This is a genomic window from Kaistia defluvii, assembly GCF_026343955.1.
Taxonomy (GTDB): domain Bacteria; phylum Pseudomonadota; class Alphaproteobacteria; order Rhizobiales; family Kaistiaceae; genus Kaistia; species Kaistia defluvii.
In genome coordinates, this window is the sequence record NZ_JAPKNI010000005.1 from 285,589 (window position 1) to 398,956 (window position 113,368).

Below are 113,368 nucleotides of genomic sequence, written 5' to 3' on the forward strand. Positions count from 1 at the left end.
CATCACCAAGAACTATCCGAACCTGAAGCTGCTCGAAATCCCGACCAAGGCCTGGTCGGGTGAAGACGCCGCCGCCGGTCTCGACGCGCTGCTCAACGCGCAGCCCGACCTGAAGGCGATCTACATGCATGCCGGCGGCGTGTTCCTGGCGCCGACCCTGCAGACCCTCAAGCGCAAGAACCTGCTGAAGCCGGCCGGGGAAGAGGGCCACATCGTCATCGTCTCGAATGACGGCATCCCGCAGGAATTCGACGCCATCCGCAAGGGTGAGATCGACGCCACGGTTTCGCAGCCTGCCGATCTCTATGCCAAATACGGCATCCAGTATCTGAAGGAAGCGATGGCCGGAAAGACGTTTGCCGCCGGTCCGACCGACCACGACAGCACCATCCTCGAAGTGCGCCCCGGCGTGCTGGAGGACCAGCTCTCGGCGCCGCTCGTCACCAAGGAGAATGTCGACGACAAGAGCTTCTGGGGCAACCAGCTCTAAGCGCGTGATTTCGAACGAAATCATGCACTTGGCGTGAGGTTTTCATAAGCCTGATCCATGCCGGCGGCATGGGTCAGGCCTCCCGAACTCCGGAGACCCCGATGCAGTTTCCCTCTCTTCTCGACGCCGGACGGGGGCACCATGCAGCCGCCTGACACCATCATTCCGATCGTCGAGGCCCGCGGCGTCTCCAAGCGCTACGGCCCGACGACGGCGCTGCACGAGGCGCATATCAAGGTCTTCGCCGGCGAGTCGCACGCGCTGGTCGGCCGCAACGGCGCCGGCAAGTCGACGCTGGTCGGCATCCTCACCGGACTGCGCGCGCCGGATTCCGGCCAGGTGCTGTTCTCCGGCGTGCCGGCCCCGGCCATCTCCGACCGCGAAGGCTGGCGCAAACACGTCGCCTGCGTCTACCAGCACTCGACGATCATCCCCGACCTGACGGTCGCGGAGAACCTGTTCATCAACCGCCATCCAACCGAGCGCGGCTTCATCAGCTGGTCGACGCTGCGCCGTCGCGCCCGCGAAGTGCTGGACCAGTGGGGCGTCAATGTCTCGGAAGACGCCCGCGCCGGTGACCTTCGCATCGAGGCGCGGCAGCTGGTCGAGATCGCCCGCGCCCTCTCCTATGGCGCCCGCTTCATCATCCTCGACGAGCCGACGGCGCAGCTGGACGGCGACGAGATCAAGCGCCTGTTCACCCGCATCCGCGAGCTTCAGGCCGCCGGCGTCACTTTCCTGTTCATCTCGCATCATCTGCAGGAAGTGTATGAAATCTGCCAGGCGGTGACGGTGCTGCGCGACGCGCGCCACATCATCACCGCGCCGGTCGCCGACCTGCCGAAGGACCGGCTGATCGAGGCAATGACCGGCGAACACGTCCATCTCGGCGTCTCCGACGCCGCCGGCCGCACCGTGCCGGAGAGCGCCGCCGTGGCGCTCGAGATCGACCGCGTCTCCGGCGACGACTTCCAGGATGTCAGCTTCAACATCCGCCGCGGCGAGGTCGTCGGCCTTTCCGGCCCGACCGGCGGCGGCCGCATCGGCCTCGCCGAGGCGGTGGCGGGACTCTCGCCCTATACCGGCGGGACGATCCGCATCGACCGGAAGACCCTGCCCTCCGGCGACGTCGCCGCCGCGTTGGAGCTCGGCGTCGGCTGCGTTCCGAAGAGCCGGCACGACCAGGGCCTGGTGCTGTCGCAATCCGTCGCCGACAACGCGATCATGACGATGAACCGCCATCTCGGCCCCTTCGGCTTCATCGCGCCCAGACGGCGATCGGAACTGACCAACCGGACGATAGCCTCGCTCGGAATCGTCACCCAGGGGCCCGACCAGCTCGTCTCCGGCCTCTCCGGCGGCAACCAGCAGAAGGTCGTGATGGGCCGCGCGCTCGCCAACGACCCGTCCGTCCTCGTGCTGATGGACCCGACCGCCGGCGTCGACGTCAAGTCGAAGGAAGCGCTGCTGACCGTCATCGAGCGGATGCGGCAGGAGGGCAAGGCCATCCTCGTCGTCAGCAGCGAGATCGAGGATCTGAGAACCTGTGACCGGGTGCTGGTGATGCAGCATGGATCGGTCGTCGCGGAACACAAGGCAGGCTGGAGCGACAATGCGCTCGTCGCCTCCATCGAAGGGATCGAGCTCGCATGAACACGCAACCATCCGCCACGGCGACGCTGAATGCCGGCGCCAAGCCCGCGCCGCGCCGCTCGATGATCCGCCTCCATGACCTTGCGCTGCTGCCGGCGCTGGTGATCCTGATCATCATCGGCGCCTTCATCAGCCCGGCCTTCCTGACCCAGGGCAACATCAACACCATCCTCACCTCCTCCGCCGCGCTGGCGCTGGTGGTGCTGGCGGAATCGCTCATCATCATCACCGGCAAGTTCGACCTGTCGCTGGAATCGACGGCCGGCTTTGCGCCTGCGATCGGCGCCCTGCTCGTCCTTCCCGTCGCCAATAACGGCTTCGGCGTCGAGCTGCCGACCTTCGTCGGCATCCTGATCGTCATCGGCGTCGGCGCGCTGATCGGCCTGATCAACGGCATCCTCGTCGTCCGCTTCACGCTCAACGCCTTCATCGTGACGCTCGCCATGCTGATCATCCTGCGCGGCATGCTGGTCGGCGCCACCAGCGGGCGAACCCTGTTCGACCTGCCCGACGCCTTCTACGCGCTGATGATCATCACCATCCTCGGCCTGCCGCTGGCGGTCTGGCTGGCGGCGCTGGCCTTCCTCGTGGCGGGCATCGTGCTGCGCTATCACCGGCTCGGCCGCGCGCTCTATGCCATCGGCGGCAATCCCGAGGCGGCCCGCGCGGCGGGCATCCGGGTCGAGCGCATCACCACCGGCGTCTATGTTCTGGCCGGCATGCTGGCGGCGGTCGGCGGGCTGGTGATCACCGGCTATGTCGGCGCCATCAGCGCCAACCAGGGCAATGGCATGATCTTCACGGTCTTCGCCGCGGCGGTGATCGGCGGCATCTCGCTCGATGGTGGACGCGGCACGATGTTCGGTGCGTTGACCGGCGTGCTGCTGCTCGGCGTGGTGCAGAACCTGCTGACCCTGGCCCAGGTGCCCTCCTTCTGGATCCAGGCGATCTATGGCGCCATCATCCTCGGCGCGCTGATGATCGCCCGCATGGCGTCCGGCAAGGCTCAGACCTGAACGGCGTTCGGGCCAAACAAAAGCCGCCGCATCGATGGATGCGGCGGCTTTCTTGTTGTCATCGACTGCGGGTCAGATCCGGCTTGCCATCTTGCAGAGCTTGACCAGGTCCGCATCGAACGAGAACGGATTGCGCAGGATGGTCGGGCACTTGTTGCGCAGAGCCTGCTTGTCCGCGCCGCTCAGGCCGCTGTCCGAGACAGAGGTCGGGCCGTCGGGATTGCCGGCACCGGGACCGCCGGGGCCTCCCGGTCCGCCAGGGCCGCCGGGGCCTCCGGGACCGCCAGGGCCTCCCGGACCGCGGGTGCCGGAACCGCAGGAGCCGCCGACGCTCAGGCACAGATTGAGCAGCTTGCCTGGTTGAAGCACGGCCAGTCGCGTATCCAGCAGGCCCAGAATCTGGCTGCGATTGCCATTGCCGCAGGCGGAGCCGCCGCCGGCATTCAGGCAGACCTTCACCAGATCCTTCTTGGAAAGCACGGCCGCCTTGGCGTTGATGCCGCCGATCAGGCGGGAACGGACCCGGGCATTGGCGACGCCGTTCTTGCCCAGCACATTGGCCGTGATCTTGGTACCGCCCTTGGCGCCGCAGCTCGCCCCGACATTGACGCAGACATTGGCGAGCTGATCCTTGGAGAGAAGCTTCAGCCGGGCATCGACAAGCCGGACCACCTGCTCGCGGTTGCCGCCGCAAGAGGCCTGACCACCGACACTGAGACAAAGCCGGATCAGCTCGCGCTTGGACAGGCGATCCATGCGCGCGTCGATACCGCTGAGAAGCGTCGACCGGGGTGTGTTGCGATAGGCGGAAGTGGTGCCGGTGGAAGAACTGCCGGTCATGCTGCCAACCGTGCTGCCGACGGCGCCTGTCACGCTCCCGACCGTGCTGCCAACGGCTCCGGTCACACCGTTGACCGTGCCGCCAACGGTATTGCCGACACTGGAAACCGTGCCGCCAACGGCGCTGCCCGTGTTGCTGACCGTGCTGCCGACGCCGCCGCCAACGGCGCCTCCAACACTGCCGGTGACGCCGGAGACCGTGCCGCCGACCGCTCCGGTGACGCCGCTGACGACTCCTCCCAGTCCGCCGCCAGCGTAGGCCGGCACCAGCATAGTTCCCACCAGCAAGACTGCCGATGTGGCCGCGATTCGAAGTCTGAACATGAAGCCCTCCATTGCCGATCGCTACTTAAAGCCCATCCTATTGGCTAGGTAACGAGGTTACCGCGCAGATGGTTTCAGAGAAACCTCAATAATCTTGCAAAAAATGATCAACATCGGAATCGAAACCCTACGGTAGGGTGAATCAAACTTGGATCCTGGAAAAATCTGATCGATATCCGGCGCTGATCTGACTCCGAAAGTCGGGATAAAGCGGTTTACCAACTGCACCGAACGCAAAATATGCCGACCTACCTTTTCGTAATGCACTCAATAATAGCCCTGACGAGAACACATATATCCAACGTGGCAACGCTGGGACTGACGTTGATTCACTCGCCAGAACGCGATCTTTCCGACCGGAAAGCGCCAGGTCAGGTGCAGGCGACAAAAATCTCCCCTCAAAACGCCGTCGCCGAAGTATAAATTCGACTCGTAATTATGATATGCCGGCAAATTAATCACTGGTTCGGGATAATTAAGCCACTAGTGAAATTCATAAAACCGTTATACTTGCGGCACGGACCATTTTGCATTGCACCATCGAGCGTGGTCGCTAGGTTGCCGGTGCCTGACGCGAGGGGTCGCAGCGGGCACCGTACGCAGTGTCCGCAAACGGATGCGCGGCGGCCAACATGATGGGGGTCTGGGCGCTTGATGTCGCGACGGCCTGATCTGCGGATCAGCTCGGAGCCGGAGCGGCTGCGCATTCGTACCCTCCCAATATTTGGAAGGTCAGAAATGACGTTTAAGTCTGTTATCCTCGGCTCCGCGGCCGCGATCATCGTCGCTGGCGCAGCCAATGCCGCCGATCTCACCATTGCCGAGCCGGTTGACTACGTGAAGGTCTGCGACGCCTTCGGCAAGGGCTTCTTCTACTCGCCCGGCACGGACACCTGCATCAAGGTCGGCGGCTATGTGAAGTTCATCACCACCTTTGGCGACTCTGACTACGGCGCATTCAACAAGGCCTATCCGGACAGCAACTGGGGCAACTTCGTCACCGAAGCCTCGATCCAGGTGACCGCCTCGTCGATCACGGAATACGGCAACCTGACCGGCTGGATCGACTACCGCGCCAAGACCGGCAACACGGCTGGCGGCGAGACTCTTGCTGACTACGTCAACGCCTCGACCAACTCGGCCTATGTCGACACCGCCTGGCTGCAGTTCGGCCCGGTCAAGGCCGGCTACTTCGACTCGCTGTTCGATTTCGGCCAGGGCTTCACCGACAAGGGCAGCTACTCGTCGGACACCAAGACCGACCACATCGAGCTGTCCTACACGGTCAACGGCTTCGGTCTGGCGATCTCGCTGGAAGACCCGCGTGACCGCGGCGCCGTCGGAACCTTCATTGACGACCTCGGCATTGACCGGGGTGGCAACAACAATATCCCGGACATCATTGCTGCCGTGACCTACAGCAGCGGCATCTTCAAGACCAAGATCGCCGGTGCCTACTTCCAGCACGCCGCCGATATCGATCTTGATAACAACCTGCGTCACGACAAGACCGGCTTCGCCGTCGGTGGCATTGTCGAGCTGGCGCTCGACAACATCTCGAAGGGCGACAAGTTCCAGCTCTACGCGGCCTATGCCCAGAACGGCAACTCGTTCACCGGCATCACCGGCGGCTCTTCGGTCGCTGGCTACACCACCGGCTCGGTTGCCGGCGGCGCGGGTCTCGACGCAGTCCCGGGCGACAGCTGGAGCACCTTCGCTTCGTACAAGCACGTCTGGACCGACCGCGTTTGGTCGGCTCTTACGGTTGGCTACGCCAAGTTCGAAGGCACGACCGACTACACGTTCTTCAAGGATCGCGAGTTCGACGCCTTCCGCGTTGGTGGTGCCGTCAACTTCACGCCGGTCAAGGGTCTCGACCTGATGGTCGACGCTGCCTACAACAAGATCGATTCCGACACCGCCGCGATCGACGGTGACGCCTGGGCCACCACGATCTGGCTGAAGCGCTCCTGGTAAGCGATACGGCTCCACGCCGCGAGGCATGGATCCTGAGCCCGGCGGAGCGATCCGCCGGGTTTCTTTTTTGCGGTCAATCCCGCAGCAGGGCCGCCAGGATGGTCGAGCGCTCGGCGGCGAGGTCGCCCTCGGCGGCCTTCTGTCCGGCCTGGCCATACCAGTAGCGCGCGTTCCAGAGATCGCCCTCGATGCGGTGGACATGGGCGTGCACCCAGGCGCCGGCGCGGCTGGCGTCGTCCTGGACCAGGGTATGCGCCGCCTCCCACTCGCCCTTTTCCAGATGCCAGAGCGCCTGCAGCGGCGCCGAGAGCCCCGCGGGCGGCTCGGCATCGGCAAGCGTCGCGCGAAAACCATCCGCCGACAGGGTAGGTATCCGGTCCATCCTCTTCCTCCCAAACGAACGTTGCCGCGCAGCAACGGAGGCAAACGCGCCACGCACACCATGCCAAACGAGCTTGCCCGCGCCAATGGATAGCACTATAAGCGCTGCCGTCTCAGGAGTTTGGATGTCGACTACTTCGCAGTCCCGGTGATCCCCTGCCCGTAAGCGGCAGGGATTGAAGTCCTCGCGCCCTCGGCGCGCGGCCCGCGGAATCGCGGCTGCGATCACCTGATTCCTGAACGAAATCCCATCATGAATGTCTCGAAACTCGAGCAGCGCGTCTTGCACGCGCTCGCTCAGGGCGGCGTTATCCGCCATCGCAAGAATGAATCCGGCCGCATCATCGCGGCGGACTGCACGACCAGGGACGGTTGGATCCTGACGGATTGTTCGCTTGACCTGTTCCAGCGCCTGAAGCGGCGGCGGCTGATCGCGTCGCAGAACGGCGCGCCCTACCGCATCACGCGGGCAGGCCTGGACGCGGTACGCGCCCAGTTGGACAACCGCTAAACAATTAGGCCGGCGGGCTCCCGGGCTCGCCGGCCTGCCCATGGGCAGTACGAGGGCTATGGACTGGAGGAGGATCCATCAAGGGACCGTTGCCCTGCCCTTCACCTCTCCCTGAAGGAGAGGTCGGCGTTCGTGCTACACTCTCCGTGGATGCTTACCACGGGGGCCGCCGGCCCTGCCTTACTGCGCGAGGCGGGCGGCGATGGTGCGCCGCTCGAACTCGATGTTCCACTCGATCAGCCGGCGCCAGAGATCGCGCGCCAGCTGTTCGTCGAGGCCAGCCTCGCCCGCGGCCAAGGCGACGCGGTCGAGCACCTCGTCGACCCGTTCCGGTACCAGCGCCTCGTCCGGCGAAGACTTGATCTCGGCCATCCGCTGCACATAGCCGAAGCGCTCAGCCAGCAAAGCGACGAGATCGGCGTCCAGGCGGTCGATCTCGGTGCGGATATGCGCCTTGGTCGTGCAGTCAGCCGGCTTGCGGATCATGTCACCACCACTTGGACGGCGTGAAGGTGCCAGCAGCGTCCTCGATCACCTGTCCGAGACGGAACAGCGTCTCTTCCTCGAACGGACGGCCGATCAGCTGCAGGCCGAGCGGCAGCTTCGACTTGTCGAGGCCGGCCGGAACGGCGAGGCCCGGCAGGCCGGCCATGTTGACCGTCACCGTGAAGATGTCGTTCAGATACATCTCGACCGGCGAGGCCGTGGTCATTTCCGCGAGGCCGAAGGCGGCCGAAGGAGTCGCCGGCGTCAGCACGGCATCGACGCCCGCTTCGAAAGCGAGATCGAAATCGCGCTTGATCAGCGTGCGGATCTTCTGCGCGCGGACGTAATAGGCGTCGTAATAGCCGGCCGAGAGCACATAGGTGCCGATCAGGATGCGGCGCTTCACTTCATGGCCGAAGCCGGCCGAACGGGTGTTTTCATACATCGAGGCGATGTCTTCGCCCGGAACCCGCAGGCCATAGCGTACGCCGTCATAGCGGGCGAGGTTGGACGAGGCCTCGGCGGGCGCCACGATGTAATAGGCCGGCAGGGCATATTTCGTGTGCGGCAGCGAGATGTCGACGATCTCGGCGCCGGCTTCCTTGAGCCAGGCAATGCCCTGCTGCCAGAGCGCCTCGATCTCGGCCGACATGCCGTCGAGCCGGTATTCGCGCGGGATGCCGATCCGCAGGCCCTTGACCGACTGGCCGATCGCGCCCTCGTAATCGCCCACCGGCACGTCGACGGAGGTGGTGTCCTTGGCGTCGACCGAGGCCATCGACTTCAGCAGGATGGCGGCGTCGCGCACCGTGCGGGCGATCGGGCCGGCCTGGTCCAGCGACGAGGCGAAGGCGACCGTGCCCCAGCGCGAGCAGCGGCCATAGGTCGGCTTGATGCCGACCGTGCCGGTGAAGGCGGCCGGCTGGCGGATCGAGCCGCCGGTATCGGTCGCGGTCGCGCCGGCGCAAAGGCGCGCGGCCACGGCGGCGGCGGAACCGCCCGACGAGCCGCCCGGCACCAGCGGCGCGTTGGAGCCTTCCTTGCGCCAGGGATTGACGACCGGGCCGTAGAACGACGTCTCGTTCGACGAGCCCATGGCGAACTCGTCCATGTTCAGCTTGCCGAGCATGACCGCGCCGTCGTTCCAGAGATTGGCCGTGACGGTCGATTCATAGTTGGGCTTGAACTTGTCGAGGATGTGCGACGCGGCCTGGGTATGCACGCCCTCGGTCGCGAACAGGTCCTTGACGCCGATCGGCACGCCTTCCAGCGCACGCGCCTCGCCCTTGGCCAGCTTTGCGTCGGAAGCCGCCGCCATGCTGAGCGCCTGCTCCGGCGTCTCGACGATATAGGCATTGAGCGCGCGCGCCGCCTCCATCGAGGCGAGATAGGCCTGGGTCAGTTCGGTGGCGGAGAAGGCCTTGGCGGTCAGGCCGTCGCGGATTTCGGCAATGGTCAGGCTGGTCAGATCGGTCGAAGACATCGGCATCTCGAATGTCAGGAGGCGGTGCGCGGCGTCACCGGGCTTGAGGACGCGCGGCGCCCTCTTCGGAAAAGTCGGCGTCTAGCGCCCGGCGGTCACTCGACGACCTTGGGCACGACGAAGAAATCATCGTCCGAGACGGGCGCATTGGCGACGACGCGATCGGCATAGAAGCCGTCGGTGACGACATCGGCGCGCTTCTTCATCGTCTGCGCGACGACCGAGGTCAGCGGCTCGACGCCCTCGACATCGACCTCGTTCAATTGCTCGGCAAAGCCGAGAATCGCGTTGATCTCGCCCTGGAAGGATTGGGCTTCCTCCTCGGTGACAGCGATCCGGGCGAGATGAGCGACCCGCTTGACGGTGGCGATGTCGACGGACATGGCGAGAACCCTTTGGCAAGAGCCGTTGACGAGGCGGTTGAGCGCGCCGGCCACGGCGGAAATGATCCGCTCGCTATATCACCCGCCTCTGCCGCATCGCAACTGAACAGGCCACACGCAGGAAGGATTGCCGCCCGCGGCGACCCTGCGCCGCCGCTGCGCCGGATCGATTGCGGCCCCGCTCCCGGACGGATAGTTTCCCCTCACGCGGCATCGCGCCGCCACCGGGCCGTCATGTCGATCCCTGCCAATGCCCTCGCCGGCTTCTGCCGCGACTGCCTGACGCCCGCTTCCGGGCCGCGTTGCCGCGCCTGCGGCAGCCCGCGCATCGCTTCGCATCCAGAACTCGGCACGCTCTCCATCACCCATGTCGATTGCGACGCCTTCTACGCCTCGATCGAGAAGCGCGACGACCCGAGCCTTGCCGACCAGGCCGTCATCATCGGCGGGGGAAAACGCGGCGTCGTCTCGACCTGCTGCTACATCGCCCGCATCCACGGCGTCCGCTCGGCCATGCCGATGTACAAGGCGCTCGACCTTTGCCCGGACGCGGTTGTGATTCGGCCGAACATGGAGAAATACGTCGCCGTCGGCCAGCAGATCCGCGCGCTGATGCAGGAACTGACGCCGCTGGTCGAGCCGATCTCGATCGACGAGGCCTTCCTCGATCTCTCCGGCACGGAGCGGCTGCATGGCGCGCCACCGGCGCTGACCATCGCCCGCTTCGCCCGCCGCGTCGAACAGGAGATCGGCATCACCATCTCGGTCGGGCTCTCCTTCAACAAGTTCCTGGCCAAGCTCGCCTCCGACCTCGACAAGCCGCGCGGCTTCTCCGTCATCGGCCGCGCCGAAGCGCTGACCTTCCTGGCCGAAAAGCCGGTCGGCATGATCTGGGGCGTCGGCAAGGCGCTGGAAGCGAAGCTCGCCGAACAGGGCATCAAGACGATCGGCCAGCTGCAGCGCATGGAGGAAAGCGACCTCGCCAGGCGCTATGGCGTCATGGGCCTGCGGCTCGCCCGCCTCGCCCGCGCCGACGACCGCCGCACCGTCGAGCCGCGCCACGAGGCCAAATCGATCGGCGCCGAGACCACCTTCGACCACGACCACGCCGACCTCGCCACACTCAGGCCGATCCTGCGCCGCCTGTCGGAGAAGGTATCCGCCCGGCTGAAGCGCGCCGAGCTCGCCGCCTGCAACGTGACGCTGAAGCTCAAATCCTCCGATTTCAAGCTGCGCACCCGCTCGCGCCAGCTCGCCGACCCGACCCGCCTCGCCGACCGCATTTTTCGCACGGCCGAGCAGCTTCTGGCGCACGAGACCGACGGCACCACCTATCGCCTGATCGGTGTGTCGGTATCGGATTTCTCCGATCCGCAGCGGGCCGATCCGGACGATCTCGTCGACCCCGCCGCCGCCAAGCGCGCCAAGGCAGAGGCCGCGATCGACAAGGTGCGCGGCAAGTTCGGCAAGGCCGCCGTCGAGCACGGCCTGACCTTTCGCAAGCCGGAATAGGGCTCGAACCGCCCGGGAGGACACGCCATGACCAAGCCCACGCACGACGCGGAGCCGGCGGCAGGCGTCGCCGCCTCCGACATCATCGACGCGAAGATCCGCGACCTCGCCGACTGGCGCGGCGAGACGCTGGCGCAGGTCCGCCGGCTGATCCGCGACGCCGACCCGGATGTCGTGGAGGAGGTGAAATGGCGCGGCGTGCCCGTCTGGTCGCAGGACGGCATCCTCTGCACCGGCGAGACCTACAAATCCGCCGTCAAGCTGACCTTCGCCCACGGCGCCGCGCTCGACGACCCTTCCGGCCTGTTCAATGCGAGCCTCGAGGGAAACACCCGCCGCGCCATCGACCTCCACGAGGGCGAGGCGATCGACGGGCCGGCGTTCCAGGCGCTGATCGGCGCGGCGATCGCGCGCAACCGGGCGAAGGGCAAAAAGCCCCGGAAACCCGGGGCTGGCTGACCCGGCCTTTGCCCGCTATCCCCGCCTCGCGAACGAACCCGAAAACGGTGGTTGCCCGCGCCCGCGCCGCCGATCATGATCCTCTCCCGATCGTGTGGAATCGCAGAGAAAACAATATGTCGGAAGCAACGCTCCATCCTCTCGCCGGCAAGCCGGTTCCCCGCTCGGCCCTCACCAACATTCCGCGGCTGATGACCGCCTATTTCGCGCTGACGCCGGACCCGGCGATCGCGACCCAGAAGGTGGCGTTCGGCACGTCGGGCCATCGCGGCTCGGCCTTCGCCTCCGCCTTCAACGAATGGCACATCCTGGCGATCACCCAGGCCGTCTGCCTCTATCGGAGCCAAGCCGGCATCACCGGCCCGCTCTTCATCGGCATGGACAGCCACGCCCTCTCCGAGGCCGCCCTCACCTCGGCGATCGAGGTGCTGGCCGCCAATGGCGTCGAGACCCTGGTCGACGAGCATCTTGGCTATACGCCGACGCCGGTCATCTCGCATGCCATCCTCACCTACAACAAAGGCCGCACCGAAGGCCTCGCCGACGGCATCGTGATCAGCCCGTCGCACAATCCGCCCGATGATGGCGGCTTCAAGTACAACCCGACCAATGGCGGCCCGGCCGATGTCGACGTCACCTCATGGATCGGCAAGGCGGCCAACGAGTTCCTGGCGACAAAACTCGCCGGCGTGAAGCGCATGCCCTTCGCCCGCGCCCGCAAGGAAGCCTGCATCCGCCCGTATGACTACATCACCCCCTATGTCGCCGATCTCGCCTCCGTCATCGACATGGAAGCCATTCGCGCGGCGGGTGTAAAAATCGGCATCGACCCACTCGGCGGCGCCGCCGTGCGCTACTGGGAGCCGATGATCGAGCGCTTCAAGCTCGACGCCACGGTCGTCAACGACATCGTCGACCCGACCTTCGCCTTCATGACGGCGGACTGGGACGGCAAGATCCGCATGGACTGCTCCTCGCCCTACGCCATGGCGCCGCTGATCGCGCTCGCCGAAAAATTCGACATCGCCTTCGCCAACGACACCGACGCCGACCGCCACGGCATCGTCACGCCCTCGGGCGGGCTGATGAACCCCAACCAGTACCTCTCCGCCTCGATCGCCTATCTCTGCCGCCACCGGCCGGAATGGAGCGAAGCGAGCGCCTTCGGCAAGACGGCCGTCTCCAGCGGCATGATCGATCGCGTCGTCGCCAAGATGGGCCGAAAATTGGTCGAGGTCCCGGTCGGCTTCAAATGGTTCAGCGCCGGGCTGATCGATGGTTCGCTCGCCTTTGGCGGCGAGGAAAGCGCCGGCGCCTCGTTCCTGCGCCGCGACGGCTCTGTCTGGACCACCGACAAGGACGGCCTGATCATGGGCCTGCTGGCGGCCGAGATCACCGCCACCACCGGGCAGGACCCCAACCAGCTCTACCAGTCGGTCACGTCGGATCTTGGCAAATCCTATTACGCGCGCATCGACGCCCCGGCGACGGTGGAGCAGAAGGCGATCCTTGGAAAACTCGATCCGTCCAAGATCGACGCGGCGGAGCTTGCCGGCGAGCCGGTGACGGCCCGCCTCACCCGCGCGCCGGGCAACGACGCCTCGATCGGCGGCATCAAGGTGGTGACCGAAAACGGCTGGTTCGCCGCCCGCCCCTCCGGCACGGAAGAAGTCTACAAGATCTACGCGGAGAGCTTCTTGAGCGCCGAGCACCTGGCGCAGATCCAGTCGGACGCAAGGGCTGTGGTGGCAAAGGTGTTTGCGGGGGGATGAGAGTTGCGGCTTGAGCCGCAACTTAATGCACTGACCACTATCCAACCGGGCTAGACAACTAGCTTGTCAAACCCAAGCGTTGCCTCGCCCGTCGGCGCAGATTGATAACACTGTGCCGAGCACCACTATGCTTGAGATTGAGCCCCATTCGAAACAATTCTGGCACCTCGTAAGGTGGCGAGTCCCCAAAAAGGATAGCGTGGCGCTGCAGGAGCCTGATATCCGCCTCACTAAGCCCTAGTTTTACTATGGCCTCACTATCAAGCGGAGCAACAACACTATCCGGATATTTTCTGAACTTGTCAAAAACAGGCTTAAGCTCTGCTATTTCCTCTTGCGTCTCACTAACCTTTGCAACGCTAGTTGGCTTCACCGCATCTTTCAACGCCCTCGGAGCCAGCAATCGCGACGCGGAGAATTCCACGTCGTTTGCCGAAACCGACGCTGCAGCCGCATTTTCAAGTAACCTGACCAAATCGCGCGCAACCAACCGGCTCTGAAGATCGGAGAGAACCGCGATAACCCAGTTTGCCGTATAAGCCTCAGCAGTTCTCTTGCTTGGCTTATCATCTGGGCCGAGCTTTCGTCCCCAAAGAGGATAGAGGCGTTCCTCTTTCTCTGCTTGCGGCATTGACCGAAAAGCTGGCGTCCAAACGTCAAGAGCCCCAGACTTCGTAGCCAACCAAGCCGCCAACTCGATAACGTCGCTGTCGCTCCACGAAAGCGCGAAAGATTGATATGCTCGCCTAAACTGGTCACTATTCTGCGGTACAGCTGCATCGACGCTATCGCGCCGAGCGAAGATAATTAGACCTATAGGACGCCCCGGCTCCGCCCTTACACGTTGTGGCAAATCGACAAGAAGGCTCCGCAACCACAGGGGAGTATTGCCAGAAAAAGGATCCTTATAGAGCTCTTCTATTCCCTCAATCACGACCAGAAGATTCTGCCCACGATCACGAAGTTCCTTGGGGAAACGCTCGCCCGCAGTAGTATTACCCACATCGAAACCAGCTGCCCAAGCTATACTATTTAACCAAACTGTGGCGCGTTCCTGCTCGTTCGCCGCCACCGTCAATGCCGAATTGAGATAGCTTTTCGTTTCATAGACGGTCTGCGCCTGTCCGAAACCGAGCTTTGCGGCAACCGCTTGGCGACAACTATCAATCTCAACTTGATACGCCTCGCTGGACTGGATCGACCCAAGTACCGGCAGGATTGGGGCGTCCACCGCGTCGCTCGCACCGGAAAGCGCCTCCACAACAGAGACCCAATCACCGCGAGCGGCGACAAAACGCGCCGTCAGCGTCTTGCCGGTTCCCTTTGCACCTTCAGCTACTATGACTGGGAGTTGGGATTTAAATTGCTCGGCTAACGCGCGTAAGGGGCCCGTAATCAGAGGTGTTTCAATAGGCGCCTCGGCAAGTTCCGCTGCCACTAGTTTTCCTGCGAAAGTTCGAAGCAGCTTGCAGCGTTCCTGGTGGCTGACATCTAAATTGAGAGTCGGTAAATTTGGCGCGGTAGAGGCTGCGCCCATGTCGTCAAGCGTCCGGGTCAGCCAATCGCCAAAATCACCCGTAATCCTCTTTTGAAAACCTGACGACCGCAATTGCTCGACAAAACCGTCCCATCCAGCGGAGGATACTTGCAAATCAGATATTTCAGGCATTCTGACAACCGAGATTGCGCTGATGTCTTGCTCGACCGAGAAAATTGCTTCATCAGCACCAGTTGCAGCATCTCTGCCTCGAAGCAGTTCCACCGTAACTCTATCCAGTACCGGCCTAAGGATGCTCTCATCGGCCCCAGTCTCACGGATGATCGACGGAATTCGGTTAACTAGGAGCAGCGGCTCCGGTAAAATCGTATTCCGCCTACGGGCCTCTCTCGAGAGATACGCGATCAGAGCGGCTGTGCCGTCTAGCGATTGGCCCGCCAAAGTACAAACGAACATCCGCCCAACACTGGGATCGAGTATTAGCTGGGCTGCTAGGGGCACCAAGCCAGCACGTATGTCTACCACTATGCCTGCGCAGTCAGTTCGGTCGGCAATTGCTCGCAGCAGTTCAGCCAAAGCAAATGGACGTTCAGGCGTCGAAAGATGTTCAGCTCGAATAGATGAGCTTGCTAATTCTTCGAGATTCCTCCTGAGGGGTAATACGAAGATGTCGTCAATTCTCTGGTCTCGCAACCGCCCGGCAGCGAAGTCAATCGTGTCTTCCCAAGCTGGGCTAGCATCACGATGAGCGAGTGCTACTATATCCTCGAACGCAATTTTTGCGTGCCCACGGGATCGCTGAAAAAGATAACTTAGTCCCGGGGCCTCCAAATCGGCATCGACGATCAGAACCGGCTTGCGAGCACGCCGCGCCCACTCAATCGCGCACGCAATTGCCGCGGTAGTACGGCCACTGCCACCCTTGACGCTGTGACAGGCGATAATCGGGAGGCCGCCGTTAGAAACTAACGGCTCGGGTCTAAAATTGACCGAGCTCTCTATGGCACCGATCGGCATCAACTGTGCGATAGGCGCTTGTCGTAACTCTAGTTCTATCGGTAGCCTTTCGGCTTTAGGACCCTCCAGTATTAGGGAGGCTTCGGCATCCGAACGCTCAATTCGTTGAGGAAAGACCTTCTCAAGCCAATCGTGGAACGCCGCCTCAGGAATTGCGTCGCCATCAAACTCGAACGTAGCTGCCGACCAATCGATGTCAGCTCTGATTAACTCTTTGGGACGGCCTAACCAGAGATCGGACGTAGGCTCGATCTGCCCCAATGCGCGAGCAACATCCATCCAGGTGACGGGCGGATCAATCTCGATAGTCATTATCAGATCATCCAATCTCAAAGATGCTTCTCAGTATAAGCCAGAATTTTACGGAGCCAAGACACAACATCATCCTGACCGTCTAGCTTTTCTCCATATCTCCAAGCCTCGTGAAGCTCAGATACATGAATATGATCACCGCTTCGAAGCTTAATCGCAGCGGGTCGCAAAGGGCAGTCTTCTGCACTAACGCGAAGGGCTGATAGAATGCTATCCAGCCTATGCAGGTGGGCCCGTGCCGAACTACCCGCTGCTGTATTAGATTCGGAAGTCGTATTTAGCGAAAACTTGGCTAAATACAACGCCTTCAAACTGCACTCTGCGGCATAAAAAAGAAGCAATGCGGCAGCGTCAGCATCAGACGTTTCCGATGACGCCAGCTTCAACTCATTCGCTCGCCGCTTGAGAGTTCTGCGGTTCGGATCAATTGGCATCAAACGGTTCCGTACCAAAATGTAACTATACAGATAGACCTGTCGAACCGCATTTGATTCGAATCATCGCCATGCCAAGGGCACCCACTCCTACTCCATAAACACCGGCGTGCCGTCCGGCTCCGCCTTCAGCTTGGCGGCGGCGGCGCAGAAGTCTTGCTTGTCGCCATGGGCCTCGGCGATGAAAAGGCCGTAGCGGGCGCCGAAGGCGACGAGGATGGCGGTCTTGCGTTCCTCGGCCTGCTCGTCGGTCAGTTCCTTGTCGCCGCTGGCAATCACATCGCCGATCGCCTTGCCAAACGTTTCCCTGGCGAGGCCGTGGCCGTCGCAGACGCGGACCGCCGCCGCCTGGAAGGCGAGGTTGTTCAGCGCCGCGAACTGGGCGTCGGCGAGGATGGCGCCTTCCGTCTCCAGGAAATCGGCCCAGGACGCGTCGGCGCGGTCATTGTCGGCACCGGGCGCCGGCGCGGTGGCGCCGGCCGGCGGCGCCGGCGCGATGTTTCCCGTCTGCGCGAAGGCAGGGGCGGCGGCGAAAAGGACGGCGAGCGCGGTGGCGGCGAGGGCTGCGCGGATCGCGCGGGCTGGCCGGAAGCTATGTGCGAGCATGGTGTTCCCCTCAGCGGCCATAAACGCGCCAGGTCCAGTTGCCACTATAGGCGCCGCCATTGTTGTAGCAGGCGCGCTGTTCGGGATAGCAGATGATGCCGCCGGCGGGCGAGAACGGCGCCGGCGGGCGATAGGAAGGCGGCGGCGGCGCGCCATAGATGTCGTTGTTGCGGTTGGCGCTGTCGGCGATGGCAGCCCCCACGGCGAGGCCGGCAAGGCCGCCGATGATGGCGGCGGCGTTCTTGCCATCCTTCGCCTGGCCGGGCTGGCCGGCCGCGACCAGCAAGGCCGGCGCCAGCACCGCGACGACGGCCAGTCTTCGAATCATTGTCTGCATGGCAGTTCCCTCTGCGCTCCCGCCTGCATTGAACAGGCCCGCCCGGCGCCGGTCAATTGAGCGCCGCGCTTTCGCAACCGGAGATGGGAGGCGGCCGGGTGCAGCCGCGTCGCGCCACCTGTTTCCGTAGCGTCATCGGGTGTATGCTCGGCGCCGTGGTGGATGGACTGCATCGCATGGCAAGGGAAGCCGGGTTTCGGGCGAAAGCCGGCGCAGGTGGTCAACATGCACTCCGGCCGGTGGACCTTTCCGCTGCGCCTGCCCGCGGGGCTTGCCGGCTACCAGCCGGCCTGGCTGACGCGCGACATCTCGGCCGGGCTCGCGGTCGCCGCCATCGGCCTGCCCAGCGCCATCGCCTATCCCGCCATTGCCGGCCTGCCGCCGCAGACCGGGCTCTATGCCAGCATCACGCCGCTCGCCGCCTATGCGCTGTTCGGCCCGTCCAGGATCCTGATCGTCGGGCCGGATGCCGCGACCATGACCATACTGGCGGCGACGCTCGCGGCCGTCACGGCCAGCGTGCCGGATGTCGGCTCGGGCGAGCGGGTGGCGATCGCGGCGATGCTGGCGCTCGGCGTCGGGCTGCTCTGCCTGCTCGCCTGGCTGTTCCGGCTCGGCGTGCTGGCGAGCTTCCTGTCACGGCCGATCCTGACCGGCTTCTTCATCGGCATCTCGTTCTCGATCCTGATCGGCCAGATCAGCCGCGTCACCGGGGTCAAGGTCGATTCCGATGGCCTGCTGCGGCCGCTGATCGACCTGCTGCGCAAGGCGGGATCGATCCATTGGCCGTCGCTGATCCTGGCGCTTTCGATGGTCGCGCTGCTGCAGCTGGTGCGGATCACGAAATTCCCGGTTCCGGGGCCGGTGCTGGTGGTGGTTCTGTCGGTGCTGCTTTCGGCGGTGTTCGGCTTCGAGGCGCGGGGCATCGCGGTGGTCGGCGACATTCCGTCCGGCCTGCCGCATCTCGCCCTGCCCCGCTTCGCCGGCCTGCCGCTGCAGACGCTGGCGCTGGGCTCGGCGGCGATCTTCCTGGTCAGCTACGGCTCCGGCATCATCGCCGCGCGCAGCTTCGGCGCCCGCTCCGGAGAGGCGGTCGATCCCAACCGCGAGTTGATCGGCTTCGGCGCCGCGAACCTCGCCGCCGGCCTGTTCGGCGCCTTCCCGGTCTCGGCGTCGGATTCGCGCACCGCGGTCAATCTGACGGTCGGCGGCCGCTCGCAGCTGACCAGCCTGGTCGCCGCGCTGACGCTGGTGGCGACGCTGCTGTTCCTCGGCCCGGCGCTGCGCATCATCCCGCTTCCGGCGCTCGGCGCCATTCTCGCCGCCACCGCGCTCGGCATGATCGACATCGGCGCCATGCGGCAGATCTGGCGCATCAGCCGGACGGAGTTCGTGTTCGCGCTGATCGCGATGTGGGGCCCGATCGGCCTCGGCGTGCTCAACGGCGTGGTCATCGCCATCGGCGCGACGCTCGCCTATGTGCTGCGCAAGCTGATGTTCCCGCGCGACGCCATGCTCGGCCGGATCGCCGGTCACGAAGGCTTCTACAAGCTGCACCGGACCCCGCAGGCGCGCGCCGTGCCCGGCTTCGCCGTCTGCCTGATCCAGGGCAGCCTGCTGTTCTTCAACACCGATTATATCGCGACGCGGCTGGACGCCATCGCCGACGGCCTGCCGGAAGGAACGCGCTGGCTGGTGCTCGACGCGAGCGCGATCGCGCAGATCGACAGCTCCGCGGCCGAAATGCTCGGCAAGGTCTGCGAGGCACTGCGCCAGCGCGGCCTCCGGCTCGGCCTCGCGGACCTGCATGCCGAGGCGCGCGACCTTCTCGAGCGCGCCGGCATCATCGACGTCATCGGGGCCGACATGATCTTCGACATTCTCGACGATGCGTATCAGGCGTTCGAGGCCAGGACCTGAACTCTCCATCACGGCGCGCCGCAGGAGGCAAGCATGAGCAAGGACAAGAAGGCCAAGCGGAAATCAGCCCCGCGCCCCGCCGGATCCACGATCGCCGAGGCGGCCCCGGGGCCCGGCAAGAGCTACGCCAGCGAGCTGGCGCGGCTGCAGGTGGAGCTTGCCCATCTCCAGGCCTGGGTGAAGACCTCCGGCGCCCGCATCGTCATCATCTTCGAGGGGCGCGACGCCGCCGGCAAGGGCGGCGTGATCAAGCGCCTCGTCGAGCGGGTGAGCCCGCGCGTCTTCCGCGTCGTCGCCCTGCCGGCGCCGACCGACCGCGAGAAGACCCAGATCTACATGCAGCGCTATGTCCAGCATCTGCCGGCCGGCGGCGAGGTCGTGATCTTCGACCGCTCCTGGTACAACCGCCCCGGCGTCGAGCGGGTGATGGGCTTCTGCAGCGAGGAGAAGGCCCGCCGCTTCCTGGAGCTGACGCCGCGTTTCGAGGCCGCCCTGATCGAAGGCGGCATCACCCTGCTCAAATATTTCCTCGATGTCTCCGAGGCGGAGCAGGAGCGCCGCTTCCGCCAGCGCCTGCTGGACCCGCTGCGGCAATGGAAGCTGAGCCCGATGGACATCGAATCCTACAATCGATGGTGGGAATACACCCGCGCCTATGACGAGATGATCAGCGCCACCGATACGCACCACGCTCCCTGGTGGATCGTGCCGTCCGACGACAAGAAGCGCGCGCGGGTCAATTGCATCGCCCACATCCTGAGCCAGATTCCCTACGAGCACGTCCCGTTCGACACCCCGAAACTCGGCAGGCGGCAGAAGCGGCCATCCGATTTCGCGGAGGACGCGGCACCGCGCAACATCGTCCCCGACATTCTCGGCTGAAGCTTCCTTCTGGCTGGAGCGGGATACCGTTTCGCGACACCGTCCTATTGCCGCATGAACTCGATCTCCGACGTGTTCCCCCCACCGGCGGACGGACGCAGGTCAATGTCATCTGGGAACTGATCGCCGAACCCATCGAGGGCAACCGCACCCGCTACACCAACAAGGTCACCTGCCACCCGACGGACGTCTTCATGACCTTCTTCGCGGAACACGGCCAGACCTTCGAGCAGGCCGCGGGCGGCGATCACAACAGCCGCGAGACGCCGCTTTTCGCGAAAAGCATCGCCCGCACATCCCTTGCCAAGGCCGCGTCCCGGTAGGCCGGTCACCCCTTGATCCATTCGGGGAGGCGGGCGGCACGCCGCCGCCCCTCCGGTTGCCATTGCCGGGACGCCTGGGAGTGGTGACGCCTGGGAATGGTGACGCGTCGGTCTTCGTTTCCCGCTATGTCTCCCGGAGCCTTGCAAGGTAATCCCGCAAGAGCCTCACCCGGCGGGGACGAAAGCTCGCTCCGTTGCTGGAAAGGCTTGCGATCCGGTCGACCCTGAACATCCGGAAGTCATCCCGCAGGCAACACCAGGCCAGAACCGTCAGGACGTGATCGCTGTACATGATCGCGAGGGGGCGAATGATGCGCTGGCTGGCGGTGCCCGCCTGGTCGCGATAGCCGATCTCGATCTCCTGCTCTTCCCAGCACGCCTGCCGTATGGCCTGCAGATGCGGCTGCGCGCCGTAGCGACCGCTTGGCCGATAGACATGGGATATGGAATGCAGCAATTGCTGCTCGCGATCGTCCGGCAGCGTCGCGGCAACCTTGGCAAGCACAGATTCGGCGGCGCGCGCCAGATCCGGGTCGCCCATCTGGCGCACTTCGCCGAGCCCCACGGTGATCGCCTCGATTTCCAGACGATCGAATGTCTGCGGCGGCAGTGCATAGTCCTCGATCAATCGATAGCCATAGCCGCGTTCTCCCTCGATCCGGGCGCCAGACAGCCGCAGCAGCTCGATATCGCGATAGATCGAGCGTACGGACACGCCGCGTTCGACCGCCAGGCGTCCGGCCGTGATCGGGGGCGCCATGACGCGCATGAGCTGAAGAAGGCGCAGCAATCGATCGGGTCCGCTCATCGTCCAACTGCCGTGAAGTGTCAGTTGGGCGCAACTATACCCGGTTCGTCCACTTCCCATAGCCAGAGGGCGAAGACGTTGAGCATCCAGACCGTCGCACACATCAATTTCCGGGGCGAGGCGCGCCCGGCACTGTCCTTTTACCAATCCGTCTTCGGTGGCGACCTGGTGCTGCTGACCCATGCGCAGATATACGGCACGACCGATCCGGCGGAAGCCGATCGGGTCGGCTGGGGTCGCGTCGTTTCGAAAGACGGCTTTGTCATCATGGCCTATGACGTGCCGACGAGCCGGGCCTACGATCCGGGTCAGAGCCCGTTCTTCATTTCCATCAGCGGCAATGCCAGCGACGAGATCATCACCTATTGGGACAGGCTCAAGCTTGACGGCGAGATCCTGCAAGACCTTGCGCCGGCCGGCTGGTCCCCGCTCTACGGAATGCTCAAGGACAGGTTCGGCATCACCTGGGTTCTCGACGTGCAGAACGGCGACGCCCGGTGAACGTCCCGCGACGCGTGGCCAGGCATCCTTGAATCCGTGCCGGCGATCCCCGCTGGCGGCAGAGATCGCGGGCGATTTCGCGCCCGCGCCGGGATCCCTCGGGCCTACCGGACCTCGCTCTTCCAGCTCAGGAAGAAGCCGACATCACCGGGCATGCCGTTTGGAAAATTGATGATCATGGCGCTGAGCCGGAAACCCTGCGGCTTGGCGTATTGGAGATAGCGGTCATAGAACTGCCGGGCCTTGCCCTGCAGCGTCTCGGGCCAGTCCGGATCGGCGCTGTTGATCGCCCGGCCGCTATCGGTGCAGAGCACGGAGGGGAAGGTGTAGACCATCGCCTCGTACTTGCCGTTCTTGACCGCGTTCATCGCCACCCGGCGCACGCTGGCGATCTCCTCGTCGCTGACCTGGTCGCGCAGGAAGCTTTCGGTGAACTGGTTGAGCGCCTCGTTCTGCGACGACCGATGCGCCTGTTCCTTGGCGACCTCCTTCATCCGCTCTTCGAGAATGGCCTTCCGCAACGACTCGGCACTCGGCGGCGGCGCATTGACATCGACGTCCTTGATTTCGGCCATGTCTTCCTCCTGAAAAATTTGCCGGCGAAAGAAGTGCGCGGGTGCGTTTGGCTAGCCCTTGTCCGCGCCCTCTGGCAGGCCGTCGCAGGGATCGAAACGGCAACGGAAATGCCGCTGGAAAGCGCGCTGCGGCATCGTTCCTGTCCTACGCTCCCATTATACGACGCCACCTTCCGCATGGGAAGGATTCAGCGGGAGAGAGCGGCGCTCGACGGATGCCCGATTTCACGACGCATTGGGACCGAAGACCAGCTTTGGAGGCGATTTTAGTAAGGTGCGTCTCCGACGAGGAAAGCGAGGCAGCCACATTGCTTTGCAGTCGAGCGGCAGATACCGACCCCATTTCGGTAATTCAGAGCTAATGCGTGAATTCCTGAAAGCTGCCTTGCGCCGCCTCGTTGAGATGCCAGCTATACGCGCGTTAGTGCAGATCAGCCGGGTTGCTGCTCGATTTTGTGTGTAATGTCTTTCACTTGAAACAGCCGACACCACCCGACTTCGAAATCATCGATATTGAAAATCGCGACATTGTAGCCGTCCTCGCCGAACGCGCTTTTGTACGCTACCCCGTCGTAACCAAGGGAGCGGAACAATTCCGCAAGGATCTGTGTGGGAGCGTACTCCGCTGCGTCGTCGGACCTATCTGCCGGCGCTGAAAATGCTCGGTCGATATCCGACCAAACGGCTTTCTCCATCTTCTCGCGTTCTGGCTCTTTGAAGTATAAAAAGTGCTTTTTGGCGAGAACGCTGCAGTCGATCAGTTTCAGTTCGCGCAAGCATTTCATACCGGCGACGGTCACGTAGGCGCCGATGGCAGGCCTGACTTCCGATACCGCCGTAACGTCGTTTGTCGCCATATAGAGACACGGTATTCCGCGGGGATTCACGCGTCCGTCGCCGGCCCGGTCACGCAACGGGATCATGCGGGCCCTGTTGGCCGCGCACTCGATATCGTCGATGTAGATTTCTTCACCGTCGTCGCCGGTTTGATAAATCGGTCTCAGGTTGTGTGCTACTTGGGCTCGCCTCAATCCCGCGCCCACATTAATGATACTCTCCCGAGCATGACACGTGGCACCGACGGCTTGCAGAAATGCTTCCGTCTCCGGAGACCGGATGAAACGACGTGACTTCACGACCTCGCGTCGGAAATTATAGTAATCATGGCGCGATTTGAAAGTCGGAGGCAAACTCTCTTCCGTCACGAATTTAGTCCCCAAAATCGACAATCATTCGGTCACTGCGACACGCACTTGTCAAAGCCGGATTTCGCCATCGTCTGTGAAGACACAATGGACCGCCCCATACACCAATTCAAATGGTCCGCTATCGCCAAAGGCCTTCGCTGCGACGGCGACGGCCATCATTGCACGATGCACATACAGGACGTACTGCCTCATCATGTCAGATAGCCGCCGATCTGTGGTTTGAAGTGGCAGTACGAACTTGTGACCATCGTATACATCCATGATGTGCACCGCCGCACCGTGCACATAACCGGAGAACGTGGCGTCAATGGTCTCAGTTACCGCTACGACTTGGCTTACCGGCAATCCCGCATTGTAAGTGCGGGCCACATAGGCTCTGATGTCGCGGCGGGAGACACGATTTCGCCTCTGCGTCGCCTGAAGAGGATCCGGGTGATCAAATTCCTCCTGAAAGAATTCGGCAAGATACTGGTCGTGACGCGGTTCGCGCGGGTGCTGAAATACGAGCGGCCCCGCAATGAACATGATGTCAGAGTCGAGCTCGTCCATGGCTCTCATAGTTGCGCCAGCATCTAGAACTAAGCCGTTTTGCAGCAACACCCAGCCAGCTCTCAACGCGCTCGACAATCGAACCGACTTTAGAACTAGAGCCTGACGCGCCTGATGCTCGACATACCGATGGGCACGATCATCTCCATGGAGATGCGTCCATGCTGGCTGGGGCACCAGATTCTCCATGCGCGCAACAGCTTGATCAATAGTTTGCACGGCTGTTGTGAATGCCGCTTCTTCTTTAGTCGAGAAAGGCATGGAACCTCAATGGGGGTCGAATTTCAGGACGCTAACAGGTGCTTCCGCAATCTAGATGTCTGATGTCCACACTGTCTTGCCCAAAAGCAGACCGTCAGCAAACCACCCCTACTCGCCATTCTGGCTCAGAGCGCCACCGGCAACCGTTGAGGAAAAGTGCAATTGGCGAAGACTGCCGGAAATGGAGCGCCAAGCCAGGGGACAGGGCCCAAGCTCCTCGCTTCCCCCAAAAATTCAAAAGCAAGGGCCGGAGTGCGCGCGGTATCTCCGGGGCCTACCTAGTGGGCATGATCCATGCGAAGGATGATGCCCATGGCCCACGCCCTGCACCCAGACGCCCCTGCCCCCGCCAGCACCCTCGCGCCCGCTGATGCGCTTGCGCCGGTCGAGCGCGATCCCCGCTGGCAGGCGGTGGTGGCGCGCGATCGCGCCTTCGATGGCGCGTTCGTTTTCGCGGTCCGCACCACCGGAATCTATTGCCGGCCCTCCTGCCCTTCCCGCCACGCCAGGCCGGAGAATGTCCGCTTCTTCGACGCCTGCGAAGACGCGGAGGCGGCAGGCTTCCGCGCCTGCCGGCGCTGCACGCCCAACGCTGCGTCGCTGGCCGAGCAGCATGCCGAGATCGTGGCCAACGCCTGCCGCATGCTCGAGGCGGCCGAGACGGAACCGTCGCTCGCGAAGCTCGCCGCGACGGTCGGCCTCAGCCCGTTCCATTTCCACCGGATCTTCAAGGCGCAGACCGGGGTGACGCCCAAGGCCTATGCGGCGGCGCACCGCGCCTCGCGGGCGCGAAACCAGCTGGCGGGCGGCGCCGGCAGCGTCACCGAGGCGATCTATGATGCCGGCTTCCAGTCGAGCGGCCGCTTCTATGCGACGTCTAACGCCGTGCTCGGCATGACGCCGACCGCGTTCCGGGCCGGCGGCGCCGACACGCGGATCCACTTTGCGATCGGGCAATGTTCGCTCGGCGCCATCCTGGTCGCGCGCAGCAGCCGGGGAATCTGCGCCATCACGCTTGGCGACGACCCCGAGGCGCTGGCGCGCGAGCTGCAGGACTGTTTTCCCAAGGCCGAGCTGATCGGCGGCGACGCCGAATTCGAGAGGCTGGTGGCGCAGGTGGTCGGCTTCATCGAGGCTCCGAAACTTGGACTCGACCTGCCGCTCGACGTGCGCGGCACGGCCTTCCAGCAGCGGGTCTGGCAAGCGCTGCGCGAGATTCCGGCCGGCGAGACCGCGAGCTATGCCGATATTGCCCGCCGCATCGGCGCGCCCAAGGCCGTGCGGGCGGTGGCCGGCGCCTGCGCCGCCAACGCCATCGCGGTGGCGATCCCCTGCCACCGTGTGGTGCGGAACGACGGCGCGCTGTCGGGCTATCGCTGGGGCGTCGAGCGCAAGCGGGCGCTGCTGGACAAGGAAGCGCGCGGATGAACGCCGACCCGCGCCCGGCCGGCTTCGGGCCGGAGGCTGCAAGCCGCGGCGCGATCCGCCTGTCGCTCGAGGCCATCCCGACGCCGATCGGCGACATGCTGCTGGTCGCCGACGAAGAGGATTTTCTGCGCGCGGCGGATTTCGCCGATTGCGAGGATCGGCTGGCTCGGCTGCTCGATCGCCGGCTGGGTCGGGGCGGCTATGCGCTGACGCGGGAAGCGGTCCCGGCTGGCATCGCCGCGCGCCTGCGGGATTATTTCGCCGGCGACCTCGCCGCCCTCGATGCAATTGCGGTCCGATCCGACGGCACCCCATTCCAGCAGACGGTCTGGCAGGCGCTGCGCACCATCCCGCCCAGCACCCCGCTCAACTATGGAGGGCTCGCCGAGCGGCTGGGGCGGCCGCAATCGGCGCGGGCGGTCGGCCATGCCAATGGCGCCAATCCGTTCTGCGTCGTCATCCCCTGCCACCGGCTCGTCGGGGCCGATGGCGCCCTGACCGGCTACAGCGGCGGGACGGCGCGCAAGCGCTGGCTGCTTGACCACGAGGCCCGGCACATGACGTCAGCCTGACGCGCGCGCCGCGATGCCGGCGAGGAAGCTTCGCAGCAAGGGGTCGAGCGCCGCCTGCTCGTCGGGCGACAGCAGCGCGATCAGCCGCTTCTGCGTCGCGACATGCGCCGTCACCGCCGCTTCGATCGTCGCGAGGCCTCTAGGGGTTAACAGGACGCTAACACTGCGGCGGTCGTCGGGGTTGTGCGAGCGCGTCACAAGCCTGGCCTTTTCGAGCTGGTCGATGCGGTTGGTCAGCGTGCCCGAAGTGATCATCATGGTCGAAAGCAGGTCGCCCGGCGACAGGCTGTAGGGCGCGCCGGAGCGGCGCAGCGTCGCCAGCACGTCGAAACTCGCGCCGGTCAGGCCATATTCGGCGAAGGTCTTGTCCATCTCGCGCGTCAGGAAGTGCACGATCCGGCCCAGACGACCGATCAGCCCCATCGGCCCGACATCGAGATCGGGTCGTTCACGATTCCATTGCGCCAGGATTTCGTCGACAGCGTCCATGCCGACATCCTCACCTCGTCGATATCTTGACGTCAAGACACATCCGGGTATCTTGATATCAAGATAAATCGCCGAGGCGCGCCATGCACCGCAATCTCGACCTCCTGCTGACGGCGATCGCCCCGGCGATCTGGGGCAGCACCTATCTGGTGACGACGGAGCTTCTCCCTGCCGGCTACCCGCTGACGGTGTCCGTGCTGCGCGCCCTGCCCGCGGGAATCCTGCTTTTGCTGGCGGTGCGCACGCTGCCGCATGGCGTCTGGTGGGGGCGGGTGCTGGTGCTGGGGGCGCTCAATTTCTCGATCTTCTGGGCGATGCTGTTCGTCTCGGCCTACCGGCTGCCGGGCGGCGTCGCGGCGACGGTCGGCGCGATCCAGCCGCTGGTGGTGATCCTGCTGGCGCGCGCCCTGCTCGGTACGGCGGTCCGCGTCGCGGCGATCCTGGCGGCGATCGTCGGCATTGGCGGCGTCGCGCTGCTGATCCTGACGCCGCAGGCGAGCCTCGATCCCGTGGGGATCGCGGCCGGCCTCGCCGGGGCCCTCTCCATGGCCTGCGGCACCGTGCTGACGCGGCGCTGGCAACCGCCGGTCTCGCCGCTCGCCTTCACCGCCTGGCAACTGACCGCCGGCGGCATCCTGTTGCTGCCCTTCGCCTATTGGCTGGAGCCAGCGCTCCCCCCGCTCACAGGCGCCAACATCGCCGGCTTCGTCTATCTCGGCCTCATCGGCGCGGCGCTGACCTATACGCTTTGGTTCCGCGGCATTGAGAGGCTCGGACCCGCCACGGTCTCGCCGCTCGGCTTTCTGAGCCCGCTGACGGCCGTGGTCCTCGGCTGGTGGTGGCTCGACCAGACGCTGAGCGCCGCCCAGTGGCTCGGCATGGTCGCCGTGCTCGGCAGTATCTGGTTCGGCCAGCGGGCGCAGCAGACGCCGCCAAAGGCCCTCGCCCCGGCCAGGGGCTGATTTCGGAAGGGAGGATCGGATCTGGACGAAGGACCAGCGCCGACGGATGATCCCCGCATGATCCAGTTGAAGCGAATCTACGAGCCGGCCAGTCCGGAAGATGGCTTCCGGGTGCTCGTCGACCGGCTCTGGCCGCGCGGCGTCCCCAAGGCGCGCGCCGCGGTCGATCTCTGGGCGCGCGATGTCGCGCCCTCGACCGAACTGCGCCAGTGGTTTCATCACGAGCCGTCCAACTGGGACGAATTCGTGCTCCGCTACCGCCAGGAACTGGCCGCCTATCCCGAGGCCGTGTCCGCGCTGCGGGAAAAATGCGCCGGCCGGGTCACCACGCTGCTCTATGGGGCCAGGGATGAGGCGCGCAATCAGGCGGTCCTGCTGAGGGAACTTCTGGAATCCGGGGATCCGGCGTCTGGCGCAGGCTAGTTCGACCATCCCCTATCGACAGCCATGACAAAATGGGTTGGTGTCGCACGCGGCGCCGCATTATCGGAACTGCGTCTCTTGCCTCGGCCCTGGCCGCCCATCCACCCCCTCTAGGGACTTCGAGACCCATGCCGCAGAAGCGGAGGCCGATCTGGTCCAGCAATGTCGCGCTCCTGGCGGCCGCGCTTGGCGGGCTTACAGCCGGACTGCTGCTCTATGTCATCGGCGGCCGCGGATCGGCATCCTTTGTCTGGGGCTTCGCCACCCTGCCCGTCCTTCTCAGCCTGCTCGTCCAGATCGTCAGTTCGCTGCGCCGGGGCGATGCCGGACTGGACATCATCGCAGCGCTCTCGATGTCGGCGGCGCTGGTCTTCCGCGAGCCGCTCGCCGCCAATGTCGTGGCGCTGATGTATGCGGGTGGCCAGTTCCTGGAAAACTATGCCGAACGGCGCGCGCGTTTCGAGATGACGGCCCTGCTCGGCCGGGTCGCGCGGACCGCGATGCTCTACAACACGAACGGATTGCGCGAAGTCGACATCGACTCGATCAAGCCCGGCGACCGGCTGCTGATCCGCAAGGGCGAGGTCCTGCCCGTCGATGGCCGCATCGCCTCCGCAAGCGCCCAGATCGACACCTCGGCCCTGACCGGCGAATCCATGCCGGTCCGGCTTTTGGCCGAGGACGAAGCGCTGAGCGGCATGATGGCGATCGGCTCTTCGTTCGATCTGATCGCCACCCGGCCGGCGTCGGAGAGCGCCTATGCCGGCATCGTCCGCCTCGTCGAGGCAGCGCAGCAATCCAAGGCGCCGGCCGTGCGGATGGCCGATCGCTATGCGCTCTGGTTTCTCGCCCTGACGCTGCTGCTGGCGGGGGGCGCATGGATCTGGACCGGTGATCCGATCCGGGCCCTCGCCGTGCTGGTGGTGGCGACACCCTGCCCCCTGATCCTGGCCGTTCCGGTCGCGATCATTGCCGGCATCTCGCGCGCCGCCAAGCTGGGCGTGCTGGTCAAGGGCGGCGATGCGCTGGAAGCGCTGGGCCGCGCCCGCGTCGCCGTGCTCGACAAGACGGGAACGCTGACGCATGGCCACGCCGAACTGACCGATACCTGGGTCGCGCCGAGCTTCGATGCCGATGAGGTGCTGCGGCTGGCGGCTTCGCTGGACCAGGCATCCACCCATGTCATGGCGCAGGCCCTGATCGAAGCGGCGCAGGCCCGCTCGCTTCACCTGTCGACGCCCACCGAGGTCGACGAGACGGCGGGCGCCGGCCTGATCGGAATGGTGGATGGCCATCGCGTGGCCGTCGGTGGCACCGCCTTCGCAAAGTCCCACATCACGGCCCCGCCGGGCCGGATGGCGCAGCGCTTCCCGAGCAGCACGGCGACGATCGACGTCGTCATCGACGGCGCGCTGGCGGGCATTCTCGTGCTTGCCGATCCGCTGCGCGCCGACGCGGCATCCGTCATCGATCGACTGCGCAAGGCCGGCATCGACCGCATCGTGCTCGCCACCGGAGACCGCGCCGCGGTTGCCCGTCCGATCGTGGACCAGTTGCGTATCGACGAATTGCGCGCTGACCTTACGCCTCAGTCGAAGGTCGACGTCGTGCTGGCCGCGCGCGCGGCCGGCCCCGTCATGATGGTGGGCGACGGCGTCAACGATGCGCCCGCGCTCGCCGTCGCCGATGTCGGTGTCGCCATGGGCGCGCGCGGCGCGGCGGCGTCTTCGGAATCCGCCGATGTCGTGCTGCTGGTCGATCGGCTCGACCGCCTCGCCGATGCGATCGGCATCTCGCATCGCTCGGCGAAGATTGCGCTGCAGAGCGTGGTTGTCGGCCTGGGCCTGTCGATCCTCGCCATGATCGCCGCCGCGCTCGGCTTCCTGGCGCCCCTGCACGGCGCGCTGCTGCAGGAGGCGATCGACGTCGCCGTGATCCTGAACGCCTTGCGCGCCCTGCGAGGATAATCCCGCAAGCAACGGATCGAGATCATTTTCTCGGGGCCTGGGTTCGCCATGCCGGAGATCTCTCCACGGCATGGCTGATTGGGCGAAGAGACATTATTCGGCAGCTTTGGCCCAGCGCGCGCAACTTTCGCAAGGCGGCGACCATGTTGATCAGCGCCGGACGGACCTCCTCCCAGCTGCGGGCTTTCAGGCAGCAATCCGGGTTGGCCCAGATCGGCTCCGGCTGGAGCCGTTCGACCGCCCTGTCGAGCAGGTCGGGCATTCCGGCCAAGGCCGGCACGCGCGGCGAATGGATGTCATAGACGCCCGGGCCCTCATTTCCGCAGGAGCTTCGTCTACGGGAAGGCCGCCTCATAGGCTTCCGGCTTGAAGCCGGCCAGCAGGCGACCATCGCCGAGATCGAGGATCGGACGCTTGATCATCGAGGGCTGCGCCTGCATCAGGCCGATCGCCTTTTCCGCGTCGAGATCCTGCTTCTCCGCATCATCAAGCTTGCGGAAAGTGGTGCCGGCCCGGTTCAGGACGGTTTCCCAGCCGAGCTCGCCGACCCAACGGGCGAGGTGGGCCCGGTCGATCCCTGTCGCCTTGTAGTCATGAAACTCGTAGGAAACACCTTTCGCATCAAGCCACTGCCGGGCTTTCTTCATAGTGTCGCAGTTCTTGATACCGTAGATGGTGACCGTCACGCCGTCTCTCCCGCCGATTTCCACGCCGGCGGAGCAGGCCGCCGATTCCTTTGCCGATCATAGCCGGCGGCGCGGTGTGGGCACATTCCGCCCGCGAACACGCGACAGGAAGCCGCTTCGCCAAGGGCATGCGGCCATGCGCCCTCTCCAGCAACATTGACCTGCCGCCGACACGCCGAATATAGCTTCGGTTGCATTACCATTAACGTGGATTCACCCTTGATTGTTCAAAGGCTTCCGGCCGCCGGCCTGACCGCCGCTCCGCGCTCGAGGCCCGCTGGGCAGGGCCGGGGGCCCCGCCTTCGCCCGTCCCTGCCCCGATTGGCGCTGTTGCTCGCGCTGACGACGGCGCTGGGAGGCTGTGTCGTCGTCGGACCGGACTACCAGAAGCCCAGCCTTTCGCTGCCGACGAAATGGGGAAGTGGCGCCGCCTCCAAGCCGTCCAAGCCGCCGGAACTGTCGCAATGGTGGCGGCGTCTGGGCGATCCCATGCTCGACGAACTGGTCGACGAGGCTGTCGCCGGCAATCTCGACGTCGCCAGCGCCAAGGCGAACATCCGCGAAGCGCGCGCCAGCTACCGACAGACGGTCGGCGCCCTGTTTCCTTCCGCCAATGGCTCGGCCGGCGCCGATCGCGGCAAGAGCGGCGGCTATATCTCGAGCCAGGTCCAGGCAGGTCTCGACGCGAGCTGGGAGCTGGACCTGTTCGGCGGCAACAAGCGCGCGGTCGAGGCGGCGCGCTACGGCATGGAAGCGGCGGAGGAAGAGCTGCGTGCCACGCTGCTGACGCTGATCGGCGATGTCGCCACCAATTATGTCTCGGCGCGCGGCTACCAGGCGCGGATCGCGCTCGCCAAGCGCACGGCGGCCTCGCAGCGGGAGACGGCGGCGATCACCCGCAACAAGTTCGAGGCCGGCGGCGCCACGGCCGCCGATGTCGCGACCGCCGAGGGGCAGGCCAGCAGCACCGAGGCCGGCATTCCGTCGCTCGAAGCCGCCTATGCCGAAACCGTGCATCGGCTCTCCGTCCTCACCGGTCGCGCGCCGAGCGCGCTCGTCGACCGCATGAAGACGCCGAAGCCGGTTCCCGCCCCTCGCCTGCCGATCCCGACCGGCATCCCGGCCGATGTGCTGACGGCCCGACCGGACGTCCGCCTCGCCGAGGCGCAATATGCCAGCGCCACCGCGAAGATCGGTCAGGCGGAAGCGGCGCGCTATCCCAGCGCCAGCTTGACCGGCAACATCGCCACCCGCGGCGCCAAGCTTGGCGATCTCGGCAAGGGCTCGTCGATCAGTTGGTCCTTCGGCCCCAGCCTGACCGTGCCGATCTTCAACGCCGGACAGTTGAAGGCCGCCGTCGAGGGGACCCAGGCGCAGCGCGACCAGAGCTTCATCGCCTATCAGGCGGCCGTGCTTTCGGCGCTGGAGGACGTGGAGAACGCGATTGTCGCCCTGGCGCAGGAGCGCATCCGTTCCGGCAAGCTCGCCTCTGCGGCGCGCTCCTATGGCGAGGCCAACAGCCTCGCCCGCTCGCTGTTCCAGGCCGGTTCCTCGAGCTTCCTCGACGTGCTGACTGCCGAGCGCTCGCTCTATTCGGCGTCGGACGCGCGGATCGAGAGCCAGGTCGCCATCGCCACGGACTATATCGCTCTCAACAAGGCACTTGGCGGCGGCTGGGACGGCGCAATCGACAGTTCGCGGCCGGTGATCGTCGACAAGCGGACGGGGCCCCACCTTGCCCGGCCCTGATCGACGCCAGCCCGCCTCCCTTCCCGTCCAAGCCACCCGACCGACGTCGTGCGCCGATCGATCGCGCACCCGGCTCCGGGGGCTCCCTCAGCCCGTTCGAAAGCCGCCCGCATGAGCCCGAAATCCCCGCGCCGCAAGTCCCGCATTCCCCTCCTGGTCATGGCGCTGATCGGGATCGCGGGGGTCGGCTATCTGTTCCGTTCGAGCTTCACGGGTCCCGAGGCGCCGTCGATGATGACCGCGCTCGTCACCACCGGCGCCGTCGAGGAGACTGTTCTGGCGACCGGCACGCTGAAACCGTCGAAGCTGGTCGCCGTGGGCGCGCAGGTTTCCGGCCGGGTCACGTCGCTCAAGGTCGCCTTGGGCCAACAGGTCAGGAAGGGCGACCTGATCGCCGAGATCGACTCGGTGACGCAGGAAAACGCGCTCCGCACCGCCAAAGCCGCGCTTGCCAACATCCGCGCCCAGCGCGTCGAGAAGGAAGCCTCGCTGCTGCTGGCCGAACAGACGCTGGCGCGGCAGAAAACCATGCTGGCGCAGAAAGCCGTTTCGCAGGCCGATTTCGAGACCGCCGAGGCCAACGTTAAGACGACGCGGGCCCAGATCGAGGCGCTCGACGCCAGCATCATCGAGGCGGAAGTCGCGGTTTCGACCGCCGAGGCCAATCTCGGCTACACGCAGATCACCGCGCCGATCGACGGCACCGTGCTTTCCGTCGTCACGCAGGAAGGCCAGACCGTCAACGCCGCGCAGTCGGCGCCGACCATCGTCATCATGGGCCAGCTCGACGTGATGACGGTGCGAGCCGAGATCTCCGAGGCGGACATCGTCCGCGTGAAGGCGGGCCAGCCGATCTATTTCACCATCCTGAGCGATCCCGAGCGTCGCTACGAGGCGACCCTGGCCTCGATCGAGCCGGCGCCGGAATCGATCCGCAACGACAGCAGCTTCAGCACGTCGGCCACCACGAGTTCCTCCTCGGCGACGTCGTCGGCAATCTATTACAACGGCATCTTCAACGTCCCGAACGAGGATGGCCGGCTCCGCACCTACATGACGGCGGAGGTGCACATCGTGCTCGGCCGCGCCGACGACGCCCTGATCGTGCCGGCCGTCGCGCTTGGGCCCCGCAACGCCGATGGCAGCTACACGGTGCGGGTGGTCGAGGGCGACAAGATCTCCCCTCGCAAGGTCGAAATCGGCCTGAACGACAAGGTGATCGCCGAGGTCCGCTCCGGCCTGCAGAAGGGCGACAAGGTCGTGACGGGCGAAGGCTCGGCCACGGCGCGCGCCGCCGGCGGACGCCGGCTGGGCGGCTCGCCCATGGGGTTCTGAGCCGATGCACGCGCCTTCGCTCACGGAGCCGCTGATCACGCTGACCGGTCTCCGGCGGGAGTTCCCCTCCGGCGAGGAGACGATCGCCGTGCTGCGCGATGTCGATCTCTCCATCACCGCCGGCGAGATGGTGGCCATCGTCGGCGCCTCGGGCTCCGGCAAGTCGACGCTGATGAACATTCTCGGCTGCCTCGACCGGCCGACAACCGGCAGCTATCGCATCTCCGGCCGGGAGACCGCCTTGCTGGAGCCGGACGAGCTGGCGGCGCTTCGGCGCGAACATTTCGGCTTCATCTTCCAGCGCTATCACCTGCTGGCCGAACTGACCGCGCTCGGCAATGTCGAGATCCCCGCCGTCTATGCCGGCCAATCCCCGCACGACCGGCAGGTTCGCGCCGCCGCCCTGCTGGGCCGCCTCGGCATGGCCGACCGCACCGACCATCGCCCTGGCCAGCTTTCCGGCGGCCAGCAGCAGCGCGTCTCGATCGCCCGCGCGCTCATGAACGGCGCCAACGTCATCCTCGCCGACGAGCCGACCGGCGCGCTCGACCGGCATAGCGGCGAGGAAGTTCTGAAGATCCTCGATGAGCTGCATGCCGAGGGCAAGACGGTCATCATCGTTACGCACGACATGGCGGTCGCCGCCCGCGCAGAGCGTGTCATCGAGATCAGCGACGGCGTCATCATCTCGGATACGCGCAAGGGCGAGACACCGCTCGCCGTCGTCGGCGAACCTGGCGCAACGCAGGCGCAGAAGACGGGCCGCCGCTGGACTTCGATCCTCGACCGCGCCCGCGAGGCGCTGCGCATGGCGCTCTTGTCGATGCGCGCCCACAAGCTGCGCACCTTCCTGACCATGCTCGGCATCATCATCGGTATCGCCTCGGTGGTGAGCGTGGTGGCGCTCGGCGAAGGCTCGCGCCAGAAGGTGCTCGCCAATATCTCCGGCCTCGGCACCAACACCCTGGAGATCTTCGCGGGCAAGGATTTCGGCGACATGCGCTCCGGCAAGATCACGACGCTGGTCGTGGCCGATGCCAACGAACTGGCCAAGCAGCCCTATGTCGCTGCGGTGACTCCCACGGTCTCCACCGCCAGCTCGGTACGCTTCGGCTCCAAGGAGGCAAGCGCGCTCGTCAACGGCGTCAGCGAGCAGTATTTCGCCGCCAAGGGCACGACACTTGCGGCCGGCCAGTTCTTCGACGCGGGAAGCGTACGGACGATGGCGCAGGACGTCGTCATCGACGAGAACACCCGCAAGGCGCTGTTTTCCGACTTCGACGGCAGCCCGGTCGGCCAGGTCATCCTGATCGGCCAGGTGCCGGCGCGCATCGTCGGCGTCGCCAAGCCGCAGCAGGGCGGCTTCGGCTCGAGCCAGAACCTGTCGCTGTTCCTGCCCTACACCACCGTGCAGGCCCGCTTCCTCGGCAGCCCCTCGCTGCGCAGCATCACGGTCCGCGTCAGCGACGACGTCCCAACCGACCTTGCCGAAGCCGCCGTCACGACGTTCCTGACCCAGCGCCACGGCACCAAGGATTTCTTCATCCTCAACACCGATGACATCCGCCAGACCATCACCGCGACGACGGCGACTCTGACGCTGCTGGTCGCCTCGATCGCGGTCATTTCGCTGATCGTCGGCGGGATCGGCGTCATGAACATCATGCTGGTCTCGGTATCGGAACGCGTCTCGGAGATCGGCGTGCGCATGGCCGTCGGCGCGCGGCAGGGAGACATCCTGCAGCAGTTCCTGATCGAGGCGATCCTCGTCTGCCTGATCGGCGGCCTGATCGGCATCGGCACGGCGCTCGGCTTCGGCGCCATTTTCAGCGCCTTCAGCTCCAATTTCAGCCTGATCTATTCGACCACCTCGATCGTCGTCGCCTTCTTCTGCTCCAGCCTGATCGGCGTGGTCTTCGGCTATCTGCCGGCGCGCAACGCTTCCCGGCTCGATCCGGTCGTGGCGCTCGCCAAGGGATAGCGCGCGCAACGGCGCCTTCCTGCGCTGGTACGACACTTGCTTCGATCGAACGTGACCGCGCCGCCGGCATCACCCGGCGGCCGGCGCGTGCGATCACGGAGCAGCAGGCATGACACAGGACACAAGGGAACTCGACGAACTGGCGCGGCGCGCACGCTTCGAGCTCGATTGCGTGAACTATCCGGCGCGCGAATGGGTAACCCCGCGCTTCGCCGACGGTCAGCCCGTGCAGGACGTGGTCATCGTCGGCGGCGGACAGAACGGCCTCGCCCTGGCATTTCGCCTCCTGAAGGAGCGGGTCACCAATATCCGCGTGCTCGATCGCAACCCGGCCGGCCGCTCGGGACCGTGGAAGACCTACGCCCGCATGCACACCCTGCGCACGCCCAAGACGGTCTCCGGCCCTGAACTCGGCACGGCCGCCCTCTCCGTCCGTGCCTGGTATGAGGCGAAATACGGTAAGGAAGCCTGGGCCAGTCTCGGCAAGATCCCGCGCGGCGACTGGCACGATTATCTCGAATGGATGCGGCACACGGTCGGCATCCCGACGACCCACGACGCGGAAGTCGTCGACATCGCGCCCCGCGAGGACGGCTACCTCGCGGTCGCCACCCGCGTTGGCGGCGTGGTCGAGACGATCCTGGCCCGCAACGTCGTCCTGGCGACGGGCATAGAAGGCGCGGGGCGCTGGGCCGTCCCCGCCCTCATCGAAAAGGCTCTGCCGCGCGAGCGCTATGCCCATACCGCCGAGGCGATCGACTTCGCGGCTCTCCGGGGCAAACGCGTCGCCGTGCTGGGTGCCGGCGCCTCGGCTTTCGACAATGCCGCGACCGCGCTGGAGCATGGCGCGGCCTCGGTCGACCTGTTCGCGCGTCGCCGCGTCCTACCCCGGATCAATCCGAACCGCTGGATCGAATTTGCCGGTTTCATGCGCCATTTCGGCGATCTGGACGATGCGCATAAATGGTCGTTCATGCGGCACTTCCTCGGCATGAACCAGCCGCCGCCGCAGGACACCTTCGAGCGCTGCGCCCGCTTCGATCAATTCGACCTGCACCTCGGCAGCCCGTTCGAGAGCGTCGATTTCGACGGCCACGCGATCCGGCTGAAGACGCCGCGCGGCGCGTTTGAGTGCGACTTCCTGATCGTGGGGACAGGCTTCGTCATCGACCTGGCCAATCGGCCGGAAACCGCCGGCTTCGCCGACAAGATCGCGCTCTGGTCCGATCGATTCCAGCCCGCGCCCGGCCAGGAAGACAAGACGCTGGCCGGCTACCCCTATCTCTCCGGCAGCTTCCAGTTCACCGAGAAGGTGCCCGGCAGCGCACCATGGCTGAAGCACATCTACAGCCACACCTTCGGCGCCATGGCGAGCCTGGGCGGCGCGGCCGGCATCTCGCAGCTGAAGTTTAGCACCGACCGGATCGCGCTCGGCATCACGCGCCAGCTCTTTCTCGACGACGCCGAAACCTACCTGCCCAGCCTGCAGGCCTATGACGCGGTCGAGCTCGACATTTCGGCCTTCGAGGCCGCCCGCGCCGCGCGCCAGGCAAAGGTCGCCTGAGCGCTGCCGACCCGGAAGGGCTAGCCGCCGGGATGCAGTCCCGGCGCCTCGCTGCCGGTGCTGGCGACATATTCGCTATAGCCGCCGCCATACTGGTGGACGCCATCCGGCGTCAGTTCGAGCACGCGATTGGACAACGCGGCCAGAAAATGGCGATCATGCGAGACGAAGATCATCGTGCCCTCGAATTCCGAGAGCGCCGCGATCAGCATTTCCTTGGTCGCCATGTCGAGATGGTTGGTCGGCTCGTCGAGCACGAGGAAGTTCGGCGGATCGAAGAGCATCTTGGCCATCACCAGACGCGCCTTCTCGCCGCCCGAAAGCACGCGGCAACGCTTGTCGATATCGTCGCCGGAGAAGCCGAAGCAGCCCGCAAGCGCCCTGAGCGAGCCCTGCCCCGCCTGCGGGAACGAGCCTTCGAGCGACTCGAACACCGTCTCGTCGCCATCCAGCAGTTCCATCGAGTGCTGGGCGAAATAGCCCATCTTGACGCTGCCGCCGATCGTCACCGTTCCCTGGTCCGGATCGGACGTGCCGGTGACGAGCTTCAGCAGCGTCGACTTGCCCGCGCCATTGACGCCCAGGATGCACCAACGCTCCTTGCGCTGGACCTGGAAATCGAGGCCGGCATAGATCGACTGGCTGCCATAGCCCTTGTGCACGTTCTTCAGGCTGACGACGTCGTCGCCCGAGCGCGGCGCGGGGCGGAACTCGAACTGCACCGACTGGCGGCGGCGCGGCGGCTCGATCCGGTCGATCTTTTCGAGCTTCTTCACCCGGCTCTGCACCTGCGCGGCGTGCGACGCGCGCGCCTTGAAGCGCTCGATGAACTTGATCTCCTTCTGGAGCATCGCCTGCTGGCGCTCGAACTGCGCCTGACGCTGCTTTTCGCCCAGGGCGCGCTGCTGCTCGTAGAAATCATAGTTGCCGGAATAGGTGGTGAGCGAACCGCCGTCGATCTCGACCACCTTGTTGACGATGCGATTCATGAACTCGCGGTCATGCGAGGTCATCAGCAGCACGCCGTCATAGTCCCTCAGGAATTCCTCCAGCCAGATCAGGCTTTCGAGATCCAGATGGTTGCTCGGCTCGTCGAGGAACATGCCGTCCGGGCGCATCAGCAGGATGCGGGCAAGCGCCACGCGCATCTTCCAGCCGCCGGAAAGGGCCCCGACATCGCCATCCATCCGCTCCTCGCTGAAGCGCAGGCCCGCCAGCACCTCGCGCGCCCGTCCCTCCAGCGCATAGCCGTCCAATTCCTCGAAACGGCCCTGCACGTCGCCATAGCGGGCAACGATGGCATCCATCTCGTCCATCCGATCGGGGTCGGCCATGGCGGCTTCGAGCTCGGCCATCTCGGCCGCCAGTTCGCTGACCGGTCCGGCGCCGTCCATCACTGCCGATACCGCGCTGCGGCCTGACATCTCGCCGACATCCTGGCTGAAATAGCCGATGGTCACGCCGGGATCGATCGAGACCTGCCCGTCATCGGGCTTTTCCTCGCCGGTCATCATCCGGAACAAGGTGGTTTTGCCCGCGCCGTTGGGGCCGACCAGACCGACCTTCTCGCCCTTCAAAAGGCTCATCGAGGCGTCGATGAACAGGATCTGGTGGCCGTTCTGCTTGCTGATGTTATCGAGACGAATCATGGGCCCGTGGCGATCTGGGAGAGTTGGAAGCGGCCTTATATCCATTTGCGGGGAGCGGCCAAACCCTTGCGGCGCCAGCGCAGCCGAGCAGGACAAGGGCCGGCGTCCCTTTTGCGACGCCGGCACTCCTGATTCAGACGATCGGGTCAGCTCTCCTGGGCATCCGGCGCAGCGCACGAACCGCCACGACGATGCAGAGCACGGGCGCGAGCGCGAAGATCACACCGAGCCAGAGCGCCGCATTCGACGCGCCAGCCATGGCGCCGGGCTCCGCGATACCGGCGAAGTTGGCGACCATGCCGGCGCAGGCCGTACCGAATGCGATGGAGAACAGCTGTACCGTCGTCACGCCGCCGGCCGCGAGGCCCTGCTCGCTGTCGGGAACAGAGCCATAAACCCGTGTCACAAGACTGGGCCAGGCAAGCCCGATGCCGAAGCCGATCAGCAACAGGCTGAGGCAGATCGGCATGAGATGGGCAGGGTCGCCGCCGCTTCGGACGGGCATGAACCAGGCGAACAGCGCCAGGCCCGTCGCGACCAGAACCGGCCCGGTGACGACCAGCCGGTCGCCATGGCTCTCCTGCCAGCGCGAACTCAGCAGAGATGCCGCCGTCCAGCCGAGCGCCATCAGGGCGGCGAGATAGCCGGCCCAGATCGGTGACTGGCCATGCAGCTCGCGCAGCAGATAGGGCACGAAGACTTCCGGTTGCATACCCAGCATCAGCAGAGCGATGGTGAGGTAGAGGGCGCCGGGCGCGGTTGCGATATCGAACGCGCCACGAGGCAGCAGCCGGACGCCGCCCCGCCCCTCCGCGACCGCGATCAGTGCGATCATGGCGAGCCCGGCGCCGAGGCCGGCCAGGTTCCAAACCAGCGCCGGCGAGAGACTGCCGGCCGACACCGCCAGCACGGCGCCCGTCAGCAGAACAAGCTGCGGCAGCGGCACCGGCGAGCGGTCGCCGCGATCCCGGCTTGTCGCCGGAAGCGTTACATAGGCGACGGCAGCAAAGGCCGCCGTAACCGGAATCAGCGACCAGAACGCAGCCCGCCAGGCGCCATATTCGGCAAAGATGCCCCCTACGGCCGGACCAATCAGCGTGGCGATGCCGAACATCGCCGAGATCAGGCCAATGGCGCGGCCCCAGAGCCGCTCCGGCAGGACAAGACGCGTCAATCCATAGGCCAGCGCATAAAGAAAGCCGCCGCCCAGCCCCTGCACGCTCCGCCCGATCAGCATGACCGGCATGGCGGGAGACAGCGAGCAGATCAGCGTACCGCCGGCGAAGAGCATCGATGCGACGAGATAGGCGGCGCGCGGACCGGCGCTTCCCAGCAACCTGGCGGTCAACGCCGCACCCAGGATCGAAGCGACGACAAACAGCGTCGTCGCCCAGGCATAGAAATCGAGGCCGCCAATATCGAGGATCACCGAGGGCATCACGGTCGTCGCGATGTACATGTTCACCGCATGCAGCGTGACGCCGCCCGAAAGCGCGATCGCATAGACGGCGTTCTTGCCGGTCAGCAATTCGCCCCAGCCCGCGGGGGAAGTCGGCGGCGCACTCGCCACCAGCCCGCCAGCGGTCCGCGCTGGCACATCGAGATCAAAATTCATGTCGGCACTCCATTGGGCGACGAGTCGTCGCCAGCCGACACGGCTTATAGAACCTCAACCATTCTTGAGGTCAAGGGCCGGTTCCGCATCGCTTGTCGGCTCGGTAGGCAACAGGCGGCGCGGGCCGGAACCACGCTGACCCAGTTCATCATCGGGATTGCGCAGCGGGCAATCTTCCAGCGACAGGCAACCGCAACCGATGCAGCTGGTGAGCTGGTCGCGAAGCTGGATCAGGCCGGTGATCCGCGCCTCCAGCATGTCCTTCCAAGTCTCGGTGAAATGACGCCAGTCGCGCGCATTGGGCGTGTGGTCGTGCGGCAGGTCTCGCAATGCCTCGCGAATGGTTGCCAGCGGGATGCCGGTGCGCTGGGCGATACGGATGATGGCGATCCGGCGCAGCACGGAGCGATGATAGCGGCGCTGGTTGCCCTGAGTCCGCTCCCCGGCGATCAGCCCCTTGGCCTCGTAGAAATGCACCGTCGAAACAGCGACGCCGCTGCGCTTGGCGACGTCGCCAACGGCCAGCATGACCTTGATATCCTTGCCACTCATCATGAACCTCATTTTTAGTTGAGGTCTATCCCAGTCCCTCCAGTGCGCATAGCCGCCTTCATTGCCCGCCTCCGTGCCAGATCTGAAATATATTTCATTTCATGAAGGATATTGACGACATTCGGCTTGCTGCTATGATCCCGGCGTCGGCTTCGGGAGGAAGTTCCGGCAGTCCAATCAAGAAATCGAGCGCCTTGGCGTTCGCCATAATCTTTGTGGATGGCTTCGGCCAAGGGAGGGAACTTGCGCAAATTTCTGAAAACGCTCGCCTTTGCGGCGACTGCTTCGACTTGTCTGGCCTCCAGCCAGTCGTTTGCCGAAACAACTAACCCGTTCAAGTGCGAGCCGGGTGAAGAATACGTCATGAACGTCATGGTCTCGGGCGTCGAATACTGGTTCCCGGTCTATGAAATGTTCAAGCAGGCCGGCCAGCAGTTCGGCTGCAAGACGCGCTACACCGGCACGCCAGACTATGACGTCAACAAGCAGATCGCGACCTTCGACCAGGCGCTGGCGCAGAAGCCGGCCGGAATCCTGGTCCACCCGATGAACTCCGACCCGTTCATCGAGCCGATCAACCGTGCGATCGAGCAGGGCACCGCCGTCGTCACCTTCGCGGCGGATTCGCCGAATTCGAAGCGCGTCTCGTTCATCACCTCGGACAACCTGGCCGAAGGCACCTATGCAGCCGACGCCGTCGCCAAGGCGATGGACGGCAAGGGCGAATACGCCGTGCTGGAGAATCCCGGCCAGGACAATCACGACAAGCGCATCAGCGCCTTCATCGCCCGCATGGAAGCCAAGTGGCCGGACATGAAGCTGGTCGGCCGCGCCGCCTCGAACCAGGATCCGACCAAGGCCTATCAGGCGGTCCTGAGCCTGGCGCAGGCGCATCCAGACCTCGGCGCGGTGTTCATGCCGGAGGCCAATTCGGCCATCGGCGCCGCCCAGGCGGCCAAGGAAGGCGGCGGCAAGATCAAGGTGATGCTGGCCGACGTCAACGCCAAGATCCTCGACATGATCAAGGCCGGCGAGATCTACGGATCGGTCAATCCCAACCAGGGCATGCAGGGCTATATGGGCTTCCTGCTGCTCTGGATGGCCAAGCATCCCGAACTGATCGACCCGATGAACGACACCAAGCGTTCGGGCGCCAACGGCATGGCCGTGCCCTTCGTCGACAATGGTTTCTCGATCGTCACGGCCGAGAACGCCGACGACTTCTACTGGGACAAGTACCTGCAGCGCCGCGGCACCAAGGGCATCGAGGAATAGCTCGACGCCCCGATCGCGCGGCGATCCGCCGAGGCGAAGCTGCCGGAAGGGGGCACAGCCCCCTTCCCCTTTCCGATCATCGCAGGAGCATGGCGTGACCCAGGCGCCCATTCTTGAAATTCGCGGCGTGTCCAAGGCCTTTGGCCCGGTCAAGGCGCTGAGCGACGTCCGCTTCGAGCTTCGCCGTGGCGAGATCCATGCGCTCTGCGGCGAGAACGGCGCCGGCAAGTCGACGCTGATGAACATCCTCGCCGGCGTCTTGCAGCCGAGCGACGGCGAGATCTGGCTGGACGGCCAGCGCGTCGCCATCCCCTCGCCCGCCGCGGCCCAGCGTCTCGGCATCGGCCTGGTGCATCAGGAGATCGCCCTTTGCCCCGACGCGACGGTGGCGGAGAACATCTACATGGCGGCGATCAACGCCCGCCGTTCGCCCCTGATGAATTTCCAGAAGCTCTATGTCGAGGCACAGAAGGTCATGGACCGGCTGGCCCCGATCCCGGTCCGCACCAAGGTGGCCGACCTCTCCATTTCCAACCAGCAGCTCGTCGAGATCGCCAAGGCCCTGACGCTCGACTGCAAGGTGCTGATGCTCGACGAGCCGACCGCCGCCCTCACAGAAAGCGAGGCGCAGCGCCTGTTTTCGATCGTGCGCGGACTGCAGCAGCGCGGCATTTCGGTGATCTATATCAGCCACCGCATGGCGGAGATCTTCTCGCTTTGCGACCGGGTCACGGTGTTTCGCGACGGCCAGTATGTCGCGACAGACCCCATTGCCGACGTTTCCCCGGATGACGTCGTGCGCAAGATGGTCGGCCGCGAGATCACCCAGCTCTATCCCGACAAGCTGGCCGAGGCGCCGGGACGGGTGCTGCTCTCGGTCAAGGGCCTCTCCGACAGTGACTGTTTCAAGCAGGTCGATCTCGAGCTTCGCGCCGGTGAAATCCTCGGCATGGGCGGCCTGATCGGCGCCGGCCGCAGCGAGATCGCGCAGACCATCTGCGGATTGCGACCGGCGACCGCCGGCACGGTCGAGATCGACGGCAAACCGCAGCGCATCCGCAACTACAGCGACACGGTCCGGTCCGGGCTGGTCTACCTGTCCGAGGACAGAAAGGGCTCCGGCGTGTTCCTCGACATGCCGATCGCGGCCAATATCTCGGCGCTGGATTTGAACAAGGTGACATCGCTCGGCCTGCTCAACCGCAAGGCAGAGGACCGCCAGGCGGGCGAACTGACGAAGCGCCTCGGTGTGCGCATGTCCGGCATCGGCGCCGCCGTCTCGACGCTAAGCGGCGGCAACCAGCAGAAGGTCGCGATCGCCAAGCAGCTCTCGGTCAACCCGCGCGTGATCCTGATGGACGAGCCGACCCGCGGCATCGATGTCGGCGCCAAGGTCGAGATCCACCGCCTGCTGCGCCAACTCGCCGCCCGGGGCGTCGGCATCGTCGTCATCTCCTCGGAACTGCCGGAACTGATCGGCCTCTGCGACCGGGTGATCGTCGTGCACGAGGGCCGCATCGCCGGCGAACTCGGCGCCGACGCGCTCGGCGAGGAAGCGATCATGCGGCTCGCCTCCGGCGTCAAGAATTCCTCAACACAGCAGGCCGCCCATGTCGCCTAGGGAACACACCCCCATGCAAGCCGAACTCAACGCCGCCGGCGCCCGGCGCATCGACTTCGCCCGCCTCGCCTCGATGCGCGAGGCCGGGTTGATCGTCATCATCCTTCTGCTCTGCGTCGCCATGAGCTTCGCCTCGCCCCACTTCCTCACCTGGGGCAACCTTCGCGCCATGATGATGAGCTTCTCGATCGAGGGCATCGTCGTCGTCGGCATGACGATCCTCCTGATCGTTGGCGGCATCGACCTCTCGGTCGGCTCGGTGGTCTGCTTCTCCATGGTGATTTCCGGTGCGCTGTTCCTGGCCGGGCTCGATCCCTGGACGGCGAGCCTGGCCGGTATCGCCGCCAGCGCGCTGATCGGCGCCATCATGGGCTTCTTCGTCACGGTGGTCGGGCTCAACCATTTCATCACGTCACTCGCGGCGATGGTGATCGTGCGCGGCCTCTGCCTGATCATCACCAAGGGAACGCCGCTGTCGCTGTTCTCGCTGCCGCCCTCGTTCAAGGCGATCGGCCAGGGCAGCTTTCACAACATCCCCTATGTGATCCTGATCTTCCTCGTCGTCGTCGCCGTCTTCGACTTCCTGCTGCGTCGCGCCACCGCCTTCCGCAAGGTCTTCTATACCGGCTCCAACCAGAAGGCGGCGCAGTTCTCCGGCATCAATACCAACCAGGTGAAGTTCTGGGTGACGGTGCTGTGCTCCGCCCTGGCCGGCTTCGCGGGCGTCATCTACATGGCCCGTTTCGGGGCCGCCACGCCGACCTTCGGCGCGGGCATGGAACTGAACATCATCGCCGCGGCGGTGATCGGCGGCGCCTCGCTCAATGGCGGCTCCGGCACCATCTTCGGGGCGATCCTCGGCATGGCGCTGCTTTCGGTCGTCACCAGCTCGCTCATCCTGCTCGACGTCTCCGTCTATTGGCAGGAGATGATCAAGGGTTGCATTCTGCTCGCTGCCGTCTCCATCGACCACTTCCTGCATCGCAGGAAGTCCTGAGCCTCCAGCGCACCGAAGCAAGATCATGGCCCCCATCACTCCACGCGACGACCTCCAGGCTGCCCGGCAGATGCACCAGGCCCTCGTCCTGCACTACATCGAGGGCAAGACCCAGGCGGAGATCGCCCGGGAACTCGGCCTTTCGCACGCGACGGTCAACCGGCTGATCAAGCGCGGCCACCAGCTTGGCCTCGTCGAGATCAAGATCAAGTCGCCGATCGACCATCTCGTCGAGATCGAGGCGCGACTGGTCGAACTTGGCGGCATCGAGCGCGCGGTGGTGGTGCCCTCCGTCTCCGACAATCCGCGCACGGCCCTGCAGCGGGTCGGCGAGGCGGCGGCGCGGCTGCTGCTCGACACGATCAAGGATGGCGACACCATTTCGATTTCGGGCGGCAAGGGCGTCAGCGCCCTGGTGGCGGGGCTGCAGCCAAGCCGCCGCTACGATGTCGAGGTCATCCCGGCGACCGGGCTCGTCCAGGGCAAGCACTATACCGACGTCAACCATGTCGCCTCGCTGATGGCCGACAAGCTCGGCGGCCGCGCCTACCAGATCCACGCGCCGCTCTTCGCGGACTCGCCGGAACAGCGTGAGATGCTGATGAGCGTGCGCTCCGTCGGCGACGTGTTCCGCCGGGCGCGCGAGGCGGATGTGGCGGTGATCGGCATTGGCTCGATCCTCAGCGATGACTCCAGCTATTACGACCTGCATCCCTTCTCCGTCGCCGATCGCCGCGCCATCGAGGAATCGGGCGCGACGGGCGAACTGCTCGCCCATCTCATCGGTCGCGACGGCCAGCTGTGCGACTACACGCCGAACCGCTCGCTGGTGTCGCTGACCCTCGACGAATTCGCCACCATTCCCCGCTCGATCGGCATCGCCAGCGGCGCCAGCAAGATCGCGCCGGTGCTGAGCGCCATGCGCGGCAATCACCTCGACACCATCGTCACGGACGAAACGACCGGGCTCCAGATCCTGGACCTCGCCCAGAAGGAAGCAGCATGAGCCCGCAGCCAATCCAGCGCCCCATCGGCAAGTCCGGCATCTCCGCCTCGGCTGTCGGCCTCGGCACCTGGGCCATTGGCGGCTGGATGTGGGGCGGCACGGATGACGCCGCCTCGATCCGCGCCATCGAAGCCTCGATCGAGGCCGGCATCAGCCTGATCGACACGGCGCCGGCCTACGGCCTCGGCCGCAGCGAGGAGATCGTCGGCAAGGCGATCCGCGGCAAGCGAGACAAGGTGGTGATATCAACCAAATGCGGGCTCAACTGGCACTCCGGCAAGGGCAACCCTTTCTTCGACCAGGACGGCATCCCGGTCCACCGCTATCTCGGCGCTGATGGCATCGCCTATGAGGTGGAGCAGAGCCTGAAGCGGCTCGGGACCGACCATATCGACCTCTACATCACGCACTGGCAGGACCCGACCACGCCGATCGCCGAGACGATGGCCGCGCTGCAGAAGCTGAAGGCGCAGGGCAAGATCCGCGCGATCGGCGCTTCCAATCTGAGCCTCGACGATTTGAACCAATACGTCGCCGCCGGAGGGCTCGACGCGATCCAGGAGCGCTATTCGGCTTTGGACCGCGAGATCGAGAGTACCCTCCTCCCGATCGCCATGCGCAACGATATCGCAACGCTCAGCTATTCGTCGCTGGCGCTCGGCCTGCTGACCGGATCGATCGATCCCTCGCGCGAATTCACCGGCGACGACCAGCGCCTCGGCAATCCGCGCTTCTCTCCGGCCAACCGAGAGAAGATCGCGCGGCTGAAGACGGCCATCGCCCCGATCATCGCGAAGCACGGCGCGTCCATGGCGCAGATCATGATCGCCTGGACGCTGGCCCAGCCCGGCATCACCTTCGCGCTTTGCGGCGCGCGCAATCCCGAGCAGGCGATCGAGAATGCGCGGGCCGGCGAAATCCGCCTCGATGCCGAGGATCTCGCCACCCTCGATGCGGCGCTTGCGACGCATCTCGTGGCCATGGATGCGTGAGCGAGAAAGCAGAAACCCGATGAACCGCACCGAAACCCTTGCCGCCCTGCGCGGTCGGCCGGATGTTGCCGTGCTCGTCATCGGCGGCGGCATTAACGGCATCAGCGTTTTCCGCGAACTCGCGCTGCAGGGCGTCGATGTCGTGCTGGCGGAAAAGGGCGACTATTGCAGCGGCGCCAGCGCCGCCCTCTCGCGCATGGTGCATGGCGGCCTGCGCTATCTGGAAAATGGCGAGTTCAAGCTGGTGCGCGAGTCGCTCGTCGAGCGCGACCGGCTGCTGCAGAACGCGCCGCACTACGTGGCGCCACTGCCGACGACCGTGCCGATCTTCGACATCTTCTCCGGCATCGCAAATGGAGCGGTCCGCTTTCTCGGCCTGACCCGCCGGCCGAGCCGCCGCGGCGCCTTCGTCATCAAGGCCGGTCTGACGCTCTATGACCGCTTCACCGCGTCGCGACGGCTGATGCCGGCACACCGGTTTCGCGGCCGGGCCGAGACCTTGAAAACCTGGCCAGCGATCAATCCGACGATCCGCAGTTCCGCCACCTATTACGACGCATGGGTCAGCCGGCCGGAACGGCTCGGGCTGGAGATGTTGCTCGACACGTTTGCGGCCGCTCCCTCGGCCCGTGCCCTAAACTATGCGACGATAGCGTCCAACGCCTCCGGCCTCGTGCTCACCGATACGCGCACCGGAGAAAGCCTGCCGATCCGGCCGAAGCTCGTGATCAACGCGACCGGCGGCTGGATCGACCTGACCAACCAGGCGATCGGCGCCCCGGCGCCGCGCATGATGGGCGGCACCAAAGGTTCGCACCTGATCGTCGACAACCCGGCGCTCTATCAGGCGTTGGATGGCCACATGGTCTATTACGAGAACGAGGACGGACGCATCTGCATCCTGTTCCCCTATCTCGGCAAGGTGCTGATCGGCTCGACTGACATCCGCGTCGACGATCCCGACACCGTTCGCTGCGAGGATGACGAGCGCCGCTACATCCTGCAGTCGCTTTCCTTCGTCTTCCCGTCGATCCCGGTTGCCGACGACGAGATCGTCTTCCAGTTCTCCGGTGTCCGCCCCCTGCCCGCCAGCAAGGACAGCTTCACCGGCCGCATCCCGCGCGACCATTTCTGCGAGTTCGTCGAGGCGACCGACGCACTGCCAGCGACACTCTGCATGATCGGCGGCAAGTGGACCACCTTCCGCTCTTTCGGCGCCTTGGCGGCCGACATGGCGCTCGAGCGGCTCGGTCTTTCCCGCAAGATCGGAACCGAGACCCTCGCCATCGGCGGCGGCCGTGCCTTTCCGGCGAACCCGGCCGCATGGATCGCCGGGCTTGCGCGCGAGCACGGGCTCAGCCCCGATTACGCGCAACACCTCTTCGAGCGTTATGGCACGTCTGCCGAAGCGCTAGCTGCTGACATCGCCAAGGATCCCGTCGAGATGCTGCCGGGCTCGGACTATTCGGCCAGAGAGATCGCCGCAATCGTCGAGCGCGAGCAGGTCGAAACCCTCGCCGATCTGTTTCTCCGCCGCACCACCATCGCCATATCGGGCGGCCTCACGCCCGCTCTCATCGACGCCGGGCTCGCCATCCTCGCCGGTCAAAAGGGCTGGGATGCGGAACGGTCCGCCGGCGAGCGCGCCGCCTTCCTCGGGCTGCTCGCCAGCCAGCACGGCGTCCATTTTCCCGATTGCGCCCACACGAACGACAAAAGGAGCGCCCTATGCGCCTGAACCAGAAAGCCCGCATGAACCGCCTCTTCGGCGGCGGGCGTTGTCTCGACGTCGCCATCGATCACGGCGTCTGCAACGAGCCGAGTTTCCTCGCCGGTCTCGAAGACATGGAGGGTGTCGTCGCCCAGCTTGTCGCGGCCGGGCCCGACGCGATCCAGATGAACTACGGCCAGGCCGACCTGCTGCAGTCCGTTCCCGGCAAGGACAAGCCGGCGCTGGTGATGCGCATCGACATGGGCAATCCCTACAATCGTATCCGCCACCGCGCGATGTGGGCGGTGCTGCAGAACGAAACCGACCCGCTGATCGGCGCGATCGAGATGGACGCCGCCTGCGCCGTGGTCAACCTGTTCATGCTGCCCGACGAGCCCGACCTGTTCCGGCAATGCGTCCAGAACATCGCCCGTGTCCGCGCCGATTGCGACAGATACGGCATGCCACTGATGATCGAACCGCTCGCCATGCTGCCGGTCGACCAGAATGGCGGCTACATGGTCGATGGCGATGCCGAGAAGATCGTGACGCTGACGCGCCTCGCCCGCGAGATGGGCGCCGACATCGTCAAAGCGGATCCCACCACCAACCCCGAGGACTTCCACCGCGTCGTCGAGGCGGCGCGTTGCCCGGTGCTGGTGCGCGGTGGTGGCAGGGAGGACCTGCGCGCCGTGTTCGACAAGTCGGCAGCCCTGATGGCGCAGGGCGCGCTCGGCATGGTCTATGGCCGCAACATCTATCAGCATGCCAATCCGCGGGCGGTGGTGCGTGGCCTGATGGCGATCATCCACGACGACGCGGACGGCGCGACGGCCTGGGAACTCTATCAGAACGCATAGAGGCTTCGGTTTCGGGAGGGGAACCCATGGGCGAATACATTCTCGGACTTGATGCCGGCAATACCGTCATCAAGGCGATCATCTTCGACAAGACCGGCCGCGAACTGGCGCTCGCGGCGCGGGATGGCCACTCCTCCATGCCGAAGCCCGGCCATGTCGAGCGCGACCTGAACGAGCTTTGGCGCAATGCCGTCGCGGTCATCCGCCAGTGCACCGAGCAGGCGGGCATCGACGCCGGCGAGATCATCGCCATCGGCTGCGCCGGGCATGGCAACGGCCTCTATGCGCTCGACCACGACGGTGTTCCCCTGATCGGCATCCAGTCGCTCGACACCCGCGCCGTCGGCGTCGTGGCGGACTGGGCGAAGCAGGATGTCGGCGTCCGCGCCTATGCGCACTGCCTGCAAATGCCCTGGGCGGCGCAGACCCCGACCCTGCTCACCTGGCTGAAGCGCCATGCGCCGGACCTGTTCGCCAGGGTCGGGACGGTCTTCCTGTGCAAGGATTTCGTCGTCAACCGCCTGACCGGAGCGCGCTCGACCGATACGTCCGACATGTCGGGCTGCGGCCTGCTGCGGATGCCGGACAGGCGCTACGAGGCGGAACTGATGGCCGCCTATGGGCTGGAAGACTGCATGAGACTGCTGCCGCCTGTGCTGGAATCAGCCGAGATCGCCGGCCGGATCACGGATGACGTTGCCGCCCTCACCGGCCTCCGCGCCGGCACGCCCGTCGTCGCCGGGCTGTTCGACGTGGTGGCGAGCGCCGTCGGTTCGGGCGTGACCCATACCGGCGCCGCCTCGGTCATTGCCGGGACCTGGAGCATCAACCAGGTGATCACGGACGAGCCGATCCGCGACCCGTCGATCTTCATGGTCTCGACCTTCGATCCGGTCCGCTATCTGGCGATCGAGGCGAGCGCGACCTCGGCCGCCAATCTCGAATGGATCGTGCGCGAATTCCTCGATCACGGAGGGGCGGCGGGCGACACGTCGCCCTTCGAGCTTTGCAGCGAGATGGTCGCCTCCATCGATCCGGATGGCGATGTGCCGATCTACCACCCGTTCCTCTATGGCTCCCAGCAGAGCGGCAGCGCCCGCGCCGGTTTCTATGGCATTGCCGGCTGGCACACCCGCGCCCACCTGCTGCGCGCGCTGTTCGAAGGCGTCGCCTTCGAACACAGGCGGCATGTCGAAAGGCTGCGCGGCGCGGGCGCGCGGATCGATGAAGTCGTTCTCTCCGGCGGCGGCTCCCGCAGCCCGGTCTGGCCGCAGATCTTCGCCGATGTGCTGGGCGTTCCCGTCACGGTAGCGCGCAGCCGCGAGACCGGCGCCCTGGGCGCGGCGATCGCCGCAGGTGTGGGAACCGGCGCCTTTGCCGACTTTGGCGAGGGCGCGGCCGCCATGACAGCCGCCGCCCGCAACTACCTGCCCGACAACGCTATTTCTCCGGCTTACGAACGACGCTATAGCGTCTATGGTGAGATCAATCAGGCGATGACACCGATTTGGCAGCGCGTCGCCGCTGGGCAGGCGCAGAATTGACAGAACCGTCTTCTTCCCTTGGTGAATACGACTATGTGATCGTCGGCGCGGGTTCGGCGGGCTGCGTGCTCGCCAACCGGCTCTCCGCCGATCCGCGCAACCGGGTGCTCCTGCTCGAAGCCGGCGGCAGCGACCGCTACCACTGGGTCAACATCCCGATCGGCTATCTCTTCTGCATGGGCAATCCGCGCACCGACTGGATGATGAAGACGGAGCCGGAACCGGGCCTCAATGGCCGCAGCCTGAACTATCCCCGCGGAAAAGTTCTCGGCGGCTGCTCCTCGATCAACGGCATGATCTACATGCGCGGCCAGGCGGCCGACTATGACGGCTGGCGGCAGGCGGGAAATGCCGGCTGGGGCTGGGACGACGTGCTGCCCTACTTCCTGAAATCGGAAGCCCATCATGGCGGCGAAAATGCGCTGCATGGCGGAAGCGGCGAGTGGCGGGTGGAGAAGCAACGCCTGTCCTGGCCGATCCTCGACGCGTTTCGCGACGCGGCCGAGGAACTCGGCATCCCGCGCACCGACGATTTCAACACCGGCACCAATGAAGGCTCGGGCTATTTCGAGGTGAACCAGAAGAACGGCGTGCGCTGGAACACGTCGAAGGCCTTCCTGCGCGGTATCGAGAACCGGCAGAACCTGCGCGTCATAACCGGAGCCGAGACCGAACGGCTGACCTTTGACGGCGGTCGCGTCACCGGGCTCGTCTTCCGCAAGGACGGGCGTCTACATCAGGTGAAGGCAGGCCAGACGATCCTCGCCGCCGGCGCGATCAACTCGCCCAAGATCCTGGAACTCTCCGGCGTCGGCCGGCCGGATCTGCTCTCCGACCTCGGCATCCCGGTCCGGCACGCGCTCAACGGCGTCGGCGAGAACCTGCAGGACCATCTCCAGATCCGCACCGTGTTCAAGGTGAGCGGCGCGGCAACGCTCAACCAGCGCTACCACAACCTCGCCACACGCGCCGCGATGGGCCTCGAATATGCGCTGAGGCGCAGCGGACCGCTGTCGATGGCACCGAGCCAGCTTGGCATCTTCGCCAAAAGCGACCCTCGCCTGGAGACACCGGATCTCGAATATCACGTCCAGCCGCTGAGCACGGATCGGCTCGGCGAGCCGCTGCACAAGTTCCCGGCCGTAACGGTCTCCGTCTGCAATCTGCGCCCCGAAAGCTGCGGCACGGTGCATATGGCATCGTCCGACCCGCGCGAGGCTGCGAAGATCCGGCCGAACTATCTCTCGACGGAAAGGGATCGACAGGTCGCCGTGGCCTCGATCGAGCATGCGCGACGCCTGATGCGAACCCGCGCCATCGCCGGCTTCGCGCCGCAGGAAATGCTGCCGGGGCCCGAATTCGTCGAGGAAAGCGATCTGGTGCGCAAGGTCGGCGACATCGCGACGACGATCTTCCATCCGGTCGGCACCTGCAGGATGGGCCGGGATGACATGGCCGTGGTCGACGACCGGCTTCGGGTGCATGGTCTCGACGGCCTGCGCGTCGTCGACGCCTCGATCATGCCGAACATCGTCTCCGGCAACACCAATTCGCCGGTGATCATGATCGCCGAAAAGGCCGCCGAAATGATCCGGCAGGATTCCCAGCGTTAAGGCGACAGCGCGGCCCGACCTCCTCGGTCGGGTCGCGCTGGCTGACTATACCCGCTCAAGCGCGACGGCGATGCCCTGGCCAACGCCGATGCACATGGTCGAGAGCGAACGGCGGCCACCGTTGAGGCTCAGTTCCAGCGCGGCCGTGCCGGTGATCCGCGCTCCGGACATGCCGAGCGGATGGCCGAGCGCGATCGCGCCGCCATGCATGTTCACCCGCCCGTCGTCATCGGCGATGCCGAGATCGCGCAAGGTGGCGAGGCCCTGCGAGGCGAACGCCTCGTTCAACTCGATCACGTCGAAATCGGAGGCTTTCAGCCCGAGCCGCGCCATCAGCTTCTTGGATGCCGGCGCCGGGCCGATGCCCATGATCCGGGGCGGCACGCCAGCCGCCGCGCCGCCAAGCACGCGAGCGATCGGCGTCAGGCCGTATTTCTTCGCCGCCGCCGCCGAAGCGAGGATCAGCGCGGCAGCGCCGTCATTGACGCCGGAGGCGTTGCCGGCCGTCACCGTACCGCCCTTGCGGAACGGCGTCGGCAGCTTGGCCAGTGCCTCCAAGGTCGTGGCGCGCGGATGCTCGTCCCGGTCGACGATTACAGGGTCGCCCTTGCGCTGCGGGATGGTGACGGGCGTGATCTCGCGCGCCAACCGGCCATTCGCCTGCGCCGCCGCCGCCTTGGCCTGGCTGGCCAGCGCGAACCGGTCCTGCTCCTCGCGCGAGACGGAGAAGTCCTCGGCGACATTCTCGCCCGTCTCCGGCATGGAATCGACGCCGTATTGCGCCTTCATCAGCGGGTTGACGAAGCGCCAGCCGATGGTCGTGTCATGGATCTCGGCATTGCGCGAAAAGGCGGTCTCGGCCTTGGGCATGACGAAGGGCGCGCGCGACATGCTTTCGACGCCGCCCGCGATCATCAGTTCCGCCTCGCCTGCCTTGATGGCGCGGGCAGCCGTGATGACCGCATCCATGCCGGAGCCGCACAGGCGGTTGATCGTCGTCCCGGAAACGCCGACCGGCATCCCCGCCAGAAGCGACGACATGCGCGCGACGTTACGATTGTCCTCGCCGGCCTGGTTGGCGCAGCCGAAGATGACGTCGTCGACGGCCTCCCAGTCCACGCCTGCGTTTCGCGCCATCAGCGCCCGGAGCGGAATGGCGCCGAGATCGTCGGCCCGGACCGGGGACAGCGCGCCGCCGAAGCGGCCGATCGGGGTGCGGATATAATCGCAGATGAAGACGTCGGTCATCTCAAAGCTCCGGAACAATCAGATCGGCGACAGGGCTGGCTACGTGCAATTCAGCGCCGGTCACGGCCTGCAATTCGTCAAGGGACAAGACCGCTAGCTTCTCGCGCAGGACGAAGCGCCCTCCCTCGATGTCGATCACAGCCAGAGAGGTGTAGACCCGGGTGACGCAGCCGACGCCGGTCAGCGGCAGCGAGCAGCGCTGGAGCAGCTTCGGCTTGCCGTCCTTGGTGACGTGGTCGGTGATCACGGCCACGCGCTTGGCGCCATGCACCAGATCCATCGCCCCGCCCACCGCTGGCACGCCCTTCGGCCCCGTCGACCAGTTGGCGAGATCGCCGTTTTCCGCAACTTCATAGGCGCCGAGGATCGCCACATCGAGATGGCCGCCGCGCACCATGGCGAAGCTGTCGGCATGGTGAAAGAACGCCGAGCCCGGCTTGAGAGTGACGGCCCGCTTACCGGCATTGATCAGGTCCCAGTCTTCCTCGCCGCTGGGCGGCGCCTCGCCGAAGTTGAGGATGCCGTTCTCGGTGTGGAAGATCGCCTCGCGGCCAGGCGGCTGGTACTGCGCCACCTTCTCCGGAAAGCCGATGCCGAGATTGACATAGGCGCCGTCGTGAATGTCCTGCGCGGCGCGCCAGGCAATCTGGTTGTTGGTGAGCTTCGCGGCCATGTCAGGCAACTCCCGGATAGACGGCGTTCGCGCGATTCAGGTCTTCTTCCTGCTGCGGATCCGCGACCTCGACGACCTTCTGGACGAAGATGCCGGGCGTGATGACAACCTCCGGCTCGATGCCGCCGGCCGGAACGACGCGCCTTGCCTGCACGACGGTTTCGGCGGCGGCCATGCACATCAGCGGATTGAAGTTCCGCGCGGCGGCGCGGTAGGTGAGATTGCCCTGGGTGTCGGCGGTCTCGGCCTTCACCAGCGCCACATCGGCCTTCAGCCAGCGCTCCTGCACATAGGGCCGCCCGTCGAACTCCGCGACCGGCTTGCCCCTGGCGAGATCGGTGCCATAGGAGGTGGGCGTATAGAAGGCCGGAATGCCGGCGCCGCCGGCGCGGATGCGCTCGGCCAGCGTGCCCTGCGGCACCAGCTCCAGTTCGATTTTGCCCGCCAGATAGAGGTCGGTGAACACCACCGGATCGGCCGATCGCGGGAAGGAGCAGACGAGCTTCTTCACCATCCCCGCCTCGATCAGGGCGGCGAGGCCGACATGGCCGTTGCCGGCATTGTTGTTGATGATCGTCAGGCCCGTCGGGTGCCCCGTCGCAAGGAAGCGATCGATCAGCGCATGGATCAGCTCGATCGGCGAGCCGGCCCCGCCGAAGCCGCCGATCATCACGGTCATACCATCCTCGATTCCCGCCACGGCGGTGGCGAGGTCTGCGACTGTCTTATCCATCAGAAGTCCTCATGCGCCGGAACGGCAACCGCCGGCGCAAACAAAGGGATCATGAGTTCGGCCGCCTACAGGAAGCGGGAGGAATCCACGAGGTCGAACATGCCGCCGCCGAGTTCCTTGTGCAGGCGGTGCCAGCGGCGGTCGAGATAGACCAGCGAATGGTCCTCCGGTGCGGTGTCCTCGGGATGCGCCTCGCCCTCCAGCAGCTCGGCGGCCACCAGCGTGGCGCCCTCGATCGGCAGGACGCCGAGCCGGCGGGCGCGGAACCAGGTGGTAACGCCGGTATAGCGCGGCTCTCCGGTCGGAAGTCGCTCCCAAGGTCCGCCGGCTGGAAACCGATCGGCCCCGCTCGAGGCGCAGAGCTGCGCCAGATCGATATCGGTGTAGCGCAGCAGGTGGATCACCATCGTCTCCGCCCGCAGCAGCGGTTCCGAAGAACCGGATTTCATCGAAAGCGAGAAGGCGACGACAGGCGGCGCGGCGCTGACCGAGATCAGCGACGACACGGTCATGGCGACGGGGCGGTCGCCGGGATCGGCCGTGATCACGGCGACGCCGGCCGGATGTCGGCGAAACGCCTCGCGGAACGCTTGGGTCATCGGGTGCAGGCTCATCGACGGCTCTTTCTCGCAGCATGGGATAGGGAGCCGGGCGGTCGAACCGCCCGGCCCTGCGAACTACTTCTTTTCGATCAGGTCGTAGAACTGCCAGACCCGATCGGTCCAGCTTCCGCCGATATTGCGGCCGGCCGAGGTCACGACCGACGGGGCGATCGTGAAATGGTTGGCCGCCACCATCATCTCGCGGAAGGTTCGCTGGATGACGCCGGCGCGCAGCGATGCGCCGCCGCCCGCCCGATAGGCGAAATTGCAGACATCGACGCCGACTTCGTGGATTTCCGACTTGGCCAGATGGACCAGGCTGATCTGCCGGGTCGAGACGCTCTCGCCGGCCTCGACCGTCGCCTCGATGTCGCGCCAGACCTCGAAGACGAAGGCGCGGGCGGCGCGATAGCGGGCCTCGGCACGGCCGTAATCGTACCAGAACTTCTCGCTCTCGCCGATCAGCCCTGCCCGGCCCGACTTGGCGCGGGCGAACTTGGCGATCTCGTCCAGCATCCGCCTTCCGGTGCCGAGCGCCCAGCCGGTATGGCCGATGGCCGCGAGGCCGACGACGCCCAGGCTGAAGAACTCCTTCTGGCGCAGCGGCGGCGCGGTCAGGATCGGGAACAGCAGGTCGTCGGCGATGAACACGTCCTCGGCCGCGTAGTCGATGCTGCCGGTGCCACCCAGACCCAGGACGTCCCAGTTGCCGAGTTGCTTGTGCTCGGAGATCGGGGCATGGGCGCACATGACGATGACATTGCCGTTCTCGTCCTTGGCGGGCTTTCCGGTGCCGTCATCGACGAAGCAGGCGCTGTGCGAATAGGTGGCATGGCTGAAGCCGCTGCCATAGCTCCACTTGCCGGTCAGCCGATACCCGCCCTCGACCTTCTTCAACATGCCCAGCGGCGCGCCCTGCCCCGAGAAGCGGTTGTCGGTGCCGGGCGCGAACAGGCGCTCGACCGCGCTGTCCGGCAGGAAGGCCGCCGACATCGCGCCGATGCAGCAATGCACCATCGAGACCCAGCCGGCGGAACCCGAATGCCAGGTGATGGCCTCCAGCAGTTCGAGGCCCTGCGTCGGCGGCAACTGCGCGCCTCCCAGGCTTTCGGCGGCAAAGATATGGGACATGCGAAGCGGCTTCAGCGCCTCGAAGGTCTCCTGGGTCAGTTCGCCGTTCTTCTCGTCGGCGTCGGCATTGGCCTCCAGGATCGGACCAATTTCCGCGATCTTCTTCAAGAGGTCGCGATAATCGACGGTCGTGCCCCAGGAACTGTGCTTGATGGGCTTGTTCATGAATCTTTCCTCCACTTTGAATTCGATTTAGCCGGCGAGGAAATCGCCGATCTGCGTCACGGTCCCGGGCTTCTCCTGCAGGACGAAGTGACCGGCGTCCTCCACCAGGATCAGGCGCGCGTCGGGCAGAGCCTCGACGAAGAGCGGAGCCTGGCTTGCTGGCAGCAGGCGATCCTGCTCGCCCCAGACGACCAGCGCCGGATTGTTGATCCGCCCCAGGAAGCGGCGAAGGTTCGGGTGCCCCATGCCGAAGGGCGCGAGCAGCCGGCCAAGCGTCTCGCCCTCGCGAGCCCGGTCGGCGCCGAAAGCTTCCGCGAAGGCGGCGTCCGAGCCGTCCGGGAAGTAACGCAGCGCCACCGACACGTCGTGCGCCAGATAGCCAGGCAGGTCCTGCGGCGCGAGCGCGCCGAGATTCGTGGCGGGATGCTCGGGATCGTTGAGACCGGCGGGCGCGACCAGCACGACTCTGTCGAAGCGCTCGCGCGCCACGCCAGCGAGTTCGGTCGCCATCCAGCCGCCCATGGAGAAGCCGACGAGATGCGGCTTTTCCGCAAGATCCATTGCGTCGAGCAGGTCGAGATAGTGGACGACCATGTCGGACATGCCGCTCACATGCGGCGCAGCGTCCGAATAGCCGAAGCCCGGATGGCTGGCGCAAAGCACGCGGAAGCGGTCGGCAAGCCCTTCCGCGAAATCAAAGCCTTCCAGCGTCGAGGCGCCGTGCAGGAACAGCACCGGCTTACCCTGGCCGATGGCCTTCACCACCGTCCTCGTGCCGCCGACATCATATTCGAGCGTTTCAAATTCTACGGCCATGGATACTCCTCCCCTAAACAAGTTCCGGCTGAATCAGCACCTTGCATTGCGTGGTGCGGCGCCGAAGGCTCTCGAAGATCTGCGGAACCGGCGACAGATCGATGCGGTCGGTGATCAGCGCCTGCGGTGCGAACGGTCCGCCGCGCAGCGCGTCGAGCGCGACCCTGAATTCGTTGCTCTGGTGAAAGAACACCGAGAAAAGCAGGTTCACTTCCTTGCTGAGCGCCACGAACGGATCCCATTCGTCGCCGCCGATGCAGAGGCCGACGCCCACCACCGTGCCCTGCAGCCGCACCGCCGCGACGGCAGCACCGAGCAGGCCCCGTTTGCCAACGCATTCGAAGACGATGTCCGGCGCGCCGCCGCATGCATCTGCAAGATTTTCGGATAGTTTGTCGCCCGAGAGGACAAAGTCCGTCGCGCCCAACGTCAGCGCCCGTTCGCGCTGGTGGTCGTGGATGTCAGCCACGACGACGCGCGACGCGCCCATCCGCCGTGCCCAGAAGGCAACGAGCAGCCCGATCGGGCCGGCGCCCAGAATGGCGACCCGGTCGCCGGGCTTCATGCCCGAACGCACGATGCAATGCAGCGCCACCGACAGCGGCTCGGCCAGCGCGCCATCCTCGAGCGGCACGTCATCCGGCAGGATGTGGCACTGGCGCGCCGCGACGGTCGCATATTCGGCATAGCCGCCGCCGATCAGCACCATCTCCGCGCAACGGGCGGGATCACCGCGCCGGCAGGCCTCGCAATGACCGCAGCCGCGCATCGGCACGACCGCGACCCGGTCGCCGATACGGAGATGGCTGACCTCCGATCCCAGGGCGACGATATCGCCGGCGAATTCATGGCCCAGCACGAAGCCCGCGCCGATGCCGAAGGGCACCGGATCCTCGGTGATGTGCAGGTCGCTGCCGCAGATGCCGCAGGCGGCGACGCGCAGAACGACCTCGTCCGGGCCCGGGGTCGGATCGGGCACCGCGCCGATGCGCAGCGGCGCGCCGACCGTATCGAAGATGGCTGCTTTCATAGGATCCCCCTATGGCCGGTTTGGATCGACGAGCTTTCGCCGGATCGGGAACCACGGCGCATCCCATCGTTTCGAGATCAGGCCCCAGATGCCGGTGCGGGCATAAAGCGCGACCAACAGGGTCATCAGGCCGAGGACGACGAAGTAGGTGGCGCCATAGGCCCCAAACCAGCGGTCGGCGATGAAGAAGATCAGCGCGCCGATCAGCACGCCCTCGATCGAGCCGATGCCGCCGACCATGACGATGAAGATCGCGACATTCGCCCACATCGGGTCGAAGGCCGAGCCGGGCGTGATGCGCAGTTGCGCCATGAAGTAGATCGCGCCGGCGAGACCGCAGCCGACCGCCGAGGCGACGTAGATGAGGAAGCGAAGCTTGGCGACATTGACGCCCTGGCTGGCGGCGGCGACCGGGTTGTCGCGCATGGCGATCAGTGCGAGGCCGTAGCGCGAGCGCAGCAGCCAATAGCTTCCTCCGACGGTAAGCAGGAGCATGCCGGCGCAGAGCCACGACATGGCGACATTCCGCTCGAAGGCCGAATAGTCCTTCATCACGCGCAGCGACATGCCGGCGCCGGCATTGACGATCGGCAGGTTGGAGCAGACCAGCCGGAATACCTCGGCCACGACCCACGTGCCGATCGAGAAATACGGCCCGTCGAGGCGGTGCAGCAGCAGGTAGAGCGGCACGGCGAGCACCGCCGGCACCAGCAGCGACAGGAACACCGCCAGGAAAGGATTGATGCCAAAGGTCTGCGCCAGCACGAACAGCGCGTAGCCCGCCGCTCCCATGAAGGCTTGCTGGCCGACAGAGACCAGCCCGGCATAGCCGGCGAGCAGGTTCCACATCTGCGCGACGGCGATGTAGCAGCAGAGCACCAGGATCGAGCGGATCGTGCCGGTGGAGGCCCACCAGGGCATCACGGCCACGGCGACGATGCCAGCCAGCGCCAGCGTCATGGCGATCCGGCCGGACGGGGTCTGGCGCTGGACCTGCACCTCGGGCACGGCAGTTGCGGCGTAGGAAACTGCGCTCATGTCGTTGCCTTTCCGAACAGGCCCTGCGGGCGCGTCGCCAGCACGAACAGGAAGACCAGATGCCCGGCGAGCACGCCGAAGCCAGGATCGATGCGAAAGCCGATCGCCTGGGCGATTCCGAGGACCATCGAGCCGAGGAAGGCGCCCCATACGGCGCCCATGCCGCCGATGATCACCGCCTCGAAGGCATAGATCAGCTGCGCGGGGCCATCGGCCGGCGCCACGGTCGAGCGCAGCGACTGGAACACGGCGGCAAAGCCCAGAATGCCGACCGCAACCGCGGTAGCCAGAGCATAGACGGCGCGCGGGTTGATGCCGGTCATCGACGCCGCCTCGACATCGGCGGAAGCCGCCCGAAGCGCCCGGCCGAAGCGCGTATGCTTCAGGACGATATCGAGGCCCCAGGTCAGGGCGGTGGCGACCGCCAGCACGATCAGCGGCAGAACGCCGACATAGACGCCCGCGATCTCGATCGACTGGCTCTCGATGCCATGGCCGGGCAGCGACCGGCTGTTGGCCGACCAGATCTGCAGCATCAGGTTCTGCAGCGCGATCGACAGGCCGAAGGTCGCGATCAGCGAGGGCAGCGGGTCGCTGCCGACGACGCGGTTCAGCACCGCCTTCTGCAGCACCCAGCCCATCAGCACGGCGAGCGGCACCAGGATGATCAGCACCGAAACGGGCGCCAAGCCCCAGGCGGTCGCCATCGAGATGCCGATCAACGACAGCAGGATGACAAGGTCGCCATGGCTGATGTTAACGATCCGCATCACGCCGAACATCAGCGCCATGCCGAGCGCATATTGGGCGTACATGCCGCCCAGCAGGATCCCCTGCACCAATGCGTCAAACCACTCCATGGCTCGCTCCAAAATAGGCTTTACCGATCTGTTCGCGCGTGACGTCGCCGGATTTGCCGGTCAGGGTCACGCGCCCCTCCAGCATGCAGTAGAGGCGGTCGGAGGCGGACTGGGCCAAGCCCACATCCTGCTCGACCACGATCATCGCCGTGCCGGCGGCGCGGATCTCGGGCAGCGCCGCGTAGATCTCGCGGATCACCTTCGGCGCGAGGCCGAGGCTAATCTCGTCGCAGAGCAGCACGCGCGGCTGGCAGAGCAGCGCGCGACCGATGGCAACCATCTGCTGCTGGCCGCCCGACAGGCTCTGGACCTGCGACCGCGCCTTCTCGGCGAGGATCGGAAACAGCTTGTGCAGGCGCGACAGCGTCCAGCCGCCCTTGGCGCCGATGCGTGCGGCCTGGTCGATGGCGACGCGCAGATTGTCTTCCACCGACATGCCGGTGAAGAGCCGCCGGCCTTCCGGCACGATGGCGATGCCCTTCTGCACCATGCGGTCGGTCGCCGTACCGCCGACAGGCTCGCCGTCCAGCCGCACCATCTCCTTCGCGACCGGCAGCAGACCCATGATCGAGCGCAGGAAGGTGGACTTGCCGGCGCCATTGGCGCCGATCAGCGCCACCGCCTCTCCTGGATGCAATTCGGTATCGACGCCGTATAGCGCCTGGAAATCCCCATAGCGGGCGATCAGCCCATGGGTGGAAAGAACGGCGGTCATGCCTCGATCCCCATATAGACACGCTGGACCTCGGGCAGTGCGATCACTTCGGCGGGCAGTCCTTCCGCGATCTTCTCGCCGAAGTTCAGCACCAGCAGCCGGTCGGCCACCGCCATCAGCGCGTGCAGCACATGCTCGATCCACACGATGGTGATGCCGCGATCCCGGATGCGGCGGACCAGCGCCACCAGCGCCTTCGATTCATCGTCGGTGAGCCCACCGGCGATCTCGTCCAGCAGCAGCAGCTTGGGATCGGAGGCGAGCGCGCGAGCCAGCTCCAGCCGCTTGCGATCGAGCAGCGTCAGCGCCCCGGCCGAGACGTTGGCTTTGTCGTAAAGCTCGCATTCGCGCAGAACGTCGGCGCAGAAGGCATAGCTCTGCTTCTCCGACCGGCCGCCGCCGAAAGCGGCGGCGACCAGCAGGTTCTCGAAGGTGGTCATGCCGGAGTAAGGTCGCGGGATCTGGTAGGTCCGCCCGATCCCCATCTGGCAGCGCTTGAAGGGCGGCTCGCCGCGAAGCGCGGTCTCGCCGAGGTGGATCTCGCCGCCCGACACCTTCAGATCGCCGCTGATCATGTTGAACAGCGTCGTCTTGCCGGCGCCGTTCGGGCCGAGGATGCCGAGCACCTCGCCCCGACGCACATCGAAACTCACCTCATGCAGGACGCGGGCGGCGCCGAAGGACTTCGACACACCGCGCGCTTTCAGCAGGATTTCCCTGTCCATCATTGTCCCCGCGTCCTGTCTCATGTCACCAGACGATCGACTGGATCTTCTGCTGCGGCGCGAAGAGCTGATTGACAGTATTGTCGACGATCTTCAGGTCGTAGGGCCACTTTTCGCCCTTCACCCACTGGCCGCCGAAGATCGGCGTCTTGCAGATGTTCTTGTGCGGCGAACCGTCGAACTTGATGTGGCCGACCAGCGTCTGCAGGTCGGTCGCTGCCATCGCGTCACGGTTGGCCTCGCGGTCGAGCGGGTTGGACGAGCGCTTGAGGATATCGATCGCGACTTCGAGCAGGGCGTGCGAATAGCCGAGCGGCTGCGTCCACTGGCGCTTGGTATCCGCCTCCCACTGGGTGGCGATGTCCTGGCTTACCTGACCCGTCAGCGACGACTTGAACGGGAAGGCCGGCGTCCACCAGACCTCAGAGGACATGCCGTTGCCGAGCGGTCCCATCGCCTCCACGCCGCCCGGGAACAGCAGCGCCGCCGCCACCGTGACCGCCTTCGGCTTGAAACCCTGCTGGTTGCACTGGGTGACGAAGGTCTTCAGATCGTCGGGGTAGGTGATGCCGCCGATGATCTCGCAGTTGTTCTTCTTGAACTCGGCGATCTGGGCCGAGAAATCATTGGTCCGCGGCTGGAAATAACCCGGGACCACGACCTCGTAGCCGGCCTTGCGGGTCGGCGCCGGCAGACCGTACTCCTCGTTGCCCCAGGTCTCGCCATCGATGTTCTGCGGGAACAGCATGCCGACCTTCTTGTTGGTCTCGAGCTGGTTCCAGAGACCGACGAAGGTGTTCAGAGCCTCGTCGAGGCCCCAGAAGAAGTGGTTGGTCCACTCGAAGGTCTGCTTGCCGCCGCCGCGCGGGAAGACGACCGCCTGCCAGGGCGCGCCGGACGAGATGCAGGGCGTCTCGTAGAGTTCGGCCTGCTCGGCCGCCGGCAGGATGGTGTCGGTGGTCGAAGCCGGGACGAGCAGGTGGATCTCGTCATTGAGGATCAGGTTGCCGGCGATCTCGGCCGCCTTGTTCGGATTGGACTGGCTGTCGCGGTCGAGAATCTCGATCGCGTAGGTGTCGCCATTGGCGGCCTGCAGCTGCCCACCGAGCAGCGCGCGGATCTTCTGCAGCGTATAGCCATCCGTCTCGCCGAACAGAGCGAGAGGGCCGGTCGTCGGGCTCAGATAGCCGAGTTTGATCGTGCCGGCTGTGGCGGCGCGCGCATAGCCCGGCAGGGCCAGCGTGCTGGCCGCGACGCTGGCGCCGAGGCCCTTCAGAATGGTCCGGCGGCTCGGCCGGATCCCGGATTTCACCAGCTTGTTGTAGTAGGTCATTGTCGTTCCCTCCCGTTGATAAGGTGTCTCCGGCCCCGCCCTCCTCGACGAAGCCGGCCTCAGGTCGAAGCGTCAGGTCATGCGCGTCAGAGACCCGCCGTCGATGACGATCAGCGAGCCGGTGAAGAACGAACCGGCAGGCGACGCCAGCAACAGCGCCAGGCCCTTGATGTCCTCGATGTCGCCGATGCGCCCGATCAGCGACTGGCTCTCGAAGGCGGCGCGGTCGGCCTTGTTGCGCAGCCTTCCGCCGGCGATGTTGGTGATGAACGGGCCCGGCAGGATCGCGTTGACCCGAATGCCATAGGCGCCGAGTTCCATGGCCATGTGGCGCACGAAGTGGTTCACCGCCGCCTTGGCCGGCATGTAGGACGTGCCGACGATGCTCTCGTTGATCATGGAGGCGATCGACGACGTGACGATGATCTCGCCGCCGCCATTCGGCTTCATGTGGCGGACGGCGTTTTTCACCGTCGTGTAGACGGAGTTCAAATTGAGCTCGATGCCGCGATCCCACTGCTCGTCGGGAATGTTCTCGATCGCCCCGCCCGGAAAGCGCTCTCCCGTCACCGTATTGAAGCCCGGACCCGGATCGATGCCCGCATTGGCGAAGACCGTATCGATGCGGCCCTGCTTGGCCACCACCGCGTCGAAGGCCGCGGCCATCGCCGGACGATCGCTCACATCCACCATCTGGGACCAGACGTCCCAACCCCTGGCCGTCATGTCCGAGACGAGCCGCTCCGTGCCCTCCGCGTCGATATCGAAGATGCAGACCTTGGCGCCATGCTCGGCCATGATCTCGGCATAGGCCCGGCCGATGCCGCTGGCGCCGCCGGTGACGATCACCGACTTTCCCCTGACATCGAACATTTTCTCCAGCGCGGCCATCAGTTTACTCCCGTTTGTTCCATAGAGACCTGAGCGCAGACGCCGCCCGGCGTCTGCCGCGATCAGTCCTTCTTGCGCGACAGCACGAAGTCGAATTCCACGTCGTAGAACGGCGCCTCGATGCCAACCTCGGCGACGGCCTCCGCATCCTCGACCTTGCGGAACTCGGCCAGCAGGCTTTCCTTCACGCCGAAGACGGCGTCGGAATTGATGTAGGGATCGTCGGGATCGAAGATGTGCGTAGTCAGCGCATCGAACCCGTCGGCCTCGACGATGTAGTGGAGATGCGCTGGCCGGTAGGGATGGCGCCCCAGCGCGCCCAGCAGTTTGCCGACAGGGCCGTCATCCGGGATCGGGTAGTATTTCGGCTTCACGCCGCGGAACCAGTAGCGCCCGCCGGCATCGGTGCGGAACACGCCGCGCAGGTTGAACTCGGGCTGGATGCCCTGTTGCTGCACATCGTAGAAGCCCTCGTCATTCGCCTGCCAGACGTCGATCTTGGCGCCGGCGATCGGCTTGCCCTCAGTATCGAGGATGCGGCCATGCACGAACATCGGCTCGCCCTTCTGGTCGAGGCAGATGTTGGAGCCCATCGGCAGTTCCGGCGCGTCGGCGACATGGAACGGGCCCAGAACCGTGGATTCCGAGGCGCCGGAAGGCTTCCGGTTGTTGATCGCATCAACCAGCATCGACACGCCAAGCACGTCCGACAGCAGGATGTATTCCTGGCGCCAGTCGTTGCAGATCTGGCCTGTCTGGGTCAGGAACATAATGGCGGCGAACCATTCCTCCTGGGTTGGTTCGATCTCCTTGACCGCCTCATGCAGCTTGCGGGTGATGACCTCCATCACCTGCTTCAGGCGTTCGTCCTTGGCGTTGCGGTTGCGCGCCACGACGACCTCGGCGGAGTCGGCTTCGGTGAAGTAGCCGTATTCGTGTTCGTCAATCATGGGATTCCTCAGCGCGCGAGAACGGATGTGAGTACGCGGCGCAGCTCGGCCGCAGGGTCAGCGGCAGGTGCTTCCGAGCGCCAGGCGACGTGGTGGTCGGGGCGGACAAGCAGACAGCCGGCATCGCGGATTTCGCTCGCACGGGCCCAGTCGCCGGTGTGGTCCTCGACCGCCCGGCGCGGGCCGATCACATGGGTGCGGATCGGTAGGCCGAATTCCGCGCCGACCTCTTCGGCAGCCTTCACCCAGGCCTCGCCGCCAATGCCGGTCAGGATCGTGAACTCGCCATGGCCGCAGAGATCGAGCGTCGAGACCTTGCGGCCGGAGCGCTCGAACACCCAGACATGCGGTAGCCGCGCGCCGGGCCAGGTCGTCGGCGCATAGTGAAGTTCGCGGTCTTTCTCGAAGGCCGGCTGAGGCTGGCCGTCCGTCACCACGGCATCCGAGGCATAGCGCTGGTTCATCTCCACGCCATGCGCATCGAACTCGTATTTCTTGAAGGCGATCGCCTGACGAAGCGCTTCGCGCTGTGCTTCCGCTGCGGCGGTCGCGTCGCAGCGCGCCTCCATGTTCTTCTGGATCTTGACGTGGTCGACGCCGCCATCCATGCCGAGCGCCGCGAAGATCGGCCCGAATTCGCCGATCGACTGGTTGGCGCGGGTCACGATCTGGCGCGCGATCGGCGCCCGTTCGACCGTATAGCTGTCGAGAAGGCCGAGACCCGCCTGCCCCTTGACGACCTTGGCGAGCTTCCAGGCGAGGTTGAAGCCGTCCTGGATCGAGGTATTGGAGCCGAGCCCGTTCGAGGGCGGATGCCGGTGCGCGGCATCGCCCATGATGAAGACGCGGCCCTTCTGCATCTCGGTCGCGAAGCAGTTGTTCACGGTCCAGGTGTTGGCGCCGAGCAGCTCGATCTCGAGCTCGGGATCGCCGACCAACTGCCGCGCGACGTCGGTCGCGAGTTCCGGCGTCACGACCGGCGGCGGCTGGTTGATGTCGTAGCCCCAGACGATGAGCCACTCGTTCCACGGCCGCACCATGCGGACCAGCCCCATGCCGATGCCGCCGACATCCGCGCCAGGCTGCATGACCCAGTAGAGGACGCTCGGCCGGTGCGCGACATACTTGGAAAGATCGGCGCGGAACAGGATGTTCATCGAGCCGCCGACGCCCATCTTGCCCTCGAACGGCAGGCCCAGATGGTCGGCGACCAGCGAATTGCCGCCATCCGCGCCGACAAGGAACTTCGAGCGGACGGTGAAGTCCTTGCCCGTCAGCCGGTCGCGGCAGGTTGTGGTCACGCCGTCCGCGTCCTGGACGTGGCTCACATATTCCGTGCTCATACGCGCCTGCGTGCCGCGCGAGCAGGCCGTCTTGAACAGGATCGGCTCCATGAAGGTCTGTGGCAGGTCGTTCATCAGCGACGGCGACGACATGAGATGCTCGGCCTTGGAGATCGGGTGCATGCCCCAGCTCTTCATGCGGCCGATCTCCTCCCCGGCCAGACTTTCGCAGAAGACGTTCTCGCCCATCAGTTCCTGCGGCGACGCGTGCATCACCGCCTCTGCCTCGACCTCGGCGCCGAGGTCGCGCAGCACCTCCATCGTGCGCTGGTTGGTGATGTGGGCGCGCGGCGTGTTGGACAACCAGCGGTAGCGGTTCACCACCATGTTGGCGATGCCATAGCTGGACAGCAGCGCCGCCGTGGCCGAGCCCGCCGGACCCGTCCCCACGATCAGCACGTCGGTTTCGATATCGACCATCAAATTCCTCCCTCGATCTTCGGCCCGACCAGCTTGCGGCGGACGGGAAACAGATGCAGGCCGCTGCGGGCCGAGATCAGCCCCCACAGGCCCTTCGGCGCAAACAGCATCACGGCGATGGCGATCAGGCCGAGCGTCATCAGGTACCAGCTGCCGTAGTCGGCGAGTGCCGAACGCAGCAGGAAGAAGACGATCACGCCGAGGATCGGCCCCTCGATCGTGCCGATGCCGCCGATGACGACGATGAAAATGACGTAGGCGGTCCAGTCGGTGACCGCGAAGGCGGCGTCCGGCGAGATCCGCGCCGTCTGCAGGAAGATGAGCGCCCCGGTAAGACCGGTCGCGGCGGCGGCAATCAGGAAGACCGCCCATTTGATCCGGCCCGCATCGACGCCGACCGACCGCGCCGCCTCGACATTGTCGCGCACGGCGGAAAGCGCCAGGCCAAGCCGGCTGCGCAAAAGCCAGTAGATCCCGCCGGTCACGGCGACGACGAGCACCAACGCCAGCCAGTAGGCGAGGATGTCGCGTGCGGCCGCCTCGCGCACGCTGAACAGCGCGCGGATCAGGTCCGTGCCGAGGATGTTGCTGGTCGCCTCGCGCGGCAGAGAGGTGCCGGTGCCGCCGCCGAGCGTCTTCCACTGCGCCACCAGAAGGCGCGTCACTTCGGCGATCACCCAGGTGCCTATGGCGAAATAGGCACCCTGCAGGCGGAAGGCGAAGTACGCGGTCGGAATGGCCAGCATCAGCGCGGCAAGTCCGCCGAGCGGTATTGCCCAGACCGGATTCCAGCCGAGAAGGATGACGCCGGCGAACATCGCATAGGCGCCGATGCCCACAAAGGCCTGCTGGCCGACCGAGACCAGGCCGCCATAGCCGGCGAGCAGGTTCCAGAGCTGCGCCAGTGTCAGCATGGTCAGGATGAAGAACAGATCCTGGATGACGCTGCGCGAGGCGAACGCCGGCAGCGCCAATCCCACGATGACGAGGACGAGCATGGCGATCGCTGTGACGATCCCGGCCCGGGTGCGGGTGGTCAGGCTGTACATGCCGCCCCTCAATCCACGGCGCGCGGGAACAGGCCGCGCGGCTTCAGCAGCATCACGATCAGGAAGGCGACGTGGCCGGCCAGGATCTGCCATTCCGGGTTCACGGCCGCGCCAAAGGTCTGCGCGACGCCGATGATCACGCCGCCGGCCAGCGTGCCCCACAGGCTGCCGAGCCCACCGATGATCACCGCCTCGAAGGCATAGATCAGCCGCGCCGGTCCGATCGCGGGGTCGAAATTCGACCGCATGCCGAGATAGAGGGCGGCAATCGTCACCACGACCATGGCCAGGCCGGTGGCAATGGCGAAGATCCGCTTCGGCTCGATCCCCATCAACCCCGCCGTCACGGCATCGTCCGAAGTGGCGCGAAACGCGCGGCCGAGGGCGGTGTGATAGAAAAGGCCGTTCAGCGCGACGATCACCACGATGGCCGATGCGAAGGTGAGAAGCGGCATCACACCGACGGTGACCAGGCCGAGATCGAGCGAAGCGCCCTCCAGCGCGCCTGCCGGAATGCGGCGACTGTCGGCGGAGAAGGCTTCGAGCAGGCCGTTCTGCAACGCGACCGAGAGACCGAAGGTGACGAGCAGCGGCGGCAGGATATCCTTGCCGAGCACGCGGTTGAGCACGACGGTCTGCAGCAGCCAGCCGAGGCCGAACATCAGCGGCATGGCGACCAGCGCCGCGATCCAGGGCGAAAGGCCGAGCAGGGTGACGCCGAGCAGCACCAGGTAGGCGGCGAAGACGATCAGGTCGCCGTGCGCCAGATTGACCAGCCGCATGATGCCGAAGACCAGGCTCAACCCGGCCGCGAACAGCGCATAGAGGCCGCCCAGAAGAATGCCCTGCACGAGGGTGTCGAGCCAGATCATGCCGCCTCCCCGAAATAGGCGGCATGGATCTGCTGACGCGTGACGTCGCCGGCATTGGCCACGAGCGTGACGCGGCCTTCCATCATGCAATAGACGCGGTCGGCGACGGCGAGCGCCTTGCCGATATCCTGCTCGACCACGACGATCGCGGCGCCGCCGGCGCGGATCCTCGGCAACGCCGCGTAGATGTCGCGGATCACGACCGGCGCGAGGCCGAGGCTGATCTCGTCGCAGAGCAGCAGTTCCGGGTTCGACATCAGCGCCCGGCCGATCGCCACCATCTGCTGCTGCCCGCCGGAAAGCGCGGTTCCCGGATTGCGGCGCCGCTCGCGCAGGATCGGGAAGAGATCGTAGATCGCATCCAGATTCCACGGACCCGGCGCCCTGCGCACCTGCCCGCCGATCAGGAGGTTTTCCTCCACGGTGAGCGAGGGGAACAGGCGGCGGCCCTCGGGCACCATGGCGATGCCGCGCTGCATGATTTCTGCAGAGGACAGTGCGCCGATCGACTCGCCCCGATGCAATACCATTTGGGCATCGTTGCGCAGGATGCCGGTGATCGAGCGCATCAGCGTCGACTTGCCCGCGCCATTGGCGCCGATAATCGCCACGCATTCGCCCGGAGCTATGGCGATGTCGACGCCAAAAAGCGCCCGGAACTGGCCGTAGTTGGCGGTAAGGCCGCGGGTTTCGAGCAGCATCAGACCTCGAGCCCCAGATAGATCTCGCGCACTTCCTTCGAAGCCATGATTTCGTCGGGCGCGCCGATGCCGATCACCCGGCCGAAATCCAGCACCAGCAGCCGCTGCACCACGGAGGTCAGCGCATGCAGGACATGCTCGATCCAGATGATCGTGGTGCCGCGTGCGTGAATCTCGCGGATCGTCTCGACCAGCGCCTTGCATTCGCCCTCGGTCAGGCCGCCGGCGATCTCGTCGAGAAGCAGAAGCTCCGGCCCGGTCGCGAGCGCGCGGGCAAGCTCCAGGCGCTTGCGGTCGAGCAGGCTCAGCGAACCGGCGACGACGTTTGCCTTCTTCAGAAGCTCGGTGTCCTCGAGGATGCGCGCGCAGGCATCGACCATGTCGGCCTCGCGCCCGCCCCGACCGAAGGCGGCGGCGGTCAGCAGGTTCTCGAACACGGTCAGCCCCTCGAAGGGCTGCGGAATCTGGAAGCTGCGCCCGACGCCCATGCGAACGCGCTCCATCGGGGGAGCACGCGTGATGTCACGACCGAGGAATTCGATACGGCCCTCATTCGCCAGCACATTGCCGGTGATCAGGTTGAACAGCGTCGACTTGCCGGCCCCGTTCGGCCCGATAATGCCCAAAGCTTCGCCGCGCGGCGCCGAGACGGTCACGGCATCCGTGACCTTCAGCGCCCCGAACGACTTCGAGACATTTTCAAGCCTGAGTATCATTGCTGCCATCCTTGGGGGCACCTTGGGAGCCGGATGGATCGGGGGCGGCGGCAGGCGCCGCCCCGTTTCCGGATCAGGCCAGGGCTTCCATCTTGCCGGCGGTCGGGATCTCGGGCGCGTTGGCATTCTCGACGATCACCAGATCGAAGCCGCCACCGTCCTTCTTCCGCCACTGCCCGCCGACCAGCGGCGTCTTGCAGACGTTCTTCGCCGCGAAGGGCGGCACGCCGACGCCGTTCCACGCCACCTTGCCGACGACGGTCGACATGTCGGTGGCCGCGATCGCGGCGGCGACTGCGTCGGCATCGGCTGGATCCGACACACGGCCCATGACATTCGCGGCCACTTCGAACAGCGAATGGGAGAAGCCGATCGGCTGCGTCCACGGACGGTTGGTCTTGGCGGTGAAATCCGCCGCCAGTTCCGCCGAACTCTGGCCGGTGAGCGACGACTTGAACGGATGCGAGGCCGACCACCAGACTTCCGAGGAAAGGTTGTGGCCCGCGTCTCCCAGCGTCTCGACGGATTGCGGGAACAGGATCGCCTTGGCGACCGTCACGGCCTTCGGCTTGAAGCCCTGCTGCCGGGCCTGGTTCCAGAAGGTGGTGAAATCGGGCGGGATCACGACGCCGGTGACGATCTCGGCATTGGCAGCCTTGAACGCGTTGACCTGCGCGGTGAAGTCGTCCGAGAGGTTCTGGTACCGGCCGGGATCGGTCAGGCTGAAGCCGGCCGCTTCCAGGCCGGGCTTCAGGCCGTTCTTCGGGTCGCCCCAGGCATTGCCGTCGGCATCGTTCGGGAACAGGCCGCCCACCTTGCCATTGGTGTCGAGCTGCTTCCACATGCCGGTGTAGACGGCGATGATGTCTTCCAGCCCCCAGAAATAGTGGAAGGCGAAATCGAACGGCTTCCACGAGGACGGGTCGCCCGGATTGCCCTGCTGGCCGATGAACCAGGGCTGCCACGGCGCTGTGGTCGAGATGACGGGCATCCCTTCCGCTTCGCAGGTGGTGGCGACCGGATTGGTGTTTTCCGGCGTCGAGCCGACGAGCATCAGGTTGATTTCGTCGTCGACGATCAGGCTTTTCGCCACCTCCGCCGCCCGGTTCGGGTTCGACTGGCTGTCCTTGACGATGACCTCGAAATTCTTGCCAGCGTCGGAATCCAAAAATGCCTTTATGTTATACGCATCGCTCTCGGCGAAACCGGCCAGCGGGCCGGTTTGCGGCGAGACATAGCCCAGTCGGATCTTGGCACCCTGCGCGATGGCAGGCGCGGCAAGGCCCGAAGTGGCAAGGGTGAAACCCGTCGCCGCCGAGGCTTTCAGTAAGCTCCGTCTCGAAATCATGTGTTTCTCCTCCCTCTTGCTTCTTCTCAGCCCCCCGGACGGCGTCCCTCAAACGCCGCCTGGAGGAGTTCCCGTATCGATCCCGGGTCTATTGGCCTCGGGTTCGCGTAGGCATTCTTGACGGCGATCGCCGTGGCGCGGTCGAGATCGGATTCCTGGATGCCGATCGCCTGGAGGCTGAGCGGCGAGCCGACCGACTGCGCGAAATCCCAGAGCCCGCCGCCGGCCGAGCCGCCGCCGAAAGCGTCGGCGATCGGATGCAACAGCTCGGGCACCGCCTGTTCGTTGAAGGCGGTGGTGTAAGGCAGCAGGATGGCGTGGGTCTCGGCATGCGGCGTGTCGAACGAGCCGCCGAAGACATGGGCCAGCTTGTGGTGCAGCGCCATGGAGACGCTGCCGAGCGCGGTCGAACAGCACCAGGCCGCATAGAGCGCCTGCGCCCGCGCCGCCTTGTCCCGCGGCTCGCCGCTCAGGCGCGGAATACCATCGCGAAACGCAATCATGGCGTCCCGGCACATCAGTTCGATCACCGGATTGCGGTCCGGCGCATAAAACGCCTCCATCGCGTGGGCGATAGCGTTCATGGCCGAAGTGACGGTGAGGCCGACCGGCAGGCTCAGCGTCAGGTCGACATCGTAGATTACCGTTTCGGGACGGATGTCCGGCGAGCGGCGCGTAGTCTTTTCGCCCGAAGCCGTTTCGCCCAGGATGTCGGTCATCTCCGAGCCGGCATAGGTGGTCGGGATCACGACCTGGTCGGCGCCGGTACGCACCGCGATCGCCTTGCCGAGGCCGGTGGTCGATCCGCCGCCCAGGCTGACGACGGCCGTGGCGTCGCTGGCGCGGAATGCCTCCAGCGCCGTCTCGGTCACCTCGACCGGCGTGTGCATGACAGCCCCCGCAAAGATCCCGCCGGCGAGTCCGCCCAGGCTTTCCGCCAGCTTTTCGGCATCCGCCTTCTGGTGCGGCGTCGACAGCACCATCACCTTGTCATGGCCGAGCCGGCGGACTTCCTCGGCCACGCGCGACAGCGTACCGGCGCCGAACACAACCCGCGTCGTCAGTCCGGGAAAGACAAACTGGTCCATCATCGCGCCGCCTCCATGCGTGGGTTCCGGCCGGCGACCAGATCCGCAAGGATCGATCCCAGCATGGCGATCTCGGCATCCGAGACTTCATGGCCGCGACGCGGGAACAGGTCCGCGCGAAGGCTCGCGCCCTTGCTGCCGAGGGTCTGTGCCGCGTCGGCAAAGGCCGATACGGGGATCCAGGGATCGGCATCGCCGCCCGTCAGATAGACCGGAACGCCAGCGGGAACGGCCTCGGCGCGTGCATCCGACGGCACGCCGACGCGCGATCCGGTGAGGGCGGCCAGCGCCTGGGGCGGCGGCAATCCGGCACAGAGATATTCAATGGCGAGACAGGCCCCTTGCGAAAAGCCCGCCAGAAGCAACGGCAATCCGGGCAGTTCGCCGCGCGCGGCAGCCACAGCCGCCGCGAGGTGATCCAGGGCGGTCGCAAGCTGTGCGCGGGCGACCGGCGTCAGCGGGTCGACGGCCCGCGCATCCCACCACGCGCCCATCGGGGCGCGCGGCAGGACGAAGGCCACGGCCGGCGCGGAAAGCCGCGCCAGCACATGGGACTGCATCTCTTCCGGCGACTGGCCACGGCCGTGGACGAAGACGCAGATCGCCTTCGCCTCCGGGGCCCGGGAGCCAAGCCTGAGCGGACCGCCGTCGTGGATCATACGAACTCCGCCTGCTCCAGGCCTTCGCGCAGTTCGGCTTCGCGGTCCTTGAACCAGGGCGGGAAGACGAGCGTCTTGCCGATCGCGCCCGGGGGCTCGTCCTTGGCCCAGCCTTCCGGCGTGGTCCAGGCAAGTTCGAACAGGGCGCCGCCGGGCGAGCGGACATAGCAGGACTTGAAGTAGTTGCGGTCCTTCTGCTCGGAGATATCGGTGAAGCCGAGACCTTCGATATGGGCGCGCAGCTTCAGCTGGTTCTCTTCATTGCCGGTGTTGAGCGCGAGATGGTGGATGGTGCCGCCGGCCAGCGTCCAGGTTCCCTGCGCACTGTCCCGGTCGACGATGACCTCGACGCGCTGGATGACACCGGACTCATCGGGCACGCGGTAGACGAGGCCCTCATGGTTGTCGGCCTCCTTTTCCAGCGGCAGGGCGATGGTCAGGAAATCGTCCATGGCGGTGCGGTCCATCACGGCGACGACGCTGCCATAGATGCCCTTGATGCCGTGATCCTTGCCGATGCCTTGCGCGGCATTGGTGATCGGCGCGCGTGGGTCGCTATCGCTTTCCACCAGTTCATGCGGGATGCCGCACGGATGGGCGAAGGCGACGCGCGTTGCGCCGAAGCGGGTGATCTTGGCTGCCTCGATGCCACGGGTGTTCAGCCGATCGACCCAGAAATCGGCTGCGCCGACAGGGATCGACTGCAGGATGGCGCGCGACTGGTTGGTGCCGCGACGGCCATAGACGGCAGGCTTGCGGAACGGGAAGGTGGTGATGATCGTCGAGGCGTCCCCATTCGGCGAGCCGTAATAGAGGTGGTAGACCGGGATCACGCCGTCGAACAAAACGGTGCGCTTCACCGAATGCAGGCCGAGCGCCTTGGTGTAGAAATCAAAGTCCTCCTGCGCGCTGTCGGTCGACATGGTCAGGTGGTGGTAGCCGCTTACACGGGCCATCGGTTCATCTCCTCCCAGAGGTTCCGGTTTTGCCCTGCCGTTGCGGGCAGAGCACAAGATTGAGGTCGAGAGCGCACTTCCGCTTTCCTCCCGCAGGGGGCAGCGCGCGGAACTCGGCCATAAGTTCGGGCTTGACCCCGAAAATCGCATCCCGGCCGATCGCGGGATCGGATTGGTCGAAGATGTGAGTGGTCAGCGTCTCGAAGCCGTCAGCCGAAACGCGGAAATGAATGTGCGCCGGTCTTTCCAGGCCGAGGCCGAGCGCCGACATCAGCTGACCGACCGGACCATCGGCCGGCAGCGTGTAGCCCTTCGGCTTGACAGTGCGGAAATGGAAGCGCCCCTGGGCATCGGTGCGGAATCGGCCGCGAAGGTTGAATTCCGGCTGCCGGTCCGGCTCCTGGTTCTCGTAGCGCCCTTCGGAATTGGCCTGCCAGACCTCGACCGTAGCGCCGCCCAAGCCATTGCCGTCGAGGTCGAGCACCTTGCCGGCAACGTCCAGCGGCTCGCCCTTGCCGTCGCGCGAGATATTGGCGCCGAGCGCTGTCTCGGGCACGTCGGATCTGTAGAACGGCCCGGCGACGGTGTTGGGCGTCGCGCCGGCGGGACGCGGATTGTTCTGGTCCTCGATCAGGGACGAAACGCCGAGGACATCGGCAAACAAGACCCATTCCTGCCGCCGCGCATCGGCGTAGTGGCCGACCTCGGTCAGGAAGTCGATGGCAAGCCGGAATTCATCGCCGGACGGGCGGAGCTCGGCGATCAGGGCATGCAACCCGCCCACCGTGGCCTGCGCCGCCGCCGCCAGACGGGACTGACCGATGGCCGTCAGGCGCCGCGAAAATTCCTTCGCCTGCGCCGACACTTCGTCGGCAGAATCATCCTCGTGCGGACCGTCGTGCTGGCCGTGCATTCCGCCGGGGCCTCCCTTCCCCTTGCTGAATGGGATAGCACGGCCCGACACGACGCTTGATGAGTTCTAGCGTCCTTTGTATAGCACTTTGCTATGAGACTGAACGAGCGCCACCTGATGCAGCTCGCCGCCGTGCTCGATGCCGGCGGCGTATCGGAAGGAGCCGCCATGCTGGGCCTGACCCAGCCTGCGGTGAGCCGTTCGCTTGCCATGCTGGAGGCGCGGGTCGGCGAGCCGCTCTTTCTCAAGGGGCGGCGCCCCCTGCAGGCGACACCGCTCGGCTCGCAGCTGGCCGCCCAGGGACGCACGATCATTACCGCCTCGCGCAAGGCGTCGGATGCGGTGCAGGGATTCGTGAAGGGCACCAAGGGCGTGGTGCGCGTCGGCGGCGTGCCGTTCTTCATGGATGCGATGATCAGCCGGATGATCGGCGAGTTCCAGAACCTGGAGCCGGAGGTCACGGTCCAGCAGAGCTATCTCAACCTGCCGGAGATGGTCGCGGCCCTCGAAGCCCATCAGATCGACCTCGGCATCGTGCCGATCGGCGTACTCGATCTCGGCCCCGGTTTCGAATTCACCGAAATCCTGCCGGGACGCAACATCGTCGCCTGCCGTCCCGACCATCCGCTGCTGCGCAATCGCCGCCTGCAGGCGCATGACCTGACCAGCTTTCCCTGGGTGGCCCCCCTGCCCGGCTCGCCGCTGATGTCGGATCTGCAGATGATCCTGATGAGCATCGGCATGTCGGATCTCAACATCCGCTATTCCGGCGGTTCGCTGATGAGCGTCATCAACTTCCTGGCCGAGACCGACGCGCTCGCCGTGCTGCCCTTCTCCGTGGTGTTCGCCCAGCGCAAGGAAAACCGCGTCACGGTGCTGCCCTATGAGATCCCGCAGCCCAACCGCTCGCTCGGCATCCTGCGGCGGGTCGGCGGACCGCGCTCGCCGGCGGCGGAGCGCTTCGCCGGCCATGTCACGACCGCGTTTGAAAACCTGAAGCACATCATCAAGCGCCACGAAAACGCGGTCGTCTGGGGCCGTTAGCCGGCTGCCGGCGCTCGACCGGATAACCAGGCTTTGCGGCGACCTTCGAACGCTGCGATGATCTCCCGGCTTCGCTCACCCGCTACGGTAGCCGCCAGGGTACGTCCGATCCGGGGCGAAGGCAGCAACGGAGGTCTCATGACCATCGAAACCAGGGCGGCGCTTGTCCGTCACGCTCTCAAGACGCGGGTGTTCTGATGCGCTTTCGATCGTTTGGCCCCACGCCGTCCCAGGTGGCGATCATCGGCCAGGGAAGCTGGTATCTCGACGCCGGCGACCGGGCTTCGGCCGTCACGGCCCTACAGCGCGGCATCGACGCCGGCATGACGCATATCGACACCGCCGAAATGTATGGCGACGCGGAACTCGTCATCGGCGACGCCATCCGGGGCCGGCGCGACGGGCTGTTCCTGGTGTCGAAGGTCCTGCCGCAGAACGCCTCGCGCGCTGGCGTCATCGCCGCCTGCGAACGGTCCTTGAAGCGGCTCGGCGTCGAGCAACTCGACGGCTACCTCCTGCACTGGCGCGGGCGCTATCCGCTGGAAGCGACGTTCGAAGCCTTCGAGGAACTGGTCAGCGCGGGCAAGATCGCAACCTGGGGCGTCAGCAATTTCGACGTGTCGGATCTCGAAGACGCCATGGCGGCGTCCGGCCCCGGACGGATCGCCTGCAACCAGGTTCTGTACCATCTGGGGGAACGCGCGATCGAACACGCCGTGCTACCCTGGTGCGAGGAGAATGGCGTTGCCGTCGTCGCCTACAGCCCGTTCGGCCATGGCGACTTTCCCAGCGAAGGCTCGGCCGGCGGCCGTGTCCTGGCCGACGTCGCCGAGGCCCACAATGCCACCGCCCGCCAGATCGCCCTCGCCTGGCTGGCGCAGCGCAGCTTCGTCATACCCAAGGCTTCGACGGCCCGGCACGCGGAAGACAATGCGCGCGCCGGCGACATCGAACTCACCCTGGATCAGGCGCGCCAGATCGACCAGGCCTTTCCAAGGGGGCGGAAGCCCTCCAGCCTGCCGATGCTCTGATCCCGCCCGGATGGCGAGGGCAGCAATCGTTCGAGGGACGCTCGGCCGAGGGCCTAATGCCGGCCTTCGCCCGGGCCCCTGACGTAGCGGTTCATGGCGATGTCTCTCGACGTCGCCCGGCGGTGGATCTCGGCCATGGTCGAATGAAACGCCGCGTTGCGCTGCTCGAGCCTGGCGTGCTCGGCCAGGTGCGCCGGCACAAGCTCGCGGATCTCGGCCAGGATGGCGGCCTCGTCAATCGAGCGCATGCGGCCCTGATGCACGACGATCTCGCCGGCGACCATGACCGTCTCGATGGACGAGCCGTTCTCCGCATAAACCAGCTGCCGCGCCACGTCGTTGAGCGGGGTAAAGCTGAGCGTCGTCAGGTCGAGGATCAGCAAGTCGGCCGCCTTGCCGACTTCGAGCGACCCCGTGACATCTTCGAGCATCGCGCTGCGCGCTCCGCCGAGCGTCGCCATTTTGAGAATCGCGTCGGCCTCGATCCATTGCGAGTAATCGGGGCCGGAGACGCTGTGGATCAGCCCCGCCACGCGCATGACGTCGAAGATGCGGGCGGTGTCGTTGGAGGAAACGCCGTCGGTCCCAAGACCGATGGTCACGCCCGCATCCATCAGCTGGCGAATGGGCGCAATCCCCGCGCCAAGCTTCTGATTGGAGATGGCATTATGGGCCACCGAACAGCGGGCGGCGCCCATCCGCTCGATATCCCGGTCGCTGACCCAGACGGAGTGCGCAATCGTCGTGTTGCGCGACAGGACACCCAGCTCGTCCATATAGGCGATCAGGCTTTTGCCATAAAGCTCATGCCCGGTGACGGCCTGGGTCTTCGTCTCCAGCACATGCGTATGCAGTGGCACGCCCATTTCCACCGCCAGCGCATGGCAGGCCTGAAGCAGGTCCGCCGTGCAGCGCTGCGGCGCAGAGGGCGCCAGCATGAACTGGATGCGCCCGGCCCTGCCATGCAGCGTGGAGAAGGCGGAGCGGCAATAGTCCATATAGGCGTCGGCCGACATGGGCGGCCCAAAATCGAGCTGCACCTGCAATTCGGGCGGCATGACCTCCCGTGCGTAAGGCAGCGCGTCGAGCGTATGGATATTCATCGCCGCGCTCGACACATTGGCCCGGATGCCGGCGTCTTCATAGGCTTTGAAGACGGCCGATAGCCGGGACAGATCATGCGCCGGGGGGTCGAAGAAATCGTCGCAAAGGGTTGTCACGCCATTGCGCAGCGACTCCATCGCGAGAAGCAGGCTGCGCAGGTAGAGCAGCCGCTCGTCGATGACCGGCCCCATCAGGAGCGGATAGGCGTAGAGCAGCCATATTTCCAGCGGCATCCCTTCATAGCGCCCGCGAAAGAAGGTCTCGCTGGAATGGGTATGCGCGTTGACGAGGCCGGGCATGACCAGCCGGTTCGTGCCGTCGATGACGGTCGCGTCGGGAGCGGCCGCGAGGTCCTGGCCGATGGCTGCGATCCGCCCATCCTCGATCCGGAGGTCGCCCTGGATCGGGCGGCTACCGTGCTGCGGGCACAGGGTCAGGACAGTCGCGTTTCTGATTATCGTCTGCTTCAAGATGATCGATCCGTCCTGACGGCTATGCGGTGTGGCTTTTACGGGTCACGCAGCTCGCCGAAGCCGCTGGCGGCCTTCGTGCCACCCCGCAGCTGCGTGCTGAGCCAGATGCCGATGACCGTGGCGATGTAGGGAAGTGCGAGCAGGAGATCATGCGGGACACGATCGCCGAAGGCGAGCTGGGCCCGGATGCCGAGCGCGCCGACGACGGCAAAGAACAGGGCCGCCAGACTGGAGCCGATGGGATGACCGGCGCCGAAGATGACGGCGGCGAACCCCATGAAGCCACGACCGGCCGTCATGTTCTGGGCAAAGATCTGGAGACTGCCGGCTGCCAGTTCCGCCCCGGCGAGCGCGCACAGGACGCCGCCGATCATCAGGGCCACCAGCCGCATGGCGGCCGGATTGACACCGACGCTGCGCGCCGCGAAGGGATGCTCGCCAGCCGCCGCCAGACGGAGTCCGAAGCGGGTCCGCCGCAGGACGACCCACATGGCGAGCACGACAAAGGGCATGAGCAAGACCAGGATCGAAAGCGAGCCGTAAGCGCCGAACGCCGGACCCAAGCGCGGCAGACCGAACGGCGCACTGACGGCGGCCTGCGTCCCGAAGATCGACTGCACGGCGAGAGCCGTTCCGCCAAGGCCCAATCCCGTGAGCCCCAGGCCCGCGATGATCTGGTTGGCCTTGAGCTTCTCGACCACGAACCAGAAGAGCACGGATCCGACGATACAGACGACCATCGCAATCAGCAGCGCGAGCCAGATCGATTGCGTCAGCACGATGCCAAGGATGGTGGCGCAGGCGCCCGTGATCATCAGTCCCTCAAGCCCGAGGTGCCAGATGCCGGTTCGCTGCGCGATGACGCCGGCAAGGGTGACATAGATCAGCGGCGTGCCGGAACGCAGGATCGCGATTACGAAGTCTTCCATACCCGTCCTCCGAGTTTCGCTATCCGGTCGACGACCTTGGATTTTGCGGTGATGAAAAGGGCGATAGCCGCGTTGATGATGTCGATGGCCGAGGAAGGCAGGCCCGCCATGATGGGAAGATAGAGAGCCGCCGAGGCGAGGCCGCCAAAGAACAGGGCGACGAAAGCCGTTCCGACGACGGAGAAATTGGCCACGAGCGCGATCAAGATTGCGGTGAACCCATGCCCCGGCAGGAAGCCGCCGGTTATGCGACCATTGGGGCCCATGAACTCGATCGTGCCGGCAAGACCGGCCAGCGCGCCGCTCAGGAGGAAACTCGCCAGTCCGATGCGCCAGGTCCGGGCGCCTTGCCACTGCACCATGGTCGGGTTGCGACCGGCGAGGCCAGAGAGCACACCGAACGCGGTTCGATTGACCAGAAACCACATTGCAATGCCGACGATGACTGCGATCGCGATGATGGTCGGCGACAGTCCCAGCGAATTGCTGATCCGGTAGGCGCTTGCCAGGGGGCGACTCGAGGCCTGCTGTCCGGTTCCCGAGGGGTCCTTGAGCGGGCCGGCGGTGACGTAGAGCAGGAACAGGCCGGCAATGAAATTGCCCATCAGTGTGGTGATGACTTCGTCGGCGCCGGACTTCAGCCGGAGCAGGCCGGGCCAGAGAGCCCAGAGCGCGCCGCCCGTCATTCCGGCAAGGAAGCAGGCCGGGATGAGGATCGCAGCCGGGGCGCCATTCAGCCATTCGGCCATGAAGGCGGCGGCAATGGCGCCCATGTAGAATTGACCTTGCGCGCCGATGTTGAAGAAGCCCGCGCGAAACGACACGGCAACGCCAACGGCCGTGATGAAGAGCGGCAAGCCCCACCGCAAAGCCTGCTGCAGCGCGCCGGGCCTCAGGAAAGCCCCTTCGGCGATCGAATGGAACATGAGCCCCGTCGAATAGCCGGCCGCCTGGAAGATGACGCCGCAAAGCGCGAGCCCGATCAGAATGAAGATCAGCGCGCGGAAGACGGAAACGAGCCGGTCAATCATCAATGGACTCCTGTCATGGCAGCCCCGACCGCCGCGAGATCGTAGGGTGGCCGGAATTCGGCGACGATGCGTCCCGAGAGCATGACGATCACGCGGTCGGCGATGTCGAAGATCTCATCGAGATCCGACGAGATGAACATCAGGCCGCAACCGCGCGCCCGTGCCTTGCGCATGGCATCCCAGACGAAGGAGGTCGCCCCGATGTCGAGGCCGCGGGTCGGCTGTGCGGCGAGAATGAGCCGCGCATCCGGGTCCATTTCGCGAGACAGGATAACCTTCTGCGCGTTGCCGCCGGACAGCGAGCCCGCCCGCTGGCCCACTTCCGAATAGCGGACGTCCCATTCCTTGAGGGCCACGTCGCATTGCTTCCGGATGGCGGCCGGGCTGATCGTGGACAGCAACGACATCTGCAGGAGGCCGCGTGCGGCCCAGTTTTCCCAGAGCGAACTGGTCAGGCTCAGACCTTCCACGTTGCGCTCGAACGGGATGATGCGCAGGCCGGCCGCTCGCCTCGTCGCCAGCGGTGCGCGGGTGAGATCCGTCTCGTCGATGGCGATGGTGCCGTCGACGACATCGGCCATGGCAGCGATGGCGCGAACCAGCGTCCGCTGCCCGTTGCCCTCCACACCCGCCACACCGATGATTTCACCCGAGCGGATGTCGAGATCGATGCGATCGAGCGCCGGACCTTCCGGGTCAGGCCGGGTGGAAACCTGGCGCATGCGCAGGATCGGGGCACGTTCCTGAACCGCCACATCCTCTTGCGCATGCGTGACGATGGCCGTGCCGGTCAACGCGGCCTTGTCGTCCGCATTGAGGCTCTTGGCGGCCGCAGCGCCGATGATCAACTCGGCCAGTCGGCCGGCATCGATCCCGTCGCACGGCAGCGGCCCATCCACGAGCTTGCCGCCACGCAGAACCGTGACCGTATCGGCGATCGCCAGAACTTCCCGGATCTTGTGCAGGATGAGAATGACGGTGACGCCACGCGCCTTGAGGCGTCGCACGCGCTCGAAAAGCTTGTCCGCGCCTTCCGGCGACAGCACGGCGGTGGGTTCATCCAGGATCAGGAGCTTGGCGTCGGATACGAGGGCGCGGGCGATCTCCACGCCCTGCTGGGTTTCCACCGGCAGGTCGCGGATCCTCTGCCTGGCTTTGACTTTCACATCCAGCGCGTCGAGATGCGGTTGCCAGCGCTTTTCCAGGCTGCCCTTGGAGAAGAGCCCTCCCCCTTCCGCGCCGAATTGCATGGCCTCGGCGACGGTGAAGGAAGGCGGAAGCGCGAAGCTCTGATGCACGAGTTCGACGCCCGCACGGCGGGCGTCCTTGACGTTGCCGCCCGGCAAGGGGCGACCGTCGATCTTCAGCTCGCCGGATGCCGGTCGAACGAGGCCAGCCAGAACCCTGGCAAAGGTAGTCTTGCCAGCGCCATTCTGGCCGACGACGGCGTGGATCTTGCCACGCTCGAAGACGGCTCCGACTTCGGAGAGCGCCACGATGGAACCGTAGCGAACGGTCACATCGCGGCATTCAAATATGGAGGGGCTGGCCTCGTTCATAACAGCGGCATCCAGTCGGAGTCAGAGCGTTGTGTTGAACGGAACCTTCAGGGATCCATCCAGGATCGCTGCGCGCGCCGCGGCGATTTCCGGCAGGACTTCCTTTGCCTTGGCGACCAGATCGGCCGGCCCCTGTTCCGCGAACAGCGGCGAGGGGATGAAGTCGATCACACCGGTGCCGAGGCCCGTATGCTCATGCGTGCCGCCGGCGAAATTGTTGCCGACCGCCTTGGTGACTTCGTTATAGAGCGAATTGCCGAAGTCGAGGCCGACGATCGAAATCACGTTCTTCGGGCCCTGCGGGAACTGGGCGGGATCGAGCACGCTGACCATACGGCCCTCGCCTTCCTTCGCCGCGGCGATGATGCCGAAATCGGTTGCCGCCGCGTCGGTCTGGATGAAATCGATGCCGCTTGAATACATCTGCGTCGCGATTTCCTGGCCCTTGGCCGGATCCTGGAAGGAGCCCGCGAAGGCGACGGCCACGGATGCATCCGGGCGCACCGACAGGGCGCCTGCCTTGAAGGCATTGAAGTCGGCGTTGATCGGGGGAATGGACACGCCGCCGATGAAGCCCAGCTTGCCGGACTTGCTCAGGCGCGCCGCGAAGATGCCGGACAGATAGCAGCCGAGATAATAGTCGTAGGAAACGGTCACGACATTCGGGATCGCCGGCTCGAAGGGGTCGGCGAAGAGCTGGATCCACTTGGTATTGGGATACTCGGGCGCCAGCGCCTTGAAGGGCTCCGCGACCTCGTTGAACGTCGAGACGATCACGGAAGCGCCCGCATCGCCCAGGGTGCGGAAGATGGTCTCGTAGGTCGCCGGGTCCTGCGCATAGACGGCGCGGGACTGAAAGCCCTGCTCGTCGGCAAGCTGCTTGAGCTTGGCGATCATCGAATCCACGGCGCTGGCGTCGCCCGCCGCCTGCGTATGCACGAGCGCGACCAGGCCGCCAGCGGCATAGGACGCGGCCGTGAGCAGGCCGTTGGTCATGCCGAAGGCTGCCAAGCCTGCCGTCGTCTTCAGAAAGGTCCTGCGGCCGATGGCATGGCGCAGCAGATTGATTTCATTGGAATCTTTGTTGGTCATGTTCCCATTTCCTGGCTCTGGAAGTTCGGTATGCGATTTTTTGTTGGAGCGGTTCGTGCGCCGCCCTTCTGCTTTGCGGGTGCCTGTGGGCACCCGCATGCCTTATGCGCCGGGCGAAAACGGTGCCGGGTTCATGATCATCACATCCTGCGTCTGGATGGCGTCGAGCGCCCAGACGCCGGCGATGAATGCCTGCCATTCGGGGTCGGCATACATGGCGGCGCGCCGCGCTTCGCGGTCGGCGAGACTGTCGTAGCGCCACATCAGGACCGTGGTGTGCAGATGCCCGATCTCGCTGACGAAGAGGCCGAGAAACGTGTTGAGGTGCCGCTTCTGGATCGGCAGACCCTCCGCTTCATACTTCTTGAGCCAGCCATCGACGGTGCCGGGCTTGAAGGTATAGGTGCGGTGCTCGACGATCACTGGTGGGCCTCCTTGAGAATGAATTCAGCGGCGCGCTCCCCGATCATGATCGCCGGAGCATTGGTGTTACCGCTGGAGATGATGGGCATGATGGAAGCGTCTGCCACGCGCAGGCCTTCCACGCCGTGAACTTTCAGCTGCGCATCGACGACGGCCATCGGATCGGTGCCCATCTTGCAGGTGCCGACGGGATGGAACGTTGTCATGGCATTGGCGCGCAGCCATTGGGTCAGTTCGGCATCGGTCTCGACAGCCGGGCCGGGAGCAAGCTCCTTGCCGCGATACTTGTCGAACGCCTTCTGCTGGATCACCTCCCGCGTCATGCGGATGGCGTTGATCATCGTGCGGATGTCGAACTCGGTTTGCAGGTAGTTGGCGTTGATGCGCGGGCGATCCATCGGATCGGCCGAGCGCAAACGGATCTCGCCGCGGCTTTCCGGATTGACCGGCCCCACCCGCAAGGAGAAGCCGTGATTGGCCTCGACGCGCTCCTTCTTGAACGGGTTCGGAAAGTGGAGGTTGGCGGTCTTTTCCAGCGCCGGCATGAAGTGAAGCTGGATGTCGGGCGCCGCAAGATCGTCGCGCGACTTGACGAAGGCGCCGGCCTCGTACGGGAAGGTCGTGGTGATGCCCTCGCCGAACAGCATGCCCTGGATGACCGACCAGGTCAGCTTGTCGGCGCGCAGATCGGAATAGAGCGTCACCGGCTCGCGGCATTCATACGCCATGACGCAATCGACATGGTCCTGAAGGTTCTTGCCGACACCCGGCAGGTCCTTCACGACCTTGATGTTGTGCTCGGCCAGTTCGTCGGCGGGGCCGATGCCCGAGAGCATGAGAATCTGCGGCGAGTTGACGACACCGGCGGAGAGAATGACCTCCCGATCCGCATGCACCCTGGTGATATTGCCCTTCCGGCTGAACTCGACGCCGATGGCGCGGCCATTTTCGATCAGGATGCGCCGGGTGTGGGCGCGGGTGATGATCGTCAGGTTCGGCCGCTTCTTGGCCGGGCGCAGAAAGGCATAGGCGGCCGAGCAGCGCTTGCCCTTGGTGATGGTGAAGTCGTAGCGGCCGAAACCTTCCTGGTCTTCGCCGTTGAAATCGTCGCTCAGCGGATAGCCAGCCTGCCCACCGGCCTCGTTGAAGACGTCGAGCAGCCCGTTCCAGCCGCGGGCGCGGCAGACGGTCAGTTCGCCTTCGGTGTTGTGATACGCATCCTTGCGCTGCACATGGGTTTCGGAGCGCAGGAAGGCCGGAAGCACCTCGTCATACGACCATCCCTTCGCGCCCATTTGCGCCCAGCGATCATAGTCGTGCCGGTTGCCGCGCACATAGATCATGCCGTTGATGGTCGAGGTGCCCCCCAGCACCTTTCCCCGCGGCCAGTACAGCGAGCGATCGTTGAGATGCGGTTCGGGCTCGGTGTGATAGTGCCAGTTGTAGATGCCGGAATGAAACAGCTTGCCCATCAGCATGGGCAGCCGAAACAGCGGATTGAGATCTCGTCCGCCAGCTTCCAGCAACAGCACCTTGTTGGCCGGATCCGCCGAAAGCCGGTTGGCAAGAACACAGCCCGCCGAACCGGCACCGATGATGATGTAATCGAATGTCTTCGTTGCGGCCATGTTACCAAGCGATGGGTCGAGCACCCATCTCCTCCAGAAAATCGTTGCAGAGAACCAGCGGATTGGGGCGGCGAAGCACGTCGTCGGCGTGCGCCGGATGGTCGCGCAGAATGCAGCGCACATGTCCGCCAGCGGCTTCGTCGATGCCCGCTAGCGCCAGCGCCTGCGCGGCCGCGTCGCCGAACCCCAGAAACACAAGCGGCTTTTCGCGCGCGGCGAGGACCCGCAGGGTTTCGACGATCAAGGGCCGCCAGAGAACCAGGTGACCCTGCGATTGATGCACGTCGATATCGACCTTGAAGCGCGTCAGCGTCAGCGAAGCATTGAGCAGCAAGGCGCCTTCACAAACCCAGCGATCGGCAATATCGGACGGCGCTTCGAGCGGGACCGCCCCGCTCTCTATGGCCGCCAGCGTCTTCGGCCAGTCGCCGAAATCGCGCGCATAGGACGGATCCCCCGTGCGCGCGGCGACGATCAACTGCGTATAGGCGCGAATGCTCTTGGAGAACATCTTGTCGAGTTCACTCCAGCCCGCGAGGTTTCCCGCCTCGAAGGCCCGCCCGGTCGCAAAGCCCGGCTCCGGATAGGGATCCTGGCCGAGCACGACGCACGTCACGTCGTCCGGAGAAATCCCGTCGAACGCGCGCAGGCAATGTGTGCCGACCGGCATTCCCGGGAAGTGCTTTCCACGGCGGACAGGAAAGATCGGCTCCCAGACTTCGAGCTCCAGCTCGGGCGTCATCCCCTCGAAATCGAGCGCGACATGTCCGAGCAGAGCACGCCATGGCGAATCCAGATCGGCGCGCCAATCCGCCAGAAACTCCTGCATCGCAGCCCGTAGCGGCATTGCCATTCGCACCCTCCCCAAGGCGGCGGTCGACAGGTCGCTTTCAGGAACCTGACCGTTTTGTCAGCTTTTTATGAAAAGAAGTTGACCATATTGTCAACTTCTTTTTTATTGGTGCTTCGATTCCCAAGGTCCCCTACGGTTGAAGGGTTGGACCGGGGATGGTTATGCGCGAAGTTCCGGGCGATCGATCCGGGAAAAGATGTTTAGAGACAACGGGATACCCAATGGCTGAGCCCAGCAGATCGGTTGAAATGGAGCCTGCGATCCCGGAGGTTTCCGACGAGCCGATCCGAGCGCGGAACGTGCTGAAGATCCTCACGGCCGCGGTGGAGATTTTCTCCCGCAAGGGCCTCGATGGCGCGCGGATCGTGGAAATCGCCAAGGCTTCAGGCCTGCCAAAGGGCAATGTCTATTATTATTTCTCGTCCAAGGAAGAGATCTACAATGCCGCGATCGACCAGCTGATCCATAGCTGGGACGATGCATTCCGGCACATCTCGGCGGATCGTGATCCTGCCGAGGCGATCGAAGCCTATGTTCGCGCAAAGCTCGATCACGCCTGGGCCAACGCGGCCGAGACCCGGCTCTTTGCCAATGAGATCCTGCAAGGCGCGGAGCATCTGTCCCTGGACGCACGCGAACACATGCGGCGGGTCACGGCGGAAAAGGCGGGCGTGATCGATGCCTGGGCCGCCGCGGGCAAGATCGTGCCGGTCGATGCGCGGCATCTGTTCATCCTGCTCTGGTCGGCGACCCAGTTCTATGTCGAGTTCGAGGCTCTGGCCTGCGATGCGCTGGATGTCAGTGAGCTCTCGGAAGCCGACCGCGCGAAAGCCGCCAAGACGATCACCGAGACCATCCTGCGCGGCCTCCTGGCGAACCACCCCACCGCCTAGGGGCCAACGCCGCCCCGATGGCTTCGCGTGGGACTCGATTGCGACGTCGTGGAAATGGTTCTGGCGGATCGAGCCGGCTACGAGACCGCCGATTGGTCACCATGCGCCGATGGCTCGAGACGAATCCCGACGATGATCCGGCACCAGACGTTCCTGCCAGGCTGTCCTCGGAACCGGACGAGATGGCCAGGGACGAGTCTCGACAGCTCAAGCCGCCTTCCTACCGATAAACAGACCGCTTTCCTTGCCCACCTCAAGAACCCCATTTCCGGCCTGAAATGCCTCAGTGATCGCATCCCGGAATGCGTCAAGCTGCGCGTCATCAGCAGCATCGCCGGGAGGATAGGACGTCAGGGCCAGGAATACGTCTTCCGGATCGGTTACGCGCAGACAGGCCGGATGCTGGTTCATGGTCACGTTGCCGAACTGAGCCTGCATGATCCCTTCGGCCGCGTCATATCCGAACGCAGCGCCCGCCGGATCGACCGGCGGACTGCCGAACACGGTTGTCAGCGCATACATCTCGCGCATGTTGCCGGCGCCGTTCGTCGTCACCGCCAGGAAACCGCCGGGCTTCAGAATCCGGTGCATTTCCGCGACCGCCTTCGACGGGACCGGCAGGTGATAAAGCATGTGCAGGGCGATCACGGCATCGAAGCTGCCGTCTTCGAAGGGCAACGCGGCCGCGTCGGCCTGCTGGCCTGTGACCGATGCAAATGGCAGGGGCCGGCAACGCTCAACGGCTTCGCGAACCATGCCCGACGAAAGGTCGGAAAGCGTGAGGCGCAGGTTTGGCGGCAGGTCGTTTGCGGCTGCCTCCCAGAACCAGCCGGGACCACACCCGACATCCAGGATGCTGACGCCGGGCTTGAGAGGAAGCTGCCTCGCTGTCCAAGGAAACCAGCCGGTTTCGGCGATCGTATACTCGCGGTTCAGCCGGGCGCGAGCCGCAAGCTTGCGGCTATCGCCATACTGCTCGGCATTGCCGGATGTTATAGAGCTCACGCGTTTCCTCCCTCTCGGTCTTGAAGGTCGAGAGCGAGTATGATCGAGATTGAAGCAATCGGTAGGAATACTCAAACGTCGCCCGTGCCATTCGGCATCGAGCCGTCACGCCTTGCCAGGGATCCTCACATGGACAAAGCGAGGACCATCATTGGAATAGACTGCAGCCCACGCGCGTCCAGTAACTCAGGGCGGATGCTCGGCGAGGTTCTTCGCTCGCTCGGGAGAGATTGGCGGATGAAGGTCGTGGACCGGGTGCGTCTGGCCGACGAGCGTATCGACTGTCTCGGGTGCGAGCAGTGCTATCAAACGTTTGGATACCACGGCGACGGGATCGATCGTGTTCTGTCACTCATGAAAGAGTCGGACGTGATTCTGATGGCTACTCCCACCTGCTTCGGAATGCCGCCGGCCCTGGGCGTCGCCCTGCTCGACAGATCGGATCCGCTGTGGCGGGACGGACAACAGCTCAAAGGAAAACTCGGAGCGGTCATCGTCAACGGCGCCACCGATCCCGCGGGCGATCCGAGTGTGCGCCAATGCGCGGACAACATGATCCGGTTTTTCGCACAGCACGAGATGCCCTGCGTCCAGCCGGCGCATCTGGGGGGCACGCTCGCATATCCCGAGCAACGGTTTCCGGACCCGCTCTCCGCCGGGACGACAGGCGTTCTCGAGCAATTGGCTGACGAGATCCGGCAGTGGGCCGGGGACGGGTGATGCCGTCACATCTCTCGCCCAAGGCCGTGGCCTTGGAACAGCGCCTACTGCGGGCTTGTACAATTTGCCCTTTGATTTCGGGACCTTGATGGCCGCATCGGTTGGCATCGGGCCCTTCGAAAACGTTCAGCAACGCAAGCGAGCCCCAAAGATACCGTGAGGCCAAGTTTGACCGCGCGGACAGAGAATTCCCTTCAGTCTCAATGGAATAAGGTCAAAAAAAATACCGTCATAAGCTCTCCAGGCCAAGACGGCATACAATTCCGCTACGTCACAAGACGCCCCATACCGTCAGCTCCGCCGCCGATCGCGAAGTTTGCCCGGCGATTGGCGGCGAAAGAGAAGTCTCTTTATTTTCAGTATGTTATAAGGGTATGCGGCGGCAATCGCTGGCATTTGGGTAGGCGCGAATCATTCCCACTCGATCGTCCCGGGCGGCTTGCTCGTCACGTCGTAGACGACGCGGTTGATGCCCTTGACCTCGTTGATGATGCGGGTCGCGGCGCGGCCGAGGAAGTTCATGTCGTAGGGAAAGAAATCCGCCGTCATGCCGTCGACCGACGTCACGGCGCGCAGCGCCAGAACCGAGTCATAGGTGCGGCCGTCGCCCATCACGCCGACCGTCTGCACCGGCAACAGCACGGCGAAGGCCTGCCAGATGGTGTCGTAGAGGCCGGCCTTGCGGATCTCGTCGAGATAGATCGCGTCGGCCTTGCGGAGGATGTCGAGCTTCTCGCGCGTCACGCCGCCCGGCAGGCGGATGGCGAGGCCGGGGCCCGGGAACGGATGGCGGCCGACGAAGCTGTCGGGAAGGCCGAGTTCGCGGCCGAGCGCCCGCACCTCGTCCTTGAACAGCTCGCGCAGCGGCTCGACCAGCTTCATGTTCATGCGGGCCGGCAGGCCGCCGACATTGTGGTGCGACTTGATCGTCACCGACGGGCCGCCCGAGAACGAGACGCTCTCGATCACGTCCGGATAGAGCGTGCCCTGGGCCAGGAATTCCGGGGCGCCCTTGCCGTCGCTGGCGATCTTCTTCGCTTCGGCGTCGAACACGTCGATGAACAGGCCGCCGATGATCTTGCGCTTGGTCTCGGGATCCGAGACGCCCTCGAGCTTGCCGATGAACAGATCCGCGGCGTCGACGCTGACCAGCGGAATGTTGAAGTGCTCGCGGAACAGCGAGACGACCTGGTCGCCCTCATGCTGGCGCATCAGGCCGTGGTCGACGAAGACGCAGGTCAGCTGGTCGCCAATCGCCTCGTGGATCAGCACCGCCGCGACCGCGGAATCGACGCCGCCCGAAAGCGCGCAAAGCACCCTGCCCTTGCCGACCTGCTTGCGGATCTTCTCGATCATCTGCTCGCGATAGGCCGACATGGTCCAGTCGGACTTCAGGCCGACGATGTTATGGGCGAAGTTCGAGAGCAGCTTCGCGCCGTCCGGCGTGTGGACGACTTCCGGATGGAACTGCACGCCATAGAAGCGGCGGGTCTCGTCGGCGATGGCGGCGAAGGGTGCGCCATGGGAGACGGCGATGACCTGGAAGCCCTCGGGGAGCGCCATGACCTTGTCGCCGTGGCTCATCCAGACCTGATGGCGGCTGCCCTTCTCCCAGACGCCCTCGAACAGCGGCGACGCTTCCTGGATCTCGACGAAGGCGCGGCCGAATTCGCGATGATCGCTGGTTTCCACGCGGCCGCCGAGCTGGGCCATCATCGTCTGCTCGCCATAGCAGATGCCCAGGACCGGGACGCCCGCCGCGAATACGGCGTCCGGCGCGCGCGGCGAGCCGATGTCGCCGGTGCTGGCCGGGCTTCCGGAGAGGATCACGCCCTTCGGCTGCATCCTGCCGAAAGCGGCGTCCGCATTCTGGAACGGGTGGATCTCGCAATAGACGCCGGCTTCGCGAAGGCGACGCGCGATGAGCTGCGTTACCTGCGATCCAAAATCGATGATGAGAATGCTGTCGGTCATGGAGCGGCCCGGCGTCTGAGGGGAATGGCCCCTCGGTTAAGCGATCGCGCCGCAAACTGCAATCGCGGAGCTGCCGATCTCCGCATGCATAGGTCGGAAAACAGGCCGATCGCGCTTCCAGACAAGAAAACGGCCCGCTCTTTCGAGCGGGCCGGGTATCGCGATCAGGGCGCTGCGGTCGCAGGCGTATCGGATGCGGGAGCGGCCGGATCCGGCATTTCGGGAGCCGGCGTCTCGGCGGCCGGGGCCGGCGCCTCGGCGGCAGGCGCCGGGGCTGCTTCGGGAGCGGCGGGAGCCGGGGTCGCTGCCGGGGCCTCGACGGCAGGCGCCGGGGTTGCTTCGGGAGCGGCCGGGGCCGGGGCCGGCGTCTCGACGACCGGGGCCGCCGGAACTTCGACGACGGGCTCGGGAGCCGGCGCCCAGAAGGCGAACTCGGCGCAGCCTTCCGGCGCCTTGGCGTCGGCGAAGCGTTCCTTCAGCTTCTTGCAGGAGAATTCGCGCACTGCTGTCGGCAGCACCTTGTTGATCTGTACGCCGAACTGGTCGTTCGGGTTTGACGCCGCGAACACGTAGTAGGCCCAGTATCCCGCGAACAGGACAAGGATGATGGCGATAAGCCTGAGCAGGCGCATAAGTCTACCTCCGTAATCGGGAGAACCCCGGGGAGGTCCTTCTATCGGCGCAACCGCATGCTGTCGAGACGAACACCCGGCAACATCCGGAAGGCGCACAGATGATTGCGATCAGGCGCTGCGTGTCAGTACCGAAACAAAGAAACCATCCGTGCCACTGGTGAGCGGAGTCATCAGAAGACCGTTCGACAGCAGGCGCACGGCGGGTCCCAGGATGTTCATCGATTCCTGCTCATAGGCCTCGACCACGGCCTGCGGCGGCACGACCGCGAAGCCGGGATGGGCGGCGAGGAAGGCGTCGATCTGGTCGGTGTTCTCTTCCTCCAGCACCGAACAGGTGATGTAGGCGAGACGCCCACCCGGCTTGACGTAGCGGGCGGCGGTCTCCAGCACCAGCGCCTGATCCTTGTTGCGCTCGGCGAGGCTCCCCGGACGGATGCGCCACTTGGCGTCGGGATTGCGACGCCAGGTGCCGGTGCCCGTGCAGGGCGCATCGACGAGGACGAGGTCCATGCGGTGCTCGAGATCGTCCAGCACGTCGCTGTTCGGCCGCGGCGTGCGGACCTGGACGTTGCGCACGCCCGCCCGCGTCAGCCGATCATGGATCGGCGCAAGTCGACGGCGGTCGGAATCATGCGCGAAAATCTGGCCGTGGTTCTGCATGGCCGCCGCCAGGGCGAGCGTCTTGCCACCACCGCCGGCGCACAGATCCAGCACCTGCATGCCCGGACGCGCGCCGGCGAACTCGGCGGCGAGCTGGCTGCCCAGATCCTGGATCTCGACCTGCCCCTTCAGGAACGGCTCGGTCGAGGCGATATGCGGCTCGGCCGACCCGGGCTCCAGCGGCAGCCGCAGGCAGAGCGCGGAGAGCGCGGGGCGCTCGGGAGTCCGGCCGATCGCGGCGGCGAGCTCGGAAGCGGCGTGATCGGCCTCGGCCTTCAGCGTGTTGACGCGAAGATCGAGGGGGGCCGGCGTCGCCAGCGCCTGCAGCTCGGCCACGACATTGTCGCCGAAGATGCGCGCGAAATTCGGCGCGATCCATTCCGGGTAGTCGCCACGGATATAGTCCGGCGCACCGGCGAGCGCGTCGCGGGAGAGCACCGCGCGCTCGTCATCGGTCAGCGGCGCCGGCGCGAAACGGTCGCCCGAGAACAGCGTTTCGATCGCCGCGATGTCGAGCCCGCGATGCCTGCGGAACAGGCCGAGCATCACGGAGCGCCCATCGTCGCCGCCGCCCACGGCCGCCGACGAACTCCGGTGGCGGAGCGCGTCGAAGACGAGATCGCCGATGGCGCGGCGATCCTTCGAGCCCGCGAAGCGGTGCGCGAGACCCCAATCCTTCAGGGCGTCGGGCGCCGGGCGGCGACGGGTTGCGATATCATCGAGAACCTCGATGGCGGCGGAGATGCGTGCGGCTGGGATCATGGTCCCGCGCTTCTAGAGTATCCGGACGGCAAGGTCGAGCCAGAGGAAGCAGACCAGAAGGAATCCGACCAGAAAGCTGAGATGCCGCAGCACCAGCGGCCCCTTGAGCGAGGCGATCGTGTGGATCACGCGGCTGGCGACGAACAGCCAGGCCACCACCACTTCGAGGATCGAGGTGCCGTTGATGCCGAACAGGAATCCGACGACCACGACGAACAGGATCGGCAGCTCGAACTGGTTGGCGAGATGGCGGCGGGCGGTCGCCGACGCGTCCGGCTCCTTGGCGCCGGGCGCGAATTCGGTCGAGGTCACGGCGCCGCTGGCGACGGCATTGCGGCGCGTGATGCCGAGCCAGAGATAGCAGAAGGCGATCAGCGCAAATTGCGCGATCGCCGGCCAGAGGATGACGGTCTTCAGCATGGAGCCCCCGATCGGTGGATCGCCGGCGATTGCCGGCCATCAGGCCGCAAACAAACCAAGGGGGCAGAAGGTTCCCCCCTGCCCCCTCATATTCCGGCGAGCCACTCGGCCGGAGCCGGATCAGCCGATGCCGGGATAGTTCGGGCTCTCGCGGGTGATCGTCACGTCATGCGTGTGGCTCTCGCGCAGTCCGGCCGTCGAGATGCGCACGAAACGCGCCTTCTCGCGGAAGGCCTCGAGGTTCTCGGCGCCGACATAGCCCATGGCGGCGCGCAGGCCGCCGGCCAGCTGGTGCAGCACGCCGCTGACCGGACCCTTGAACGGAACCTGGCCCTCGACGCCCTCCGGCACCAGCTTCAGCGTGTCGCGCACTTCCGCCTGGAAATAGCGATCGGCCGAGCCGCGCGCCATCGCGCCGACCGAGCCCATGCCGCGATAAGCTTTGAACGAGCGGCCCTGGTGCAGATACACCTCGCCGGGGCTCTCTTCCGTGCCGGCCAGCAGCGAGCCGATCATGGCGCAGCGGGCGCCGGCGGCGAGCGCCTTGGCGAGATCGCCGGAATATTTGATGCCGCCATCGGCAATCACCGGCACGCCCGCCCTGTCGGCGGCCGAGACCGCATCCATGATCGCGGTGAGCTGCGGCACGCCGACGCCGGCGACGACGCGCGTGGTGCAGATCGAGCCGGGGCCGATGCCGATCTTGACCGCATCGGCGCCCGCGTCGATCAGCGCCTGGGCGCCCTCGGCGGTGGCGACATTGCCGGCCATGACCTGAACGCGGTTCGAAAGCTTCTTCACCAGCGTGACGGCGTCGAGCACGCGCTGCGAATGGCCATGCGCGGTGTCGACGACGACAAGGTCGACCCCGGCGTCGATCAGGCGCTCGGTCCGCTCGATGCCATTATCGCCCACCGTGGTGGCGGCGGCGACGCGCAGCCGGCCCTGCTCGTCCTTGGCGGCGTTCGGGTTGAGCTGCGTCTTCTCCATATCCTTGACGGTGATCAGCCCGATGCAGCGATAGGCCTTGTCGACGACGACGAGCTTCTCGATCCGGTGCTGGTGCAGCAGCCGGCGCGCCTCGTCCTGGCTGACGCCTTCCTTGACGGTGATCAGACCCTCGCGGGTCATCAGCTCATAGACCTTCTGGGCCGGATTGGAGGCGAAGCGGACGTCGCGATTGGTGAGGATGCCGACCAGCCGGCCCGGATTGTCGCCGCCCTCGACGACGGGGATGCCGGAAATGCGGTGCGCCTTCATCAGCGCCAGCGCGTCGGCCAGCGTGGCATCCGGCTCGATCGTGACGGGATTCACGACCATGCCCGATTCGAACTTCTTGACCTGGCGGACTTCCTCGGCCTGCTGCTCGGGCGAGAGGTTGCGGTGAATGACGCCGAGGCCGCCGGCCTGTGCCATGGCGATCGCCAGCCGCGCCTCGGTCACCGTATCCATGGCCGAGGAGATGATCGGAATGTTGAGCTCGATCTCGCGCGTCAGACGCGTGCGGATATCGACCTCGCCGGGCATGACCAGCGAGTGACCGGGCTGAAGCAGCACGTCGTCGAAGGTCAGCGCTTCGCGTCCGGTCGACAATTCTACGATCTGGGCCATGGCCAACGCTCCGAATGCAAAAGACCGGCCGAGGGACCAAGGGTCACCGGCGGGTCGAGGTTTCAGCGAATAGAGTTGGCGGTGGTCTCTATCATGGAGTCGGCTGATCTGGAAAGTCTTGCACCGCACAAATCGCCGCAGGCGAGCGATTGTCTGCGAGAATCACGCTACGCGTTGAGGTGTGCCGGCGATCACTCGACACACCATGCGGCGTTCCCTTCAATATCGCGACGTCATGGAAGGCGCGCGGGCTGTCCGTGGGCATCCGTCGCGTCCCGCTCTCAACCTCTCGAACAGGATGGTCGCCAAGCGCCGATGCTGCTCCAACACCTTCACCAGACGACCCGGAAGGTCCTTCGCGTGGCCGGTGAAGCCATCAGGCGGCCGCGTCCCTTCGCAATACGACTGCTGCGGCGTTCTCCGTATCTGGGACCCATATTGGTTCGATCCTGGCATCGGCGACGCTTCGAGCAGCGGATGCAACGTCCGCTTCGCCTGCGTCCTCCCATCGATCTCAACGAGTACCTCGTCCATCGCATTCTCTACGACCGCGATCCGCGCCTGAAGATCGTGTGCGACAAGATCGCGGTTCGAGACATCATCCGGGAGCGGCTTGGCGATGCGTTCGTCGTGCCGCTTCTCGGAGTGTGGAGCGATCCGCGCCACATCCCTTGGCACACGCTGCCGGATCGATTCGTACTGAAGCCCAATCACAGCTCCGGCCCCGTTGCCCTGATCCGCGAGGCGAGCCAGCTCGACACGCAGGCCCTCACCGCCAAGGCGACAGAGTGGCTGCGCCATGACTTTTTCGATTCAAGCCTCGAATGGGGGTATCGCGGCCTGCCGCGCCGCATTACGGCTGAACCGCTTCTGCTCGGTCCCAACGGGGCCGAGGTGATCGAAGCCGTGGCGCTGACGTTCGGAGGAAAGGTCGCGGCGATTCGTGTCTTCCTCGGCGGCAAGGACAATCCCGATCGTTGCGACAACTGGTTTGATCGAAACAGCGTCCGCTTGCCGTTCTATTCGCTCAAATACAGGCTGGGCGACTATGTGCTGGATCCGGCGATGACCGAGCGCATCATCGCCGCCGCTGAAGCGGTTTCGGCGGGCTTCAGCCATCTTCGGGTGGATTTCTACCTCACGGACGAGGGTCTCAGGATCGGAGAACTGACGCCCTATTGCGGGGCAGGTCTCATCCCCTGGAACCGTCGCGGCTGCGACAGAGTGTTCGGGCAGCTTTGGGCCGACCCGTCCCGTATCGACGAGATCGACGATCTCGGCGCCCTCATCGAGGCGTCGGACTGAAGCCGCCGGCCGGCGAGAAGACAACGCCTCCCGGGACCTGCGACGCCCCGGACGCTCTTCAGGCATTTGGCATCCATTGACCGGATCGGGGATCCGGCCGCCGCCAGCGACGCCGTCCGTTGCGGGCAGCCCGGACCAAGCCACGCAACAAGCGGGCGGTTTTCGTAGATCCATAGATGTGCCTTACCGCTTCCCAGCCCGATCTCGAGATGCTAGGCGACCATCTTTGATCAGGCGGGATGGGGTTTCATGGGACCACGGGCGACGCTAGCGTTCCCCGCCAGGGTGAGCCTGCGGATCCGGGCCGCCAGTCGGATCTACAAGCAGTTGCGGCGCAGGCTCGTGCAGCAACCGTTGCGGCGATGCCCCGTCCTCGGCCCCCGGCTGATACGGTCCTGGCACCTTCGGCGTTTCCAGATGGTGATGGGCCAGCCCGCGCGGCTCGCGCCCCCCGCCGGCTTCAACGACCATATCATGGTCCGCATCCTCGAAGACCGCGATCCCCTGCTCAAGGTCGTCTGCGACAAGATCGCCGTCCGCGACATCATCCGCGAGCGCGCGGGCGATGCGTTCCTCGTCCCCCTGCTCGGCATCTGGTCCGATCCCGACGCGATTGCGTGGGAGCAATTGCCGGAACGCTTCGTCCTGAAGCCGAGCCACGCCTCCGGCTACGTGGCGATCGTGAAGGAGGAGAGCGACCGCGATATCCCGGCGCTGACCGCGCTGGCTCGGGCGTGGCTCAAGCAAGACTATTTTGATCAGTCGCTCGAATGGGGCTATCGCGACATTCCCCGCCGCATCCTCGCGGAGCCGCTCCTGCTCGGGCCCGACCGTCAGGCGCCCGCCGAGGCGCAGGTCTTCACCTTTGGCGGGCGCTCCGCGCTGATCCGCGTCCTCACCGACACCAAGGAAACGGAGGATCGCCGGGACAACTGGTTCGATGCGTCCGGCGCGCGGCTGCCGATCCACTCCCTGAAAATCACACCGGGTGACTTCGAGCTGCCTCCGGAGGTCGCCCGGGAGATCGTCCCCGTGGCCGAGCGGGCCGCGGCCGGCTTCGCCCATCTGCGGGTCGATTTTTATCTGAGCGATCAAGGCCCGTTGATCGGGGAACTCACCCCCTATCACGGGGCAGGACTCAATCCATGGAATTCGCCGACCATCGACGGCTACCTCGGCGAAATCTGGCGCGACCCCGACCGGGTCGCTTGCCGCGAGGCCCTGCATCACGCCGCCAGGGCCGCGTGATTCCGGCTCGGAATTGCCGGGGGATCATACTAAGGTAGCCCTCAGCATTCCTCCCCCAGAGGCCTCATGCCCTCGCATCGTCCCCCCGCCCGGATCCTTCTTCCTCTGATCGTCGCCTGCGCGCTGTTCATGGAGAACCTCGATTCCACCGTCCTCTCGACGTCGCTTCCCGCCATCGCCCGCGATTTCGGCGTCAGCCCGATCGATCTGAAGCTGGCGCTGACCTCCTACCTGCTTACCATCGCCATCTTCATCCCGGCCTCCGGCTGGGTGGCGGACCGCTTCGGCGCCCGCTCCGTCTTCCGCCTGGCGATCGTCCTGTTCACGCTGGGCTCGATCTGCTGCGGCCTGTCCAGTTCGATCCTGGAAATCGTGGGCTCGCGCGTGCTGCAGGGCATTGGCGGCGCCATGATGGTGCCGGTCGGACGGCTGGTCATCCTGAAGTCGGTGCAGAAATCCGAACTGGTCGGGGCGCTGGCCTGGCTGACCGTGCCGGCGCTGATCGGCCCGGTCGTCGGCCCCGTCGTCGGCGGCTTCATCACCACCTATTTCGACTGGCGCTGGATCTTCTGGATCAACGTGCCGATCGGCGTCCTCGGCGTGACGCTGGCCACCCTGTTCATCCCCGACATTCGCGGCGAGGAACAGGTGCGATTCGATTTCATCGGCTTCCTGCTCACTGCCTTCGGCATCGCCGGTTTCATCACCGGCTCGACCTCGCTCGGGCTCAACCTGATGCCCTGGCCCTATGTCGCGACCTGCCTGATCGGCGGCGCAGCGCTGCTGACGGTCTATTTCTTCTATAGCCGCCGCGTCGCCAATCCGATCCTCGACCTGTCGCTGTTCGCGATCCCGAGCTTCGCGGCCAGCGTCTTCGGCGGCATGCTGTTCCGCATCGGCATCGGCGCCCTGCCCTTCCTGCTGCCCTTGATGCTGCAGCTCGGCTATGGGCTGACCCCGTTCCAGTCCGGTACCATCACCTTCGTCTCGGCCATCGGCGCGATCGCGATGAAGTTCGTCGCCCCGCCATTGCTGCGCCGGCTCGGTTTCCGCACGGTGCTGATCGCAAATTCGTTCATCGCCGCGTTCTTTGTCGGCGTGCCGGCGGCGTTCTCGATCGGAACGCCGCTGCACCTGATCACCGGCCTGCTGTTCATCGGCGGCTTCTTCCGCTCGCTGCAATTCACCAGCGCCAATGCGCTGTCCTTCGCCGATGTGCCGGTGTCGCGGATGAGCCGGGCGACCAGCATGACCAGCGTGTTCCAGCAACTGGCGCTATCGCTCGGCATCTCGACCGGCGCGATCGCGCTGCAGCTGACCATGCAGGCGCATGGCGGCTCACAGCTGGAACTGGCTTCGTTCCACCCGGCCTTCATCGTCGTCGGCCTGATCGCGGCGAGCTCCGTGATCTTCTTCATCCGCATGCCGCGCGATGCGGGCTCGGAAATGTCGGGCCGCAGCGTCGCGGTCAAGGAACTGGCGCCGGATCCCGTCACCGCCATGCGCGAACGGGCGTAACGACAGGACCTCCCAGCTTGCTTCACCTCTCAGGAAGAGGGGAAGGAGCCGGCATGGTCTCCACTACCTCACGGACGCCAGCTGCCGTCGTCCTCGGCCGCGTCGCGGGCGTGGCCCTCTTCGGCGCCGGTCTTGCGCCCCTTGAAGCCCTTGGCGAGCAGGAACAGCTCGACCGAGCCGGCGCGGCTGGCCGGCGGCTTGATGTGGTGGACCGAGGTGAAATGCTGCTTCAGCTGGGTCAGCACCGTATTCTCGGCGCCGCCGCGGAAAACCTTGGTCAGGAAATGCCCGCCCGGCTTCAGCACTCTGATGGCGAAATCGACCGCGACCTCGCAGAGGAAGATGGTGCGCAGATGGTCCGTCTTCTGATGGCCCGTCGTCGGGGCCGCCATATCCGAGAGCACGACATCGGCCCGTCCGCCCAGCGCCTGCTCCAGCAGCGCCGGCGCATCCTCGTCCAGGAAGTCCTTCTTGAACAGGATGACGCCCGGAAGCTCGTCCATCTCCAGATAGTCGATGGCGACGACCAGCTTCTTGTCGTCGGTCGAGCCGACGCGATCGACGGCCACCTGCGACCAGCCGCCAGGCGCCGCGCCCAGGTCGACCACGCTCATGCCGGGGGCCAGGATGTGATGCTTGTCGTCGATCTCGATCAGCTTGTAGGCGGCGCGCGAACGATAGCCCTCGCGCTTCGAACGCGCGACATAGGGATCGTTGAGCTGCCGCTCCAGCCAACGCTGCGACGAGGCCGTGCGGCCGCGCGAGGTCTTGACGCGCACCGTGAGCTCGCGCCCTCCGGATCCACGTCCCGAATTGTTCTTGGTGCCGGTCATGACGGCCTTCCATTCTGCCGATGCGGCGAACGGCGCCACACACCGTCTTCCGCCATCATCTCCACCAGTATTCCTTCGCGCAAGCCACGGTCCGCCACCCGAAGCCGCTGGCAGGGCCAACGCCGGCGGATCGCCTCGAGGATGGCGCAGCCCGCCAATACCAGATCCGCGCGTTCCTTGCCGATGCAGGGATTGGCGATCCGGGCGGCATAGTCCATGCCGGTCAACGTATTCATCATCAGATTGACTTCGTCGCCCGTCATCCAGGTTCCGTCAACCCGGCGCCGATCATAGCGCTCGAGGCCGAGATGCACGCCGGCAAGCGTCGTCACGGTGCCGGAGGTGCCCAGCATGTGCAGATTGCCCGCCGCGACCGCCTGGTCCAGCGCCTCCGCCTCCGGGAAATCCCGCAACATGTCGGCCACTTCCGCGACCATCGCCTCGAACACCTCGGTGGTCACCAGTTCGCCGCCATGGCGTTCGCTCAGCGTCACGACGCCGACCGGCAGGGACGCCCAGGTGCGGATACGGTCCGACATGCGCCGGCGCCGCGCTTCGGCGGGACGGGTCAGGTCGATCCAGACCAGCTCCGACGAGCCGCCGCCAATGTCGAACAGCAGGGCGCCATTCGAATTCGGATCGATCAGCGAGGCGCAGCCGGACACAGCGAGCCGCGCCTCGGTCTCGCGCGACACGATCTCCAGCACCAGGCCGGTCTCGCTGCGCACGCGCTCGAGAAAGATCGCGCCATTCTCGGCCGAGCGGCAGGCTTCGGTAGCGATCAGCCGCGCGCGCATCACGCCGCGATCCGCCAGCTTCGAACGGCAGATGCGCAATGCGTCCACGGCCCGGTCCATCGCCGCCTCGCCAAGGCGCCCGCTGCGGCCGACGCCCTCGCCGAGCCTGACGATGCGTGAAAACGCATCGACCACGCGAAATCCGCGCTCGCGCGGCTGCGCGATCAGCAGGCGGCAATTATTAGTGCCAAGATCGAGCGCCGCATAAAGCGCATCCGGCGCCATATCGGCGCGCGGCCTCGGTTCGGGACGGGCGGATCCGCGCGTCTCGTGTCCATGCGGCGATCGTGCCGGATTGCCGGCAGGACGCGCATGCGCGGCATGACCGGGTCGCGCTCCGCCGTTAACCGCGGATCGAGCCCCCGTATCGCGTTCCGGCATACCGGAGCGCGCGGCGTCGCCGAGCTTGCCGTTTCCGGCTTTCGCATCCGAGGGCTTTTGCCCCGATGCATAGACAGGCCCGCGCTTCTTGCGCCGCCTGCCCTTCTTCTTGCCGACCCGTCCCGCGCCATTGCCCATGGGGGCCTGGCCAGAACCATCGGCGGTCCCGACATGGTTCCGTGGCGTCGCCACGGAATCACTGACGGGCGCACCGGATTCCGCGATCAGCGGATCCTCGCCCGAGATTGTCACATCAAATCCTTCGGCTGCGCGGACACAGGGCAAAATGAGCCCGGCGCGCAGCTCATCGCGTGCCTTGTTGAAACGGAGTGTAGCAGCAAGCGGCGACGGCACAAGCGCGGGCCGGCAATGAGCTTTGCCGGCGATCCCGTCGGGCGCCGGGAAGCGGCTGCGCTATGCTTAACGGATTCCTCCGGCTTCTTGGAAAAGCCACAAATTGCCGTTCTTTGGACAAGAATGTAGCCGCGCCAGGCGCGCCCATCGCACGCATTTCGATAGGTGGCTTGCCTCTTCGGCCTCCGCGTGAGAGTTTTATCGAACGATTAACCAGGCTTGGAGCCTCCTTGATCCGACTGTCAAACCCGATGCACCCGCGATCCCGCCGCGTCCAGCCTGCCCTTTCCGGGTGGATGCGTGGCCTGATCGGCCTGTCGCTGGGGCTGCTGCTCCCGGCCGTGGCCCTTGCCGATAACGGCGCGACGCGCGAGGTCATCGAGGCCCGCATCGCCTATTACGCCAAGACCTACGGCGTGCCGGTGGAGTTGCTGCGCAAGGTTGTCCGGACCGAAAGCACGTTCAATCCGGCTGCGCGCAACGGCCCCTATTGGGGACTGATGCAAATCCTGCCCAAGACCGCCGAGGGTCTCGGCTATCGCGGATCCCCCAAGGGACTGCTCGATGCGGAGACCAACCTGATCTATGGCGGCGCCTATCTGGCCAATGCCTACATCATCGCCGGCGGCAATCAGGCCAAGGCCCACAGCCTCTACAAGAGCGGCTACTATTACGAGGCGAAGCGCAAGCGGCTGCTGACGAAGCTCATCAAGGTTCCGATGGGGACGACGCCGGTTCTGGTCGCCGGCAAGATCGTCACCCGCCCGTCGAACAAGACCATGCTGGCCCTGGCCACTCCGGTCGCCGCCGACAATCCCGCCGCGCAGAAGGCACCGGCCGAAAAGCTGGTGCTGGCCGAGGGCGCCAAGCCCGATATCGCCGCCGAGGCGGACGCAGCCTCGGTCGCCGTCGCGACGGCCATGGCGCCCGTCCCGCCCCGCAAGCCCGTCGTCGCCGCTCCCGTCGTCGAGATGGCCGCCATCGTCCCACCGATCCTGCCGCGTCCCCGGCCCGCCACGTCGGCGCAGGTCGCGACCCACCAGGACGCACCGGCCGCGGCTCCTGTTCGCGGGCTGGTCTTCGCCACCGCGATCCTGCCGCCTTCGAAGGTCATCCGGCCGGACTACGCCGAGCAGACCATCGCCCAGCCGGAACTGGCGCTGGCCAGCGCCTCGTCTCGCTTCGCCAAGGATGCGACCGGCATGGCGTTCGCGACGCCCTCGCCGGCACGGCTTTCCGCCGCGCACAAGCTGCCGGCCGCCATTCGGATTGCCTCGACCGATGACGGCGTCCGCTCGGATGCCCCCGGCTGCTGCCGCATGGATGCGTCGGACCCCAGCGCCGCGCCCCTGCCCCGCGCCCGTCCCGCCCACGGGACCAACTGACCGGCCTCTGCCCGTCCCGCCCCAAAGCTTGACCCCGGATCGTCGCGATGCCTAGCTAGGGTCCATCCGGCACGAGCCGGCAGCGATCGAGACCCCGTCCGAGAGAGGCGGGGCTTGTGGCGGGAGGGACAAAGCATGAGAACCTTCACCGAAGGCGGCACGATGCAGGTCGCCTATGTCGTCCGTGATCTCGAAGCGGCGATGAAGCGGCACTGGGACATCTTCCAGATCGGCCCCTGGGACATCTACCAGTTCGAGCCCGGCAAGGTTCAGAACTACTTCTATCGCGGCAAGCCGGCGACGCATACCTGCCTGATCGCGGTCGCCTGGAGCGGCGATACCCAGCTCGAACTGATGCAGCCGCTGACCGGCTACAGCATCTATGACGAGCACCTCGAAAAGCACGGCGAAGGCCTGCACCACATCAAGCTGTTCTATGCGGATTGCGAGAAGGCGGTCGAGGAATTCACCCGCCAGGGCTATCCGGTGATCCAGAGCGGCCGGATCGACGAGGACGAGCACTACTACCTCGATACCGAGAAGGACTTCGGCTACGTCATCGAACTCGGCAATGCCGGCCGGATCCGCCCGGCCGAGCGCCGCTATCCGGCCTGAGGCCTCTGGCCCATCCCTTTCGCGTGCGCCAGAGGCAAGACCGGTGCGGAATCGATTCCGCACCGGTCCGGGAATAAGCGCCTCGCCGCCCGTCCACGCCCCGTCAGAGCGGGAGCTTCGTCGCGTGGATGCCCGGCGAAGACCTCAAGCGGGGAGGGACACGGCGCGACCGCTCAAGGCAAGGGTGAGTTCATCCTGCGTCAGATCCGCCATGGCCTTGTGCAGCGCCAGCTTGAAGGGCGGGCCTTGGACCGGCACCACCAGGATCACCGTCTCGCGCGGTGGACAGTTCGGGCGCGAGCAGGCCAGTTCATGCACGAGAACGCGGGTCGCCTCGTCGAAGTCGAGCGCCGCGCGGGTCCAGCCCTTGATCCGGGCCGCGGCCTCGGCTCGCTGGGCTGCATCGCGCGGGGCGAACGGGTTGAACAGACGCACGCCTATGCCGCCTGGCCGCGCCGCCAGGCAGGAAACGGGTCTGGAAGCGTGCTGAAGGAGGCGAGATCGAAGCGCGAGGGATCGGACGGCCCGACGAGACATTCGTCCAGCGCCGCGCGGATGGCGGCCTCGTCGAGCCTGGTGCCGATGAAGACCAGTTCCTGACGGCGATCGCCCCAGACCGGCGCCCAGTTGCGGCGGAGCATCGAGGTCCAGTCGGGATCGTTCGGCCAGCGCTCCTTCGGCACGGCCGCCCACCAGAAGCCCATCGGCCCGGTACGGCACAGCGCGCCGGCCAAGCTCATGTCGCCGACCCACTCCGGCCGCGTCGCCAGCCAGAACAGCCCCTTCGCACGGATGAGCCCCGGCCAGGTCGCATCGAGAAACGACTGAAATCGCGCCGGATGAAACGGCCGCCGCGCCCGGTAGACGAAGCTGGATACACCATATTCCTCTGTTTCCGGCACATGGTCGCGAAAGCCATGCAATTCCTTGAACCAGAGCGGATGCTCCTGCGCCTTGTCGTAGTCGAACAGGCCGGTGCCGAGCACGTCGTCGATGGCGACGCGCCCGAAGCTGGCAAAGACGATGCGGGCATCGGGATTGAGCGCCTTGACGATGGTCACCACCAGGTCGCGCTCGCCATCCGCGACATCGCCGCTCTTGTTGACGACGACGACATTGGCGAATTCGATCTGGTCGACGAGCAGATCGACCAGCGTCCGCTCGTCGCCCTCGCCCGCTGTCTCGCCGCGATCGCGCAGGAAATCGCGACTGGAATAGTCCCTGAGCAGGTTCACCGCATCGACGACGGTCACCATGGTGTCGAGACGGGCGACATCGGCCAGAGACGCGCCTTCCTCGTCACGAAAATCGAAGGTGGCGGCGATCGGCAGCGGCTCGGCGATGCCGGTGCCCTCGATCAGCAGATAGTCGAACCGTCCCTCGGCCGCGAGCCTCCGGACTTCGGCCAGGAGATCATCGCGCAGCGTGCAGCAGATGCAGCCGTTCGACATTTCCACCAGCCGCTCATCCGTGCGCGACAGGTTGGCGCCGCCGTCACGGACCAGCGCCGCGTCGATGTTCACCTCGCTCATGTCGTTGACGATGACGGCGACGCGGCGACCTTCGCGATTATGGAGAATGTGGTTGAGCAGTGTGGTCTTGCCGGCGCCGAGAAAGCCGGAGAGCACGGTGACGGGCAGGCGGGAATCATCGGGACGGGACGCGGGCATAGGCAGATCCATGATGAGGGAATGGCACGACGCATCCGGCCGGGAGCGCAGCGCTCCCGGCCGGAGGGCATCAGTCTTCGTGATGGCCGTTGACGAAGGAGAGCGTGGCGAAGTGGTTGGCCGTGTCGGCCTTGCTGGCATCGGTGAACGGGACCTGGTGCAAGACCGCGATGACGTTCAGCCCTTCATTGCGGATCAGGACCTCGCCGATGCCGTCGGCATCCGTCGTGCCGAGCGTGGACTCGGCCGCGTTGACATAGTCCGGCGTGATGGCAACGCCCGCGACCGGCTTGCCGTCATAGAGCACCCGCACCTTGAACACCTCGCCGGCGGCAAGCTCGGTCGGGTTGACCAGCGGCACGATCTGCAACGGCTGCGCCGGCAGCGCGGGCGCGGCGTCGCCATGCAGATGGCGGATGGTGACATTGTGCTTCCAGTTGTCACCCGCCTCGGTCGCGCCGGGCACTTCGTTCTTCGGCTTGGCGACCCATTTTCCGTCCGCGCCCCTGGAACCATCTCCGCGAACGGGCCCACCAGCACACGCACGGTACTGCCTTCGGTCAGGATCGGCTGTTCGTTGAGCAGGCCCGACGCATCCGCCAGGCGTTGCATGCCCTCGACCAGCCCGACCGGAAATGCCATCGGACGGTCTCCCTGCATGATCAGCGAGCGGACCCCAACGGTCGCATTGATCGGGCGCCAGGCCTCGGTTGCGAGGTCGAGGGAGACAAAGACGTAGCCGGGGAAAAAGGCCACCGACTTCTCGACGGTCTTGCGCGCATGCCGGACCATCCGGCGCTGCCGGGGGAGCCAGGAGACGAAACCCTGCCGTCCGATATTCAGCTGCGCGACATCTTCCCTGCCGGGCTGGGAGGCCGCGACGTACCAGCGTCGCGTGGCCTGCGACGGTCGAGGGTCTCCCCTCGTCGCTTCGCTCAAGGGGCCTTACCGTGGCATGGGTCGTTCAACAAGAACACTCCAGGCAAAACGCCAAACCTAACGTCGCACGACCGCACGACGCCTACACGTTCATCAACAGGCTAGGGATCGTTGCATAATACGGCGGCAATCGGTGGCTGCCAAGTCGGCAAGGCCTGTTTTCCTCACCACAACGCCGCTTCCCACGGTCTCGTCCGGCACGGATCTGCGGGAAGGCGGGCCGCGCTTCGCACGATCGGATATCACCCCGTGCCGCAAGGCGCCGTCTGCCGCGTCTCCGGCTTGAACGCGGCACGGCGGCGGCGTCTGGCCATCTCCGTGAATGGCATCAGGGACCACGGGCCCCGCCCGCGCATCGGAAGGCATGCCCGCCGAGGCAGGCCGTCGCCCGCTTGATCATCGCCGCCTCGCCCGGCATCGCGGAACCGTTGCCGGATCGCGCGCAACGGTGTGCCGTTCGCCCGCTGGTACAGCCTGATTTCGGATGTCCGACTGCGTCTTCTTCGACGCCCCCAACGTCCTGGCGTTCCTCGACGCGGTCGGAACCGATCCCGAAGGGATCATGGCACCGGAGTGGGCCCGCCGGCAGCTTGTGTCGACGGGCCGCAGAGTCCGCTTAGCAGGGCTGGTTGGACGTGCAGACAACCGCCGCAATGCGCTGCAGCTGTGCACCCTTGGAAAGGACCGGACGCTCGTAGGTCTTCTTCATAATGTTGCCCCTCAGGCGTTGTTGACGCTGCGTTCTCTGCCACCATGGCAGGCTCCTGTCGATTGCAAGCCGGCAACACCGCACACGAAATTCCGGTGCACTGGCGACAGGCTCGCGCCTCCCGGCCACAACCGGCGTCCACGCCGCCCCGTCAAGGCGTGCAGGCTCGATCGCCCGGGCCGTCGAGATCGCCACCGTCGCGCGCCTCAAGGCGTTCCTGGCGGGACGCCTGCTCCCGCCCGACAAGGTGCGGCCTGATCGTGGAACCGATCCGCTCCAATGCCCCCGCCCCCCTGTCGCGCCGGCTCGGTGCCTATTCTCATGCAACATGCTGACGTAGGGACATTCTGTCCATACTATGCTCAAGGCGAGGCGGAGAGCGCCTGCGGCATTCCTGGAGCCGGTTGATCGATGTGGGATCGAAACTCTGTCAGCCTGTCACTGATCCACATGCTCCCCATGGTGGCTGGGCACAGGGGAGTGTCGCTCGATAGCATTCTGGCAAGGGCCGGTTTGGCCCGAGATGCGCTTTCACAAACAGGCCTTGTCGCGGCAAGGAGCCAGGTCTGCTCGCTCTTGAACGAACTGTCGCGCCGGTCCGGCGAGGCGACGATCGGGTTCGACTTGGCGGCAGCCGCCGACCCGACCAAGCTGGGGCTGACCGGACGAGCGCTTTTCGGAGGGCGGACATTGCGGGAATGCCTGGTTCTGCACGCCCGCCACATGCCGACCCTGCAGGGTGGCGTAAGCATGGGGCTCGACGTTAGGGATGGCCGGGCTCACTGGCGCCACGCGATGGCCAATAGCGATGCCGCGCATGCCGGCGTGCTGAACGAGGGCATCGCCGCCTTCGTGCTGGCTGCGCTGCGCGCGATTGCAGGCGCGGATGGCGTCGACGCACAAATCACGCTTCCGCATCGGCCGAGGGCGTCGAGCCGATTGTATGAGGAAAAACTCGGGGCCGGCGTCTCCTTCGGCAACGGCGTCGGCATTTCGGTGAGCTTCGATGCGGCCTGGCTCGACCGCCCCAATCCTCATCTAGGAGGGTCGCGGCTGGCCGAGGAGCCCGGCGAGGCCATCGTCGACAGCCAGGATTGGAACCAGGACGACACGCTGACGATGGCCCTGGAACGGATCTTTTCCAGCGCCGCCCTGGCGGGAACGCTCTCGCTGCTCGATGCGTCCCGCAGCCTCGGCATTGCCCCGCGCAGCCTTCAGCGACGGCTGCTCGCCTCCGGCACATCGTTTGAAGCCTTGGTCGATACATGGCGGCGCAGCCTTGCCCGCACTCAGCTAGCCGACCCGGCACTGCCTGTCGGCTCGATTTCCAGGTCCCTCGGCTATAGCGATCCCGCGCATTTCGTCCGCGCATTCCGACGTTGGGAGGGCATCACCCCGCTCGCCTATCGGCGAATCGTCGTGGCGCGAAATGGCAATTGAGCGCGGCCAGACTTGTCTCTACGGCAATGGGTAACACTCTTTCGCAGCCTCTCGTTCCGAAGGGGAACGCCCATGCCGAAGTCAGAACGCGTGCAGCCCGCAAACGCCTCGTCACCCAGCCGCCGGGATGTGATGGCCGGCGGCGGCGCCTTCCTTGCCGCCATGGCGGGACTGTCGCTGCTCGCCGGGCAGGCCCGCGCGGCGGGGACCACGCGCCCTCACATCCTCTACATCATGGCCGACGACCTCGGTTTCGCGGATGTCGGCTTCCACGGCTCGGACATCCGAACGCCCCATCTCGACAATCTCGCTACCGGCGGGGCGAAACTGCATCAATTCTACACGCAGTGCATGTGCACCCCGACCCGCGCCGCTCTGATGACGGGGCGCTATCCGCTGCGCTATGGCCTGCAGACCGGCGTGATCCCCTCGGGGGGCAGCTACGGCCTCGCGACGGACGAGTTCCTGCTGCCGCAGGCGCTGCAACAGGCGGGCTACGCCACCGCCCTTGTCGGTAAATGGCATCTTGGCCATGCGGATCAGAAATACTGGCCGCGACAGAGGGGCTTCGACACCTTCTACGGGCCGCTCGTGGGCGAGATCGATCACTTCAAGCACGAAGCGCATGGGGTGACCGATTGGTACCGCGACAACAAGCTGGTCGAGGAAGAGGGCTACGATACCGAGTTATTCGGCGCCGAGGCCGTTCGGATGATCGGAGGGCACGATCCCGACAAGCCGCTCTTCCTCTATCTGGCTTTCACCGCGCCGCACACGCCCTTCCAGGCGCCCAAGCGCTTTCTCGATATCTATGCCGACATCGAGGATCCGTCCCGCCGCACCTACGCCGCGATGATCACCGCGATGGACGAACAGATCGGCAAGGTCGTGGAGGCGCTCGAAACGCGTGGCATGCGGGAGAACACGCTGATCGTCTTCCATTCCGACAATGGCGGAACCCGCTCGAAAATGTTTGCCGGCGAGAGCGCCGTGTCGGGCGATCTTCCCGCCAGCAACGCACCGTATCGCGAAGGCAAGGGCACGCTGTACGAGGGCGGCACGCGCGTCGTGGGGCTGGCGAACTGGCCAGGCCAGATCCCGCCGGCCGAAGTCGACGCGGCCCTGCATGTCGTCGACATGCTGCCGACGCTCGCGAAACTGGCGGGAGCCGACCTGTCCGCTTCCAAGACGCTGGACGGGCAGGACATCTGGCCGACGCTTGCGTCCGGAAGCACGATCCGCACCGAGCTGGTCTACAATATCGAGCCGACGCAGGGCGCCGTTCGGCACGGGCAATGGAAGCTGCTCTGGCAGGCAGTGCTTCCGCCCAAGATCGAGCTGTTCGACCTCGATGCCGATCCCGGCGAAACCAGGGACGTGTCGCGGAACCATCCCGAGAAAGTGGCGGAACTGCAGGCCCGGGTCGTTGAACTGGCTCAGGCCATGGCCCCGCCGCTGTTCTACGGCAGCGCGCTGAAGCTCACCCTCTCCTCGCCGCTCTCGACGCCCAACGCGGCGCTCTACGAGATGGGCCTGGAATCCGACTAGGCCGTTCCGGAGAACCGCCTGCAGGATGCAACCGAGCGTGTGTCCCGCCTTGGCGGGATGCACCCGGATCCGGCCGCAGAGCGACGGCAACGGCGGCGGATGGCGTCCTCATCGCGACAATCGCATTCGCCCTGATCGCAGCCGCCCCGGAACGAAATCGATGCAGGTCGGCAATCCCGTGCCGCATCCCGATCGCGCGGATGGGCGGGCACGCGACTGAAATCGTCGCAAATCCCAGGAAGCGCGCCGCAACACGCACACGACATGCAGCCATCGAAAAAGACGGACCACGACAGAATAGGCTGTTGGCTTGATTACGGAGGTGAGTGGCTGGGGAACCTGGATTCGAACCAAGACTAACGGAGTCAGAGTCCGTCGTTCTACCGTTAAACTATTCCCCAACAAGGCCGCTTTGCTGTCTCGCAGATGGTCCGGATCGTTCGATCCGCCGGAGACGTTTGCCGCTGGCCGCGCCGTGGGTGTGGAGATAGGGGGTTTCGGCGGCCCGGTCAAGCGACTGTTTCGGCAATCCCTTCGCAATCCACAGCCCCCCTATCGCCGGTCGAAATTTTCGGGGCATCCATCCGCACCCGGGCGGGACGACGCGCCCGCCTTTCCGCGCCGCGCCACGGCGCGCCGGTTTTTTTCGCCCGAAAGTCCGCTCCTCCACGCCGACGCCTCCCCCCGGCTTGCACGCGCCCCCCTCCCGATGCACAGACCGGCCGGACGACAGGGGCAGCGTCGATGCCGCAGCGATTCACATCCCTAGACCGTTCGGAATCGCTACAATGCAACGAGGTCAGGTTCTTCTTCTCTCCTGCGGCGGGCACAATGTGCGACCAGTAGCGCTCAACCAGAGACTGCGTATCCATCTCGTTCAGCTCGCGGCGGTGATCTTCGCCCTGCTTCTGCTGCTGGTGCGACCCTATTGGAGCGGGGAAATCCATGAGTTCCTCGAATCGGCGGGGTTCTGCCTGGTGCTCGTCTGCGTCGCCGGCCGGATGTGGAGCATTCTCTATATCGGCTCGCGCAAGAACCGCGCCCTGACCACGCTCGGCCCCTATTCGATGACGCGAAATCCGCTCTATCTGTTCTCCACGATTGGCGCGGTGGGGGTCGGCCTGATCTTCGGATCCATCCTGATCGCGCTGATGCTCGGGCTGTTCAGCTATCTCGCCTTCACCATGACCGCCACCAAGGAGGCGGATCACCTGAAGACCCTGTTCGGGCCGGAATTCGACGCCTATGCCGCGCGCACGCCGCTGTTCTGGCCGAAATTCTCCCTCTACCGCGATAGCGCCGATGTCGCCTTCTCCCCCCATGCGCTGAAGCGGACCTTCCTGGACGGCCTGCTTTTCCTGGCGATCTTCCCGCTGATGGAAGGGCTGGAATATGTGCAGAGCCAGGGCTTTCTGCCGGTGCTGGCGCGTCTCTACTGACGGCGCCTTCCCCCCATGGAGGAACCGTCGCCGCGTGTCGCTCCCGTCGCGGCCGCCTTTCCCGGGCCGCCCCTGGCTTGCCGGAGGCACAGGGCCGGCGCCGCACATCCCCGGAGGCAGCGCCCGTCGCGCCGCCTTCCGTCGCCTGAAGGACCTTACGAGGCGGCTTACGAGTCTTCGGCCGCTGCGCTAAGCTTCTCCGTCCGGGCGCAGCGTTCGCGCTCGGCAACAGGGGAACGGATGCATTCGGAAGCGCCGGAGTTGTGCCAAACTTTGACAAAACAGGCGGAAAGCCGCGAAGCGCCTCGACTCCAAGCGACATCCAAGTTTCAAGAATGCATGCTAGCGTTGAAAGTAGACGGCTTAACATCAGGCCGGCCAGGGGGCCGCGCCGGGGCAACTGGGCGAAACCTCGCCGAGGGAGAAGAAGCATGAAGACGAACTGGATGCGGATTTCGGTTTCCGCGCTCGCCATCTGCGCAACGTCGGGCGTGGCTTTCGGCCAGAGCATGGACGAGCTGATCGCCGCGGCGAAGAAGGAAGGCCAGCTCACCACCATCGCCCTTCCGCATGACTGGTGCGGCTATGGCGCCGTCATCGAAGGCTTCAAGGCCAAGTATGGCATCGCCGTCAACGAGCTGAACCCCGACGCGGGCTCCGGCGACGAGATCGAGGCAATCAAGGCCAACAAGGGCAATACCGGCCCGCAGGCGCCCGACGTCATCGATGTCGGTCTCTCCTTCGGCCCCTCGGCCAAGGCCGAGGGCCTGCTGCAGCCCTACAAGGTCTCGACCTGGGACACGATCCCGGACGCCGCCAAGGACGCCGAAGGCTACTGGTACGGCGACTACTACGGCGTGCTCTCCTTCCTGGTGAACACCGACATCGTCAAGACCGTGCCGCAGGACTGGCCGGACCTGCTTGCCGACGATCTCGCCAATTCCGTGGCTCTGGCCGGTGACCCGCGCGTCGCCAACCAGGCGATTCAGGGCGTCTTTGCCGCCGGCCTTTCCGGTTCGAAGGGCGATGTCGCCAAGGCCGGCGAGGAAGGCCTCAAGTTCTTCGCCGAGCTGAACAAGAAGGGCAACTTCGTGCCCGTCATCGGCAAGTCGGCATCGCTGGCCCAGGGTTCGACCCCTGTGATCATCGCCTGGGATTACAACGCACTGAGCTGGCGCGACATTCTCAAGGGCAATCCGGCCGCCGAGGTCGTCGTGCCGAAGACCGGCGTCGTCGCCGGCGTCTATGTCCAGGCG

Annotated in this window: 103 protein-coding genes, 1 tRNA gene and 3 pseudogenes (2 of these 107 running past the window's edge); 43 read left to right on the top strand and 64 right to left on the bottom strand. The window is 65.5% G+C overall.

Annotated features, from left to right (window positions below):
• The 3 genes from OSH10_RS15045 to OSH10_RS15055 all read left to right on the top strand — a co-directional run.
• A protein-coding gene (locus tag OSH10_RS15045) for a sugar ABC transporter substrate-binding protein (protein WP_266332658.1) crosses the window boundary here: on the top strand, positions 1–490 show its 3' portion. The gene continues 527 nt to the left of window position 1, outside the view; only the last 490 of its 1,017 coding nucleotides appear in the window; its start codon lies off the left edge, out of view; its stop codon occupies positions 488–490.
• 141 nt (positions 491–631) lie between these two features.
• A complete protein-coding gene (locus tag OSH10_RS15050) occupies positions 632–2,143 on the top strand; it encodes a sugar ABC transporter ATP-binding protein (RefSeq protein ID WP_266332659.1) in 1,512 nt (503 codons plus the stop codon).
• On the top strand, positions 2,140–3,159 hold the full coding sequence (locus tag OSH10_RS15055) for an ABC transporter permease (RefSeq protein WP_266332660.1): 1,020 nt from the start codon (positions 2,140–2,142) through the stop codon (positions 3,157–3,159). Before OSH10_RS15050 ends, OSH10_RS15055 begins: the two co-directional genes overlap by 4 nt.
• 72 nt (positions 3,160–3,231) lie before the next feature.
• On the opposite strand, the gene OSH10_RS15060 is transcribed toward OSH10_RS15055, so the two are convergent.
• On the bottom strand, positions 3,232–4,323 hold the full coding sequence (locus tag OSH10_RS15060; protein ID WP_266332661.1) for a hypothetical protein: 1,092 nt from the start codon (positions 4,321–4,323) through the stop codon (positions 3,232–3,234).
• Between the two features lie 738 nt (positions 4,324–5,061).
• Here OSH10_RS15060 and OSH10_RS15065 point away from each other — a divergent pair.
• Positions 5,062–6,300 (top strand): porin, encoded by a 1,239-nt coding sequence (locus tag OSH10_RS15065; protein WP_266332662.1) that lies wholly within the window; start codon positions 5,062–5,064, stop codon positions 6,298–6,300.
• Positions 6,301–6,373: 73 nt separating this feature from the next.
• Here OSH10_RS15065 and OSH10_RS15070 read toward each other — a convergent pair whose 3' ends face one another.
• Positions 6,374–6,682, bottom strand: coding sequence for a hypothetical protein (locus OSH10_RS15070; RefSeq protein ID WP_266332663.1), 309 nt, complete (start codon positions 6,680–6,682; stop codon positions 6,374–6,376).
• Between the two features lie 252 nt (positions 6,683–6,934).
• Between OSH10_RS15070 and OSH10_RS15075 the strand changes: the two genes are divergently transcribed.
• Positions 6,935–7,192: a YjhX family toxin gene (locus OSH10_RS15075; protein WP_266332665.1), complete on the top strand. Its 258-nt coding sequence runs from the start codon at positions 6,935–6,937 to the stop codon at positions 7,190–7,192.
• A 180-nt stretch (positions 7,193–7,372) separates the two neighbouring features.
• Here OSH10_RS15075 and OSH10_RS15080 read toward each other — a convergent pair whose 3' ends face one another.
• The 3 genes from OSH10_RS15080 to gatC all read right to left on the bottom strand — a co-directional run bounded on the left by OSH10_RS15080 (position 7,373) and on the right by gatC (position 9,544).
• Positions 7,373–7,678, bottom strand: a complete 306-nt coding sequence (locus OSH10_RS15080) for a chorismate mutase (RefSeq protein WP_266332666.1) — start codon at positions 7,676–7,678, stop codon at positions 7,373–7,375.
• A gap of 1 nt (position 7,679) precedes the next feature.
• Positions 7,680–9,161, bottom strand: coding sequence for an Asp-tRNA(Asn)/Glu-tRNA(Gln) amidotransferase subunit GatA (gene gatA / locus OSH10_RS15085; RefSeq protein WP_266332667.1), 1,482 nt, complete (start codon positions 9,159–9,161; stop codon positions 7,680–7,682).
• 95 nt (positions 9,162–9,256) lie between these two features.
• Entirely contained in the window at positions 9,257–9,544 is a 288-nt protein-coding gene (gene gatC, locus OSH10_RS15090) for an Asp-tRNA(Asn)/Glu-tRNA(Gln) amidotransferase subunit GatC (RefSeq protein WP_266332668.1), read from the bottom strand.
• Between the two features lie 234 nt (positions 9,545–9,778).
• Between gatC and OSH10_RS15095 the strand changes: the two genes are divergently transcribed.
• From OSH10_RS15095 to pgm, 3 genes are all read left to right on the top strand, one after another.
• Positions 9,779–11,056 carry a DNA polymerase IV gene (locus OSH10_RS15095; protein ID WP_266332669.1) on the top strand — a complete coding sequence of 426 codons (1,278 nt, stop codon included), beginning with the start codon at positions 9,779–9,781 and terminating at the stop codon, positions 11,054–11,056.
• A 27-nt stretch (positions 11,057–11,083) separates the two neighbouring features.
• Positions 11,084–11,515, top strand: coding sequence for a DUF1801 domain-containing protein (locus OSH10_RS15100; protein WP_266332670.1), 432 nt, complete (start codon positions 11,084–11,086; stop codon positions 11,513–11,515).
• A gap of 116 nt (positions 11,516–11,631) precedes the next feature.
• Positions 11,632–13,287, top strand: coding sequence for a phosphoglucomutase (alpha-D-glucose-1,6-bisphosphate-dependent) (gene pgm / locus OSH10_RS15105; RefSeq protein WP_266332671.1), 1,656 nt, complete (start codon positions 11,632–11,634; stop codon positions 13,285–13,287).
• Between the two features lie 58 nt (positions 13,288–13,345).
• Here the strand turns inward: pgm and OSH10_RS15110 are convergent, their stop codons facing one another.
• From OSH10_RS15110 to OSH10_RS15120, 3 genes are all read right to left on the bottom strand, one after another.
• Positions 13,346–16,114, bottom strand: a complete 2,769-nt coding sequence (locus tag OSH10_RS15110) for a KGGVGR-motif variant AAA ATPase (RefSeq protein WP_266332672.1) — start codon at positions 16,112–16,114, stop codon at positions 13,346–13,348.
• 524 nt (positions 16,115–16,638) lie between these two features.
• A complete protein-coding gene (locus tag OSH10_RS15115; RefSeq protein WP_266332673.1) occupies positions 16,639–17,154 on the bottom strand; it encodes a hypothetical protein in 516 nt (171 codons plus the stop codon).
• A gap of 10 nt (positions 17,155–17,164) precedes the next feature.
• Complete coding sequence (locus OSH10_RS15120; RefSeq protein ID WP_266332674.1) at positions 17,165–17,491, bottom strand: hypothetical protein; 327 nt, start codon at positions 17,489–17,491, stop codon at positions 17,165–17,167.
• A 225-nt stretch (positions 17,492–17,716) separates the two neighbouring features.
• Between OSH10_RS15120 and OSH10_RS15125 the strand changes: the two genes are divergently transcribed.
• The 3 genes and pseudogenes from OSH10_RS15125 to OSH10_RS15135 all read left to right on the top strand — a co-directional run.
• Positions 17,717–19,411, top strand: a complete 1,695-nt coding sequence (locus tag OSH10_RS15125; RefSeq protein ID WP_266332675.1) for a SulP family inorganic anion transporter — start codon at positions 17,717–17,719, stop codon at positions 19,409–19,411.
• 33 nt (positions 19,412–19,444) lie between these two features.
• Entirely contained in the window at positions 19,445–20,293 is an 849-nt protein-coding gene (gene ppk2, locus OSH10_RS15130; RefSeq protein ID WP_266332676.1) for a polyphosphate kinase 2, read from the top strand.
• Between the two features lie 33 nt (positions 20,294–20,326).
• Positions 20,327–20,616: pseudogene (locus OSH10_RS15135) on the top strand (hypothetical protein); the annotation flags it as partial.
• Positions 20,617–20,740: 124 nt separating this feature from the next.
• On the opposite strand, the gene OSH10_RS15140 reads toward OSH10_RS15135, so the two are convergent.
• On the bottom strand, positions 20,741–21,424 hold the full coding sequence (locus tag OSH10_RS15140; RefSeq protein ID WP_266332677.1) for a helix-turn-helix transcriptional regulator: 684 nt from the start codon (positions 21,422–21,424) through the stop codon (positions 20,741–20,743).
• Between the two features lie 78 nt (positions 21,425–21,502).
• Here OSH10_RS15140 and OSH10_RS15145 point away from each other — a divergent pair, with 78 nt between their 5' ends.
• The gene (locus OSH10_RS15145; protein ID WP_266332679.1) at positions 21,503–21,925 is read left to right on the top strand and encodes a VOC family protein; all 423 of its coding nucleotides are present in this window, start codon (positions 21,503–21,505) and stop codon (positions 21,923–21,925) included.
• A 104-nt stretch (positions 21,926–22,029) separates the two neighbouring features.
• Here OSH10_RS15145 and OSH10_RS15150 read toward each other — a convergent pair whose 3' ends face one another.
• The 3 genes from OSH10_RS15150 to OSH10_RS15160 form a co-directional block, all read right to left on the bottom strand.
• Complete coding sequence (locus OSH10_RS15150) at positions 22,030–22,500, bottom strand: histidine kinase (protein ID WP_266332680.1); 471 nt, start codon at positions 22,498–22,500, stop codon at positions 22,030–22,032.
• Between the two features lie 431 nt (positions 22,501–22,931).
• Positions 22,932–23,705 (bottom strand): RES family NAD+ phosphorylase, encoded by a 774-nt coding sequence (locus tag OSH10_RS15155; RefSeq protein WP_266332681.1) that lies wholly within the window; start codon positions 23,703–23,705, stop codon positions 22,932–22,934.
• Between the two features lie 51 nt (positions 23,706–23,756).
• Entirely contained in the window at positions 23,757–24,518 is a 762-nt protein-coding gene (locus OSH10_RS15160; protein WP_266332682.1) for a hypothetical protein, read from the bottom strand.
• A gap of 312 nt (positions 24,519–24,830) precedes the next feature.
• On the opposite strand from OSH10_RS15160, the gene ada reads away from it, so the two are divergent.
• Positions 24,831–25,946: a bifunctional DNA-binding transcriptional regulator/O6-methylguanine-DNA methyltransferase Ada gene (ada, locus tag OSH10_RS15165; protein WP_266332683.1), complete on the top strand. Its 1,116-nt coding sequence runs from the start codon at positions 24,831–24,833 to the stop codon at positions 25,944–25,946.
• The gene (locus OSH10_RS15170; RefSeq protein WP_266332684.1) at positions 25,943–26,518 is read left to right on the top strand and encodes a methylated-DNA--[protein]-cysteine S-methyltransferase; all 576 of its coding nucleotides are present in this window, start codon (positions 25,943–25,945) and stop codon (positions 26,516–26,518) included. Before ada ends, OSH10_RS15170 begins: the two co-directional genes overlap by 4 nt.
• On the opposite strand, the gene OSH10_RS15175 is transcribed toward OSH10_RS15170, so the two are convergent.
• Positions 26,510–27,007: a MarR family winged helix-turn-helix transcriptional regulator gene (locus OSH10_RS15175; RefSeq protein WP_266332685.1), complete on the bottom strand. Its 498-nt coding sequence runs from the start codon at positions 27,005–27,007 to the stop codon at positions 26,510–26,512. The two genes, OSH10_RS15170 and OSH10_RS15175, sit on opposite strands and share 9 nt — an antisense overlap.
• An 83-nt stretch (positions 27,008–27,090) precedes the next feature.
• Between OSH10_RS15175 and OSH10_RS15180 the strand changes: the two genes are divergently transcribed.
• From OSH10_RS15180 to OSH10_RS15190, 3 genes are all read left to right on the top strand, one after another.
• The gene (locus OSH10_RS15180) at positions 27,091–27,969 is read left to right on the top strand and encodes an EamA family transporter (protein ID WP_266332686.1); all 879 of its coding nucleotides are present in this window, start codon (positions 27,091–27,093) and stop codon (positions 27,967–27,969) included.
• A 57-nt stretch (positions 27,970–28,026) separates the two neighbouring features.
• Complete coding sequence (locus OSH10_RS15185) at positions 28,027–28,392, top strand: DUF488 domain-containing protein (RefSeq protein WP_266332687.1); 366 nt, start codon at positions 28,027–28,029, stop codon at positions 28,390–28,392.
• Between the two features lie 128 nt (positions 28,393–28,520).
• The gene (locus OSH10_RS15190) at positions 28,521–30,359 is read left to right on the top strand and encodes a heavy metal translocating P-type ATPase (protein WP_266332688.1); all 1,839 of its coding nucleotides are present in this window, start codon (positions 28,521–28,523) and stop codon (positions 30,357–30,359) included.
• 22 nt (positions 30,360–30,381) lie between these two features.
• Here OSH10_RS15190 and OSH10_RS15195 read toward each other — a convergent pair.
• Together OSH10_RS15195 and OSH10_RS15200 are read right to left on the bottom strand one after the other, a co-directional pair.
• Positions 30,382–30,672: pseudogene (locus OSH10_RS15195) on the bottom strand (hypothetical protein); the annotation flags it as partial.
• 22 nt (positions 30,673–30,694) lie between these two features.
• On the bottom strand, positions 30,695–31,045 hold the full coding sequence (locus tag OSH10_RS15200) for an ArsC family reductase (protein WP_266332689.1): 351 nt from the start codon (positions 31,043–31,045) through the stop codon (positions 30,695–30,697).
• Between the two features lie 321 nt (positions 31,046–31,366).
• Between OSH10_RS15200 and OSH10_RS15205 the strand changes: the two genes are divergently transcribed.
• From OSH10_RS15205 to OSH10_RS15220, 4 genes are all read left to right on the top strand, one after another.
• Positions 31,367–32,794 (top strand): efflux transporter outer membrane subunit, encoded by a 1,428-nt coding sequence (locus OSH10_RS15205; protein ID WP_407660719.1) that lies wholly within the window; start codon positions 31,367–31,369, stop codon positions 32,792–32,794.
• Positions 32,795–32,905: 111 nt separating this feature from the next.
• Complete coding sequence (locus tag OSH10_RS15210; protein ID WP_266332690.1) at positions 32,906–34,129, top strand: efflux RND transporter periplasmic adaptor subunit; 1,224 nt, start codon at positions 32,906–32,908, stop codon at positions 34,127–34,129.
• Positions 34,130–34,133: 4 nt separating this feature from the next.
• Positions 34,134–36,110 carry a MacB family efflux pump subunit gene (locus tag OSH10_RS15215; protein ID WP_266332691.1) on the top strand — a complete coding sequence of 659 codons (1,977 nt, stop codon included), beginning with the start codon at positions 34,134–34,136 and terminating at the stop codon, positions 36,108–36,110.
• Positions 36,111–36,219: 109 nt separating this feature from the next.
• Positions 36,220–37,674, top strand: coding sequence for an FAD/NAD(P)-binding protein (locus OSH10_RS15220; RefSeq protein ID WP_266332692.1), 1,455 nt, complete (start codon positions 36,220–36,222; stop codon positions 37,672–37,674).
• 20 nt (positions 37,675–37,694) lie between these two features.
• Here OSH10_RS15220 and OSH10_RS15225 read toward each other — a convergent pair whose 3' ends face one another.
• From OSH10_RS15225 to OSH10_RS15240, 4 genes are all read right to left on the bottom strand, one after another.
• A complete protein-coding gene (locus OSH10_RS15225; protein WP_266332693.1) occupies positions 37,695–39,323 on the bottom strand; it encodes an ABC-F family ATP-binding cassette domain-containing protein in 1,629 nt (542 codons plus the stop codon).
• A gap of 133 nt (positions 39,324–39,456) precedes the next feature.
• Positions 39,457–40,938, bottom strand: a complete 1,482-nt coding sequence (locus OSH10_RS15230) for an MFS transporter (protein ID WP_266332694.1) — start codon at positions 40,936–40,938, stop codon at positions 39,457–39,459.
• A 54-nt stretch (positions 40,939–40,992) separates the two neighbouring features.
• Positions 40,993–41,490 carry a redox-sensitive transcriptional activator SoxR gene (soxR, locus tag OSH10_RS15235; protein WP_266332695.1) on the bottom strand — a complete coding sequence of 166 codons (498 nt, stop codon included), beginning with the start codon at positions 41,488–41,490 and terminating at the stop codon, positions 40,993–40,995.
• Positions 41,491–41,504: 14 nt separating this feature from the next.
• Complete coding sequence (locus OSH10_RS15240; protein WP_266332696.1) at positions 41,505–41,864, bottom strand: hypothetical protein; 360 nt, start codon at positions 41,862–41,864, stop codon at positions 41,505–41,507.
• Between OSH10_RS15240 and OSH10_RS15245 the strand changes: the two genes are divergently transcribed.
• From OSH10_RS15245 to OSH10_RS15285, 9 genes are all read left to right on the top strand, one after another.
• Positions 41,854–42,765 carry a substrate-binding domain-containing protein gene (locus OSH10_RS15245; RefSeq protein WP_266332697.1) on the top strand — a complete coding sequence of 304 codons (912 nt, stop codon included), beginning with the start codon at positions 41,854–41,856 and terminating at the stop codon, positions 42,763–42,765. The genes OSH10_RS15240 and OSH10_RS15245 overlap by 11 nt on opposite strands.
• 94 nt (positions 42,766–42,859) lie before the next feature.
• Positions 42,860–44,386, top strand: a complete 1,527-nt coding sequence (locus tag OSH10_RS15250) for a sugar ABC transporter ATP-binding protein (RefSeq protein ID WP_266332698.1) — start codon at positions 42,860–42,862, stop codon at positions 44,384–44,386.
• A gap of 13 nt (positions 44,387–44,399) precedes the next feature.
• Positions 44,400–45,383, top strand: a complete 984-nt coding sequence (locus OSH10_RS15255) for an ABC transporter permease (RefSeq protein WP_266332699.1) — start codon at positions 44,400–44,402, stop codon at positions 45,381–45,383.
• Positions 45,384–45,408: 25 nt separating this feature from the next.
• Positions 45,409–46,389, top strand: a complete 981-nt coding sequence (locus tag OSH10_RS15260) for a sugar-binding transcriptional regulator (RefSeq protein WP_266332700.1) — start codon at positions 45,409–45,411, stop codon at positions 46,387–46,389.
• Positions 46,386–47,381: an aldo/keto reductase gene (locus tag OSH10_RS15265; protein ID WP_266332701.1), complete on the top strand. Its 996-nt coding sequence runs from the start codon at positions 46,386–46,388 to the stop codon at positions 47,379–47,381. Before OSH10_RS15260 ends, OSH10_RS15265 begins: the two co-directional genes overlap by 4 nt.
• Positions 47,382–47,400: 19 nt before the next feature.
• Positions 47,401–49,119, top strand: a complete 1,719-nt coding sequence (locus OSH10_RS15270; protein ID WP_266332702.1) for a glycerol-3-phosphate dehydrogenase/oxidase — start codon at positions 47,401–47,403, stop codon at positions 49,117–49,119.
• Positions 49,110–49,952 carry a class I fructose-bisphosphate aldolase gene (locus OSH10_RS15275; protein WP_456077687.1) on the top strand — a complete coding sequence of 281 codons (843 nt, stop codon included), beginning with the start codon at positions 49,110–49,112 and terminating at the stop codon, positions 49,950–49,952. The genes OSH10_RS15270 and OSH10_RS15275 overlap by 10 nt, the downstream gene beginning before the upstream one ends.
• 26 nt (positions 49,953–49,978) lie before the next feature.
• Complete coding sequence (locus tag OSH10_RS15280; protein WP_266332704.1) at positions 49,979–51,496, top strand: FGGY-family carbohydrate kinase; 1,518 nt, start codon at positions 49,979–49,981, stop codon at positions 51,494–51,496.
• A complete protein-coding gene (locus OSH10_RS15285) occupies positions 51,493–53,109 on the top strand; it encodes a GMC family oxidoreductase (RefSeq protein WP_266332705.1) in 1,617 nt (538 codons plus the stop codon). Before OSH10_RS15280 ends, OSH10_RS15285 begins: the two co-directional genes overlap by 4 nt.
• Positions 53,110–53,154: 45 nt before the next feature.
• On the opposite strand, the gene pcaF is transcribed toward OSH10_RS15285, so the two are convergent.
• The 24 genes from pcaF to OSH10_RS15405 form a co-directional block, all read right to left on the bottom strand.
• Positions 53,155–54,357, bottom strand: a complete 1,203-nt coding sequence (gene pcaF / locus OSH10_RS15290; RefSeq protein ID WP_266332706.1) for a 3-oxoadipyl-CoA thiolase — start codon at positions 54,355–54,357, stop codon at positions 53,155–53,157.
• Between the two features lies 1 nt (position 54,358).
• Entirely contained in the window at positions 54,359–55,030 is a 672-nt protein-coding gene (locus OSH10_RS15295; protein ID WP_266332707.1) for a 3-oxoacid CoA-transferase subunit B, read from the bottom strand.
• Position 55,031: 1 nt separating this feature from the next.
• Entirely contained in the window at positions 55,032–55,763 is a 732-nt protein-coding gene (locus OSH10_RS15300) for a 3-oxoacid CoA-transferase subunit A (RefSeq protein WP_266332708.1), read from the bottom strand.
• A 65-nt stretch (positions 55,764–55,828) separates the two neighbouring features.
• Positions 55,829–56,362: a flavin reductase family protein gene (locus OSH10_RS15305; protein WP_266332709.1), complete on the bottom strand. Its 534-nt coding sequence runs from the start codon at positions 56,360–56,362 to the stop codon at positions 55,829–55,831.
• A 78-nt stretch (positions 56,363–56,440) separates the two neighbouring features.
• Positions 56,441–57,661, bottom strand: coding sequence for an acyl-CoA dehydrogenase family protein (locus OSH10_RS15310; RefSeq protein WP_266332711.1), 1,221 nt, complete (start codon positions 57,659–57,661; stop codon positions 56,441–56,443).
• A gap of 27 nt (positions 57,662–57,688) precedes the next feature.
• Positions 57,689–58,477: an alpha/beta fold hydrolase gene (locus OSH10_RS15315; protein WP_266332713.1), complete on the bottom strand. Its 789-nt coding sequence runs from the start codon at positions 58,475–58,477 to the stop codon at positions 57,689–57,691.
• 13 nt (positions 58,478–58,490) lie between these two features.
• A complete protein-coding gene (locus tag OSH10_RS15320) occupies positions 58,491–59,507 on the bottom strand; it encodes a zinc-dependent alcohol dehydrogenase (RefSeq protein WP_266332714.1) in 1,017 nt (338 codons plus the stop codon).
• 9 nt (positions 59,508–59,516) lie between these two features.
• Positions 59,517–60,545: a branched-chain amino acid ABC transporter permease gene (locus OSH10_RS15325; protein ID WP_266332715.1), complete on the bottom strand. Its 1,029-nt coding sequence runs from the start codon at positions 60,543–60,545 to the stop codon at positions 59,517–59,519.
• Positions 60,542–61,405 (bottom strand): branched-chain amino acid ABC transporter permease, encoded by an 864-nt coding sequence (locus tag OSH10_RS15330; RefSeq protein ID WP_266332716.1) that lies wholly within the window; start codon positions 61,403–61,405, stop codon positions 60,542–60,544. The genes OSH10_RS15325 and OSH10_RS15330 overlap by 4 nt, the downstream gene beginning before the upstream one ends.
• Positions 61,392–62,120: an ABC transporter ATP-binding protein gene (locus OSH10_RS15335; RefSeq protein WP_266332718.1), complete on the bottom strand. Its 729-nt coding sequence runs from the start codon at positions 62,118–62,120 to the stop codon at positions 61,392–61,394. Before OSH10_RS15335 ends, OSH10_RS15330 begins: the two co-directional genes overlap by 14 nt.
• Positions 62,117–62,845 (bottom strand): ABC transporter ATP-binding protein, encoded by a 729-nt coding sequence (locus tag OSH10_RS15340; RefSeq protein ID WP_266332879.1) that lies wholly within the window; start codon positions 62,843–62,845, stop codon positions 62,117–62,119. Before OSH10_RS15340 ends, OSH10_RS15335 begins: the two co-directional genes overlap by 4 nt.
• 25 nt (positions 62,846–62,870) lie before the next feature.
• Complete coding sequence (locus OSH10_RS15345; protein WP_266332719.1) at positions 62,871–64,178, bottom strand: ABC transporter substrate-binding protein; 1,308 nt, start codon at positions 64,176–64,178, stop codon at positions 62,871–62,873.
• Positions 64,179–64,250: 72 nt separating this feature from the next.
• Positions 64,251–65,069: an SDR family NAD(P)-dependent oxidoreductase gene (locus OSH10_RS15350; protein ID WP_266332721.1), complete on the bottom strand. Its 819-nt coding sequence runs from the start codon at positions 65,067–65,069 to the stop codon at positions 64,251–64,253.
• A 62-nt stretch (positions 65,070–65,131) separates the two neighbouring features.
• Positions 65,132–66,019, bottom strand: coding sequence for an intradiol ring-cleavage dioxygenase (locus tag OSH10_RS15355; protein ID WP_266332722.1), 888 nt, complete (start codon positions 66,017–66,019; stop codon positions 65,132–65,134).
• A gap of 8 nt (positions 66,020–66,027) precedes the next feature.
• The gene (locus OSH10_RS15360; protein WP_266332724.1) at positions 66,028–67,782 is read right to left on the bottom strand and encodes an FAD-dependent oxidoreductase; all 1,755 of its coding nucleotides are present in this window, start codon (positions 67,780–67,782) and stop codon (positions 66,028–66,030) included.
• Positions 67,782–68,831 (bottom strand): branched-chain amino acid ABC transporter permease, encoded by a 1,050-nt coding sequence (locus OSH10_RS15365; RefSeq protein ID WP_266332725.1) that lies wholly within the window; start codon positions 68,829–68,831, stop codon positions 67,782–67,784. Before OSH10_RS15365 ends, OSH10_RS15360 begins: the two co-directional genes overlap by 1 nt.
• An 8-nt stretch (positions 68,832–68,839) precedes the next feature.
• Positions 68,840–69,703: a branched-chain amino acid ABC transporter permease gene (locus OSH10_RS15370; protein WP_266332727.1), complete on the bottom strand. Its 864-nt coding sequence runs from the start codon at positions 69,701–69,703 to the stop codon at positions 68,840–68,842.
• Positions 69,700–70,404 carry an ABC transporter ATP-binding protein gene (locus tag OSH10_RS15375; RefSeq protein WP_266332729.1) on the bottom strand — a complete coding sequence of 235 codons (705 nt, stop codon included), beginning with the start codon at positions 70,402–70,404 and terminating at the stop codon, positions 69,700–69,702. Before OSH10_RS15375 ends, OSH10_RS15370 begins: the two co-directional genes overlap by 4 nt.
• Positions 70,404–71,120 (bottom strand): ABC transporter ATP-binding protein, encoded by a 717-nt coding sequence (locus OSH10_RS15380; protein WP_266332730.1) that lies wholly within the window; start codon positions 71,118–71,120, stop codon positions 70,404–70,406. The genes OSH10_RS15375 and OSH10_RS15380 overlap by 1 nt, the downstream gene beginning before the upstream one ends.
• Positions 71,121–71,193: 73 nt before the next feature.
• Positions 71,194–72,468 carry an ABC transporter substrate-binding protein gene (locus OSH10_RS15385; protein WP_266332731.1) on the bottom strand — a complete coding sequence of 425 codons (1,275 nt, stop codon included), beginning with the start codon at positions 72,466–72,468 and terminating at the stop codon, positions 71,194–71,196.
• A 26-nt stretch (positions 72,469–72,494) separates the two neighbouring features.
• The gene (locus OSH10_RS15390; protein ID WP_266332732.1) at positions 72,495–73,559 is read right to left on the bottom strand and encodes a maleylacetate reductase; all 1,065 of its coding nucleotides are present in this window, start codon (positions 73,557–73,559) and stop codon (positions 72,495–72,497) included.
• Positions 73,556–74,215 carry an alpha/beta hydrolase gene (locus tag OSH10_RS15395; RefSeq protein ID WP_266332733.1) on the bottom strand — a complete coding sequence of 220 codons (660 nt, stop codon included), beginning with the start codon at positions 74,213–74,215 and terminating at the stop codon, positions 73,556–73,558. Before OSH10_RS15395 ends, OSH10_RS15390 begins: the two co-directional genes overlap by 4 nt.
• Complete coding sequence (locus tag OSH10_RS15400) at positions 74,212–75,171, bottom strand: VOC family protein (protein WP_266332734.1); 960 nt, start codon at positions 75,169–75,171, stop codon at positions 74,212–74,214. Before OSH10_RS15400 ends, OSH10_RS15395 begins: the two co-directional genes overlap by 4 nt.
• Before the next feature lie 4 nt (positions 75,172–75,175).
• On the bottom strand, positions 75,176–76,084 hold the full coding sequence (locus tag OSH10_RS15405) for a dioxygenase family protein (protein ID WP_266332735.1): 909 nt from the start codon (positions 76,082–76,084) through the stop codon (positions 75,176–75,178).
• Between the two features lie 93 nt (positions 76,085–76,177).
• Between OSH10_RS15405 and OSH10_RS15410 the strand changes: the two genes are divergently transcribed.
• Together OSH10_RS15410 and OSH10_RS15415 are read left to right on the top strand one after the other, a co-directional pair.
• Positions 76,178–77,128 (top strand): LysR family transcriptional regulator, encoded by a 951-nt coding sequence (locus tag OSH10_RS15410; protein ID WP_266332737.1) that lies wholly within the window; start codon positions 76,178–76,180, stop codon positions 77,126–77,128.
• 197 nt (positions 77,129–77,325) lie between these two features.
• Entirely contained in the window at positions 77,326–78,159 is an 834-nt protein-coding gene (locus OSH10_RS15415) for an aldo/keto reductase (protein WP_266332739.1), read from the top strand.
• A 53-nt stretch (positions 78,160–78,212) separates the two neighbouring features.
• Here the strand turns inward: OSH10_RS15415 and OSH10_RS15420 are convergent, their stop codons facing one another.
• The 8 genes from OSH10_RS15420 to OSH10_RS15455 form a co-directional block, all read right to left on the bottom strand.
• The gene (locus tag OSH10_RS15420; RefSeq protein ID WP_266332741.1) at positions 78,213–79,733 is read right to left on the bottom strand and encodes an amidohydrolase family protein; all 1,521 of its coding nucleotides are present in this window, start codon (positions 79,731–79,733) and stop codon (positions 78,213–78,215) included.
• Between the two features lie 38 nt (positions 79,734–79,771).
• Positions 79,772–80,665 (bottom strand): ABC transporter permease, encoded by an 894-nt coding sequence (locus OSH10_RS15425; protein WP_266332742.1) that lies wholly within the window; start codon positions 80,663–80,665, stop codon positions 79,772–79,774.
• Positions 80,650–81,696 carry an ABC transporter permease gene (locus OSH10_RS15430; protein ID WP_266332743.1) on the bottom strand — a complete coding sequence of 349 codons (1,047 nt, stop codon included), beginning with the start codon at positions 81,694–81,696 and terminating at the stop codon, positions 80,650–80,652. The genes OSH10_RS15425 and OSH10_RS15430 overlap by 16 nt, the downstream gene beginning before the upstream one ends.
• The gene (locus OSH10_RS15435; protein WP_266332745.1) at positions 81,696–83,216 is read right to left on the bottom strand and encodes an ABC transporter ATP-binding protein; all 1,521 of its coding nucleotides are present in this window, start codon (positions 83,214–83,216) and stop codon (positions 81,696–81,698) included. Before OSH10_RS15435 ends, OSH10_RS15430 begins: the two co-directional genes overlap by 1 nt.
• Before the next feature lie 60 nt (positions 83,217–83,276).
• Entirely contained in the window at positions 83,277–84,347 is a 1,071-nt protein-coding gene (locus tag OSH10_RS15440; RefSeq protein WP_266332746.1) for a BMP family ABC transporter substrate-binding protein, read from the bottom strand.
• A 102-nt stretch (positions 84,348–84,449) separates the two neighbouring features.
• Positions 84,450–84,770 (bottom strand): NIPSNAP family protein, encoded by a 321-nt coding sequence (locus tag OSH10_RS15445; protein WP_266332747.1) that lies wholly within the window; start codon positions 84,768–84,770, stop codon positions 84,450–84,452.
• Entirely contained in the window at positions 84,767–86,398 is a 1,632-nt protein-coding gene (locus OSH10_RS15450) for a GMC family oxidoreductase (RefSeq protein WP_266332748.1), read from the bottom strand. Before OSH10_RS15450 ends, OSH10_RS15445 begins: the two co-directional genes overlap by 4 nt.
• A 1-nt stretch (position 86,399) precedes the next feature.
• On the bottom strand, positions 86,400–87,251 hold the full coding sequence (locus OSH10_RS15455; protein ID WP_266332749.1) for a uracil-DNA glycosylase family protein: 852 nt from the start codon (positions 87,249–87,251) through the stop codon (positions 86,400–86,402).
• Between the two features lie 221 nt (positions 87,252–87,472).
• Between OSH10_RS15455 and OSH10_RS15460 the strand changes: the two genes are divergently transcribed.
• Positions 87,473–88,144: a TetR/AcrR family transcriptional regulator gene (locus tag OSH10_RS15460; RefSeq protein WP_266332750.1), complete on the top strand. Its 672-nt coding sequence runs from the start codon at positions 87,473–87,475 to the stop codon at positions 88,142–88,144.
• 207 nt (positions 88,145–88,351) lie between these two features.
• Here the strand turns inward: OSH10_RS15460 and OSH10_RS15465 are convergent, their stop codons facing one another.
• Positions 88,352–89,149 carry a class I SAM-dependent methyltransferase gene (locus tag OSH10_RS15465; protein ID WP_266332751.1) on the bottom strand — a complete coding sequence of 266 codons (798 nt, stop codon included), beginning with the start codon at positions 89,147–89,149 and terminating at the stop codon, positions 88,352–88,354.
• Positions 89,150–89,278: 129 nt separating this feature from the next.
• Here OSH10_RS15465 and OSH10_RS15470 point away from each other — a divergent pair, with 129 nt between their 5' ends.
• Positions 89,279–89,869 carry a flavodoxin family protein gene (locus OSH10_RS15470; RefSeq protein WP_266332880.1) on the top strand — a complete coding sequence of 197 codons (591 nt, stop codon included), beginning with the start codon at positions 89,279–89,281 and terminating at the stop codon, positions 89,867–89,869.
• Positions 89,870–90,280: 411 nt separating this feature from the next.
• Here OSH10_RS15470 and guaA read toward each other — a convergent pair whose 3' ends face one another.
• The 5 genes from guaA to guaB all read right to left on the bottom strand — a co-directional run bounded on the left by guaA (position 90,281) and on the right by guaB (position 95,931).
• Positions 90,281–91,843, bottom strand: a complete 1,563-nt coding sequence (gene guaA, locus OSH10_RS15475; protein WP_266332752.1) for a glutamine-hydrolyzing GMP synthase — start codon at positions 91,841–91,843, stop codon at positions 90,281–90,283.
• Positions 91,844–92,007: 164 nt separating this feature from the next.
• A complete protein-coding gene (locus tag OSH10_RS15480; RefSeq protein ID WP_266332753.1) occupies positions 92,008–92,475 on the bottom strand; it encodes a hypothetical protein in 468 nt (155 codons plus the stop codon).
• 111 nt (positions 92,476–92,586) lie between these two features.
• A complete protein-coding gene (locus tag OSH10_RS15485) occupies positions 92,587–93,900 on the bottom strand; it encodes an RsmB/NOP family class I SAM-dependent RNA methyltransferase (RefSeq protein WP_266332754.1) in 1,314 nt (437 codons plus the stop codon).
• Between the two features lie 12 nt (positions 93,901–93,912).
• Complete coding sequence (locus tag OSH10_RS15490; protein WP_266332755.1) at positions 93,913–94,320, bottom strand: MAPEG family protein; 408 nt, start codon at positions 94,318–94,320, stop codon at positions 93,913–93,915.
• A gap of 120 nt (positions 94,321–94,440) precedes the next feature.
• Entirely contained in the window at positions 94,441–95,931 is a 1,491-nt protein-coding gene (guaB, locus tag OSH10_RS15495; protein ID WP_266332756.1) for an IMP dehydrogenase, read from the bottom strand.
• A 360-nt stretch (positions 95,932–96,291) separates the two neighbouring features.
• Between guaB and OSH10_RS15500 the strand changes: the two genes are divergently transcribed.
• The 3 genes from OSH10_RS15500 to OSH10_RS15510 all read left to right on the top strand — a co-directional run bounded on the left by OSH10_RS15500 (position 96,292) and on the right by OSH10_RS15510 (position 100,002).
• Entirely contained in the window at positions 96,292–97,236 is a 945-nt protein-coding gene (locus tag OSH10_RS15500) for an ATP-grasp fold amidoligase family protein (protein ID WP_266332757.1), read from the top strand.
• Between the two features lie 417 nt (positions 97,237–97,653).
• Positions 97,654–98,484 carry an ATP-grasp fold amidoligase family protein gene (locus tag OSH10_RS15505; protein ID WP_266332758.1) on the top strand — a complete coding sequence of 277 codons (831 nt, stop codon included), beginning with the start codon at positions 97,654–97,656 and terminating at the stop codon, positions 98,482–98,484.
• A 66-nt stretch (positions 98,485–98,550) separates the two neighbouring features.
• A complete protein-coding gene (locus OSH10_RS15510) occupies positions 98,551–100,002 on the top strand; it encodes an MFS transporter (protein ID WP_266332759.1) in 1,452 nt (483 codons plus the stop codon).
• A gap of 68 nt (positions 100,003–100,070) precedes the next feature.
• Here OSH10_RS15510 and OSH10_RS15515 read toward each other — a convergent pair whose 3' ends face one another.
• Both OSH10_RS15515 and OSH10_RS15520 read right to left on the bottom strand, forming a co-directional pair.
• Complete coding sequence (locus tag OSH10_RS15515; RefSeq protein WP_266332760.1) at positions 100,071–100,835, bottom strand: RlmE family RNA methyltransferase; 765 nt, start codon at positions 100,833–100,835, stop codon at positions 100,071–100,073.
• The gene (locus OSH10_RS15520; RefSeq protein ID WP_266332761.1) at positions 100,832–102,265 is read right to left on the bottom strand and encodes a Ppx/GppA phosphatase family protein; all 1,434 of its coding nucleotides are present in this window, start codon (positions 102,263–102,265) and stop codon (positions 100,832–100,834) included. The genes OSH10_RS15515 and OSH10_RS15520 overlap by 4 nt, the downstream gene beginning before the upstream one ends.
• Positions 102,266–102,597: 332 nt before the next feature.
• Here OSH10_RS15520 and OSH10_RS15525 point away from each other — a divergent pair, with 332 nt between their 5' ends.
• Together OSH10_RS15525 and OSH10_RS15530 are read left to right on the top strand one after the other, a co-directional pair.
• Positions 102,598–103,752 (top strand): transglycosylase SLT domain-containing protein, encoded by a 1,155-nt coding sequence (locus OSH10_RS15525; protein WP_266332762.1) that lies wholly within the window; start codon positions 102,598–102,600, stop codon positions 103,750–103,752.
• Between the two features lie 135 nt (positions 103,753–103,887).
• Positions 103,888–104,367, top strand: coding sequence for a VOC family protein (locus OSH10_RS15530; RefSeq protein WP_266332763.1), 480 nt, complete (start codon positions 103,888–103,890; stop codon positions 104,365–104,367).
• A 144-nt stretch (positions 104,368–104,511) separates the two neighbouring features.
• Here the strand turns inward: OSH10_RS15530 and OSH10_RS15535 are convergent, their stop codons facing one another.
• The 4 genes and pseudogenes from OSH10_RS15535 to OSH10_RS22970 form a co-directional block, all read right to left on the bottom strand.
• Positions 104,512–104,802 carry a hypothetical protein gene (locus OSH10_RS15535; protein ID WP_266332764.1) on the bottom strand — a complete coding sequence of 97 codons (291 nt, stop codon included), beginning with the start codon at positions 104,800–104,802 and terminating at the stop codon, positions 104,512–104,514.
• 2 nt (positions 104,803–104,804) lie between these two features.
• Positions 104,805–106,037 carry a zinc metallochaperone GTPase ZigA gene (gene zigA / locus OSH10_RS15540; RefSeq protein WP_266332765.1) on the bottom strand — a complete coding sequence of 411 codons (1,233 nt, stop codon included), beginning with the start codon at positions 106,035–106,037 and terminating at the stop codon, positions 104,805–104,807.
• A gap of 70 nt (positions 106,038–106,107) precedes the next feature.
• Entirely contained in the window at positions 106,108–106,503 is a 396-nt protein-coding gene (locus OSH10_RS15545) for a DUF4198 domain-containing protein (protein WP_266332766.1), read from the bottom strand.
• Positions 106,504–106,667: 164 nt separating this feature from the next.
• Positions 106,668–106,976 (bottom strand): annotated as a pseudogene (locus OSH10_RS22970) (transcription termination/antitermination NusG family protein); the annotation flags it as partial.
• A 1,168-nt stretch (positions 106,977–108,144) separates the two neighbouring features.
• On the opposite strand from OSH10_RS22970, the gene OSH10_RS15550 reads away from it, so the two are divergent.
• The gene (locus OSH10_RS15550) at positions 108,145–109,125 is read left to right on the top strand and encodes a helix-turn-helix transcriptional regulator (protein ID WP_266332881.1); all 981 of its coding nucleotides are present in this window, start codon (positions 108,145–108,147) and stop codon (positions 109,123–109,125) included.
• Positions 109,126–109,197: 72 nt separating this feature from the next.
• Entirely contained in the window at positions 109,198–110,673 is a 1,476-nt protein-coding gene (locus tag OSH10_RS15555; RefSeq protein ID WP_266332767.1) for an arylsulfatase B, read from the top strand.
• A 327-nt stretch (positions 110,674–111,000) separates the two neighbouring features.
• Here the strand turns inward: OSH10_RS15555 and OSH10_RS15560 are convergent.
• Positions 111,001–111,074: transfer RNA gene (locus tag OSH10_RS15560), tRNA-Gln, on the bottom strand.
• Positions 111,075–111,461: 387 nt separating this feature from the next.
• On the opposite strand from OSH10_RS15560, the gene OSH10_RS15565 reads away from it, so the two are divergent.
• A complete protein-coding gene (locus OSH10_RS15565) occupies positions 111,462–112,112 on the top strand; it encodes a methyltransferase family protein (RefSeq protein WP_266332768.1) in 651 nt (216 codons plus the stop codon).
• Between the two features lie 509 nt (positions 112,113–112,621).
• Positions 112,622–113,368, top strand: the 5' portion of a protein-coding gene (locus OSH10_RS15570) for an ABC transporter substrate-binding protein (protein ID WP_407660722.1). The gene runs 279 nt beyond the window's last position; only the first 747 of its 1,026 coding nucleotides appear in the window; its start codon is at positions 112,622–112,624; its stop codon lies off the right edge, out of view.

Bases quoted from the DNA above. Each gene is read 5' to 3' on its own strand.
- OSH10_RS15050 (WP_266332659.1), top strand. From the start codon at position 632: ATGCAGCCGCCTGACACCATCATTCCGATCGTCGAGGCCCGCGGCGTC.
- OSH10_RS15055 (WP_266332660.1), top strand. From the start codon at position 2,140: ATGAACACGCAACCATCCGCCACGGCGACGCTGAATGCCGGCGCCAAG.
- OSH10_RS15060 (WP_266332661.1), bottom strand. From the start codon at position 4,323: ATGTTCAGACTTCGAATCGCGGCCACATCGGCAGTCTTGCTGGTGGGA.
- OSH10_RS15065 (WP_266332662.1), top strand. From the start codon at position 5,062: ATGACGTTTAAGTCTGTTATCCTCGGCTCCGCGGCCGCGATCATCGTC.
- OSH10_RS15070 (WP_266332663.1), bottom strand. From the start codon at position 6,682: ATGGACCGGATACCTACCCTGTCGGCGGATGGTTTTCGCGCGACGCTT.
- OSH10_RS15075 (WP_266332665.1), top strand. From the start codon at position 6,935: ATGAATGTCTCGAAACTCGAGCAGCGCGTCTTGCACGCGCTCGCTCAG.
- OSH10_RS15080 (WP_266332666.1), bottom strand. From the start codon at position 7,678: ATGATCCGCAAGCCGGCTGACTGCACGACCAAGGCGCATATCCGCACC.
- gatA (WP_266332667.1), bottom strand. From the start codon at position 9,161: ATGTCTTCGACCGATCTGACCAGCCTGACCATTGCCGAAATCCGCGAC.
- gatC (WP_266332668.1), bottom strand. From the start codon at position 9,544: ATGTCCGTCGACATCGCCACCGTCAAGCGGGTCGCTCATCTCGCCCGG.
- OSH10_RS15095 (WP_266332669.1), top strand. From the start codon at position 9,779: ATGTCGATCCCTGCCAATGCCCTCGCCGGCTTCTGCCGCGACTGCCTG.
- OSH10_RS15100 (WP_266332670.1), top strand. From the start codon at position 11,084: ATGACCAAGCCCACGCACGACGCGGAGCCGGCGGCAGGCGTCGCCGCC.
- pgm (WP_266332671.1), top strand. From the start codon at position 11,632: ATGTCGGAAGCAACGCTCCATCCTCTCGCCGGCAAGCCGGTTCCCCGC.
- OSH10_RS15110 (WP_266332672.1), bottom strand. From the start codon at position 16,114: ATGACTATCGAGATTGATCCGCCCGTCACCTGGATGGATGTTGCTCGC.
- OSH10_RS15115 (WP_266332673.1), bottom strand. From the start codon at position 17,154: ATGCTCGCACATAGCTTCCGGCCAGCCCGCGCGATCCGCGCAGCCCTC.
- OSH10_RS15120 (WP_266332674.1), bottom strand. From the start codon at position 17,491: ATGCAGACAATGATTCGAAGACTGGCCGTCGTCGCGGTGCTGGCGCCG.
- OSH10_RS15125 (WP_266332675.1), top strand. From the start codon at position 17,717: ATGCACTCCGGCCGGTGGACCTTTCCGCTGCGCCTGCCCGCGGGGCTT.
- ppk2 (WP_266332676.1), top strand. From the start codon at position 19,445: ATGAGCAAGGACAAGAAGGCCAAGCGGAAATCAGCCCCGCGCCCCGCC.
- OSH10_RS15140 (WP_266332677.1), bottom strand. From the start codon at position 21,424: ATGAGCGGACCCGATCGATTGCTGCGCCTTCTTCAGCTCATGCGCGTC.
- OSH10_RS15150 (WP_266332680.1), bottom strand. From the start codon at position 22,500: ATGGCCGAAATCAAGGACGTCGATGTCAATGCGCCGCCGCCGAGTGCC.
- OSH10_RS15160 (WP_266332682.1), bottom strand. From the start codon at position 24,518: ATGCCTTTCTCGACTAAAGAAGAAGCGGCATTCACAACAGCCGTGCAA.
- ada (WP_266332683.1), top strand. From the start codon at position 24,831: ATGGCCCACGCCCTGCACCCAGACGCCCCTGCCCCCGCCAGCACCCTC.
- OSH10_RS15170 (WP_266332684.1), top strand. From the start codon at position 25,943: ATGAACGCCGACCCGCGCCCGGCCGGCTTCGGGCCGGAGGCTGCAAGC.
- OSH10_RS15175 (WP_266332685.1), bottom strand. From the start codon at position 27,007: ATGGACGCTGTCGACGAAATCCTGGCGCAATGGAATCGTGAACGACCC.
- OSH10_RS15180 (WP_266332686.1), top strand. From the start codon at position 27,091: ATGCACCGCAATCTCGACCTCCTGCTGACGGCGATCGCCCCGGCGATC.
- OSH10_RS15185 (WP_266332687.1), top strand. From the start codon at position 28,027: ATGATCCAGTTGAAGCGAATCTACGAGCCGGCCAGTCCGGAAGATGGC.
- OSH10_RS15190 (WP_266332688.1), top strand. From the start codon at position 28,521: ATGCCGCAGAAGCGGAGGCCGATCTGGTCCAGCAATGTCGCGCTCCTG.
- OSH10_RS15210 (WP_266332690.1), top strand. From the start codon at position 32,906: ATGAGCCCGAAATCCCCGCGCCGCAAGTCCCGCATTCCCCTCCTGGTC.
- OSH10_RS15215 (WP_266332691.1), top strand. From the start codon at position 34,134: ATGCACGCGCCTTCGCTCACGGAGCCGCTGATCACGCTGACCGGTCTC.
- OSH10_RS15220 (WP_266332692.1), top strand. From the start codon at position 36,220: ATGACACAGGACACAAGGGAACTCGACGAACTGGCGCGGCGCGCACGC.
- OSH10_RS15225 (WP_266332693.1), bottom strand. From the start codon at position 39,323: ATGATTCGTCTCGATAACATCAGCAAGCAGAACGGCCACCAGATCCTG.
- OSH10_RS15230 (WP_266332694.1), bottom strand. From the start codon at position 40,938: ATGAATTTTGATCTCGATGTGCCAGCGCGGACCGCTGGCGGGCTGGTG.
- soxR (WP_266332695.1), bottom strand. From the start codon at position 41,490: ATGAGTGGCAAGGATATCAAGGTCATGCTGGCCGTTGGCGACGTCGCC.
- OSH10_RS15245 (WP_266332697.1), top strand. From the start codon at position 41,854: ATGAACGTCATGGTCTCGGGCGTCGAATACTGGTTCCCGGTCTATGAA.
- OSH10_RS15240 (WP_266332696.1), bottom strand. From the start codon at position 41,864: ATGACGTTCATGACGTATTCTTCACCCGGCTCGCACTTGAACGGGTTA.
- OSH10_RS15255 (WP_266332699.1), top strand. From the start codon at position 44,400: ATGCAAGCCGAACTCAACGCCGCCGGCGCCCGGCGCATCGACTTCGCC.
- OSH10_RS15260 (WP_266332700.1), top strand. From the start codon at position 45,409: ATGGCCCCCATCACTCCACGCGACGACCTCCAGGCTGCCCGGCAGATG.
- OSH10_RS15265 (WP_266332701.1), top strand. From the start codon at position 46,386: ATGAGCCCGCAGCCAATCCAGCGCCCCATCGGCAAGTCCGGCATCTCC.
- OSH10_RS15270 (WP_266332702.1), top strand. From the start codon at position 47,401: ATGAACCGCACCGAAACCCTTGCCGCCCTGCGCGGTCGGCCGGATGTT.
- OSH10_RS15275 (WP_456077687.1), top strand. From the start codon at position 49,110: ATGCGCCTGAACCAGAAAGCCCGCATGAACCGCCTCTTCGGCGGCGGG.
- OSH10_RS15280 (WP_266332704.1), top strand. From the start codon at position 49,979: ATGGGCGAATACATTCTCGGACTTGATGCCGGCAATACCGTCATCAAG.
- pcaF (WP_266332706.1), bottom strand. From the start codon at position 54,357: ATGACCGACGTCTTCATCTGCGATTATATCCGCACCCCGATCGGCCGC.
- OSH10_RS15295 (WP_266332707.1), bottom strand. From the start codon at position 55,030: ATGGCCGCGAAGCTCACCAACAACCAGATTGCCTGGCGCGCCGCGCAG.
- OSH10_RS15300 (WP_266332708.1), bottom strand. From the start codon at position 55,763: ATGGATAAGACAGTCGCAGACCTCGCCACCGCCGTGGCGGGAATCGAG.
- OSH10_RS15305 (WP_266332709.1), bottom strand. From the start codon at position 56,362: ATGACCCAAGCGTTCCGCGAGGCGTTTCGCCGACATCCGGCCGGCGTC.
- OSH10_RS15310 (WP_266332711.1), bottom strand. From the start codon at position 57,661: ATGAACAAGCCCATCAAGCACAGTTCCTGGGGCACGACCGTCGATTAT.
- OSH10_RS15315 (WP_266332713.1), bottom strand. From the start codon at position 58,477: ATGGCCGTAGAATTTGAAACGCTCGAATATGATGTCGGCGGCACGAGG.
- OSH10_RS15320 (WP_266332714.1), bottom strand. From the start codon at position 59,507: ATGAAAGCAGCCATCTTCGATACGGTCGGCGCGCCGCTGCGCATCGGC.
- OSH10_RS15325 (WP_266332715.1), bottom strand. From the start codon at position 60,545: ATGAGCGCAGTTTCCTACGCCGCAACTGCCGTGCCCGAGGTGCAGGTC.
- OSH10_RS15330 (WP_266332716.1), bottom strand. From the start codon at position 61,405: ATGGAGTGGTTTGACGCATTGGTGCAGGGGATCCTGCTGGGCGGCATG.
- OSH10_RS15335 (WP_266332718.1), bottom strand. From the start codon at position 62,120: ATGACCGCCGTTCTTTCCACCCATGGGCTGATCGCCCGCTATGGGGAT.
- OSH10_RS15340 (WP_266332879.1), bottom strand. From the start codon at position 62,845: ATGGACAGGGAAATCCTGCTGAAAGCGCGCGGTGTGTCGAAGTCCTTC.
- OSH10_RS15345 (WP_266332719.1), bottom strand. From the start codon at position 64,178: ATGACCTACTACAACAAGCTGGTGAAATCCGGGATCCGGCCGAGCCGC.
- OSH10_RS15350 (WP_266332721.1), bottom strand. From the start codon at position 65,069: ATGGCCGCGCTGGAGAAAATGTTCGATGTCAGGGGAAAGTCGGTGATC.
- OSH10_RS15355 (WP_266332722.1), bottom strand. From the start codon at position 66,019: ATGATTGACGAACACGAATACGGCTACTTCACCGAAGCCGACTCCGCC.
- OSH10_RS15360 (WP_266332724.1), bottom strand. From the start codon at position 67,782: ATGGTCGATATCGAAACCGACGTGCTGATCGTGGGGACGGGTCCGGCG.
- OSH10_RS15365 (WP_266332725.1), bottom strand. From the start codon at position 68,831: ATGTACAGCCTGACCACCCGCACCCGGGCCGGGATCGTCACAGCGATC.
- OSH10_RS15370 (WP_266332727.1), bottom strand. From the start codon at position 69,703: ATGATCTGGCTCGACACCCTCGTGCAGGGCATTCTTCTGGGCGGCCTC.
- OSH10_RS15375 (WP_266332729.1), bottom strand. From the start codon at position 70,404: ATGCTGCTCGAAACCCGCGGCCTTACCGCCAACTACGGCCAGTTCCGG.
- OSH10_RS15380 (WP_266332730.1), bottom strand. From the start codon at position 71,120: ATGATACTCAGGCTTGAAAATGTCTCGAAGTCGTTCGGGGCGCTGAAG.
- OSH10_RS15385 (WP_266332731.1), bottom strand. From the start codon at position 72,468: ATGATTTCGAGACGGAGCTTACTGAAAGCCTCGGCGGCGACGGGTTTC.
- OSH10_RS15390 (WP_266332732.1), bottom strand. From the start codon at position 73,559: ATGATGGACCAGTTTGTCTTTCCCGGACTGACGACGCGGGTTGTGTTC.
- OSH10_RS15395 (WP_266332733.1), bottom strand. From the start codon at position 74,215: ATGATCCACGACGGCGGTCCGCTCAGGCTTGGCTCCCGGGCCCCGGAG.
- OSH10_RS15400 (WP_266332734.1), bottom strand. From the start codon at position 75,171: ATGGCCCGTGTAAGCGGCTACCACCACCTGACCATGTCGACCGACAGC.
- OSH10_RS15405 (WP_266332735.1), bottom strand. From the start codon at position 76,084: ATGCACGGCCAGCACGACGGTCCGCACGAGGATGATTCTGCCGACGAA.
- OSH10_RS15410 (WP_266332737.1), top strand. From the start codon at position 76,178: ATGAGACTGAACGAGCGCCACCTGATGCAGCTCGCCGCCGTGCTCGAT.
- OSH10_RS15415 (WP_266332739.1), top strand. From the start codon at position 77,326: ATGCGCTTTCGATCGTTTGGCCCCACGCCGTCCCAGGTGGCGATCATC.
- OSH10_RS15425 (WP_266332742.1), bottom strand. From the start codon at position 80,665: ATGGAAGACTTCGTAATCGCGATCCTGCGTTCCGGCACGCCGCTGATC.
- OSH10_RS15430 (WP_266332743.1), bottom strand. From the start codon at position 81,696: ATGATTGACCGGCTCGTTTCCGTCTTCCGCGCGCTGATCTTCATTCTG.
- OSH10_RS15440 (WP_266332746.1), bottom strand. From the start codon at position 84,347: ATGACCAACAAAGATTCCAATGAAATCAATCTGCTGCGCCATGCCATC.
- OSH10_RS15450 (WP_266332748.1), bottom strand. From the start codon at position 86,398: ATGGCCGCAACGAAGACATTCGATTACATCATCATCGGTGCCGGTTCG.
- OSH10_RS15455 (WP_266332749.1), bottom strand. From the start codon at position 87,251: ATGGCAATGCCGCTACGGGCTGCGATGCAGGAGTTTCTGGCGGATTGG.
- OSH10_RS15460 (WP_266332750.1), top strand. From the start codon at position 87,473: ATGGCTGAGCCCAGCAGATCGGTTGAAATGGAGCCTGCGATCCCGGAG.
- OSH10_RS15470 (WP_266332880.1), top strand. From the start codon at position 89,279: ATGGACAAAGCGAGGACCATCATTGGAATAGACTGCAGCCCACGCGCG.
- guaA (WP_266332752.1), bottom strand. From the start codon at position 91,843: ATGACCGACAGCATTCTCATCATCGATTTTGGATCGCAGGTAACGCAG.
- OSH10_RS15480 (WP_266332753.1), bottom strand. From the start codon at position 92,475: ATGCGCCTGCTCAGGCTTATCGCCATCATCCTTGTCCTGTTCGCGGGA.
- OSH10_RS15485 (WP_266332754.1), bottom strand. From the start codon at position 93,900: ATGATCCCAGCCGCACGCATCTCCGCCGCCATCGAGGTTCTCGATGAT.
- OSH10_RS15490 (WP_266332755.1), bottom strand. From the start codon at position 94,320: ATGCTGAAGACCGTCATCCTCTGGCCGGCGATCGCGCAATTTGCGCTG.
- guaB (WP_266332756.1), bottom strand. From the start codon at position 95,931: ATGGCCCAGATCGTAGAATTGTCGACCGGACGCGAAGCGCTGACCTTC.
- OSH10_RS15505 (WP_266332758.1), top strand. From the start codon at position 97,654: ATGGTGATGGGCCAGCCCGCGCGGCTCGCGCCCCCCGCCGGCTTCAAC.
- OSH10_RS15510 (WP_266332759.1), top strand. From the start codon at position 98,551: ATGCCCTCGCATCGTCCCCCCGCCCGGATCCTTCTTCCTCTGATCGTC.
- OSH10_RS15515 (WP_266332760.1), bottom strand. From the start codon at position 100,835: ATGACCGGCACCAAGAACAATTCGGGACGTGGATCCGGAGGGCGCGAG.
- OSH10_RS15530 (WP_266332763.1), top strand. From the start codon at position 103,888: ATGAGAACCTTCACCGAAGGCGGCACGATGCAGGTCGCCTATGTCGTC.
- zigA (WP_266332765.1), bottom strand. From the start codon at position 106,037: ATGCCCGCGTCCCGTCCCGATGATTCCCGCCTGCCCGTCACCGTGCTC.
- OSH10_RS15550 (WP_266332881.1), top strand. From the start codon at position 108,145: ATGGTGGCTGGGCACAGGGGAGTGTCGCTCGATAGCATTCTGGCAAGG.
- OSH10_RS15555 (WP_266332767.1), top strand. From the start codon at position 109,198: ATGCCGAAGTCAGAACGCGTGCAGCCCGCAAACGCCTCGTCACCCAGC.
- OSH10_RS15565 (WP_266332768.1), top strand. From the start codon at position 111,462: ATGCAACGAGGTCAGGTTCTTCTTCTCTCCTGCGGCGGGCACAATGTG.